Raw genomic sequence first — 115,343 nt, forward strand, 5'->3', positions numbered from 1 at the left:
GAATAGCGTATGAAACTGCATGACGAATGCGAAATACAGCACCAAAAGTTGCAGTTCTGAAACGCAAATGTGCATTCTCTCGTAAAAATTCTAAAGAGTGTTTTTTTGGTTGTATCGGATACTCATCAGGATCACAAGTTCCTAATACTGTTATTTTGTCGGCTTGTAATTCTATATTTTGAGTTCCAGAGGATGCAACAATCTTTCCCTCAACTTCCAGCGATGCTCCAGAGGTAATTTGTTTTAACAAATCCTCTTCAAATTTCGGATGATCTGCTACGACTTGCAAGTTTTGAAAAGTAGACCCGTCATTTAAAGCTATAAATGATAAATGTTTATTCCCACGGCGAGTGCGTACCCAGCCTCTAAGCGTGACTTCCTCATCTACTTTTGATTTGGCAAGAATCTCCTTAATCGTTATTCCTCTCATCGTTCTTTTTTCCTTGTTTGTAATTAACACACAAAAATAGCAAATAATAACATACAGTGGTACAATTATTGAGAAAGGATGTGGATTTTTTTAATAAAAAAAGACTGGCTAAATACCAGTCTTTAAATTAGTGTGGGCGAAGAGGGATTCGAACCCCCGACCCCCTGGGTGTAAACCAGGTGCTCTGAACCAACTGAGCTATTCGCCCCAATTGCGTGTGCAAATGTAGTATATTTTATTTATTCTACAAATCCATCTATTAAAAATTTTCATTTTTTGTAAAAACAACTGCAATATTACCTCAAAGAAAAGGAATGATGACCTCTCGGTTAAACTACTGCTAACTTACTGTTAACTCGTATTTTAGGAAGGATTTCTTGATTATTTTCGTAGCAGTAAAACAAAAAAGCCTTTGACAATGAGAAGCGCCTATATTTTACTCGTCCTTTTCAACTCTCTTCTCTTTGAGACTTGCTCCATCACACCCACAAATATAAATACAGATCATTCATTTTCTACAGAAGAAAACTTAGCATACGGTAAGGAGGATACACAGACCTTAGACCTTTATATTTCAGAAAATGTAATTGACAGCATACCGATGGTCATTTTAGTACATGGTGGAGCATGGTTTTTCGTAGAAAAAGAAACTTTGAATCCTGTTCAAGAATTTCTTGCAAAAAACAATATCCCGAGTGCCAACATCAATTATCGTTTAAATAAAGGCAACATCACTTATAAAGAACAGTTAGAAGATATTGATTTAGCAGTAAATTACCTAAAAGAAAAAGCGGATAGTCTATCACTTCCATGTCGCTTCATCTTGTTTGGTGAAAGTGCAGGAGCTCACTTGTCGTTGCTTTATGGATATCAAAATCCTGAGTGCGTAGAGAAAATTATTTCATTAGCAGCTCCTACAGACTTTTTTTCAGAGACATATACGGGAAATAGGATTTATCATTGGTACACAAAATACTTTTTCGAACTGGCTACTAGAGGAAAATATTCTGATGATAAATCACTTAATATATTCAAAGAGGCAAGTCCAATTAGCAACGCCTCCAATGTCCCTACACTTATTCTTCAAGGAACAAGCGATAGGGTCGTTGATATGAGTCAAGCTTTATCTTTAGATTCTGTGCTTACCAAAAAAAATGTGCCTCACAAGTTAGTGCTTATGGAAGGTGGTATTCATGTCTCACCCCGTCTGTCTTGGTGGAGAGACAAAGTAATCTACCCTGAGATGCTTTCTTTTTTGAAAAATGACATAAAAAAGGTATCGAAACCAATAACTGCATCTATTTAATAAGCTATCCGAAAACTTCGTGGAGCACCTCCAAACTCTTAAACTTTCCTAAGTCCTGAAAGTGATAGGTATAATATTGGAGCACTTTCTCTAAAAAAGCGTTTCTTTTTTCCCGCGAGAGAGGGATTGCATCACAAGCTACCCACGTTTTATTTTGCAAGGTTTTCCATAATGTGGAATGCCCACTCGTAAGACTATCAATTTCTGAAAATGGGCTAAACTCTCCTTGTGAAATATTCAAATAGGAATGCTCCGCGTCATGTTCCTCTGGCTGAATACCTAAATAAGCTGTTAGTTTTACCAAAAAAGCTAAGTGAAAATTTGTTCCTTTGATGTTTTCATCATCTAGAAAGACAATGGCATCTTTCAAAAAAGAGAATAAGGACTCATCAGCTTCCTGCGCATATTGTAAAACTTTACTCAGTAGCTCCGCTATAAAAAATGCAATACTATTCTTAACTTGATTAAAAGGAATATCTTGGAATAATTTAGATGAAGTGGCACCATTGCCCATATACATTTCCTTTTGTGGTTTATAGTCAATTGGGATTTCGACTAGAGCCAAAGGTTGTAAAAAATGCAGTTTATTTTTGGACTTTCTTGATTTTGATGATTTAAAGATAAAAGACTGACGTCCGTAATCCCTCGTGTAGATGTGAGCAATCATTCCATTATCTCCGTATCGAAAATATCGTAAAACGATGCCTAGCGTCTGCTTCCTCATTCTATCTCTTTGCTTTTTTGCAAAGTTAGGGATTTTCATAGCCTAATTCCCATAGAATCACTATTTTTGCATTTTAAAAGTATCAAAAAAAGGTCTATTTTATGGAAATTCCTGCAAAATATCAACATACAAAAGCAGAAAACAAATGGTATAACTATTGGTTAGACAACCAATTTTTTCACTCTACTCCTGATGAGCGTGAGCCTTACACTATCGTGATACCTCCACCAAACGTAACTGGTGTATTACATATGGGACACATGCTAAATAATACCATACAAGACGTATTGGCAAGAAGAGCGAGAATGGAGGGAAAAAATGTATGTTGGGTTCCAGGGACTGACCATGCATCTATTGCAACAGAGGCTAAAGTTGTCAATAAATTAAGAGAAGAAGGCATTACGAAAGACCAGCTTACTCGCGAATCTTTCATGGAGCATGCATGGGAATGGAAGGAAAAGCATGGAGGCATCATTTTAGAACAATTGAAAAAATTGGGTGCTTCTTGTGATTGGGAGCGTACTCGATTTACAATGGATAAGGAATTGTATGATTCTGTCATAAAAGTATTTATCGATTTATATGAAAAAGGATTGATTTACCGAGGCGTTAGAATGGTAAATTGGGATCCTGTGGCAAAAACAGCTGTTTCTGATGAAGAGGTTATTCATAAGGAGGAACAGTCAAAACTGTATTATCTACGTTATCAAATAGAAGGGGAAGAGGATTATATCACTATTGCAACCACTCGTCCTGAAACTATTCTAGGAGATACGGCAGTCTGTGTAAATCCTAATGATGAGCGTTTTACGAAATATGCAGGAAAAAAATGCATCGTTCCTCTAGTAAATCGAGCAGTACCGATTATCCAAGACGAATATGTAGATATTGAGTTTGGGACCGGTGCTTTGAAGATAACTCCAGCCCATGATGAGAATGACTACGAAATAGGAATGCGTCACAAGTTAGAGACTATTGACATTTTTAATGATAATGGTACATTGAGCGAAGCCGCTGAACTATTTGTAGATAAAGATAGATTTGAAGTAAGAGATTTGATTATTCCTGAGCTTGAAAAAGCGGGTAACCTTGTAAAAATAGAAGACTATACGAATAAAGTAGGCTATTCGGAACGTACCGATGCCGTTATAGAACCGAAATTATCAGCACAATGGTTCCTAAAAATGTCAGAGCTAGCAAAACCTGCATTGGAGCACGTGATGAATGACGATATTAAATTCCATCCTGCAAAATTCAAAAATGTATATCGTCACTGGATGGAAAATATCCGTGACTGGTGCATTTCTCGTCAATTGTGGTGGGGACAGCGTATTCCTGTTTATTATTTCGACAATGGCGAATATGTGGTGGCTTCATCAATCGATGAAGCTCTTCGTAAAGCTGAAGAAAAAACAGGCAAAACCTACACTGAAGCTGACTTATGTCAAGATGAAGATGTTTTGGATACTTGGTTTTCTTCTTGGCTCTGGCCAATTTCTGTTTTCAATGGAATTAATAAACCTGACAATAAAGATATCAATTATTATTATCCTACAAATGATTTAATCACAGGTCCTGATATTATATTCTTTTGGGTGGCACGTATGATTATGGCAGGATTTGAATATCGTAAAGAAATCCCATTCAAAAATGTTTATTTCACAGGAATTGTTCGTGATAGTCAACGTCGTAAAATGTCTAAACAATTAGGAAACTCTCCTGACCCTCTAGATTTGATAAAGGAATATGGTGCAGATGGAGTACGTGTAGGGATATTGTTGAGTGCTCCTGCCGGTGGCGACTTATTATATGAAGACAGTCTTGTAGAGCAAGGAAGAAACTTTACGACAAAGATTTGGAATACATTCCGTTTGGTAAAAAGCTGGAATGCAGAGGATAAATCACAGCCAAAATACGCAGCAACAGCTGTGGCTTGGTTTGAACAAAAATTGGCACAAGAAGCCTCAAAACTAAATGAGCAATTAAAGTCATATCGAATCTCTGAAGCATTAATGACTGCATACACTTTGATACGTGATGATTTTTCATCTTGGTATTTAGAAGCTGTAAAACCACCTTTTGGTGAAGCAATGGATAGAACTACCTATGATGCCAGTGTGAATTTTTTAGAACAGTTAATGCAATTATTACATCCTTTTATGCCTTTCGTAACAGAAGAGGTTTGGCAATTATTACGCGAGCGAGAAGACGGAGAATCGCTAATGGTTACTACTCTACCAAATTATACAAATGAAGATGCATCACTTTTAGAAGATATTCAAGTAGCTCAAGAAGTAGTTACAGCAATTCGTACGATTCGAAAGGATAAAAACATTGGATTTAAGGAAGAGCTGACACTCACAGTTTCTCACGAAATACCTTGCACTGAAGTTATCGAAAAAATGGGGAATATCAGCGAAACTACAGTAACTGGTGAAAAACCTGAACAATCTATAGGGTTCACGGTAAATAACACTTCTTGCTACATTCCTATGACTGGAGCTATTGATATAGAGGCTGAACGTAAAAAGATTACCGAAGAACTGGATTATACCAAGGGGTTCTTGAACAGTGTAACTAAGAAATTGAGCAACGAGCGCTTTGTAAATAACGCACCAGAGAAGGTGGTGGCGATAGAACAGAAGAAAAAAGCTGATGCAGAGGCAAAAATTGCAGAGCTAGAAGCTCAGTTAAAAGCGTTGTAAGCATAATTGTCATTTTGAACATTGTGAAAAATCTCAAATTAGTTGACATGCCGTAAGATACTTCGCTATCTTTGAACATGACATTGTAAATACAAGGTATTAAAATAGAAAGTGGAACAATGAGTGAAATTGACAAAATACGTGTTGATAAGTGGTTGTGGGCTGTTCGTATCTTCAAAACTCGAAGTCAAGCAGCTGAAGCTTGCAAGAAACGCCATGTATTTATCAATGGAGAAATTGCGAAACCTTCAAGAGAAGTTCAAGAAGGAGACATCGTAGGTGTAAAACGTGCTCCTATTACCTATGAATACAAAGTATTAGCCATTAGTGGGAAACGTATGGGAGCTAAACTCACTCCTGATTTTGTAAAAGATGTAACACCACAAGAGCAATTGGATTTATTAGAAGCTACGAAAACAAGAGGTTTTGAATATCGTGACAGAGGTCTGGGGCGTCCTACAAAACAAGAAAGACGGATGATTGAAAAGTTAAAAGGTTTAAAATAATATCTCAAGAAAATGCTCATAGCACAAGAAAAAAAGAAAGAAAATTTAGCTGAATACATTTTGTATATGTGGCAAGTTGAGGATTTCATCCGAGCCTGTAAATTTGATATGAATTGTATCGAAAAGCAACGTGTAAATCCGTTTGACGTTTCAGGAGATCTTAAAAAACAAATTTACGATTGGTATGAGAATCTCCTAATAATGATGCAAAAGGAGAAAATTCAGAAAAAAGGACATTTACAGATTTTAAAGAACAATGTGGACGAACTCACTGAACTTCATTTTGCCCTATTGCACAAAAAACATGATCCACAATACCGACAACTCTTTACCTCGGCAGCACAGACACTTTTAGAGATGCGACAAAATAGCAAAGCAGATGATGAAACGAGCGATATCGAAATAGCTCTAACCACACTTTATGGAGTTTTGTTGCTACGTCTGTCAGGTAAAGGAGTCAGTAAAGAAACGATGCAAGGCATCCACCCCCTTAGTAGGTTACTAGCCTATTTATCTAAAGCTTACAAAGAAGTTGAAGAGGAATTATCAAAAAAATAACTGTTTATATGAAAAGATTCTTACCCATCATACTTTTACTAATAATTTCATTAGCCTGGGGAGCATCCTTCTCGGTAAGATTCGAGGCTCTAAAAGCTTATTCAGACACGCAAGTTGCACTTTTCCAAATCTTCGGAGCAGGAATCTTTTTCCTTCCATTAATGTGGAAAACTGCAAAAAAACTTAGCAGAGAGAATTTTCCCATCTTATTCCTATCTGGATTTTTAGGGAATGTACTCACTTCTGTATTTTATGCACTAGCACAGTCTCGCACAGATGTTTCCGTAACAAGCATTCTAAGTGCACTGGGACCCATCGTTGTTTTTATAGAGGGCATATTAATCTACAAACAACGGTTCTCGCTGAGTGCTTTACTCGCCTTGTTATTAGGGTTACTGGGAGTTTGCATATTAATATTTGGAGATTCCATAGCATTTAATATTGACCCTTTCTCATTAAGTTTCCAGGAGAGTTTATCCTTTCAAAACACTTCCTTGTTGGGAATATTTTATGTACTCATGGCGGTAATAGCAGGTTCAAGTAATATTGTTTTGATTGGATATGCCATGCCTAAACTATCAGGAACTGAAATTGCTACGATTACATTCATGATTTTTGGTCCCATAGCTTTTGTTTTTCTACTGGGAACAAACTTCAGCAGTGCATTAGAAAGCGAGGCGTTCGCACATAGTAGTTGGATGCTTGTCTTATTGGCATTTATTACATTTATAGGTACGGTTGGATTTAACGAACTCATTAAACGCTCATCTCCGCTACTAGCCTCATTATCAACGTATCTTATTTTATTTATTGGAGTTGCTATGGGTGTATTTCTGACAGGTAGCGAATTCGAATGGAAACACTTTTGGTCTATTATTTGTATCTTTATCGGAGTATATTGGATAAACAAACCACAAGTATCCAATTCATAAGCGGATTACATCATGAAAAAGCTCATCGGAATACTACTCGTACTTTGCAGTATCACAGTAACCAATGCAAAAGAAGAAACTATCACTAAAACTATTGATGCTACAGGAATAGAAATTCTAAAGATTGATAGCAAGTATGGTAAAATTATCATTGAAAATTGGGATAAGCAAGAAATTGCTATAGAAGCCATCATAAGTGCCCAGAGCAAGAAAGAAGAAACGATGGAGAAAATGCTGAGAAATGTCAGCGTAAAAATTAATGATAAAGGAAACTACTTAGATGTAAGTACTAATTTCGGCACTTTTTTTTCTTTTATTAAATTTTCAAACAAACTATTTAATAATGGTGATTTTTCTATCGATTATTATATCAAAATGCCTAATAATATTTCGTTAGATATTTCATTGCACAATGGAGATATTATTCTGTATGAAAGAGATGCTGATGTAAGACTAAATCATAGCTCTGGCTATATTTCCTCACAAACAATCCACGGAAAAAGCTCTTTTGAACTAAAAGACAGTCATCTGAAAATAAGCCAAGTAGGTGATTTATCTTTTAATACAAGAAACAGCAGTTTAATGATTGAAAAGGCAAACTTGCTAAAAGGGGAAAGTTATAATTCGAAATTAGAAATTGGCGAAGTTGGCACTTTTGATGCGAAATCGATGAGAGATGAATTTAATCTAAGACAGGCATCACAAATTATTGTAAACAGTACGCTCACAGACATTGTCGTTGATAGATTGGACATGTCAGGAATTTTAAATCCTGACTATGGTTCTGTGACGATAAAAGAAATAACTCCTAATTTTGACGAATTGAAGATGAATAGCAAGGGAGCTCAAGTCTCAGTGTTTTTAGGAGACACGCCAGCAAATATAGCGATTAGTCATCATTCTTCTACTAAGATGCTAATTCCTGAAAATCTTGGGATAAATATGAGGTTCGGGGAAACTCAAAAGGATTTTATTACTACTGGAACTATTGGCGACCCCACAGCCCCCAGCCAAATCCTTATTAATGCTAGAGGGGGCAGTCTTCAATTGCAATAAAAACTCTCTTATAGTGATATCATAAAAAAGTGGATAAGAATATTTCTTACCCACTTTTAAAATTGCCATATTTAGCAATTATTAGAACTATTCAGTAACTGCTACTTTTATTACAGTTTCATTCTCAATATTATCAGCTACAGGACAACGTTTCTCTGCTTCATGAATAAGTGCTTCTTTTTCATCTTTTGATAATGATGGAGCATCAAGCTTCACTGATAGACGTAGCTCGGTAAATCCAGCTCTACCCTCTTCGGTATTTCCCATTAAGAATGCTTTGTCAATATCACCTTCAAGATTAACCTCCATATTCTTAACTTCGAGTTTCCGCTGATTTGCAATAATACGAGTAATAGCACATAGACAGCCTGCTAAACCAGACAGATAATACTCTAAAGGATTAGCACCTAAATCTGAGCCCCCAGCAGCCTTTGGTTGATCTATCACCATATCATGAGAAGCCTTAATGTCTGTTTTGAAAGTGCTACCCATTGTAGCTGTTACTTTCATTGTTGAAGTTGCCATAATGTTTGTTTTTTAAGTTAAAAAAATACTTATCTTATTCTATTTAAGCTTAGGAAATCACACCTAATTCTTTACCAATTTTAAGAAATGCCTCAGCAGCCTTATCTAAATGCTCTTTCTCGTGTCCTGCAGAAAGCTGAATACGAATACGAGCTTGTCCTTTTGGTACTACAGGATAATAGAATCCAGTTACATAAATACCTTCGTCTAACAGCTTAGCAGCAAATTCTTGTGAAAGTGGTGCATCATATAGCATCAGTGCCAGAATTGCAGATTCTGTAGGTTTTATATCAAATCCTGCACTACTTAATTTATCTTTGAGATAAGATGCATTATCCATTAATTTATCACGCAAATCTGTAGATTCTTCCAACATATCAAACACTGCAATTGAAGCACCAACAATTATTGGAGTCAATGAGTTTGAAAACAAATAAGGACGAGAACGTTGACGCAACATATCGATAATCTCTTTCTTCCCTGTAGTGAAACCACCCATAGCACCACCTAAACCTTTACCTAGCGTACTGGTAATAATATCTACTCTATCCATACAGTTGTGATGCTCATGAGTACCACGTCCAGTTTTACCAATGAAACCAGAAGCGTGACTGTCATCTACCATTACCATAGCATCATACTTCTCTGCTAAATCACATATCTCATTTAGCTTAGCAATATCACCATCCATTGAAAATACACCATCAGTAACAATAATTCGGAATCTTTGTTCTTGTGAAGCTTTTAATTGCTCCTCTAAATCCTTCATGTCAGCATGTTTATAGCGGTATCTAGCTGCTTTACACAAGCGTACTCCATCAATAATAGAAGCATGGTTCAATTCATCAGATATAATCGCATCTTCTTTAGTTAATAATGGTTCAAAAACACCTCCATTAGCATCAAAACAGGCAGCATATAAGATGGTATCTTCCATTCCAAAAAACTTAGCAATCTTTTCCTCTAGTTCTTTGTGAATATCCTGTGTTCCGCAGATAAAACGAACAGAAGACATACCATATCCTCTTTCATCTAACACCTTGTGAGCTGCCTCTATCACTTTAGGATGAGAAGACAACCCCAAATAGTTGTTTGCACAAAAGTTTAAAACTTCCTCGCCGGTGCTTACTTTAATAGCCGCCGACTGAGGAGTAGTAATAATACGTTCTTTTTTATATAATCCCGCATCTTTAATCTCTTGTAATTCTTGTTGTAAATGATCTTTAAATTTACCGTACATAACCTATGCTTTATTTTATAATTTATGATATTTTTTTACATTATCTAATGCTTTATTGTAAGTAGAAATAATATCGTCCATTATTTCTTGTACCGTTTCTACTTTGTCAAGCTTGGAAGCAATTTGACCAATTTCTAATTCTCCCTCTTCCAAGTCTCCTTCAAAGATACCTTTTTTTGCTCTTCCTTTTCCTAAAAGTTCTTGCAATTCTTCTTTTACACCTCCTTTATTTTCCATCTCAAAAACCTTTTCAAAGAAGGCGTTCTTTATGAGTCTTGTAGGTGCTAATTTCTTTAGTACTAATAGGGTTTCTCCCTCATCGGTTTTTATCACTTCTTTCTTGAAAAGCTCATGAGAGGAGGATTCCGCACAAACTGCAAAACGACTTCCAATTTGCACACCATCAGCACCAAGTATTTGAGCTGCTAATAAACTCTCGCCTCCATACATTCCTCCGGCAGCTAATAATGGAGTGCTCACTTCTTTAGTGACTTTTTGCAACAAAGGAAAACTAGCAGTCTCTTCTCTACCGTTGTGTCCGCCGGCCTCAAAACCTTCTGCTACAATTGCATCTACTCCAGCATCTTCACATTTTTTTGCAAAGAAAGTGCTCGAAACTACATGAGCTACCTTAATTCCATGCTCTTGTAAAGTTGGTGTCCATTTTTTAGGACTTCCGGCAGAAGTAAAAACAATAGGCACCTTTTCTTCAATGATGATATCCATTATTTTTTCAATCTCCGGATACATTAAAGGAACATTTACACCATAGGGTTTTGAAGTTGCCTTCTTCATTTTTTGAATATGTTCTTGCAACACTTCAGGATGCATAGATCCAGCTCCTAATAGTCCTAAACCACCTGCTTCACTCACAGCACTTGCAAGCCTCCAGCCACTACACCACACCATTCCTGCTTGTATTACAGGATATTTAATTCCAAATAATTCACAAATTCTATTACTCATTTTTCTCTTTTTCTAATTCCTCTTGTAAAATTAATATAATCTTATAAAATAAGATAGTATTTGTTCTATAACAGACTTAAAACCTCACATTAACTTTAAACATATGAACACAAATAAATTAGATATTGTTGTATATTTGCATGCATAATCCAAAAAATTACACTATGATTAGCTTAGTTGTCGCCATTTTTATCATTGGTTATTTGTGTATCGCTTTTGAACATCCACTTCGTCTAGACAAGACCGCACCAGCCTTATTAATGGCTGCACTTTGTTGGGCGGTCTATGCCATAGGGTTTAGAAACTCTGGTATGCCTCTGCTCGACATGAATACACACCAAGAACTTTTTTATGACCCCTCAATAGGACATGAAAGTTTTGACTCTTTTCTACAGGTTCTTCTTCATCATTTAGGTAAAACTGCAGAAATTCTGATTTTCTTGATTGGTGCGATGACTATTGTTGAAATTATTGACTTACATAATGGATTTGCCATCATAAAACAGTGGGTAAAAACAAGAAATAAAAAGAAACTACTTTGGATTGTTGCTATTTTAGCATTTGTTCTATCTGCTATTATTGATAACCTTACAGCAACTATCGTATTGATTACGATATTACGAAAATTAATTCATGATAGACCTACACGTCTTTGGTATGCGGGATTAATTGTAATTGCGGCTAATGCCGGAGGTGCTTGGTCTCCAATTGGGGATGTAACTACTACAATGCTTTGGATAGCTAATAAAACTTCTGTCGCATTACTTATCGAACATTTACTATTGCCTTCAGCTATTTGTATGTTAGTCCCAGTAATTATAGCTTCTATGCTTCCTCCATTCAAAGGGGATATTCCTGAGGCTCCTGCTAATTCAGAAGAAGAGCTTTTATTGAGTAGTAAAACGATATTATTCCTTGGATTAGGTGGTATTTTATCTGTGCCTTTTTTCAAAACATTTACACATTTGCCACCATGGGTAGGAATGATATTAGCATTGAGTATTGTTTGGCTGGTCTCTGAATATGTTATTCCTGAAAGAGACTGGACACATGAAAAACGTCGAAAATATTCTGTCCATAAAGCTTTAGCGAAAATTGAGATGAATAGTATTTTGTTCTTCTTAGGAATCTTGATGGCGGTTGCCGCACTAGAAAGCATAGGTGTGTTATTCCATGCACAAGAATGGCTTACAGAAACAGTCCCAAATACCAATGTTGTCATATTATTGCTTGGAGTAGCCTCTGCTATTATCGACAATGTTCCATTGGTTGCTGCATCTATAGGAATGTATGGTTCTGCTTTTCCAATTGATCATTCTGCTTGGCACTTTATTGCCTATGCTGCAGGAACAGGAGGTAGTATGCTCATCATAGGTTCTGCTGCTGGTGTAGCAGCTATGGGAATGGAGCGAATTAATTTCATTTGGTATTTGAAAAAAATCACTTGGTTGGCTGTTTTAGGATATCTAGCTGGTGCTTTGGTATTCTATTTGATGTTTGGAGTACACGTAGCCGGATAGTAAATCTATTTTTATGAAACAAAGTTTTTTAGAATTTGTAACAGGTGGAAGCTGGTCAGGCAATTTATTAATGCTTGTACTTTTTGCACTCTCCATTGTTGCCGTCTATATATTTGCTGAACGAATTATTATTTTACAAAAAACGAAAAAAGAAATCCAATCTTTTGTAAAAAATATGCATGGATTGATTTCTAACAATAAACTTAATGAAAGCATGGATCTTGTACAAAATCATGATTCAATAGCTGCTATCGTTCTTAGAAAATCCTTACAAACCATCGGAAAAAGAGACATCGGAATTAACGAAGCGAATCTAGTCATAGATACTATTGGCAATAATGAGATTACGCAATTGGAAAAGGGCTTTTCCATGCTTGCCAGTATTGCAGGAGGTGCTCCAATGATTGGTTTTTTAGGTACTGTAATCGGTATGGTACAAGCTTTCTACGAAATGTCCGCACAAGAAGGGGGAAGCTTTGAAGTGGCTGCACTATCTCAAGGTATTTATACTGCTATGTTTACAACGGTAGGTGGTCTAGCCGTCGGTATTATCGCCTATTTTGCCTATAATTACTTAATTTCTCGATTGAAGAGAATAACTATCGCTTTGGAAGCTGTTAAGATTGACTATATTGAGCTTAGAAATCATCAATAATGGCTATTAGTCCCAGAAATAAAATTGACCCTAATTTCAGCGTATCATCAATGACTGATATCATTTTCCTGTTATTGATTTTTTTTATGGTAAGTTCTACCTTTATTCAAACTAAAGGCATAATGGTGGATAAGCCAGAGAGTAAAACGGCTACTTCCGAACCAGTTATTGTTATTATTTCTATTGATAAGGATGGAGAGTATTTTTACGAACAAGAACGAGCATCCTTGCAAGAGATAGAGAGTAAGTTAGCCTTAAAAAAACGTATTGATAAAGATGTTTCAATTTCAGTAAATGCTGAAAAAACAGTCCCTATTCAAAAATTGGTAAATCTTATGGATATTGCACGACGAAATGAATTGAAAATTGTATTGGCGACAAAATAAGTTATACTCCTTATTTTTTTCTAAGCCAATATTTGGGATTTTGTCTTGAGGTATTCTTCCATATCTGTAATTTCATTACAGTGGCTCCGTCGCTACCCGTTGCAATCTTACCCAAACTTTGTCCTGTTTGTATTTTATCACCCTTCTTTACATAAAGATTAATCAGATTTGCGTAAACACTTAGGTAAGAGCCATGTTTGATTATCACCGTACTATTCAGTCCTGGGATACTTAATACTTGCGACACCTCACCATTGAAAACCGCTTTACAAGTACTTCCTTTTTGTGCAGTAATGTCAATACCATCATTTCTTACTTTGACTGTTTTCAATATGGGATGAGCATGCTCACCAAATGCTGAAGAAATAAAACCATCCACAGGCCATGGGAGTTTTCCTTTATTCGCAATAAAGGATTTTCCTAACTGAATATCTGCTTTTGTAGGAGGCTTTTTTCTCTCTTTCTTCGCAGTTCGTGCAATAAGTTTTTCTATCTGCTTCTTTAAGTTTCGTTCCCGTTGCTGTTGTACTTTTAGGCGAGAAAGCAAGTCTTTTTCTTTTGCCTTTAATCGGTTTATTTCTTTCTGCTGTTCTTTCTTTTTAGCATCTAATGTTTGCTGAGCCTGTTGCTCCTTTTCAACTAAACTCTCTTTCTCTGTTTTCAGTGCTACAACCTTTTGAACATTCTCATTGACACTGTCTTTTAGGTTTTTAAGTACAGAAAGTTGATTGTAAGTATAGTCGTTAACCTGCTCAAAATATTTATATCTATTATAAGCCTGTGAAAAATCTTCTGATGCAAAAATATAAATCCATTTGTCGAGAGTTCCATTTTGATAATATGCACTCACAAGCAGTTCTCCATAAACTTTCTTCAGTTTCTCCTGTTTATCATTAAATACTTGTATTTGTTTGTTCGAATGATCAATAGCTTTTTGTAACTCTTCCACTTCATCACGATAGAGCTTTACAGAAGTCTCACGAGTCTTAATATCTTGTTGCAGTGCTTTTAATTTTGATAATGAACTGCTTTGCTTTGTTCTTACGCTTTTTAATATCTTGTTCGTATATTCTAATTCTTTTTTATTCTTCTCTTGCTTTTTCTTTAAGTCAGAAACATTCTGGGCATTGAGGTTTCCAATGCCCAAGCATAGTAGCATTATGAGGAAGAATTTATTCATGTATTTCTTCGTACTTTTTACTGATTTTAAAAGGAAAACTTAAATTTTCTTTATTCACCTCTAAATCATAGACTGTAATAGTCAGAACAATCTTCTCAAATTGTCTTTTATTATCCTTCAGTAACTCACGTTGAACTGTAGTCGTTATTTTCTGGGGAAATAAATCCTTTTCGTTATATTCTTTATAATCATTATACTTCAAATTCAGACTTACGGTCTGTTGCCCTTTGTTAGCACCAAAAAGCTGTGTATCATACACATCTACACTTTCCAGGCGCATTAGGTCTGGTGTTATTCGTAGAATTTGTAAAGTGCTTCCCTCCATTCCAGTAAGATCTTTATATTCTTTCCAGTATTGTTTGTTTTTCCATTTTTTGGAATAAAAAAGATAGTGCGTTTTTGTTTTTTTCCCTTTAAAATTACGATGAAATGGAATGTCTTTTTCTATTCTGTACTCAGGCAATCGATTTGTAAAGATACTCTGGACTAAATCAAAGTCTAATTCTAAATTAAAACGTTTATTCAGATACTCATAATTTGTAATCATATATTCCCGATGCAGTCTATCAATAAAAGCGACAGTGTCAGGAGTTAATTTTACTCGCATACCTTCCATACCCATTTTTGATATGGAGAGCCAGATAATACTATCTTTTAGGATTCTTACACTGCCTCTGAATTCTTGCTTTTTACCATCATGCTCATAGGAAATATTGATTTTTTTAATATTCAGTGTGTTAAAATCTAAATAATTCTCCACTGTTTCCCTGTAGAGTTTTGCATCACTCATTCCCCTAAGTCGCTTGGACTCTCGCTTAACATCCTTACCTTGGCGCACTGCACAGGAACTTATCAGTGCAACAAACAGAATCACTATAATTGTTTTTAACTTCATAGGATATTAGTCGTTATTCTTTATTTTTTCTTGCAAACGTTCCGTCTCTGGGTCAGGTAGACTTAAAGCCTTTCTCCACTCTTTCTTTGCTTGTTCAGATTTCCCTAATTTATACAATATATCTCCATAATGTTCCCACATCTCAGAAGAAGCTTCTTCATTCTCTAAATTTTTGATAGCTTTTTCCATATATTTCAAAGCTTCTCTATATCTTCCTTGTTGATGGAGTACCCATGCATAAGTATCTAAATATGTTGCATTATTCTCCTCTTGCTCTAATGTTTTTCGACTCATTGCTTCCGCCTTCTCCAAGTTTTCATTTTCTAAGGATAAGAAATAGGCATAATTATTTAATATCAAAACGTTATCGGGGTTGGCATTAAGCAGTTCTTCAAACAAATCAAAAGCTTTCTGCTTTTTACCGCTCTTATAATAAACATCAGCAAGTAACTCTCTAATATCTTCTTGGGTTTCTGAGTCTTTAGCATACAAGTATCCAGTGGTTAGCGATGCCTCTGCAACAGCATATTCTTTCTTTTGCGATGCGGCTAAACCTTTAAACAAATAAAACAGATGCTGTTGCGGATAATATTCAATTCCTTTCTTAGCTAATTCATACAATTCATCCCACTCTTGCTTGATATTGTGAATGATTGACATCTGCGCCAATCCATTATAGTTTGTAGGATCTATATCTAAAGCTTTTTCCAGCACCTTTTCACTTTTCTCATAGTCCTGTGCTTCACCATATTCTTGGGCTTTAAAAAGGTAGCCAATTGCATTTTCGGGATATTTATCAATGAGCAAACTCGACAAAGTATCTCTATAAACTTTTGATTGCTCTGTAGTATCAGCTTGTAACAGCCCTATCACTCCAGCAACATTAGCATTCTCATCAACTTCTCCACTCTTAATAGCTCCTTTCAAGGCTTTATAAGCATTTGGGTAGTCATTTACTCCCATGTAGTAACGTGCCAACATCATATTAGCCACCCCAGATATGGTATCCAATTTCGTAATTTTTTCAAACGTTTTAGCGACTTTCTTTTCATCTCCTTCCTCCTCATAGCGCATAGCTAAGAGACTATAATACTCTGAGTTCTTTGGCTCTTTTTTAATCAGTTTCTTTAATTCAGCCAATCCCTCCTCGGGTTTCCCGGCTTTGGAATACAATCCTTGTTTTCTTGCCATCATATTAAAGTCAGCACCGTACTGTTCTTCCCAAACATCATAAAGTTTTAAAGCTTCCTCCCATGATTCGGAACTTTCATATAGCATCATGCTTTTTTGCAGGTAAAAAGGATTTTGAGTTTCCATCTTAGCTAATTCAGCGTAAGCCTTAGCAGATTGCTTTAATAATCCTCTGCTTTCTAGAATCTCCGCTAATTGCAATTGGAACCAATTGTTCGAAGGAGCTATTGCTACAGCTTTACGACTATGTGTCAGCGCTACTTCCAAGTCATTGACTGCTATCGCAATATTTGCCAGTTCATAGTGTGCCGTAGCACATGTATTATCTACAGCAATGCATTGGTTGTATATACTGATTGCCTTTTGAACATTCCCATGTGCTAAAGCATCTTTTGCCTCGACGAGGTAGTAATTTACCTGTCTATCTTTGTCTACACCATCTTCTTTGACATCTTGAGCAAATACCCCGAAGGTGCTTGCTATCAAGATGATAAGACTGAGTATGTGTTTATATTTCATAAATATTTTACTTTTTACCTGTATGCCCAAATCCACCAGCTCCGCGTTCGGTATCGGAGAGTTCATCTACTTCCTCGATAGTCACTTGCTCATGCTTAGCTATTACCATTTGACAGATACGCTCTCCATGTTCGATAGTTACAGTTTCATTAGAAAGGTTTACAACAATTACACCAATCTCTCCACGATAATCTGCATCAATCGTGCCTGGCGAATTGAGTAATGTAATTCCTTGCTTCAAAGCTAATCCGCTACGGGGGCGCAATTGTGCTTCATATCCTTCGGGTAATTCTATACGCAATCCTGTGGGTATCAGTGTACGTTCTAGGGATTTTAGTGTTATTGGTTCCTCTAGGTTTGCTCTTAAATCCAAGCCTGCAGACAATGTAGTTGCATACGCGGGCATAGGATTTTTAGAAGTATTGATTATTTTTAATTTCATCTTTTCGTTTGTCGATTAAATATCTCCTTACAAAGATAACAATTTCAGTAGCTTAAGAATATAGAACAGTTGTTAAAAATGGTTAGACAAGCAAGTAATGCCAATTCCTTGTGCATGATTTTTAGTAACTTTGTGAAAACTTGAATTGAATATGGCATTATTTACCAAACAAAGGAAACCGAGAGGCTTAACACGAAAACCAATATATTGGGATCCTGAAAAAGAAGAACGTGAAGCTAGAGAACAACGGATAAAAGCAGAATTAGGAATTACATCTGATGATAAAAATTCTACAGGAATTTACCGCCCGGAAATTAAAGGAAAGTTTCGAAGCGCTCACCTTGGTAGCCGTGATGAAATAAAAGAAGTAAAAAGGAAAAGTATTCGTAGAACCATTATTTTTTTCTTCATTTTGATTGCATTACTGTATTTAATGATAGCAGCCTTGCCATTCTTAGAGCAATTCCTTGAAAAATTTGTTTAAAGATTTATGACAGATATTATTAGAGTCCTGCCAGATGCTATAGCCAATCAAATTGCAGCAGGAGAAGTCGTTCAACGACCTGCATCAGTAGTTAAGGAACTATTGGACAACGCACTGGATGCAGGAGCAACTCATATTGAAATTATATTAGAACAAGCAGGTAAAAACCTGATTAAAATTATTGATAATGGTAAAGGGATGTCTATGACAGATGCCCGTATGGCTTTTGAGCGACATGCAACTTCTAAAATTGAAAAAGCTGACGACCTTTTTGCCATTCGAACGATGGGCTTCCGTGGTGAAGCGCTTGCTTCTATTGCCGCAGTAGCACATGTTGAACTCAAAACCTGTACTGCGGAGCAAGAACTTGGAACCTATATTGCTGTAAATGGTTCAGAATTAATTACACAAGAGCCTGTCAACTGCCCTAAAGGGAGCCAGTTTACTATTAAGAATCTCTTCTTTAATATTCCTGCTCGCCGAAAGTTTTTAAAAACAAACGCCACCGAATTACGCCACATAATACAACAAGTACAGCGTATTGCATTAGCTTATCCTGAAGTAAGTTTTCATTTAGAACATGATGGAAATGAGATTTATCAACTCCCAAAAACAAAACTAAAGCAACGAATTGTTCATCTTTTCGGAAACACAATCCAAACAAATCTTATTGCGATACAAAGCGAAACTTCATATTCATCACTAGAAGGTTATATTGGGAAACCCGAGAAAGCAAAAAAGAACTTTGGGGAACAATTTTTCTTCGCCAACAATCGTTATATTCGTCATCCCTATTTGCATAAAGCAGTAATGGAAGCTTATGGTAATCTGCTACCTTCAGAATCTATTCCTGCTTATTTTATTTTTATAAATATTGACCCCAATCTTTTGGATGTAAACATACACCCAACAAAAACAGAAGTAAAGTTTGAAGATGAACGTACTCTTTTTCAGATAGTTCTTGCAACTGTAAAAGAAGCTCTGGGCAAACACAATATAACTCCGTCTATCGATTTTGAGATAGACAGAAGTTTTGAGATACCGACTGCAACCAACGCTAAAGATATAAAAGCCCCTGAAATTTCTGTGGATCCTAATTTCAACCCGTTTAAGCAAGAAAACAATGGAAGTAGCTTCTCAAAATTTAAGACAGAACGTGGAACCAAGGGCTGGGAAAGTTTTTATGATTTTGAAGATCTGCCTATGGAGGATACTTCTCAACAAATATCATTTGAAGAAAAGGAACAAGCCAATATAGGACTTTTTCAAGTAAAGGGTAAATATATCCTCTCACAAGTTAAGTCCGGGCTTATGATTATCAATCAAAAAAGGGCACACGAGCGAATTGTATTTGAACAACTATTTAAACTCTCTAAGGAGAAAAATATCACAACGCAACGTCTGCTTTTTCCACATATAATTTCACTCTCTGCAACGGAGATGACAACATTTAACGAAATAGCTGAGGAATTAAAAACTTTAGGATTTGATATTGACCTGTTTAGTAAAGACTCTATCGCTATCAATGGAATGCCCGGGGGCATCACCTTAGAAAATCCTGAGCAGTTTATTCAAGACATTCTAAATAATTATAACGGAAAAAAACTTCTGGATGAACAACTCCGAAAATCTATCATAGAAACTTTGGCAAAAATGTCAAGCTTACAAAAAGCTCAATCATTATCACCGGAGGAGAGGCAACAACTTATTGACGCATTATTTGCATGCAACACACCAAATCATACACCAAGTGGTAAGAAAATTGTTCACATTTTGCCACTAGAGGAAATAGACAAATACTTCAGTTAGCCGAAGAAAAATTGTAAATTTGCCACTGCTAAATTAAAACAGAATACAAAGGATATGAATAATTACCGTCCCATGCAAGGCATACCACCAGTAGTAAAAAATCTATTGATTATCAATACATTATTACTCTTTGGAATGTTTGCCTTAGAGAGAATGAATATTGATTTAACAAATTACTTAGGCCTATTTTTCCCGGGTTCTAAATGGTTTTTACCACACCAATTTGTGACTTCCATGTTTATGCACGCAAACTTTTCACATCTGTTTTTCAATATGTTTGCGTTGTTTATGTTCGGAAGAATTTTAGAAACCGTATGGGGTGGCAAGCGTTTCCTTATCTATTATATGGTCACTGGTGTCGGTGCCGTTTTGTTACATTCGTTAGTGAATTATATTCAAGCCTATCCTATCTTACAGAATATTTCAGAACAAGAACTAAACCTTGTAATTGATCAAGGAAAAGAGGCCTTGATGATAGGAAAGAATTTCGTAGATCCAGATTTAAGTAAATTAAACCTGATTTATAATGTCCCTGTAGTAGGTGCTTCGGGAGCTGTTTTCGGTATTCTACTGGCTTTTGGTATGTTATTTCCCAATACAGAGCTTATGCTTTTATTTCCTCCCATACCAATAAAAGCGAAGTATTTTGTCATTGGATACGGTGTACTTGAGCTTTATTTTGGTGTTGCCAATTTTCAGGGAGACAATGTGGCACATTTTGCACACTTAGGCGGGATGCTCTTTGGCTTTATTTTATTAAAATATTGGAAGGCCGATCGAAATAAATTTTATTAATGATGATGTTTCAAAACTACAGACGATATACGAATCCTTTTACCCAACAATTTCAACAAGAAGTTCATCGTAAAGATTTGTTGAGTCAAATTATAGGTATTAATGTTTTTGTTTTTTTACTTATTACGATTTCAGGTATTTTTTTCTTTTTAGCTGGCATAAAGGAAAATCCGATAGTTCGTTTACTCTCTGTACCTTCCAGCTTTGATGTTTTTCTTCGACGTCCGTGGGGAATTATAACCTATATGTTTACACATAAGGGCTTATTTCATCTATTATTTAATATGCTTTTATTATTTTGGATGGGAAAACTATTTGTAAAATATTTTGATACAAAAAAGTTGCTTTGGATATACATAGGGGGTGGTATCGGAGGGGCTCTTTTGTATATGCTCGCCTATAATTACTTGCCAGTTTTTGCTACTGCTAATCCATATAGCTTTGCTATTGGTGCCTCTGCCTCAGTAATGGCAATTTTTTTTGCCGTAGCATTATACAATCCCTCGTATTCGATTTATCTTCTTTTTATAGGTCGCATTAAAATGTTGCATTTAGCAATCGCTTTTATCGCATTGGATTTATTAATGTTGCCCGGGAGTAATCCTGGCGGACATATTTCACATCTCGGAGGTGCACTTGTCGGAGTTTTATTTGCGCTGTGGATGAAACAACAACCACAAAAATTCTCCCAAAGAAAAGCACAGACGAGAACAACCTATAAGCATGCAAAAGATTTTCAATATAATGCTGCAAAGAAACAAGAAGAAGAGTATATCAATGAGATTCTCGATAAAATATCTAAATCCGGATATGAAAGCTTGACAGCTAAGGAACGTAAAGCCCTGTTCAAATCAAGCTATAAGAAATGATCAATGATTAAGCGTCTTGTATTACTTCTGAATATCGTATGTGTCTTAGGTTTATTAATGGCATATCTTTCTCCATATATTCCACCAACTGTTTGGTATATTCCACAACTTTTTGGTCTCTTTTATCCTTATTTTCTCTTTTTTAATGTTTGCTTCTTAACTTTCTGGCTAGTATTCAAAAGAACTTATGCAATTTATTCTTTCATTACTATTCTTATGGGTTTTGGATTTATCTCAAGAGTCTATAAATGGAACGATATACCAGTTCCCGAGAGTAATGAAGTAATTAAACTTCTGTCTTACAATGTCAAAAAGTTTGGCACTTCATCTGAGGGCAAGACAGTAAACCCCAAGCCTCTTTTTGAATTTGTAAGTCAACAAAACGCTGATATTTCCTGTTTTCAAGAATACAGTAACTCTCGATACGTAAAATATGGGAAGTCTGTATTGGAAGATCTTTATACTTATGCTCATTTCAATGGAGAATTAGCTACATTCAGTAAGTTTCCCATACTCAAAAAACAAAATATTTCATTTTGTAAAAACCATTATGCAAAGGGAATAATTACAGATATACTCATCGAAAAGGACACCTTGCGGATAATTAATGTACACTTAGAGTCCAATCAACTTTCCTCTAAGAATAAGAAAGATTTGGAAGAAGTTGTGAATAAAAAGCAAGGTTTTGAAAAGCTAAGATCAATCGCAGGTAAACTAAAGCGGGCATCTTTTCATAGGGTCATTCAGGTAGAGAAAATAGTGGATATTGTTGAAGAATCACCCTATAAAATAATTGTCTGTGGCGATTTTAATGACATCCCTCTTTCTTATTCATATGGAAGAATTAACAAACTGCTAGATGATAGTTTCGTAGAAGCCGGAGAAAATTTTGGACTTACATTTTCAGAAGGGAATATAAATGTTAGGATTGATTATATCTTTTCCAAAACTCCTTTCTATAAGCACGAAGCCCACTCAATAAAACACTCTGACCACAAACCAATTACGGCATTTACTAAAATAAATTTAGAATGATTCTTTATTAAACTTTAATGTTCTAAAACATTGAAAGCCTATCGAAATCGATTTCGAAAGTATTTATTTTTGTAACACGATTAAAAATAACCAAAAAGAAATATTATGGCTAAAGTAAAAGGAGCTGTGGTAGTTGACATAGAGAAATGTAAAGGCTGTGGCATTTGCATTGATGACTGCCCAACAGATACACTCGCATTTGAAAGAGCTGTTAATGGTAAAGGATATCATTATGCTTACATGAAGGCACCTGAACTTTGCATCGGTTGTTCAAACTGTGCAATCTCTTGTCCAGATACCGTGATAACAGTGTATAGAGTAAAACCAGAAAGAAAGAAAACATCTTAATTATGTCAGACGTAAAACTACTCAAAGGTAACGAAGTTATTGCTGAAGCAGCAATTCGTTGCGGTTGTGATGGATATTTTGGGTACCCAATTACCCCTCAATCAGAAGTAATGGAAACCCTCATGGAAAGAGCTCCATGGAATACTACAGGAATGGTTGTACTTCAAGCAGAAAGTGAAGTTGCAGCAATAAATATGGTCTATGGCGGAGCATGTTGTGGCAAAAAAGTAATGACCTCTTCTTCAAGCCCAGGTGTGAGTTTAAAACAAGAAGGAATCAGCTACTTATGCGGTGCAGAATTACCTTGTCTTATTGTAAATGTGCAAAGAGGAGGTCCTGGATTAGGAACCATACAACCTTCACAAGCTGATTATTTCCAAACAGTAAAAGGTGGTGGTCATGGTGACTACAAGCTCATTGTATTAGCACCAAACTCAGTTCAGGAAATGAATGACTTTGTTGATTTAGGATTTGAACTTTCTTTCAAGTACAGAGTTCCTGCAATGATTTTGAGCGATGGTATGATAGGACAAATGATGGAGAAAGTAACCTTAAGTCCTAAAAAACCACGCCGAACAGAGGAAGAAATTATTAAAGAAGATGGTGACTGGGCTACTACAGGAAAAACTGCTGATAGAGAGCAAAATGTAATTACTTCATTAGCTCTAAAAGCTGAAGAACAAGAAGCTACTAACCTCAGACTTCAAGCTAAATATAAAGAGATACAAGAAAATGAGGTAAGATATGAAACCTATAAAGCAGATGATGCTGAATATCTTTTAGTTGCATTTGGGTCTTGTTCAAGAATTTGTTCTAAAACAGTAGATACAGCCAGAGAAGATGGTATCAAATTAGGTATGATACGTCCAATCACGTTATTCCCATTCCCTACAAAACAAATTAAAGAATTTGCTAAGCAAGTCAAAGGATTTATGACGGTAGAGATGAATGCCGGACAAATGGTTGAAGATGTGAGATTAGCAGTGAATGGTGAAAAACCTGTAGAATTCTACGGACGTTTCGGTGGAATTATTCCGAGTCCTGAAGAAATTAGAGTTGCTTTAGAAAAACAACTATTTAATAAGTAAAAGGAAAAAACAATGGATGTTAAAGAAATAATTGCAAAAGGAGATCTTGTTTACGAGAAAACAAAGGTCCTCACAGATAAAGAAATGCACTACTGCCCTGGATGTACGCATGGAACAGTGCATAAAGCCATTGCTGAAGTTATTGAAGAAATGGGAATCCAAGAAAAAACGATTGGAATATCTCCTGTAGGTTGTTCTGTATTTGCTTACGAATATTTACATATCGATTGGCAACAAGCTGCCCATGGACGTGCTCCCGCTTTAGCTACAGCAACAAAACGATTGATGCCAGAAAAGTATGTATTTACATACCAAGGTGATGGAGATATCGCATCTATCGGATGTGCTGAAGCAATACACGCTTGTAACCGTGGAGAAAATATCTTAATGATTTTTATCAATAATGGTATTTATGGGATGACAGGCGGTCAAATGGCTCCAACAACACTTGACGGAATGAAAACAGCAACTTCTCCTACAGGAAGAACTGTTGAACAGAATGGATATACTCTTGACCTTACTAAAATGATAGCTCCCCTACCTGGAGTATGCTACGTAGCACGTCACTCTGCAGACACAGCAGCGGCAACACGTAAACTAAAAAGAGCACTGAAAAAAGGTTTTGAAAACTCAATGAAGAATAAAGGAACTTCCTTTGTAGAAGTAATTTCTACTTGTAATTCTGGATGGAAAATGTCTCCCGTAGCTGCTAACGAGTGGATGAGAGAGAATATGTTTCCAGTATTCCCATTAGGAACTATTAAAGACGAATAAGACATGAATGAAGAAATTATTATAGCAGGTTTTGGAGGACAAGGTGTCCTTTCTCTCGGAAAAATTATTGCCTATTCAGGGATTATGGAAGGTAAAGAGGTATCTTGGATGCCTTCTTACGGACCGGAAATGCGTGGTGGAACGTGCAACGTTACGGTAATTATCAGTGATAATAAAATCAGTTCTCCTGTAGTACAACGTGTTGATACAGCTGTAGTACTTAATCAGCAAGCTTTAGATAAGTTTGAAGAGGAAGTAAAAGAAGGAGGGACTCTAATATATGACCCTAATGGTATCACAAGACATCCTGAACGTAAGGATATCAATATCTACAAAGTAGATGCAGCTCGTTTAGCCGTAGAATTAGGAAACCCCAAAATCTATAATATGATTATTATGGGAGCTATTCTAAAAGCAAGACCCATCCTAAATGATGAGAATGTAGAACTTGGACTGAAAAAATCATTACCAGAACGCCACCACAAATTAATTCCATTGAATATGGAAGCAGTGAAGAGTGGCTCCAAGGGTGTGGAACAAGTCCATAGCATTTAATAAAAGAAAATAACCTAAATTTTATAAAGAGCTTAGTACACGACCTATTTTCATAAACTCACATTTCCTTTTACAGCTAAAATAATCGTGTATTAGCTCTTTGCCTTAATAGGCTTATGCAATAATCTATTTGTATAAGCCTATTTTTATGGACTCCAAAATTGTTTATAAGTAAATTTTAATGAGCATTTTATCCTAACTCAAAAAATGTTACTTTTATCCGTAACAAATAAAAAAAACGATTAGTGCATGAGATTAGAATATGAATTAAAATTGGGGTTCAAAGATGTAATGTTCAGACCAAAAAGGTCTACATTGAATTCAAGGTCTCAAGTAGATCTAGAAAGAGAATTTATTTTTAAACACACTTTAAAAAAATGGAAAGGTGTACCTATCATTGCAGCCAATATGGATACAGTAGGTACATTTAAGATGGCTGAAAGTCTTGCTAGGGATAAAATAATGACTGCTATTCATAAACATTACACCACTAATGAATGGGAAGAATTTTTAGCCGATAAACCAACTGAATTTTATCAATATATTACTCTAAGCACAGGTACAGGAGAAAAAGATGAAGAAAAATTGTCTAAGTTGCTTTCTCAGCACCCAAAGCTTGAATTTATTTGCATCGATGTAGCCAATGGCTATTCTCAGCATTTCGTCGATTTTGTGAGAAAAATAAGAGCTCAATATCCTGACAAAATTATTATTGCGGGAAATGTAGTTACTGGAGAAATGGTTGAAGAACTTCTTTTGTCTGGTGCAGATATTATAAAAGTAGGCATAGGTCCAGGTTCTGTTTGTACAACTAGAGTAAAAACGGGCGTGGGATATCCACAACTTTCTGCAATTATCGAATGTGCGGATGCGGCTCATGGATTAGGTGGTCATATTATCAGTGATGGCGGTTGTAAAATTCCTGGTGATGTTGCTAAAGCTTTTGGAGGCGGTGCAGACTTTGTAATGCTGGGCGGTATGCTTGCAGGACATGACGAAAGTGGCGGAGATGTGGTTGAAGAAAATGGAAAGAAATTTCGCTTATTCTATGGAATGAGTTCACAGACAGCAATGAAGAAACATGCTGGAGGAGTCGCAGACTATCGGGCTTCGGAAGGAAAAACCGTTAAAGTACCTTATAGAGGCAGTGTACAAGAAACAGTTAAGGATATATTAGGAGGAATACGATCAACTTGTACGTATGTTGGTGCTTCCAGACTGAAAGAACTTTCAAAACGAACCACTTTTATCCGAGTACAAGAACAACATAATCAAGTATTTGGCGATTAATATTTATCCTTAATTCATCAAAATTGCAAGATATTTGTAGCTAGATAAATTTTATAACTTTAAATAGCCTAAACATATTATGAGTACAAAAAATTTATACAATAAAGAAGCTATCGACAAATTAAAGGAACTTGTGGAAGATGCTCGATTCTGTATGATGTCAACTATTTTAAGTGGACAAACGCCACTTCTTGCCCGCCCTATGACGGTACAGGAAGTCGATGATGAAGGAACACTTTGGTTTTTCAGCAGTAAAGACGGGGATCAAGAGTATAAGGTTAATACAAACTCTGACATGCAATTATTCTTTTCTAATACAGACAAACAAGAATATCTTTCTATTTACGGAAAGGCAACGATTCACACCGATAAGGAGACTATTGAAAAACACTGGTCTAAGATGGCTGATGGGTGGTTTGATGGAAAGAATGACCCAAACATCACCGTAATTGCCATACACCCTGAAGATATCAAATATTGGGAAACAAAACATGGAAAATGGATGAGTAGTGCCTTGTTATTGTATTCAGCACTTACTGGGGACGATGAAGTCAATCCTGGAATATCTGGAAAATTAAAAATCTAATAATTAATCTTATGAAAAAAGCAAACATTAAATTACTTGTACTAAGTGTACTACTTATGCCACTTTTGACTTCTTGTGAGTTATTTGAAGGCGTTTTTAAAGCAGGAATGTGGTCAGGAATCCTTATTGTGGTAGCTATAATTGTTTTGATTATATGGTTGCTATCAAAATTATTCTCAGGAAGAAAGAAGTAAGCAATTTCTATTTTCTTAGTAATACACAAAGGAAGAATACTTAAAAGGTTTCTTCCTTTTTTTGTACTAATTAATTCGTTGCTAAACTCTATTTAATGAAAGAATAAATACCCTATAATGATAGCAGCGATAATGCCTACAAAGTCAGCAAACAAACCGCAAGTAACAGCATAGCGGGTATTCTTAATTCCTACGGAGCCGAAATAAACCGCTATAACATAAAAGGTAGTATCCGTTGCTCCTTGCAGTGTTGATGCCAAACGCCCTACAAATGAATCAGCTCCGTGGGTTGCCATAGCATCTACCATCATGCCGCGCGCTCCACTGCCACTTAATGGTTTCATGAGTGCTGTAGGCAGTGCCTCTACAAAGTCAGTATTTACACCTAATGCCGTAAACAGGTACCGAAAGCCATCCATTAGTATTTCCATACCTCCTGAAGCTCTGAACACACCGATAGCTACTAATATAGCAATAAGGTAAGGAATAATTTTTACGGCAATTCCGAAACCGTCTTTCGCACCATCAATAAATGCATCGTAAACATTCACTTTACGCCATGCTGCGAGTCCTACAAAAGCAATGATAATTCCAAAAAGAATGATACTGCTTGCTTGCCTAGAAACTTCTGCAATAGCATCTTGACTCATTTGAGAAAAAAGATAGATCAATCCGACGATAAATAATGTCATTCCACCGAGATATGCCATCACAACCTTATCCCAAATTTTCAATTTCTGATAAAAAGCCACAATTAACAGACCTGCAATTGTAGAAAAAAAAGTAGCCAACAAGATGGGAATAAATATATCTGCTGGGGAAACAGCTCCAGCTTGTGCTCTATAAACCATAATGGAAACAGGAATCAGTGTTAATCCTGAGGTGTTGAGTACCAAAAACATAATTTGTGGATTAGAGGCTTGGTCTTTCTTTGGATTTACCTCCTGCATTTGCTCCATAGCTTTTAATCCCATGGGTGTAGCCGCATTATCTAGTCCTAGCATATTTGCCGCTAAATTCATGATGATAGAACCATGTGCGGGATGTTCTTTTGGAAGCTCAGGCATCAGTCTGGTAAACAACGGAGAAATAAGACGTCCCAGAATTTTAATAACTCCACCACGTTCCCCTATTTTCATAATGCCCAACCATAAAGATAAAACGCCAGTAAGGTATAATGATATTTCAAAACCTGTCTTTGCCGTTTCAAAGGTAGAATCCATTATTGCCGGGAAAACAGCTAAATCTCCCATAAAAACAAGCTTAACTAATGCTATTACAAAGGCAATAACGAAAAATCCTATCCAAATATAATTGAGAACCATATATTTATATTTATTCTTCTATTTCAATCAAATTCCCTGAAGTAATAATATCCAATTCTTTCAGCTTCGTAAATAATTCTAGTGAAGGTTTCACTATATATGCCTGTCTATAATAAGCTTTTGCAAAAGGAATGTTACCAGCTGATTCTTCTTTTTGAGCTTTCAGCATCAACTTATCGTATTTAATTTCATCGGGCTTAGTCGCATCAATGTTTTTCACATATCGCTGTTCTTTCTCATATTTTGGCTCTATTCTTTTGTAATATTTTACCTCTTGTAATTTATTCACTTCTAGTACTTTATAGAATTGCTTTTCTACAGTGTCTGTAACCACTGCTTTTTTATAGTATTGATTATTCTCCTCTTGTTTTTGTTTTACAAGCTCATCAATTTTGTCTAATTTATCTTTAGGGTATTGTTCTCTAGGCAGTATCGTGAGTGCTTTACGGTAGTGAACTTTTGCAAAAGAATAACGTTCTCCCCCGAACTCTTTATCTCCTTGAGCAATTGCTTCATCATAAACTTTTCGTTTTAGTGCTTGCTCTTTTGCTTTTCGAGCTTCCTCTCTGGCTAATTCCTCCGCAGAAATCTTTCCCCTTATAAGTTCAATCTGAGTTTTCGGATAGGATTCATTAGGTTTAATGTCCAGAGCTTTATCGTACATAGCAATAGCAGGTAACCATTCTGAACGCCCATAAAGATTATCAGCTTCAGCTAGAGCAACATCGTAAGCTTTTTGCTTTTCTTGCTCTTTCTCAATTTCTTTTATTCTATCATTGATTTTTCGAATCTGACTCTTAGGATAAGTTCCTTCAGGCTTTATTTGTAATGCCCCTTCATAATTTGCTAAAGCGTTATCCCAACTTTCTGACTTAAAAGCAACATCCCCATCAGCAATGAGACCATTGTATTTATCTTCCTTTTCTTGAGCCGTTTGTCGCTCCAATTTTTCTTTCAAGAAGTGTTCTATCTTTTTTATTTGTGCTTTAGGATAATTCTCAGAGGGTCTCATCTCAGAGGCAACTCTATAATTAGCTATCGCTTCATTCCACTGTTTTTGGTCATAATGCAGGTCAGCTTGTTTTAGTTTCTCATTATATCGATTTTCCTCTTCCTGCTTTTCTCGCAATGCAGCCAATCTTTCTTCAACAATTTCAAGTCTATCTTTAGGATAAATCTCCTCAGGTTTTACTTTCAATGCATCAAAATAGGCTTCTTTAGCCTTTTCCCAATCTTCGGTTCTGTAGGCTCTATCACCTTTAGCAAGTGCATTTGTATAAGCGGTATCTTTGGCTTTTTGCTCGGCAAGTAAAGCTAATTTATCTTCTATTTTCTTGATTTGTTCTTTCGGATAAGTTTCCAAAGGTTTTATACTCAAAGCATCTTCATAGAACTCTTGAGCCTTATCCCAATTTTCTCTCTCAAACTGTGTATCAGCTTTTGTGATTGCCTCATTATATTGACTTAATTCTTTCTCTTGCGACTTTAATAATTTATCAATCGCTTTTATTTTTTCTTTTGGATAACGTTTGTCAGGAAATATATCAGAAGCTTTCTCATAAGTCATTCGAGCATCTGTCCAATTCTTCTTATGAAAAAGGTTATCTGCTGCTTCTATGAAATTATTGTAATTATCATTCTTTTCCTTCTCGCTTTCCAAATCCGAAAGTAAGCGCTCTATACGTTTTATTTGTTCCTTTGGATAAGGTTCATCTTCTCGCATAGCAATAGCTTCTTCATAGGAATTTCTTGCAGGCTTGTATTTTTTCTCTTGAAAATATTTATCTCCTAAGTCAACTGCATTATCATACTTTCTTTGTTCAGCATCTCTATCAGCAATTATTTGGTCTATCAGTTTTATCCTATCTTTCGGATGTTGCTGATCAGGCTTTATTTCTGTCGCTTCTACGTAGTATGAACGTGCTTGGGAATATTTTTTCTCATCAAACAATACATCTGCCTTATCAATAAGTGCATAATAAGCAACATTTTGTTCTTTTTGTTTCTCCCGCTTGGCAAGATCTGCCAATATTTTATCAATCAATTCTATCCTGATTTTGGGATATTCTTCTGCGGGCTTTATGTAAAGTGCTTGGTCGTAAGTCTTCCGTGCAGCATTGTAACTTTTTACATCAAACTCTTTATCTGCTTTTTTTATTAGAGCTTCATATTGCAACGAGCTTTTGTCAACTTTTGGTTTTACAGGAGCTCTAACGATGTCAGCTTCTACAGCTTTTATTTCCTCTTCGATTTCTGCGTTATAAGCTCTATCAAAATCAAAGTCATCCAACTCTTTATCATAAATAACCATCGCTACGGGCTCGTCAAAAATAGAATAATCACCACCCTCTACACGGCGAAAGAGCTCTACTTCTATTTTGAAAGGAGGAAAATCGCTATTACTTTCTAACACACGCTCAGGAACATCTGTAGAAATTACGACCTTTTTGGTAATGTATCCTGATTTTGAGAAAGAAAGTTCATACTGATTATTGAACTTTAGATCATACTGAAATTTGCCATTTCCTGTTACATTGCTACTTTCTTTAATGCCATTGCGTAGCAACCGAATTTGTACGCCATTCGTTTCGCCACCATTTACCTTATAAGTCCCATAAATTTGAATGCCATCTTTAGCATACAAGGTAACACTCACTAGACAAAACAGTAAGGATAGACCAAAATGCAGCGTTTTAGAAGTCCATTTCATAAGAAACAAAGGTACAATAATTTTAAGAATGAGTACATCAAACTTTATTCCATAAAAAAGGTCACCATTGGGCAACCTTTTATCGTTTGACTATATATAACGACTTATACAACCAATGAGTTTCATTAAAAACAAGATGCTTTTGAAACTACTATTTTCTCTTTTTTGTTAAAAAACCTATAACATTCAGGATAAAACCTACTGGAATTAGCATCCCTGAAATTAATTGTAGTCTTCCAGAATCTGGATATTCTATACTTAATGCTATTGCTCCGATTAGAATAATTAAACTCACAATGTAAATAATAGTGCTTGTTTTCATTTTCTTATAGTTAAAAGGTTGGTAATATTTTTATACTCTGTGAGGATTATTTCCCATCATCATTAAAACCTCTTGAATTTTTTGTCTGTTGTAATTTAGTGTAATTGATTTGTAATTCACTAAATCTACAATAGTTCCAATCCAACATAGACCTGCAGTAAGCAGATAAACGATACCTAAACCAATATCACCTATTACAAAACGATGGATTCCTGCGATACCAACAAATCCGAGTAATGTAAATATAAGGATGTTCATAGAATCCTGACGACGACCTTGGTAAATCATCAAAAACTTCTGTTTTTGTTCATCAGTTAAACCCTGAATCGCGTTTTCAATCATAACACGCTCTTCATAATCGATACCTGGAAGCATATTAAATAAGTTATTGTCCATAATTTTCTGTATTTTTTAATTCTGTTATTAAGTTTCTAAATAATTTCAAAATGTGAAAAAGCAAAATGCCCAGTGCAACTATTCCAAGATAGTGATAGCTCCAAGAGAGCTCAAAATCTCCATGCATAGCTGCCGTAATTGAGTGCCCCAACCCACAGCCTGGGCAGTTCTCAAATCCGAGATGACTTGGAATACATAACGTAAAGTCCGTATGCAAATCAGCTCTATAAAGCATTACTAAAGCCAGTATCCAGAAAAACAATTCCCTATGTCGCCATAATCGTTTTAAAGTTAATCTTTTCTTTATATTTATTGCACTTGTTAGCATCGCTTTTATTGCTTTTTCTACTTTTAAGACGCTGTTTATTCCAAAAAGGTTACAATCAGTTATGATGTTTATTCTGTCAATTCCCGAATTTCTTTAGCAAACTCTTTCAGTGAAATACCGTCGAAATTACCGGAACTCATCAATAATAACACTTTATTATCCCATGACATCCCTTTGAGTAAACTTTGTAATTCTTGAGAATCATTATAAACCAACAAATCTTCTCTTCCGAAAGATTCTTTCACTTGCTCAATAGAAATTGGCTCAAGCCGTTTATGCTCAATTGTATGAGGATTGAAATAGACAATAGCTGTATCAGCTTTCTCCATAGTATCTTTGTAATGCGAGAGAAACTTTGCACTCAAACTGCTGAACGTATGCAACTCCATACATGCAACGAGGTGCTTATCATTATACTGTTCTTTTACTGCTGATGTAGTCGCCTTTAGCTTGGACGGAGAGTGGGCAAAATCCTGAAAAACGGTTACCTTATTATTTTTCTCTAAAAGCTGTAAACGTTTAGAGGCTCCGCCAAAAGATTCCATTGATTTGTAAAAATCATTATCCGAGATGCCTAACTCTTTACAAACGTAATATGCTACTTGGATATTTTGCATATTGTGTGTTCCAAACACTTTAAGGGGTGTTTCTTTATCATCATGTAACAAGCGAGTATCTTCAGGAGTCACCTTATTAGGATGGGCTTCATAAGCTTTTACATCAATATGCGTTGCTTTCTCTGCCATTTCTTTTAAGACGGAATCTTCACTACAATAGAAGAGTTTTCCTCCAGGCTTAATCATTTTTATAAAATCAGCAAACAACTCCTCATACATATCCAAAGTAGGGAATACATTAATGTGATCCCATGCAATCCCTGTAATAATAGCTATGTCAGGATGGTACCAATGAAATTTCGGACGACGATCAAGGGGCGACGAAGGATACTCATCACCTTCTATAACGATGATTTCAGCAGCATCAGAAAGCCTAACCATTAAGTCAAAACCTTCCAGCTGTGCCCCTACCAAATAGTCAAAGTTTACACCTTGTTCTTTGAGCACATGCATTATCATAGACGTCGTTGTGGTTTTCCCGTGACTTCCGCCAACTACTACACGCTTTTTATCTTTAGACTGTTCGTAAACATACTCCGGGAAAGAATAAATCGGAATATTCAATTCTTTAGCCTTAGCAATTTCAGGATTATCAATTCGTGCATGCATACCGACAATAACCGCATCAAGGTCAGCCGTAATTTTCTCGGGAAACCAACCCCACGATTCAGGAAGTAAGCCTTTTGCCTCCAATCGTGATTTAGAGGGGTCATAGATTTCGTCATCAGAACCTGTAACTTGATACCCTTTATTTGACAAGGCGATTGCTAAGTTGTGCATTACTGCACCGCCGATAGAAATGAAATGTACTCGCATTTTTGTATTTTTGTGAAATTAATGGCTAAGATACGAAAAATGGAAATACATCTTCTCGAAAATAAGACATTCAAAGCAGACGGCGGTGCACTTTTTAGTGTTGTCCCTAAATTCATGTGGGAGCGGAAATATCCCACCATAACTGATAACCTTTGTCCCGTTGCCAACCGCAGTTTATTGATAAAAACTGACGAACGCATCTATCTTTTTGATTGCGGGATTGGTTCAAAATTGGATGAAAAAGCAGGGAAATTTCATGGAATTTCTGGTGAAAACACTTTAGAAAGCAGTTTAGCACAACATAACTTGGCACCAGAAGACGTTACCGATGTTATCTTAACACATTTGCACTTTGACCACTGCGGAGGCGTTACGAAATTTAACGACCAAAAAGAACCTATTCCTACCTACCCGAATGCCCGCTATTGGGTATCTCCTGAGCAGTGGGCTAATTACTTGAATCCGAATGTTCGTGAGGCTGATTCATATTTCCCTGAAAATATGATGCCTATCTATGAAAGAGGAATGTTGCATTTTGTGACTCCAGAAACCTCATTTTTCCCAGAATTGTCATTTTTTGTTGCCAATGGTCACACTACAGGCTTGCTTATTCCGATTGTGAAATACCAAGGTAAAGCGATTGCATTTACAGGCGACCTGATTCCCAATACCGGGAATATTCCATTAAAATGGCTGGCAAGTTATGATATTGAGCCTTTGAAGAGCTTGGAAGAAAAAGCTCGGTTTTTAGAAAAAGCCGTTGAAGAAAATTATGTTCTCACTTTCCAACACGATTATTATACCGAATGTGCAACCCTTCAAAATGTTGATGGACGCATTAAGCTAAATAAGAAGTTAAAATTTAGAGAGTTATTTGAATAATGAACTTTCTTCTTTTTGTAGCAGAATACGTTAGATGACACAGTAAAACGTTCCGCTACCAAATTAAAAATACACGTAATTCTGCATTATTTCGTCTTTATTTCTATCGTTTTTGCATAAGTTAATGCATCTTCGAACGAATTAAATATATCCTTCTCGTTTATAAGCTTGAGAATATTATGCTTTTTGAATTCTTCTAAAACATTGGGTTGTACACCTGATAGGATGATACGCGTATTTTCATCACGAAGACTTTCAATGGTGTCTTTAAAGTTTTTAATACCTGTAAGATCTACAAAAGGCACATGCCTCATCCGTATTATGAGTATTTTGCTTTTCATGCCCAAGTCCTCAATAATCTCCGCATAGCGACGTGCTGAAGCAAAAAACAGAGGTCCGCTAATTTCATAGATATTAATATACTTAGGAACCAGTGAGTAGTCTTCTAAAACATCACGATCTACCGGATTATCAATATTTTTATCTGACATATCTGCCATTCTTTTCATAAACAACAACGCCGAAAGTACTACACCAACTTGTATTGCTACAGTTAAATCAACCCAAACCGTTAATACAAAAGTGGTCAGTAAAATAATGCTATCAAAGAACGAATTTTTTAATATCGCTTTGAATGAACGCCATTCGCTCATATTGTAAGACACCACAATCAAAACACCTGCGAGAGCAGACATGGGTATCAATTTTGCCCATTTGCCGAGGAAAAGCATGATTAGCAGAAGCGTAACGGCATGTACAATGCCTGCTATCGGTGTACGCCCTCCGTTTTTTACATTGGTAGCGGTTCGCGCGATGGCTCCAGTAGCGGGTATTCCTCCGAAGAAAGGAGTTACGATATTTGCAACTCCTTGTGCAATAAGCTCTGTATTAGAACGATGTTTCCCACCAATCATCCCATCAGCAACTACGGCAGAAAGCAAGGATTCAATACCTCCTAATAACGCAATAGTCATAGCCGGAACTACATAATTTCCCAAATCAGCCCATTCAACATGAGGAATACTGAAATTAAAGCTATTGGGAATCTCACCAAAAAATGAAGCAATATTCGTAACCGGCAATTGGAAAAGTTGTACTGCTAAAGTACATAATAATATTGCTAAGAATGCTCCTGGAATTTTCTTAAATATTTTTTGAGAATAAATGGTAATTATTATCGTAGCTAAGGTCACTGCAATGGCATACCAATTAACAGTATGAATTTGCTCAAAATAGGTAAGCAATTTTTGCCCAAAGGCAGAAGGAACTTTTTCAATATCTAGACCAAGTGCATCTTTTACTTGCGTAGAGAATATAACCAATGCGATACCACTCGTGAACCCAACAATCAATGGATGCGGAAAATATTTAAGTAAAGAACCCAATTTCAGTAAGCCAAAACCGACTAACATAAAACCTGCCATAACGGTTGAAATAATCAATCCATCGATGCCATAGTTCTCTACAATCCCATAAACAATAACAATAAAAGCACCTGTAGGACCACCAATCTGCACCCGACTTCCTCCTAAAAAGGAAATCAAGAATCCTGCAACTATCGCAGTAATTAGTCCACGTTCTGGCGAGACTCCTGAGGCTACAGCAAATGCAATCGCCAAGGGTAAAGCCAAAACACCAACCACAACTCCAGCTAAACTATCAGCAATAATTTGCTTGCGAGTAAATCCCCTTTTGAATAAAGTGAAAAATTTCGGTTTAAATAGTCTTTGCATCATTTTTAAACATTACTACAAAATGAACTGCAAATGTAGTATAAACTCCCTAAATGTAAACAAAAAATAGGTTACCTATAGAGCAACCTATTTTATCATTATCAACTAAAATTTTTATTGATCTTTAGTCTCTTGTTACTAAATATTTTTCAGCATCTAAGGCCGCTTTACACCCTGAGCCAGCAGCTGTAATGGCTTGACGATATCGACTGTCATGAACATCGCCGGCAGCAAAGACTCCAGGGATATTTGTCTGGCTGGTATTTCCTTTGGTTACGATATAACCATTTTCATCCAAATCAATATAGTCTTTGAAAATATCCGTATTTGGTTTGTGTCCTATCGCAATAAAAACTCCATCTACTTTTAAATCTACGATTTCCTCATCTGGTTGCCCTTTACGTTTGTATAGCTTCATTCCTTCTACAACGCCATCACCATAAATCTCTTTAGTAGAATGCTCAAACAAAACCTCTAAGTTATCTGTTTGCATGACGCGTGCTTGCATCACTTTAGATGCTCGCATATAATCTTTTCTTATAATCAAATACACTTTTTTACAGAGCCCGGCTAGGTAGGTTGCTTCCTCAGCAGCCGTGTCGCCTCCACCCACTACGGCAACTTCTTTTTCTTTATAGAAAAATCCGTCACAAGTGGCGCAAGCAGAAACTCCAGATCCCTTATATTTTTCTTCTGATGGTAAACCAAGGTATTTTGCTGTAGCTCCCGTCGCAATAATTACTGTATCGGCATGAATTTCTTTTTCATCATCAATAATTACTTTCTTCGGACAAGCTTCAAAATCGACAGAGGTAGCCATCCCCCAACGGCAATCAGCACCAAAACGCTCTGCTTGTTGCTTGAACTCTTGCATCATTTCAGGACCTGTAATGCCTTCGGGGTAGCCAGGGAAGTTTTCAACGTCGTTCGTTGTAGTTAATTGTCCGCCTGGCTCCAAGCCTTCGTAAAGCACTGGTTTTAAATTAGCACGTGAAGCATAAATTGCAGCGGTATATCCTGCTGGTCCTGAACCTATAATTAGGCATTTTACTTGTTCAATCTTCTCTTCAGTCATCTTCTTTTCATTTTAGTTTAGATGCAAAAATACAATTTGTTAATCTATATTTCCCTTCATTCTCATAGATTTTAACTATTTGAATATTATGGATATATAAAAAATAAAGCCTCGCTATAGAGTCTTAGATCCTCTTATTTTATTCTCCTCATCTACGAAAATAACTTTGGGCTCTATTTCTTTTGCTTCTTCAGGGGTCGCATAAGCGTAAGAAATAATGATAACGACATCTCCTTTTTGTACGCGACGTGCTGCAGCTCCATTCAGACAAACCGCACCAGAACCTCTCTCGCCGGGAATAATATAGGTCTCAAAACGCTCGCCATTGTTGTTATTCACAATTTGTACTCGCTGTCCCTCAACCATGCCGGCAGCATCTACCAAATCCATATCAATGGTAATACTGCCTATATAATTTAAGTCAGCGCCCGTGACCACTGCTCGATGAATTTTTCCTTGTAAAACTTGTATAAACATAAGTATTGTTATTCTATTAAAATATTGTCTATCAATCTTGCTTTCGAGAATTTTACCGCCATAGCAATCAAAGTTTTGCCTTCGATTCTTTCAATGGGCTCTAAGGTTTCTTTATTCAAGATTTCTACATAATCGACCTCTCCTGAGGTGTTGTTATTTATTCTATCAATAATATTTCTTTTTATAAGTAATGCATCACGTTCTCCACCATCAATCTGCTCTTTGGCTTCTAATAAAGATTTACGAAGCATCGTAGCTTCTTTTCTTTCCTGCTCACTAAGATAAACATTTCGGGAACTCATCGCCAGACCGTCTTCTTCTCTTACGATAGGACAAACATTAATCGTTACATCCATATCTAAATCTTTGACCATCTTTTCAATTACGATAGCTTGTTGTGCATCTTTTTCCCCGAAATAAGCTTGGTCGGGATGTACGATGTTGAACAACTTCGTTACTACAGTCGTCACTCCATCAAAATGCGTCGGTCTAGACAATCCGCAAAGCTGTTGAGTTAAGTGCTCGACCTTTACAGTAGTCAGTGCATTATCATACATTTCCTCTGGTGTAGGAATAAATGCAACTTTTGCACCTACTTCTTCAGCCAACTCAATATCGCGTTTCTCATCACGAGGATACGAAGCTAAATCTTCATTAGGTCCAAATTGGGTAGGGTTTACAAAAATAGAAATCACTGTAATATCGTTTTCTTTTACAGAGGCTTCTATCAGAGATAAATGCCCTCTATGCAAATAGCCCATCGTTGGAACAAAACCTATTTGCTTACCAGAGTATTGCAGTGGACGCAGATGAGTTTTTAGTTCTTTTATTTTTCTAAATATTTTCATTTCTTTTGATAAAAACTATGTTCTTTATCCGGAAAAATTCCAGACTTCACATCGGAAACGTAATTTTCTATTGCTTTTGTGGTTATATCTTTTAACTGAGCATATTGTTTTACAAATTGAGGAATATAGCCATGAAAAAGTCCTACAACATCATGGAAAACCAAGACTTGTCCATCTGTATCTTTGCCTGCGCCAATTCCAATAACAGGAATTTCTAAAGCTTCTGTAATTTCTTTCGCAACATCAGCAATTACAGACTCTAAAGTCAAAGCAACGACACCCATCTCTTGCAATTTAAGTGCATCATTCTTCAATTTCTCAATCTCTTTTTCTTCCTTACCTTTAATAAAATAACCGCCTTCTCTTAATACTGATTGAGGCAATAAACCTAAATGCCCAACCACAGGAATATTAGCATCAATTACGTGCTGAATAGTTTCAAACATGACGCTACCGCCTTCCATCTTTACAGCATCTGCTAATCCTTCTTGGATAAGAATACCTGCATTTCGAACAGCTTCTTCTTTACTAATATGATAAGATAAATACGGCATATCTGCGACTACAAATGCACGCTCTACGCCACGTGTTACTGCTTTAGTATGATGTAATATATCAGCAGTGGTTACTCTTGTTGTATTTTCATAACCCAAGACAACCATTCCCAGTGAATCACCTACCAATATGCAATCGACTCCAGCTTCGTCTAATAACTTAGCTGTCGGGTAATCATAAGCTGTTAACATAGTGATTTTCTCACCCTGTTGCTTCATTTTACGAAGGCTATGTACTGTTACTTTCTTCTTCATTCTTTCTTTCTATTCGAATATACTTTCCAATATTCGAAAAGCCAATGTTGGTTTTGGTCCATCGTACTCCCAAGACGTTCCTGACTTGGATAATAAGATGACGCTATTTGTTTCGGAGGCAAAGTTACTAATATCATTGATTACGATATAATCTAAGTTCTTTTTCTTCAATTTTTCTTTGCCATATTGTACTAAATTATCGCTCTCAGCAGCAAAGCCTATCAACATCTGGTGCTTCTTCTTCTCCCCTAAAAGCTTTAAAATATCTGTAGTACGCTCCAATTCTAAAGATAGATTTCCATCTTGTTTTTTCATCTTCCCTTGATGTTTTACTTTTGGACGATAATCGCCAACAGCTGCAGACATAATGACAACATCCGTATCATCATAATAATCCAAAACAGCATTTTTCATATCCTCTGAAGTATGGCTTGTAATCATTTTAACACCTTCAATTGGAGGTAATGGCGTAGCTCCTGTAATTAATGTAACCTCAGCACCTAATTGTTGAGCTGCACTCGCTAACGAGCTTCCCATTTTACCGCTTGATGTGTTGGTAATGAAACGTATTGGATCAATATATTCACGAGTAGCACCAGCAGTTACTAGTACTTTTTTTCCATTCAGCAACTTAGGAATATTTAGTGAATTATCAATAGTTGCCAGTATCAAATTCTCATCTTGCAACTTCCCGTTACCTACATCACCACAGGCAAGAAGTCCCTCAGCAGGAGTAATAAATTGGTAGCCAAACTTTTCTAAGGTTTTTTTATTTTTCTCAAATATAGGATTCTCATACATATTCGTATTCATCGCAGGTGCAAAAAAGACTTTCCCGGGATAAGCGCTTACCATCGTCGTTAACATATCATCGGCGATACCATTGGCCACTTTCCCAATAACGTTGAAACTTGCTGGTGCAATGAGCATTGCTGAGGCTCCTTTTGTCAAATTAATATGCTCGACTTTCGTATGATCATCATCTTTAAACATATCTACAAAGACTTTATTTTGAGATAACACTTCAAAAGTTATCGGGTTGATGAATTTTGTTGCTGACTTAGTCATTACAACGTGTACATCATAATCTTTCTTTTTAAATAATGATACGAGATTTGCTGCTTTGTAAGCTGCTATTGAACCTGTGACACCTATTATTATTTTCATTTTTTCGCTTGTGAATATTTTAATAATAATCAAAGATACATATTTCAAAAATGATGCCTCAGTTTTATTGTATTTGTTAAAAAACATTTACAACTCAGAATTGCTGGAAATTCCTTACTTTTGAAGTTAAAAATAAAAAATAAAGCTATGAAATTTCGACTTTTATTATTACCCATTCTTTTTATTTTAAGTTTCCAAGGAATTGCACAAAAGAAACAATTAACTTTAGAAGATGCCATTATCAATCGTTATGGAGATTTGGCTCCAGATAGACTTGAACAACTTCAATGGTTAGCTAATGACCACGTTTGCTCTTATGTGAAAGATAATCAGCTTTACAAGAATTATACTTATGGTTTAGAAAAAAAGCTTTTCAAGTTAGATGATTTGAATAAACTATTAGGAGATTCTTTGAAAAGTTTTCCCTATATGACTTGGGTTAAAAATAATGCATTGTCCTTCTATTATAAAGGTGATAATATTACAATCAATGATAAAGCACGAAAAATACTTGCCCGAGTTCCTGTGCCGAAAAAAGGTAGTAATTTTGATTATTGTAAGGAAAATGGCACTTATGCCTTTACAAAGGAAAATAATCTATGGCTTTCAAAAGGGAAAGACGAAATAGCTATAACTCAAGATGAGGATAAAAACCACGTTTACGGACAATCTGTTTCCCGAAATGAGTTTGGAATATCAGGCGGAACATTTTGGTCTCCCAAAGGAAATTTCTTAGCCTTTTATAAAAAAGACGAATCAAAGGTATCTAACTATCCTCTAGTTGATTATATGGGAAGAGTTGCAGAACATACCCCTATAAAATACCCAATGGCTGGCATGCCAAGCGAGCATGTTGAAGTAGGTATCTACAGCATGATAACAGAGAAAACCATGTATCTTCAAAAACAAGGAGAGCCGGAGGATTATATGACAAATTTAACTTGGTCTTTGGATGAAAAGTACTTGTTTGTACAGGAGCTTAATAGGGCACAAAACCACATGAAACTCAATCAATATGATGCCATTACAGGAAGATTCATAAAAACGGTTTTGGAAGAGAAACATCCTACATATGTAGAGCCTCAACATCCTTTATTTTTCTTGCCTAATGAGCCGAATGAGTTTTTTATGTTTAGCAATTGGGATGGATATGCCCGCATTATGCACTACAATACTGATGGGAAATTTATTCGCCAATTGACTAAAGGAGATTGGGAAGTTACTCGATTTGTAGGCTATGATGCCGGAGAGGAACTCCTCTATGTGGAAGGAACAAAAGACAGTCCTCTCGAAAGACATCTGTACAAAATAAATGTTCGCAACGGTGACATCACAAAGATAACTCATGGTAGCGGTGTGCACTACACAACTATTAGTCCTGATAATAAATATTTTATAGATCATTATCAATCAACAGATATTCCAAATGTAACGACTGTTATTTCAAATGGTGGTAAAAAATTACGAACTTTGAATATTTCCAATGATAACGCAGCCGATTATCAATTTGGAGAGAATAAAATCATAGAACTTCCTTGTAAAGACGGTAAAAATACACTCTATGCTCGCATTATTCTGCCTCCAAACTTTGATGCTACTAAAAAGTATCCTGTCATTTTATATGTTTACGGAGGTCCTCACTCACAATTAATTACAAGAAGTTGGAAAAACAGTGCAAGGTGGTGGCAATATTATATGGCACAAAAAGGTTATATTGCTTTTACATTAGACAATAGAGGTACACCCAACAGAGGGCGGGATTTTGAAACGGTTATTCATCGTCAACTTGGTGTACATGAAATGGAAGACCAAATGACGGGAATTGAATACCTGAAATCTCTACCATACGTAGATGCTGAAAGAATTGGGGTTCATGGCTGGAGCTTTGGCGGTTTTATGACAACGAATCTAATACTCACCCATCCGGATACCTTCAAAGTTGGTGTCGCCGGCGGTCCCGTAATTGACTGGAGTATGTATGAGGTCATGTACGGTGAACGTTATATGGATACTCCACAAGAAAATCCAGAAGGCTATGAAAACAGTAATTTGCTAAATAAAGTGCAAAATCTTGAAGGTCGTTTACTCATTATCCATGGTGTGCAAGACCCAACTGTAGTAATGCAACATTCTATGAAATTTCTTAGAAAATGTGTAAAAGAGGGCAAACAAGTTGATTTCTTTGCTTATCCAACGCATCCTCATAACGTAAGAGGTAAAGACCGAGTACACTTAATGGAAAAAGTAAGTCGATATTTCGAAGATAATTTATAACGATTATACTATGAAAAAGTCTATTATTGTATTACTCACCCTAATAATAAGTTGTGCTACTGTCGCACAAACAAAGAAATTGTTGACAGATTCCATGGCTTTGGAATTGTCAAAAATGCCATTGCTTTGCATAGATCAGGAATATCCTAATAAGCCGGGGCATACCTATAGTTCAGCTGATGAAGTTAATCTATCACCCAAAGATCTACATCCTTCATTTTTCGGGTGCTTCGACTGGCACAGCAGTGTTCATGGACATTGGATGCTTTTACGAGTATTTAGGCATTCTTCCAATTTAAAGAATAAAGAAGAAATACTTCATACATTAGCTGATTCTTTTCGAAAAGAAAAACTCCTTGTTGAGGCTGATTATTTCTCAAAATATGAACATGCTAATATTTTCGAACGAACTTACGGCTGGGCGTGGGTGCTTAAATTAGATGAAGAGTTGCAACGTAGCACTTTATCAGAAGCAGAACAATGGCACAAAAATATGAAACCCCTCACTGACACTATCGTAAAACTATGGAAGGCATATTTACCAAAACAAACCTATCCTAATCGCACGGGAGTACATCCTAATTCTGCTTTTGCATTGGGATTTGCTATCGATTGGGCAAGACAAGTAGGCGATACTGCATTTGAAAAAGCATTGGTGGCTAAAGCGATTGATTTTTATGAAAACGAAAAAGACACTCCGGCGTATTTGGAGCCTAACGGTTCGGACTTTTTCTCTCCGTCGTTAGAAATTGCCGAACTGATGAGTCGTATTTATGAACCTGAGCAATTTCAGGTGTGGTTTCAAGATTTTCTAAATGATAAAGGCTTACAAAACGTAAGTGAAATTCCTATTGTAAGCGATTTGTCCGATTATCAAACTGTACATTTGGTGGGTCTTTCATTTTCGAGAGCTTGGTGTATGCAAAATATTGCTAAAAAACTACCTGAGGGAAATCCTCGAAAAAATTACCTAAAACAAACAGCACAAAAGCTTATTGAAAACGGGCTACCACAACTTTTTCAAGGAAACTACGGTGGCGGTCACTGGTTAGCGTCTTTTGCAATGCTTTCTTTGGTGGATGAGTAATAACCTATTTCACCAAAGTATATTTCAAATAATATTTGTATTTGCATACTATTTTTATGCAAACCTTAGCGTTCTTCAAATAGGATTTTAGGAGAATAAACTGTTATTTTGCAGTATATTTATTTATAAATTTGACAGAAGATATGGATACAGTAGTTAGTGGCATACGTTCCACAGGAAATTTACATTTAGGAAATTATTACGGAGCTATCAAGAACTTTTTGCGAATGCAAGAAGAAAACAATTGTTACTTTTTCGTAGCAGATTGGCATTCCTTAACTACACATCCTACACCAGAGCAACTTTACGTAAATTCAAGAACTATTTTGGCAGAATATTTAGCTTGTGGATTAGACCCTGAGAAATCTGTGATATATACTCAAAGCGATGTTCCTGAGATTGCAGAGTTGTATTTGTTGATGAATATGAACGCTTACATCGGCGAACTGGAGCGCACCACATCATTTAAAGATAAAGTTCGTAAAAATCCTGAAAACGTAAACGCTGGTTTACTGACCTACCCCGTACTGATGGCAGTAGATATCATTATTCACAAAGCAAAATATGTACCTGTAGGTAAAGACCAAGAACAAAATTTGGAAATGGCACGCAAGTTTGCCAAACGCTTCAATACTTTATACAAAGAAGACCTTTTCCCTATTCCACAGCCCTACAGCTTTAGCGGTGAGATGATAAAAGTTCCAGGATTAGACGGTTCAGGCAAAATGGGAAAATCGGAAGGAAATTGTATTTATCTAATTGATGACCCTAAAGTGATTCGGAAAAAAGTCATGAAAGCTGTATCTGATAGTGGTCCAACTGAGCCAAATCAACCAATGGCAGAACCTATTCAGAATCTTTTTACATTGATGAGCATTGTTTCCGAAAAAGACACTTTAGATTTTTTCACTGAAAAATATAACAATTGCGAAATTCGCTACGGTGATATGAAAAAGCAATTAGCTGAGGACATTATTGAAGCAACAGCTCCAATGAGAGAACGTATAGAAGCTATCACTGCAGATGAGGAATATCTAGTAAAAGTCATGAAACAGGGTGCCGAGAAAGCACGGGAAAGTGCCCATAAAACCCTCCAAGAAGCCCGTCGATTGATTGGCTTTAAAACGCATTAGTAATTAAACTATAAATTATGAGAGTAACCTTCAATATCGATTTTCATACCCGAATGGGGCAGCAAGTCTTTATAATAGGTTCCGTTCCTGAACTGGGAAACTGGGATGAAAGTAAAGCTTTAGGATTAGAATTCAATAACGGACGTTGCGAGCAAACCATAAAATTACGTAGATACAAATTAATTAGCTACCGTTATTTCGTTAAAGATTTTCATTCTGGAGAATTGGTCTATGAGAAAGGGAATATTAGAGAGTTAGCTTTACCACGCAAAACAGATAGCCTCTTTGTCAAGGATTACTGGAAACAGTTTGATGGAAACAAGGCGGTTTACAATTCTTCATTATTTACCAAAGTATTGCATGAGCGTAAAAATCCTCATCTTTCAACAAAGAAAGGAGATTTTAAACTTCAAATCTATGCACCACAAGTAAAAACGAACGAAAAATTATACGTTACGGGTAATCACCCACAATTGCACAATTGGTCTGAGGAACGAGCATTGGAACTTTCAGACAATAACTTTCCTATCTGGTCAATCAAATTGCCAAGCAATATTTTAGATACTCCTTTAGAATATAAATATCTTATAAAAACTGATGATGGGAAGATTATTTGGGAAGAAGGAGACAATCGTACAATTCTTCAAAAGCCAAACACAGAAGGGTGCATTTTTACAGATGAAAATCTAAGAACTCCCAACAAGCTTTGGCGAGGAGCTGGTGTAAGCATTCCTGTATTTTCCCTTCGCACAGAAAAGAGCTACGGAGTAGGCGAATTTTCAGACCTTAAAGAAATGGTGGATTGGGCAAGTCGTGTTGGGCTGAACATGATTCAAGTATTACCGATAAATGATACAACTATCACGCATACCTGGTTAGACTCCTATCCATATAAGCCAATTTCAGTATTTGCCTTGCATCCTATGTATCTCAATATTGAGAAGTTAAAGCGGATGACGGGTATTGAAAAACAACAATACCAAAAAGAAAAAGTAGAGCTAAATTCATTAGAAGAAATTGATTATGAACTGGTTAATCAACGTAAATTAACGTATGCTCATAGCTTTTTCAGCAAACAGAAAAAACGATTTTTAGCCAGTTTAGAATTTCAAGAATTTTTTACGAAGAATAGAGAATGGCTACAACCCTATGCTGCATTCTGTTATTTGCGTGACGTGAACCAAACTGCTGATTTCACTAAATGGGGAGAATATGCTCAATTCAGCAAAAAGAAAATAGCAAAACTTACAGCTGATGATAGCAAAGAATATCATAAGGTCTCATTTTATTATTACCTGCAATTCCATTTAGACAAACAACTAAAAGAGGCAGTAAGCTATGCAAATAGCAAAAACGTTGCTCTGAAAGGTGATATACCAATAGGAATAGGTGGGGAGAGTGTTGATGCATGGCAACAGCCACAATTATTTAATTTAGGCACGAGTGCAGGTGCTCCTCCTGATGCTTTTGCTGTCAAGGGTCAAAATTGGGGATTTCCAACCTACAATTGGGAAGAGATGGAGAAAGATAATTTTGACTGGTGGAAACGACGGTTTCAAAAGATGTCTGACTATTTTAATGCTTACCGTATCGACCATATTTTAGGATTTTTCCGTATCTGGGAGATTCCCGAAGATGCTAGTTGGGGACTTCTAGGACATTTTAATAAAGCCTTGCCCTATAGTAGGGAAGAGTTAGCAAGCAATGGATTCTTGCTGGATTATGACAGACATTGCAAACCGTATATCCGAGAACATCTGCTGTATGAGATTTTTCAAGAATATACTGAATCCGTAAAAGAAAAATTCTTGAATGTGTCGGGATTTGAGCAATTCGAATTAAAATCTGAATTCAATACGCAAAAAAAGATTGAAGCTCATTTTGGGAATGAAGAATTATCACTTGATGAAAAGATGATAAAAGACGGTTTGATGAGTTTGCTCGCAGAGGTCTTGTTCTTACCTGACCCTGTAAATCCTGCGATGTTTCATCCGCGAATTTCTTTACATCATAGTTTCTCATATCGTGATTTAGATACAGGAACAAAGGAAGTATTGAATAAAATATATGTTGACTTTTTCTACCATCGCCATAATGACTTTTGGTGGCACCAAGCTATGGCAAAACTGCCAACAATAGTTGCGGCAACCAATATGTTGGTTTGCGGTGAAGACCTTGGTATGGTTCCTGATTGTGTACCAGATGTTATGTGGCAGTTAAAGATCCTAAGTCTTGAGATTCAGCGTATGCCTAAGAAATCAGAAATCACTTTCGGGAATCCAATGTCTGCACCTTATCTTTCAGTTTGCACGACCTCTACGCATGATATGTCTACTATACGTGCTTGGTGGGAAGAGGATAGGACAGCCTCTCAAGAGTTTTATAATTCCATATTGCAACAAGAGGGAGACGCTCCTTATTATGCAGAACCTTGGCTTTGCGAAATGATTTTGAACCAACATCTTCATTCTCCAGCCATGTTGACTATCTTCCCATTACAAGATTTATTAGCTATTGATGAAAATCTGCGAGTAGAAAATCCAGAGAGTGAAAGAATCAACGTTCCCAGTAATTCAAAACATTACTGGAGATATCGTATGCATTTAACATTGAAGGAATTGAGTAAATCAACAGACTTTAATGCACATTTAAAAAATCTTATCGAGAAAGCGAACAGATAGCTTACTAAGAATTCAATATTTTGAGATTTTTGTATATTTTGCATAAAATATAAAATATATTTAAATGCTATGGAATTAATCACTTTAGAAACTGTCTATACCAACGAAGTTGATGCTAGTCTAATAAAACACAAGTTAGAAAATAACGATATTCCCTGTGTTCTTATAGACACTAATATGGTAGGGCTATACTCTATTTACAATCCTGCAATTGGTGGCATTAAGATAAAAGTACGTAAAGAAGATTATGAGAAAGCCTTAAAGATTATTGAAGAAGTAAGTGAGTAGTCTTTTCATTAAATTTCTTAGTCTTCCTTAAAAATTGCAATTCCTCTTTCTCCATTAGAGGTAGAAAATGCTCTAAACATTCCTGAAGAATTAAATGAAAGGTGGACATTTCCCTTTTTATCAACCGAGATGATTCCACCTTCACCATTTACTTCTACTAATTTCTTTTGAACTACTTCATCCGCAGCCTCTTCTAAGGATAATCCTTTATATCCCATTAAAGCTGAAATATCATGGGCAACGGTATAACGAATGAAGTATTCACCGTGACCTGTTGCTGATACTGCACATGTTTTATTATTTGCATAAGTTCCAGCACCAATAATAGGAACATCACCTACTCTACCATATCTTTTATTTGTCATTCCACCAGTAGAGGTTGCTGCAGCTAGATTCCCTTTTTTATCTTTAGCTACGCAACCGACAGTTCCCATCTTTTTATCACGTTCAAGAGCTTTCTGTAGCGATTGAAAGCGTTTTTCTGTATAGAAGTATGAACTATCTACTATTGCTATACCATTTTTTTCAGCAAATAGTGAAGCACCTTTTCCTATCATCATTACGTGCGGTGAAGCTTCCATTACTTTTCTAGCTGCGGAAATAGGATTTTTGATATCTCCTACACCTGCAACGGCGCCTGCTTGTAAATCTATACCAGACATTATAGCTGCATCCAATTCGTTCTTCCCGTCATTAGTAAATACAGCTCCTTTCCCTGCGTTAAAAAGCGGACAATCCTCCAAATGATTTACGACTTTCTCCACAGCATCTAATGAACTGCCTCCATTTTTTAAAATATTCTCTCCTATAGCTAATGCTTTCCCCAATTCAGTTTTAAATTCTTGTATTTGCTCTTCGGTATAATTCTCCGGTTGCATAGCTCCTGCACCTCCATGAAGTGCGATTGCCCAATCATTTACCTTTTCTACAGGTGGTTTATTTTTATCCTTTTGACAGGAAGAAAATAATAGTGCACTGAATAGAATAAAAAGTTGTAGAATATTTTTCATATGTTGAAGTATCTTTTGTTATTTAATATTTATACCCGGCTTTGTGCAATTCCTTCAGTGATTTTATAGGTTTCTCCGGACGGAGGTATTTAGTAAGAAATTTGTACATTTTTAAGCGAATTTCCTTTGCTTTTTTGGTATCCATACGGTCAAAGGAATGGCCACCTGGAACAGCTTCATAGACTTTATAATCAAACTTTTTGTTGTCTGCTTTCAATGATTTTATTAAATGTTCAACTTCCAAAACATTCACATCATCATCTATAGTATTGGTGGTAATCATGAGTGGTGTATTTCCCATCTTATGAGTATTCCAAGCTGGCGAGCGTCTGCGGTACTCTTGCAGATTATCCTGTGCCGATGCTCCAATATGGTGGTCTGCTTCGTACAAATCTCTGTAATCTTGGTCCATATATCCCATACGTGAAACAAGGTCCGATACAGGGACTCCAGCATAGGCAACTTTATAATCATCAGGATGATTAAAAATATTCATTAGTGTAAGAAGTCCACCATGGCTCCAACCGATAATTCCCACTCTATTAGTATCCAAAAAGTCATAATTTTCTAGCATATATTCTTTAGAGGCAAAAACATCTTCTATTTCTAAGCCACCATAGTCTATTTTTTTATAATGACCTTCTCCATAGCCTGTACTTCCTCTGTATTCTGCAGCTACGACAACATAATTTTGACTCACTAATTCTCTAATTATATGAGTATAATAAGTCGTAAAATCACCATGAACGCCCCCGTGAGGAAACACAATAAGCGGATATTTCTTCGAGGTATCTAAATCTTTCGGAATAAATATGTAAGACCAAAATTTTACAGGATTTCCAGCGCCTAAGGCATTTGGATTTTCCTCTTTCCATTTAGGCGGACCGTACATATAGACTTTATCAACGTATGCAATATCTCCTACACGCTCAAACCAAGTGATATCGTCTATCTTCTTAAAAAGTTTGTCTAACTGATGATTTAGGCTCTCATTGTAGGCTCTTAGGGCTGCAATTTCTGCTTTTAAGTCTTTGTCCTGAGCCTTAGAGCTGGTTGTAAAACTCACACAACAGAGTATTGTGAATAAAATAATTTTAGAATAGGTTTTCATAGTTTTAAAGGTAATAATAAAAGTACTGTTGCTAAAAGTACAAAAGTTTAAGCGAAAAAGAAAAGCTTATGAATAAGACTTAAAGTTAATTGACAGTTTACTATTAAAAATAGAGCTATTTTTTCTGCCAATCATCTTTTAAAATGCTATAATATATAGTATCTCGTCTTCGGTTGTTAGTCATTAAAGTATGACTTCTCAATACCCCTTCTTCAACGAGTCCAACCCTTTCCATTGCTTTTCTCGCAGGAATATTTAGAACATCGGTTTTAAATTCAATTCTCAAGGTATTTGTTCCCGTAAACAGATAATCAAACAGCAATCTTTTCACATGTCCATTAATACCTGTTCCTTGATATGGTTTTGATATCCAAGTCCAGCCAATCTCCACTCTGCTATTTTTTTCTGAAATGTTTCCAATTCTTGTAGTTCCAATAATTTCTCCATTCCTAATATCAACAATAGTGAAAGGCAAAGCGGTACGATTTTCAAGTTCAGTAATGGCAGTTTGAATCCATTGTTTTAGAATAGTTTTGTCTGAAAGATCATCAGTGAAATAATACCACATTTCTGAATCAGCAGTCAAACTTTTCATTTTTCCGAAGTCGTCAATTTTCATGGGTCTGAGGATAACCTTGTCGGATTGTATTATTTTTTGAAAATCCAGCATTCTTTCAATTTTCGTTTCAGCTTAAAAAATTTCTATCATTAAAATAAATGGCAAGAAAAAGCTCATCTAGTTTTTGATTTTCAATATTCGAAGATATCTTCATTTTGTAATTATTCCTTTAGACTATCCTGCAACTTCTTTGAGCATTTCGTAAATAGTTGCGGTGGGTAAACCCACTATGTTGGAGTAGGAACCGTCTATACGTTCTATGGCTACATAGCCTATCCATTCTTGTACGCCATAGGCGCCTGCTTTATCAAGCGGTTCAAACTTTTCTATGTAGTAGTCAATTTCCTCGTCGCTCAATGGTTTGAAACTTACTTTTGAACTTACAGACTTTGAAACCTGCCCATGCTTGGTCGTAATGCAAACACCACTAATCACTTCGTGTGTTTGTCCTGAAAGTTTGTGAAGGAGCTTTTTAGCCTCTTTCTTATTCTTCGGTTTGCCAAGCAGTTCGTTGTAGAGAATCACTACCGTATCGGATGTTACTACGATTTGCTTGTCTTGAATGTTTTTTACAAAAGGTTCTGCCTTTTTCTTTGCTAAATATTCAGGCACTTGCTCCAACAATAATTCTTTAGGGTAGGATTCGTCAATAGATAAAGGAATGATATCAAATTGTAAGCCGAGTTGCTTCATAAGCATCTCTCTACGTGGAGACTGGGAAGCCAAGATCAATTGATAGCCTTTTAGTTTTTCGTGTAATAACATGAGTTCTAATTTTTAGCTGTTAGCAAGATTTTTCATGTCTTGAAATTTCCACTTTTTTTGTGCGCGCAAGGTTTGCTCTATCACATCGCGTACGCAACCTTGTCCTCCTTTTAGGTCTGAAATGTATGAGGCTACAGCCTTTATTTGGTGTACGGCATCTTTAGGACAAGTAGGCATGCCTACAGCTTGCATCACTTCATAGTCTGGCAAATCATCACCCATATAGAGAATTTCATCACGTGAAACTCCAGTTTTTTCTATAAAGTCTGCCAAGTCTGCTTTTTTATCCTTGGAGCGTAAATAGATATGCTCAACTCCTAAATTGCGATAGCGTGTTGCTACACCTTCGGAATTGCCTCCTGTAATAATCCCCACCGGAAATCCTTGTCTTATGGCAAATTGCAACGCAAAACCATCTTTAGTATTCGTAGTTCGTAATAATTCTCCTTGCTCGTTCAGTAGTATTTCGCCTGCTGAAAGCACTCCATCAACATCAAATACAAACGCTTTTATTTTAGCAATATCTTCTTTAAAAAATCCCATATTTTATGTTCTTTATCTTCTTTTACAAATGTATAGAAATTTATAGAATAGCGTTATATAAGAATTGGAATGCGAGTCACTTTTTTGAGTGATAATAGTAACGTGAAATGCTTCCCGGAGTTTATCCTGAGCAAAGCCGAAGGGTTCAACATGACAAAAAACGGCTGTCTTTCTGATTGCAATGAAGAAACCCACGCTAAGAAATTTTTCTTTATTATTCATTTTAGCTTGACCCAAAACGAATCAAAAACTCAAAACCCTGAGACTCTTCGCTCTGCTCAAAGAAACTATTGCAAAATAAATACGGACAAAGCCTGAACATTAGTCCCGATTGCAGTGGTTATCCTTTTTTGCGAAAGGAATTCGTGTGAAAGCAAAAAAGATTAAAATGAAAAGCGGGACTTCCCTCGCAAACACTGAAAACATAGCGCTCTATATAAAAAAACACCTCAAAAAAAGACTCCCCTAATGAAAAGAGAAGTCTTTCTGGTTTTAAATAACCACTAACCTAACTTATGAAATAAATACGAAGGGGAAAGATACAACCCTTATTCGTACAGTGCGAAAATAGTGACTATTATTCAAACTAAAAAGATGTTATTAAACAACCTTGTTCAGACAATAATTCTATTACCAATGATTTCCAGAACTTGTTTTTTGATAATATCAAGGTTTTTTTTCTCTTGAAGTAGCGAAAATAACTCTTGGTCGTCAGTGCATTGCGAGATTCTATCCATGATTTCTTTTTGTAATTCCTTGATTAATTTGAATTTGTACTGATAGACCACTTTAGGAACGATAGTAGCGAGACAATGTTCCTCCAATTCTATTTTATTTTTATTTTTAGTCCAAATTTGACTCAATTTATAAGGTTCGCTGAGTAAATCAAGGGCGAGCTTGGCAATTTCTTCATCAGGATGATCGCGGAAATACGTCTTAGGATGAAAATCATCATTATCCAGTCCTTTTTTAAAATCTTCCACAATTTGCTGATAAATAGGATTTGGGAAAACGATTTCGTCATTTTCCAACTCTTCCAAAATATAAGTTCCTGTAAGCAGTTGCTCATCAGAATTCTCAATCATATATTCTGTGCCGTAGTTCAGCAAGAGTCTCAACAAAGCTCTCTCTTCATAATCTTTATCACTTACCTCCTTAGGCTTTGCAATTTCTGGTTTCTGATAGGAAGTTTGTCCGCGTTTTTGAGCTATAAGTTTGCTTACTTGGTTGTATAAGACAGATTCTTGAATATCCAAGATGTTACTGCAACTTTTAATGTAAACAGAACGATTGATGCTATCGGGGATTACCGAAATGCTTCGTACAATTTCCCTAATGAGATTCGCTTTTTCAACGGGGTCATTTTTAGCATCTTTCAGAAGAAGTTTCGTTTTGAAATGAATAAAATCTTCTTCATTTTCTTTGATATATTCTTGAAGTTCTGTGGCGCTGTGTGACTTGGCAAATGAATCAGGATCTTCACCATCAGCAAGGAGCAAAACTTTGATATTCATTCCCTGCTCCAAAAGCATATCGATACTACGAAGCGATGCTTTGATACCTGCCGCATCACCATCGAAAAGTACGGTAACATTCGGCGTAAAGCGTTTGATTAAAAGTATCTGCCCAATGGTAAGTGCTGTTCCTGATGAAGCTACCACATTTTCAATACCGGCTTGGTGCATCGAAATCACATCTGTATAGCCTTCAACAAGAAAGCATTTATCCTGTTTTACGATACTCTTTTTGGCAAAATACAATCCATACAGCACTTTACTCTTATGGTAAATTGTGGATTCTGGAGAGTTCAAGTATTTAGCTGCTTTAGCATCATTTCTCAATATTCTACCTCCAAAACCTACTGTACGTCCTGAAACGCTATGGATTGGAAAAATAACTCTTCCTCTGTATTTGTCAATGAGTCCTTTCTTCCCCTCGATACTTAGTCCTGTATCTACCAAATATTTTTTTTCATAACCATCTCTCAGAGCTTGTTCAGAAAAAGAAGCCCAATCGTCTTTACAATAACCTAAATGAAATTTTTTGATAACCTCAGGTCTGAATCCTCGTTGTTTTAAGTAAGTCAAGCCCACACTCATTCCCTCAGTATCTTGATGTAAGGTTTCTTCGAAATACTTCTCCGCATAGGAAGTAACAATCATCATACTCTCCCGCTCATTTTTGGCAATACGTTCTTCCTCAGACTCCTCTCGTTCTACGATTTCAATGTGGTATTTTCTTGCCAAGAATTTCAGAGCTTCCACATAGGTCATTTGCTCATGCTCCATAATAAAATTGACAGCATTACCACCTTGTCCGCAACCGAAGCATTTACAAATCCCTTTAGATGGGGAAACGGTAAATGAAGGAGTTTTCTCATTATGAAAAGGACACAGACCGATGTAGTTCACGCCTCTTTTCTTGAGGGTAACAAAGTCAGAAACCACTTCTACAATGTCAGCAGTATCTAAAATTCGTTGTACGGTCTCTTGGGGTATCATTCTACAAAAGTAGCGAAACAAAACAAATTTTTATATAGATAATCTTTTGTATCTTTGAGTAAGAAATATATTAAATGGAGCTGTGAATTGTCTGATTTTGATTGTACGAATTGCTCCTTTTATAATCCACAACAAAAGAAATAAATGAAAAAAATCATCATTATATTATCTGTTGCATTTACGTTACTAAGTTGTGCGCCAAATATTTATCAAGTTTATGACAAGTATGACGAAGATCCAAGTTTACAACATACTAAAATAGACGGCAAACTGATGCAACTCACCAGTTTTATGATTCCGAAAGATCAAAAAGCAACTCGGTCACTAATAAAATCCATAAGCTCTGTAGATATTGTAAGCTATTCAGGAGAAAACAATATGAATTTTCAAAAAGATATCTTGAAGAGTCTTAAAAGAAATGGATATAGAGAAGTGATGAAAAATAGTAATCCTGAACAAGGCACTACTTTTTTTGTGAAAAAAGGACTAACTAGAGTGCGAGAATTTCACGTACTTAATTACGAGGATGGTGATGTCTCTGTTTTTTCAGTCAATGGGAAGTTCGCTATAGGAGATTTAGAAAAAGCATACCGATTGATAAAAAAACAAGAGGGAGTGAAAGATTTCATGGATAGTTTTGAATTGAAAGATAGGTATATTAAAGAAGATAACTAATGACATTACAACAATTACGATACATAGTAGCACTGGATAATTATAGGCATTTTGCTACAGCTGCTGAGAAGTGCTACGTGGCGCAACCAACGCTTACATTGCAAGTAAAAAAGTTAGAAGAAGAGCTGGGAACTATTATTTTTGATAGAAAAAAACATCCGCTTACTCCAACAGATTTAGGTGAGAAAATCTTACTAAAAGCTCGACAGATATTACGTGAGGCTGAAGGCTTGGAGTCCTTGGTCTCTTCGGATAAATTGCAAATGGAAGGACATTTTAATGTTGGCGTTATCCCAACAGTTGCTCCCTACCTAATGCCTTATTTCTTAAAAGAATTTTCTGAAAAGCACCCCAATACACATTTAGTCATCCACGAAATGCAGACCAAATCAATTATCGATGGACTAAATAGAAATACTCTTGATGTTGGTATTCTAGCAACACCATTGAAGGAGAAAAATATCAGAGAAATTCCTCTTTATCAAGAAGCCTTTTTGGTCTATAGTGACACAAATGATCCTTTGCACAGAAAAAAAGCTATTAAATACACGGATATTCAGTCTAATTGCTTGTTGGTACTTACTGAAGGGCACTGTTTCCGTTCGCAAGTACTGCAAATTTGTGGAGAAGAGCTGGGGGAGCATAAAGGGTTTACCTATCAAGTGGGAAGTATTGAGACTTTAAAGAGACTGGTTAAAGCTGGATTAGGATTTACTTTAGTCCCTGAGCTCTCTACTTTACATATCAAAGAAGATCAACCCTATTTGATTCGTTTTGAAGAACCACAGCCAACACGGGAAGTGAGTCTTGTTGTGCATCATAGTTTTTCAAAAGAGGCACTTTTAGATGCTCTTCGTGATTGTATTCAAGAGAATCTTCCTAATGTGGTAAAAAAGAAAAAGCATTTTGTAAGAGTGAAATGGCGCTAGGAAGCTACTACTTATTGCATTAAGAAATATGCAGTTATCATGAGTAGAATTGCTAGAAACACAGCAGCTATAACTTTCCATTTCGAATAGGGACGTTCTCCTGCAATAGCTCCTGTTTGTCCATTTACATAAAAGTGATATACTTTGCCTTTATATTTATAGGAACTGATGTAAACAGGCAACAGAATATGTTTGAACGTCTGCTCTGTAAGGTTTACCTTAATATCGCTAATTTGTTGTCTATCACCACCGATATCACGTTTTGCCCAAACACTAGCAATCCGTTTCGCTTCATGGACAGAGCTAAGGTGTGCATCTTTTAGAGGTATCGTATATTTTTGAGTTACAAATCCTGCCAAATATTCATTTCGGAAAGTCACTAAAGCATCTAAATTCCAATGACTGATGGATGGAGGTATGGTATTCTCCGGTTGCGAAGACGCTTTTATTAAGGTATCATCAATAAAGCCTTTGATATTTCCAGTGACATACTGCCAACGGATACGTCTTTCTCTTCGTTGCTCTGTCACCGTTTTTCCATCTCTCGTATATGTATAGGGAACAGTTACGTAATAATAGTCACCACGATGTCCTTCATAGTCAGCATATAGCCGGGCATCAAATGTCCAATAGGGAAGATACAATCCTTTAGTATATTGAATGTCTAAGCTTGCCTTTTTCAATTTATTTGGAGCAAGCCAAAGACCTTTTACCCACTTACTAAAAATTTGATGTGTTTTTTTGTTGTCTAATTGAAAAGGTAAAATAGCTCCCGGTAAAATCCATTGTTCTGTTTTAGCATCATCGATGATTAAAGGAGCTGCACAATAGACGCATTTCAGAGACTTGTAGCGTTCCTCAATATGCTGATTAGCGCCACAATTCCTGCATTCAATCATTGCAATTTCTTGAGAATGAGACTGTGACCCCATCTTTTCCAAATAGGGTTTTAGTTCCAATTCTAAGAACTTTACATTTTCATTATTCTTTAGGATTTTTTGCGTATATCCACAATATTCACACGAAATAGAAGGACTTCCAGGCAAGTATTTAAGTTCAGCACCACAGTTTTCACATGCCATTTTCTCATTCAACGGCACATTCCTGGGTTGCTTTTGATTCATTGTCAACGATATTTATATGAAAAACTTATTTTTTTGGTAGAGGTGGTGGTGTATTTCCCCCAAGAAATGATTTAAGCTCTTCTACATTCTTCAAAGGTTGCCAATCAGCCATTCCTTGCTTCCAAACCAAAGTCTCTTTATTCACGGTTCTATTCGCAAATAGCTTCTGCAATTGCTCAATTGTTACAGGTCCCTTTTGCTGGTTCTCACTGGCATAAAAATAAGAGGATTGCGAAAGAATCGGCGGAGGCGATACTTGAGTGCCAGTAGCTTGTGAAGCTGTAGCTACAGTAGGATTAGTCATAGAACCCGCCATCTGTTGTGCCAATACAAAACCCATACCCATACCCATACCCGCACCTGCAGTTCCTCCTTGATTCTGTGCAGCATCTTCAATAGCTTGTGCTGTTTTAAATTGGGTTAATTTATTCAAGTCTAATTTATCAATTCGAGTATATTCAAAGATTTCTTTTTTCAAATCCTCAGGCATCGACACATTTTCAATGAAGAATTTTTCTAAAGAAATACCCACAAAATCAAACTCTGGTTGCATTACTTCTAAACAGGTTTCGGATAATTCTGACACATTGGCAGCATAAAGCTCTATCGGAATATTTGCATTACCTACAGTATTCGTAAACTTTGTAGAAATGAGGCTCCTAAGATGTTCATTTATCTCAAAATTGGTGAAGTTGGGGTCTGTACCCACAATCTTAGTAATAAATTTGCCTGCGTCTTTTATTTTAAACGCATAAGTACCAAATGCCCGTATTTCTACTAATCCAAAACGTTCATCATTTAAGATAATAGGACTTTTAGTTCCCCATTTTTCGTTGGTAAATAGATGGGTGTTGACAAAATATACCTCTGCTTTAAAAGGACTATTAAAACCGTACTTCCATCCTTTAAGTGTGGTTAATATCGGTAGATTTTGCGTATCCAGTGTATAAGTTCCTGGCTGAAATACATCTGCTAACTTTCCTTCGTTAAGGAAAACCGCCATTTGTCCTTCTCTAACTATGAGTTTTGCTCCGTTTTTTATTTCATTTTGGTAGCGCTCAAAGCGATGCACCAAGGTATCATCACTATAATCAAGCCACTCAATAATGTCTATAAATTCGTGCTTCAGCTTCGTTTTAATTGAGTCAAAAAATCCCATCTTCTCTGTATAAATTGTTTATTGTAGGATAAAGTTAATAATTTACAGCTGTAAGTACATTGTAAAACAATAATTTTCCTTTTTTATTATAAACTTCTGTTCGGATAGGCAGGCTACCATCGTAATACCAATCTATAACTTTAGATTTAAATGTTAAAAAGGAAGTTTTCATAATTACATCACAACTAATCTTATGGCATTTATATGTTCCTGCTGGAGTCTCAACCTCTTCAATAGCAAGTACTTTTCTATTTGTTAAAGTACATTTCGTTTCCATTGGAGGTAGTAAACTATTGTCATGGGTTGTCGTAAATTTTATAAAAGCATCCTCCAAAGAGGCTCCTGCAGGAGTGTCGTTAATTGGAAGTTCCGCAGGATATTGTTCAATATCTATGGAAACATCTTTAGTTTCTTTATTCTTATCAAATGCTGCATTTATTTCTCCAGCTAAAGCATTAACATCCATATAGAATTTTCCATCTTGGCAAACGAATTTGAATTCCAAAGGATCACCTTTCTCTAGCTTATCCTTTTTATCATACGCTAAAGTCTCAGTTATATATATTTTCTTACCATCTTCTTGTTTGATTTCCTTAACTGTAGCGATTGATTTACCTGTTTTTTTACCTTTTTTGTTATAGCTGGTCACTTCCCAAGATGACCCAACTTTTAGTTTATCAGGACAAGTCTGGGAATAGGAGACAGTGCTGAATACTATTAGAGAGATAATTGCTAAAATAATTTTTTTCATGATATTTAAAGTTTTTGGAGTTAAATATTTAGAGTTTAGTGAATTCTACGCGTCGGTTTTGGGCTTTGCCTTCTGCCGTTTCATTAGTAGCTATGGGGTCGCTCTCTCCTTTACCAACGCACATTAGGTTGTTTGCATCAATTCCGAATTTCTCAACAAGATAATTTTTAACAGCAGTAGCTCGATCTTGTGACAATTTTTGGTTTGCACTATCGGAACCATCACTATCAGTATGTCCAATGATTAAGAACCGAGCATCAGGTGCTGACTTCATTGCTACGCCAATTTCATTTAAAATAGATGCTGAAGATGGTTCAATTTTATCAGAACCACTGCTAAATAAAATGTCATTTGTTGTAAACGCTCCTTTTTCTAATAACTCCTTCTCCACTAAACTTCGCTTGTCAATGCCAGACTCAGCGACAATAAAATTAGAAACATAAAAGGTATTCATCTTACTTTCCTCAGCACCACTTGTTGTTGCATTAAAGAAGAATGATTTTGCCATATAAGGTTTGAAACCACGTGGAGCGTCAACTATTTTAACGCCATCTAAATATAAACGGATTCGTTGATGATTGTTCACTGCAATCCCGACGTGTATGGGCTTGTCTAATGGACTAGTATAAGTCTTTCCAAATCGTCTATAATTATTTTCTCCCCTCATCCCAAACTCCAAAGAACTCTCATGCTTTTTACTACGGCTTCGTGAATTTATCATAAAGGCATAAGCACTCTTATCTGCAAGTACATAATCAAGTCGCTTAGGTTTTTCGTTGAAGGCAAAGGTCGCCATCCGGTAAGATATTGATGACGGAATAATCAAGTCAAACTCAATGGTAAAATTAGGTGGTAATGGTTTCGATAAATCTAAACTTACTACCGAGTTGGCAGGGATTTTCAACCACTTTTCATCATAACCTTTGAGTTTCTTTAATACACCACCTTGCTGCGAATTCCACTTTGCTGGAAAATCGCCTACGGCATCTTTACTGAAATCATCCTTATAAAGAATGATGTTTCCACGCTTAAAGTCAGTATCTGTGTCTTCCTCTTCTAAAGATGTTGTAGCCGTTTCTTCTAATCCTTGAGGAGGTATGTTTTCAGGTGGAATAGAATCAGGATAAACAGGATCGGGAAGGTTTTGAGGATTAGATCCGTCTGGATTTAATACAGTATCAAGTACATTAGCAGTCGTTTTGGAAGATTTTTTATAAACCTTATCTTCCGCAGTTCTAGAAACTCCTTCCTCTATGCCTTTTTTTACAGATTTCTTTATTTTTTTTAATAAGTGAGCTTCTGCATTTCCAGCAATAGAAATGGATAATAGAATAAGGATTATGAGTCTAATTGCTTTCATATCTGGGGTATTTATTAAATTATTAACGAAGGAATGATGATAATAAAACAATAATAACAACCAAGCCTAAAGATATGATTATCAAAATAGTAACAATTAGATAACATTAAAATACCCTAATCATAAAGATGCTTTAAATTAAACTATTCTCAAGTGCAAGCTATAACTTCAAATTAATAATGAGTGTCATAGTTTTTCTGCAACTATGGATATTGCCTGCATATGTTTTTCATTTTTCACAAAAGAAGCTCTCACTTCTTTGATACGTTTCCTAGCTTTTGCGTGAGTCAGCGTATTGAACCCAATCTTTAATGCTCTAAATAGTCCCTCATCGTTAATAATACGTCCAGGCTCTAATAAATGCATTGGATTGTAGGCAACTTTAACCAGCTTAAATCCTGCTTTTTCGAATAATTCAGTCCATTCTTTTGTAGTCAGTGGTCTTGCATTTACTTTAATTCCATGCGCCAAATCTTTCTGTATACCAAGTTTGATTTCCGGTGATATTTTGTCAGATTTCAAGGAAATCTCATGAACACCATAGCGTCCACCTTTCTTTAAGATCCGATAGGCTTCATTAATTATTTGCATTTTCTGCTTATCATTTTGCATTGTCAGCATCGCTTCTCCATATACTTTATCAGCACTGGCATCAGGAAGTTTGGTATCCATAGCATTTCCGATAATAATCTTCTGATTTTCTTTATCAAAGATATTTTTCAACCGATTGGCTGCTTCATCATTCAGCTCAACGGCAGTATATGTTTTAGGATTTTTCTTATTAACGATCTCAGCAGTAAAGCCCATTCCTGGTGCAAACTCAACGACCTCATCATCTTTGGTTATGTTGAGATTGTCAATCATTTTCTTAGTAAGTTCTTTACCTCCTGGTCTCAACACACGCTTTCCCATTCGTGCCAAAACCCAATGCCCGGGTGCTATTGTTATATCTGTTTTTGTATCCACATCTAAATTACTGTTTTGCAACTTTTATAACTCTATTTACTTGGTCTGATTTTGATAATGAAAGTCTAACAATACTATCTTTTAAGGCTTTTAAATTGTGAGGAACTCCACCTTCCAATGAAAGAATATCTCCTCGGTTAATTATATATTGTTCACCATTGACTCCAAAATCAATTTCACCTTCAAAAATTTCTACGGTTATAGGATAGGAGGTTTTATGTTCTTTCATTTCTTGACCTTCTCTCATAAGAATACGAACCTCTTTCGTGTTTTCAGTTTCGAACAACACAGAAATAGCAGGCTTATCGCCATAAGTCAAATTTTCTATTATTTTAGCTGTTTTCATTTTGGTATATTTTGAGTTAAACTTTTCAATTGGAACAAATATAAAAATAATAAAAGAATTTTTAGTCTTTTATTGTTAAATATACCTAGATGTAGGTATGTCTTAAATTACAGCATCATGACAAAATTTACACTGACATAATGACATTTTATAAGAAAGTTTTATAAGAAATTGTCAGAAAAAAACACTTGGCACAGATTGTGAAATAGGACAAAGCGTATCATAATTAGATACAAGAACAAGAAGATTATAATAATAATTAAAATAGTAGCAAAATGAAACTAAAAACCGTTCTTAACAAGATTATTGTTGAGCCTGTGGAGGCAGAAGCCAAAACAGCAAGTGGCATTATCATTCCTGATTCTGCACAAGAAAAACCACAAAAAGGTAAAGTAGTCGCTGTAGGTGCAGGAAAATCTGACGAGCCTATGGAAGTGAAAGAAGGTGATACTATTCTTTATGGAAAGTATGCGGGAACAGAGGTAGAGGTAGATGATAGAACCTATATGGTAATGTCTCAATCAGATGTTTTAATTATACTATAAAACAATCTTAAAAAATATAGACGAAATGGCAAAAGAAATAAAATTTAATATCGAAGCAAGAGATTTACTTAAAGATGGAGTAAATGCTTTAGCTGATGCAGTGAAAGTAACTTTAGGTCCTAAAGGACGAAACGTAGTTATAGAAAAGAAATTTGGTGCACCACATATTACAAAAGATGGTGTTACAGTAGCTAAAGAAATTGAACTTTCTGATGCTTATGAAAATATTGGTGCTCAAATGGTAAAAGAAGTAGCTTCTAAAACTGGTGATGATGCTGGTGATGGTACTACAACTGCCACTATTTTAGCACAATCAATCGTAAATGTAGGATTGAAAAACGTAACTGCAGGTGCGAATCCTATGGAACTTAAGCGAGGTATTGACAAAGCAGTAAAAGAAGTCGTTGATTACATCAAAAACAGTTCCGAAGAAGTTGGTGATAATTTCGATAAAATCAAACAAGTCGCTAAAATTTCTGCAAATAACGACGAAACTATCGGTTCTTTAATTGCTGAAGCAATGGAGAAAGTGAAGAAAGAAGGCGTAATCACTGTTGAGGAAGCAAAAGGTACTGACACTGAAGTGAAAGTGGTAGAAGGTATGCAATTTGACAGAGGTTATATCTCTCCATACTTCATTACTGAAGGAGAAAAGATGATTGCAGAGATGGAAAATCCATACATCTTGCTTTACGACAAGAAAATCTCTACCATGAAAGATTTGATGCCAGTATTGGAACCAGCTGCACAATCAGGTCGTCCACTGGTAATCATCGCAGAAGATGTAGATGGCGAGGCTTTAGCAACATTGGTTGTAAACCGTCTTCGTGGTTCATTAAAGATTGCTGCAGTAAAAGCTCCTGGTTTTGGAGACCGCAGAAAAGAAATGTTAGAAGATTTAGCAGTATTGACTGGTGGTGTTGTAATTTCTGAAGAAAAAGGAATGAAATTAGAAGGTGCAACACTTGACATGCTAGGTGAAGCTGAAAAAGTAACTATCGATAAAGAAAATACAACTGTAGTAAACGGTGGTGGCGATAAAGAAGCTATCGATTCTCGTGTTTCTCAAATCCGCACATTGATTCAAAACAGTACTTCTGATTATGATAAAGAAAAACTACAAGAGCGTTTGGCTAAGTTAGCTGGCGGTGTTGCTGTTCTTTATGTCGGTGCTGCTTCTGAAGTGGAGATGAAAGAAAAGAAAGACCGTGTAGATGACGCGTTAAGTGCAACACGTGCTGCTGTTGAAGAAGGTATCGTTCCTGGTGGTGGTGTTACTTACATCAGAGCTTTAGAGGCTATCAAAGACCTTAAGGGAGATACCGATGACGAAACTACCGGAATCGAAATCATTAAGCGTGCTATTGAAGAGCCATTACGCATTATTGCAAACAATGCCGGACAAGAAGGTTCTGTAATTGTAAATGCAGTGAGAAATGGAAATGATGATTATGGATACAATGCTCGTACTGGTGAGTATGTAAACTTAATGAGTGCAGGTATTATTGACCCAGCTAAAGTAACACGTATTGCTTTGGAAAATGCAGCTTCTATCGCAGGAATGTTATTGACAACAGAATGTGTTTTAGTTGATGAGAAGGAAGAAAATCCTGCTCCTGCTATGCCACCTATGGGTGGAGGCGGTATGCCAGGAATGATGTAAAATAATACATCCCATTATAAAAACGGAAAAGGAACGGCAATTTGTCGTTCCTTTTTTAGTACAAGTTATTTTTACAATTTATTTTTTCTCTTCGTTCTTTTTCAGAAGATTATTAAAAATATCTTTTACTCCTTCTTTAATAACGTCTTCTTTCTTAGGCTTCTTTTCCTCTGTAGCTGTATTAGATTTAGTACTATCAATACTATCAACTATAGTTGTCGCGGTTGTTGTCGTAGCGGAAACATTTTCTTTACTAGACTCTCCTCCTAATAGTTTATCAAAAACTTTATCTATAGCTTTTTCTTTCTGATTATTAATCAACTTAGAAGCTACATTCTTTACTGCTGATTCTAAATCTGTAGTAACTTGTGGATTTGAGAAACTACCACCTATGATTGCAGTGACCGGTACCGTCATATTCTGAGTCTCTGTCTTATTTCCCAACAATTTAGTAACCTCAGAACCAAGATATTTAGCGGGTACATTGAATACCATATTGTAATTCATCTCATTTTCAAAGCTATGTGTTCCACCTAATGATATATCAATATCACGGTATTTAAAATTAAATGGCTTTACATTTACTTTTCCATTTTCAAAAGTCAAGTTGGTCTTTAAATTATCTAAATTCAGTTTATTAAAATCAATAAAATTCAATTTATTATCAAGCAGTTGCATCGCTTTTGATTCATCAGGATTTAAACTTTTAGTTACAACTTGTGCAAAAGCTTCCCCAGCTATTGTAGAGAGTTTTGGCGATAACTGATTGTCTAAATAACCATTTAAATTGATTTCAGTATTTAATTTTCCATCAAAAATAGTAGCTATAGGAGCTAACTTATTGAGCATTTCTATACTATTTACTGAAGATTTAATATCAAAATCTTTAATGCCTAATTTCATATCAAAAGATGACTCTTTAGCTTTCGTATCGATACCTCCATTCAATGATAGAGTCCCGCCAAACATATTTGCATTTACATTGCGGAGTACAGCTTGTTGATCTTTTAATATCATCACTCCCGCTACATTAGCCAATTCAAGGTTATCATAAATAACCTTTTTAGCACTCACATTTGCTGTAATATCAAGGAATGAAGGAACTTTCAACTCACCTTCTGAAGCAGTGGATTCTTGGTCCTTATCTTTTGATGAAGTCTCAGTCTCTTGCACAAAATCACCTACTACAAATTTATTGGAATTTAGATTAAAGTTTCCTCTTAAGTTTTGATTATCCACAAGTAAAAATGCCAAAATATTATGAAGTGTTCCTGAAGCGTGCAAGTCTGTAGAGCCGGTTTTAGCATCAAAATTTTTTAATTGAACATGAGTAGGTTCCATTACTAATTCTGCGGTACTGATATGTAAAGGATTCATCATTTCTTTTGAATCAAACTCAAAATTATTGACTGTAAAAAAACCGCTTGTTTTGATTCGGCTAACTATATTCTTTTCAATCGCCTCCATATCGAACTGTGCTTCCAAATCAGCATTAACAAGACCACTAAGCTTATTTTTCATATCCAAAGGATATACCTTATCTATATGTGCTAAGTCAAGCTTTCCTTTTGCTTTACCATGAACTACAGGATTATTAGTCAAGTTGGTAATTCTTGCGGTTGCATCAACAGCATTTTCATCGATTTTAAATGCTAATCTTTTGATATCTACTAAGGTATTTTCAGTAATTCCTGTAGTATTTAATATTCGAGAATCAATATAAATATTTCTAATGCTTTTAGGTAATTCCGGGAATTTAAACGAAGCATTATTCGATTTTATACTGATATTCATTTTAGGAATATGTTTATCATCAACAATTCCGGCAATTTTACCATCTACCACGAAATCACCAGTAGTTTTTACATCTTCGATATTTTTCGCATAACTTTCTGGAACTAAAGCCAAGAAATTCTTAAAATCCGATGATGGTGTTTTAAAGCTGATATATACTTCTTGGTTACTTTCATTTACTTTTACGAAACCATCAAAAGTAAGTGGTAGCTGGTTCAGTTTCGCTTCATTTTCCAAAAAGGAAAACTTCATATTTTCTAAATCTAAGTCGAGCAAAGCATCAAGCTCGATAGAAACACTATCTAGATAGGATTGCTTATCCATAATAAAAGAAACAAAACTTTTAGTTTCGGTATCCAGTTTGGTAATTTTAGCAGATAAATCTCCTGAACCGGAATGATTAAAATCATTAAATAGTAATGTTATTCCATTTTCATCGATGTACGATATTTTAGAGTCATTAATCTCGTAACTTTTTATATTTACTGAAGCATTGCTATTTTCATCCTCCTTAACTGATTCTTCTTCATTATTTTTATCAATCGCAATATCATAGTTGGTTACTCCATTTTTATTAATGAATATATTCACCAATCCATGATCTACCGTAAAAGAATTTATACTTAATTTTTCGCCTTTAATAATGTCCATCAGAGGAACGTCAATAGCTACGCTCTCGCCATAGAATAAAGTATCTCCTTTAAATGGTTCATAATTTATAACAGCTAAATCACTTAACTCTACAGAGCCATTAGGAAAACTTCTGAAAAAGCTAAAATCTGCATCACTAAAGGTAACTTCTGCATTTACATTCTTATTGATTTCTTTTTTGACTATATCAATGATTTTACCTTCGAAAAGTATTGGAATTAAGAATAATCCTAATACAATGATAATAAGTAAAATACCGATAATTTTCAATGATTTTTTCATGACGATTTTTTGAATTTTAATTGAAGACTACTTAAGATTTTACTATCACTGCCAAATTTATGCCACGATAGTTTAATAGTACTAAAAAAGAGGTTATTACACAAAAATTTGTAAAACCTCTTTTAAAAAATCTGAACTATATTATGAACAAGCTATTTTATTAACTCTTCGTTCATGGCGTCCGCCTTCAAAATCTGTAGTAAAAAATACTTCTGTGATTTCTTCCGCTAATTCATAAGCAATAAATCGAGCAGGGAGTCCAAGCACGTTTGCATTATTATGCTGACGGGCTAATTCTGCCAACTGTTTACTCCAACACAATGCAGCCCTCACATTTTGATGCTTGTTAACAGTCATCGTAATACCATTCCCACTACCACAAATGACCACTCCTTTATCACAAACACCATCATCTATAGCTTTCCCCAACTGATGTGCAAAGTCTGGATAATCTACAGAATCAGTACCATTTGTACCAAAATCCGTCACATCAAATCCTTTATTTTCAAGGTATTTCTTTATTTTATCCTTATAACCTACTCCTGCATGATCAGCAGCTATTCCTATTTTCATAATTTTATTTTTTTGTTAATGAATTCCTTTTTAATGTTACCAAATTGTTAACGGATTGTGCATAAATAATCATAAGATTTGAAAAATATACTTGCTAAATTCAAATAAAAGTATAATCTAAATTTACTTTCATTCTATGCTGTTCAAAAACTACATTTTTACACAAAGTTCTTCCCGCTCTTATCCACAATAAAAAGACAAAATATAATCAAATTTTATACACAGTGTTAAGATATCAACATTGTTTATAACTTTTCTATTTATCTATATAGTAAGGATTTAATTTTATAATAAAGTGTAAATATACTCCATAATTCATTTCATATCAATATTTCAAAAAATATTCTGTAAAAGTTATTATTGTAATTCACAGCCTATATACATCATCATTTTTTCTTTTTAAATTTAAAAAAATAAATACATATAATAGTATAATGTGTATTGATAACTTCTTTGAAGGATTTACTCTTTTCTCTAAACGAATCTCTAACTTTGTAGTAACAAATTAAAACTAAAATTATGACTTCTTCCTACACTCCTAATTCTGTATTTTATAAGACTACTGAAATTGATTCTAAAAATATAAGTTTTATTCTATATGATCACAAAAGATTGATAATCAGAAACTTCAAGTTTGATATGTCTGCCAAAGAAAAGAGGGTAATTTTCTGAAATATGGCCTGCAGGAAAATCAAAAATTACTGGAAAGTCGTAGGAAGAAATGCAATCGTAAATGATTTGATGAATAGACTTTCCAAACTCCGGTTCGTAGTCAATATCTGTAAAACTACCAACTATCAATCCTTTTAAGCAGGATAAGCTCCCGGATAGTTTTAAAGAAGTCATCATCTGGTCAATTTTATGTATAGGTTCACCAACATCTTCAATAAACAATATTTTATTTTTCATCTCATAGCTAAAATCTGTACTCAAAATATTAAAAAATGTTGCTAGATTTCCTCCAATCAATTCTCCTTCGGTCTTGCCTAACTTAGTGAGTTTGTTTGACGTTATTTTATACTCTAACGATTCTCCAAATAGTGCTTTACGGAAATATTCTAGGGTTTGTTGAGATGTATCTTCTTTTGATAAGTTCACCGGCATAGGAGCATGTAGCGTTTGACATTTTAAAACGCGATTAAAATAGCTGTGAAAAACGCTAATGTCGCTAAAACCAATGAGCCATTTCGGATATTTTTTGAATTGTTCAAAACTCAATTTGTTGATAAGATGAATACAACCATAACCTCCGCGATTACACAAAATAGCTTTGGCTTCAGTATCATCCAGTGCCATTTGCATATCACTTAAGCGTTCTTCAATGGTACCAGAAAAACGGTAATATTCATCAAAACAATTAGGTGTAATTTTCACTTTCAGTCCCCAACTTTCTAGGATTGATACTGTTGGAATAACTTGCTCTTTAGAAATTTTTCCTGCTGGTGATACCAATATTATTGTATCTCCTTTTTGTAAATGATTCGGTTTTATCATAAAACATAAAAATATAAAAATTTTATAGAAAGTAGAGAAATTCTCTTATTTAATAAGGTTTAACACCTTTTTTAATAACTTAAGAAGTTTCTGCAATATATTTGTATCATAAAATAAAAAAATAAGTTTTTTCATAGTTTAGTAATTTAGTTTTAAGGTTTAGAACCCTATTCAGGACACTGAGTAGGGTTCTTTAGTTACTATAGATTATAAAGCAGTATCTTTGCATTAAATATCTAATGTGTAAAACAATGAAAAGTTTAGACGTATTATACGAAGACAACCATATCATAGCTGTTAATAAACCGGCGGGTGTACTTGTACAAGGTGATAAGACAGGTGATGAGCCGTTGTCAGAAAAAGTTAAGGCATATATCAAGAAAAAATATAAGAAACCCGGTGATGTTTATTTAGGAATACCTCATCGTATAGATCGTCCTGTGAGTGGAGTTGTTGTTTTTGCACGTACCAGTAAGGCTTTAACACGGTTGAATAAAATGTTTCAAGCCAAGGATAAAGAGATTCAAAAGATATATTGGGCTATTGTAGAAAACACCCCACGTGAAGATGAAGAAGTACTACAAAATTATCTTCGTAAAAATCCGAATCAAAATAAGTCATACGTTTGTGCAACGGCTAAAGATGGTGCTAAATTGAGTACTTTGGAATATAGGTTATTAGCACACTCACAAAAATATTTTTTATTGGAGGTAAAATTACATACAGGTCGTCATCATCAGATAAGATGTCAATTGGCAGCTATTGGAAACCCCATACGCGGTGACTTAAAGTATGGTGCTAAACGTTCTATTGAAGGAGGAGGTATCGGATTACATGCACGTGTGCTTAGATTTATACATCCTGTTAAAAAAGAGCCTATAGAAATTGTTGCTCCAGTCCCTAAAGAGAATATTTGGCAAGATTTACAACAAATCGTCGGTTAATCCATCGCAGACTTATCAAAGAAGAAAGGAAGTAAGAATTTCACATTAGGTATTACGATAATCTTTTTAGATCCGTATAAAATAACTGTGATGGGTTTATTGTATCTGTCTTCTGTTTCTAAAAGCACTTGCCGACAGGCACCGCATGGTGCTGCTGGATAAGGTAAAAATCCGTTAGTACTTTTGGCGACTATAGCAATGGCTTCTACACTGTTTTCCGGATAATTGGCATTGGCATAAAACATTGCTACACGTTCTGCACATAGACCAGAAGGAAAGGCTGCATTTTCTTGATTATTTCCAGTTATTACTTTATCATTATCTAAAAGAACAGCAGCTCCTACTTTAAAATTGGAATAATCAGCATAAGCATTTTCTGTAGCTTTTTTAGATGCTAAAACAAGCTTTTTATACGTTTCAGAAAGTTCGTTTTCTGAAGAATATTCTTGATAATCTAATTGAATTTTCTTTTCCATAATTCATTTGTACTTATTCAAATATAAGTGTTTCTTTTGGAAATCAATAAATTCGACCTACTTTTGCTATCAACAATAGAAAACAAAATCATGGAATCAAAACAAAAAGATGATTATATCTACGGTATTAGGTCCGTATTGGAAGCGATAGAAGCTGAGCAGGAAATTAATACCATTTTTGTAAAAGAAGGATTGAATGGAGAGTTAGCTAGTAAACTGATGGGTACTATTAAAAATTTAGAATTGAAGTACCAATATGTGCCAGTCCAAAAATTGGTTTCCTTAGGTGCTAAAAACCACCAAGGCGTTGTTGCGTCTATAGCACCGGTTAGATACCATGATTTAAAGGAATTGTTACCCCAATTATTAGAAGAAAAAGCGAATCCTTTAATTCTATTGTTAGATAGAATTACCGATGTTCGAAATTTTGGCGCAATTGCACGTAGTGCAGAATGTGCAGGTGCAGATGCTATTATTATTCCAATCCGAAATGCAGCAAAGGTTTCCGCTGATGCTATTAAAACTTCTGCTGGTGCACTATATACACTGCCTGTTTGCAGAGAGCTGAATATGAAGAAGACCGTAAAAAATCTTTTAAAGTCAGGTTTTAAAGTCGTGGCAGCAACTGAAAAAGCAGAACAATTATATACAGAGGTAGATTATAACTTTCCAACTGTTATAGTAATGGGTTCTGAGGATACTGGTATTGATGAAGAAATACTACGATTTGCAACAGAAGAAGTAGCCATTCCATTAAAAGGTAAAATTAGTTCCCTAAATGTAGCAGCTGCAGCTACTGTATTGCTCTATGAAGTCGTGAGACAAAGAGGATAATTGTTCACTTTGCAATAGTATTGCATAGAGTATTACTTAATTTTGCACTTAGTAACATAAAATATAGCTACTTATGTGTAATAAAAGTGAACATAATCATATACACAATCATCCTCAATTTAATATTTTTGGAAAGAATACAGAATTGTATTTTGCGATTCTATCAGGTATTTTTTTAATTCTGGGATATGCTTTATCATTTACATCGAAGATAGACGATTATCTCGTTATTATCTATCTCATTTCATTTTTCTTTGGAAGCTTTTTTGCTATCCAAGAAGCTTTCTTAAAACTATTAAAAGCTAGGTTCGAGATTGATTTGTTAATGGTTGTAGCCGCATTTGGGGCTGCATATTTAGATAAATGGGCTGAAGGTGCATTACTTCTCTTTTTATTTAGCTTAGGACATGCGTTAGAACATTATGCTTTAGGTAAAGCGGAAAAAGCGATTAGTGAGTTAGGAAAATTAATGCCAGATGTGGCACTAGTAAGAAAAGGTAATGAATTTGTTGAAGTACCTACTTCTGAACTTGTTGTAGGTGATACTGTGCTAGTAAAAGCACACGAGCAAATTGCCGCTGATGGTGTAGTGATAGCTGGAGAGAGTAGTGTGAATCAAGCATCGATTACCGGCGAGAGTATGCCCGTTGATAAATCTGAAATGAAAGGAGAAAGTAAAATTTCATTTAATGATATTCCCGCCGAACATAGGGTTTTCGCAGGAACTATTAATGGTGAGAGTCCTTTGGAAATTAAAGTTATGCGTTTAGCTTCACAATCTACTGTTTCCAGAATGATTGAAATGGTGAGTGAGGCAAAAGCTAAACAATCTCCCACTCAGCATTTAACTAAGAAAATAGAAAAATATTATGTTCCTGCTGTACTTCTGCTGGTTATAATTCTTGGTTTCGTTTTCCTCACTGGAATTGAGACACTTGAAGATAGTTTGTATAGAGCTCTCACAGTATTGGTAGCTTCTAGTCCATGTGCTTTGGCCATATCGACACCAGGTACTATATTGAGCGGTATTGCAAGAGGTGCTAAAAAGGGAGTGGTTTTCAAAGGTGGCGCTGCACTCGAGGATTTAGGAAGCGTAAAAGCCATAGCTTTTGATAAAACGGGAACACTTACTGAAGGGAAACCTCAAGTTGTAGATTTTGTTTTAAATACTATCACAAAAGAAGATTTCTTTGCTCTGGCTATGAGTATAGAATCTTTTTCAAGCCATCCCTTAGCACAATCCATCATTAGTTATTCGGAACAATTTACCGGACCTATTGAAATTGACAAAAATGATGTTGAAGTAGTTAATGGTAGTGGCATAGAAGCTATTGTAAATGATAAGAGAATACAAATAGGTAGAATTTCTTATTTAATTGCGAAAGTGCCGTTGGAGATACAAAAAAAGATAAATGTATTTGAAGAGAAAGGTTATACTTTGGTAGGTATGGGAAGTGATTCACAGTTTTTAGGTGTGATTGCTTTGCAAGATAAACCCAAACATACGGCTAAGAAAATGATTAAACGACTAAGAAAACTTGGTATCAAAAAGATAGTTATGCTTACCGGAGACCAACAAGCAGTAGCTAATACTGTTGGTAAAGAATTAAATATCTCAGAAGTTTTTGGAGGGTTATATCCCGAAGACAAAGTAAAAGCGATAGAAGATTTGAACAAAAGATATGGAAAATCCGCTATGATAGGTGATGGCGTAAATGATGCACCCGCTATGGCAACAAGTACAGTTTCTGTGGCTATGGGAGCAGCCGGATCTGATGTAGCCTTAGAAACTGCTGATATAGCTCTGTTATCTGATAAAATAAGCAAAATACCTTTTGCTGTAGGATTAAGCAGAAGTGCAGAAAAAATTATAAAACAAAATCTTTACATTAGTTTAGGAAGTATAGCCGTGCTTATTCCTATGGCTTTGTTTGATATAACTGGTATCGGAGCGACTATCGTTTTACATGAAGGTACTACTGTATTTGTGATATTAAATGCACTAAGACTTTTGTCATATAATCTAAAGGAAGAATAAATTTTCAGCATTAGGATTTTCATTTCTAATTTTCAGTACAATTTTTGTATATTGTTTGCACGTCTTTAAAAAGCTTTTACTGTGCAATTATTAGATAACTTGGATAATGTCATTTCGTTATTAAAAGAAAGCTTAGCGACACCTTTGCCTGGACCAAAAGCGCAAGAGTTGATGGCACCCTCTTTTCGTAATGAATATAAATCTGATAAAAATCTGTTAACTCAAAGTGGTGTGTTGCTATTGCTCTATAATAAGAATGAGATTCCTCATTTTGTTTTGATGAAGCGAAGCAGTAAACTACGAACTCACAGTGGACAAATTGGGCTTCCAGGAGGAAAAACAGAACAATCGGATACTTCCTATTATCACACAGCTATTCGAGAAACTTATGAAGAGTTAGGCATTTCTCATAACTTCATTACTTTATTAGGCAAGTTAACACCACTTTATATTCCTATAAGTAATTTTATGGTACATCCGTTTATTGCTTATGCAACAGAAACCCTGCATTTTGTTGCGAATGATGATGAAGTGGATGAGATTTTGGAAATACCTTTAAGACACTTATTGAGTGAAAAAAGTGTGACTGAAGATATTTGGGAGAAAAGTGGTAAAGAGTACAGGCGTCCATTTTTTGCTGTAGGAGAACATAAAGTATGGGGAGCAACAGCAATGATTCTAAGTGAATTTCGGGAATTACTCTTTAGGAAATAGATTTTTATAATCTTGATAGATGCTTATTACTCTGTTTACGTGGTTTATAGTTTCTTTGCCTCTAAAGTATCCGTGTTTTACAACTTTATCATTATAATATTTAGGTTTGTTTAATAACGTAACATAAGGTGCGACCTCACTCCAAGAGTCTTTGTCTTTACCTTCTTTTTTGGCCAATTCTCTGGCATCTAAAATATGTCCTGAGCCAGAATTGTACGAAGCCAGTACAAAAAGTTTTAAGTCTTTTCTCTCTATCATATCTTGTGCAAATTTTTCTTCCAGATATTGGAGATATTTCCTTCCTGCAGTTAATTGTTCTTGAGGAGAGGAATGTCTTGATGCACCGAAATTTTTAGCAGTTATCGGCATCATTTGCATCAGTCCAAAAGCACCTGCCCAAGAAACTTGTGAATGATCAAAACGTGATTCTGTATAGATAAGAGCTGCTAATAGTCTCCAATCCCAATTTAAAATTTTTGCTTCTTTTTTGATGTATTTATCATAGCGAGACAGCGCTTTAGTTGAAGCTAATTTTCCTTCTTTATTTCGAACGATGCTTTTCTTATTTCTAAAATATTTGGTGTATAATGTTCTGTATTTCTTGGATTTTCTGAAGACATTGATCCAGTCATTGATATTACGTTGTAGTTCGACACCATTTTTATTAATAGCCCACGCCATATTGTGAGGCAAGCCGGCATTGATACTGATATCCAATTGAGGATAATATGTTTTTGCCACCTTAGCAACCAATTTGTCTGCTAATGTAGATGCTATACTATCCTCAGCCACCATATCAATCAGTTGCTCTTGATCCACATTGGCATAAAATTCGGTGTTTATACACAAACCAAGATTTTCTTCAATATTCTGTATGATTCTTTCACTGGCAGACTCTTTAGGAATTGTAATTTTTATTGTGTCCGTGTCTAACCAATCTTCAATATACTGTTTATTACTTTCCTTATTTTGTACTAATACAGGATTAGAGCGCATAAAAGGCTCAGAAAATAACATTCTCTTTTTCCGCGAGCCGGTAATGTTAACATTTGAAGCTAACATGTGTCCTTCCCCACTTTCTAAGAGCTCTAAAGCATTTTCATAATCAGGAGCAACAATTAACGTTAAGCTGACACCAAAATCCTTTGTATACTCTTTTATTAATTCATAATGAAAGCCCATCGGAGTACCTTTGTAGGTAAAATAATCTACGGAGTTGTTAATGATAATAACCTTAAGCTCATTATTTTTGATAATATTTTGAAAAATATCAACCTGCTCTTGCTGTGCGTTTTGTTTTGTTTCTTGCTTACATCCTAATAAATTGATAATTAGAAATATAAGAAAGATGTGTAGGAATGTATTTTTAGTCATAGAAGTACCATCTGACTCCATATTTTAGGATATGAGGAGTAATTGGATAATGTAGAGCTGAGAAATATTCATTATCAGAAATTAAATTGTTGATATGTTCATATTTCATAAAAAATGTTGCTCGTTTAAATTGGGCAACGAAATAGGCATCGAGTTTAGGATATCCTCCTAACTCTTTTTCTTTTTGTAGAAAAAACTGTCCAGTAGCCGGCATATAATCAGGCGCATACCACTTGGTATAGAATCTAGCATCAATTCCTACGCGCAATCGAATAGCTTTCTGGAATAAATCACTTTCAAAGTATGTATTGGCATAGGCAGAAATCATAGGCAATGGCAGTAGATCTTCATTGCTGGATTGTTGCCAATATACGGTGGGTTCAAAATGCATTTTCCACCAATGAAAGTTTTTTTTAGCATAGGCAGTAAAAACGACAATTTCATCTGAGCTTTGTTGCGGTAAGGCATTTTCCCCAAAAAAAGTATAGTTTTTCAACGCTTGCCAATATCCCCCAGCCTCAAGCTTCCACGCTTTGTTGTGATAATAGCCTCCCAATTTTATTTGAGTTTCCTTATTTAAATCTTTCTTCCAGTAAATATGATTTGAAAAATACTGATTCCACAACAATGAAGGCGTTTGGTTCGTCATTTTAAAATCCACTTGCAACTTATGATTTCTAAGGGAATCATTACCAAGATAATGAGTATAATGTGCTTTTGCTTCAGTGTCGCCACTTCTGTAACCTGAAAAATAAGTTCGCCAATGAGCTGCCCAGTTTGTTTTCTCTGTGGAGCTATAAAATGCTCCAACTTCTAAGGAAAGATTATCTTGTTTTATTTCTTTCATTCCTAGATCCCAGTTATTTGGGAATACAGGTTTCAATGCTGGCAACTCATATTTAATTTTTTCATAAGAAACCTCAGCTCGCAACCCATATTTGAACCAGTTAAAATAGCCTTCATTAAGTACAACTTGGGCACTATTCTTTAAGTTTTGGAAGGTCGTTTTTTCTTCTATAGGCGTATTAAAAGCATAGATAAAATTTTGATAGTAGTCATCTGTGTTTTCTTGATCGTAGTATTTCCTAGAGCTTTTATCAAGGTGGAGCGTATGAACAATTTTTATTGGATACACTTGTGTAGTATCTCCAAACAGTACTCTCTCCCTCATTTCGCCAATGTTATATTGATGACTTAGAAAATAATTAAAATTATGTATAGATGCGCCGGTATCAAAAAGTCGAACTTCCATGTTGGGCGCTTCTATGGTTGTATCAGCTTTTAAAACATTATCATCTGCTATACCCCCATTTTCTTGTAATTTGATACGGTTATGGTTGAGATATCCATACAGTTTATAGTGTCCTTTTTCATAGCTTGAAAAAACTGTAAAATCATAAACCTTATGCTTTTGATTTTGATATTGACCGTCGCTTGAAATTAGGTTGTATTCTAATCCTACATTCCAATCTTTATTGATATTTTGTGTAACGAGTACATTTAAAATATTCTCTTCACGATTGTTATTTCCGCCAGTAGAATAATTTAATTCTGAATAGGGCGTGCGTGTATCAATAAACTTATGTGTTTCAGGTCTGCTGATATATACTTCATAGGGTTGAAGAAAAAGAAACTCCTGAACAGGTTCTCTGTGTATGAAAAGTGCACTTTGATTGGCAGCCCCAGCATTTCCTGTAAATGTATTAGCAATACTTTTCTTAAAATTAGGATAAAGTATTTGCCGGTCCATATCAGTGGTATCTCTATAATGTCGAACTTTATAAGCTCCATCGGCTTCGAGTTGCCATAATTTTACAAGTGGCTCTATTTTGTTTGCTTTAAGACTATCTTGCAGTTTTCGATATTCCTCACGACTTATATGTCCTCCTGAAGTTCCACCATCACCTTCTCGCGATTGCCCCCATGTGAAGGAACCAGTAAGAAGAAAAATTCCTATAAGAATAAATTTGGTATGATGAGTACTAAGTAATTTAGTCATTGAAGTAATATTCATTGTTTTTGCAAAAGTATAGGAATTATCTATTCTTCAAACTTATATCCGACTCCTTTAACAGTTTTTATGTAGTCTTCTCCTATTTTTTCTCGCAATTTTCTGATATGCACATCAATCGTTCGGTCTCCTACTACAATATTGTTGTCCCACACATTTTTAAATATATCTGAACGACTAAAGACCTGCTGAGGAGTTGAGGCTAGCAAACTAAGAATTTCAAATTCTTTTCGGGGAAGAATGATTGTTTGCCCATCCTTTTTGACATGATACTTTTCTCTATCAATTATCATGTCCTTCGTGGTAATTACCTCAGAATCTTTACCCAAATCGATGCGACGCATAAAAGCATTTATTCGACTAATAAAACTTTTGGGTTTTATGGGTTTGGTAATGTAATCATCAGCTCCGGATTCAAAGCCCTCAATTTCGGAATATTCCTCTGATTTTGCTGTTAAAAAGATGATGATACTTTCTTTCAATTCTACATATTGGCGTAGTTGTCTGCATGTTTCGTAGCCATCCATTATCGGCATCATCACATCTAATACTATGATATGCGGTTTGAATTTCCTTGCTTCTTTGATTGCCTTTACGCCATTTTGTGCAGTTACCACCTTGTAGCCTTCTTTCTTTAGATTGTAGCTGAGAAATTCAAGAATATCCTTTTCATCATCAACTATTAAAATACGTTTTTCCATAATTATTTAAGTGCTTTTTCTAAGGAAAACTGAAAACTAGTTCCTTCTCCAAAGGTACTTTTTACTGATATTGTTTCATTATGTGCCTCTAAGATATGCTTCACTATGGCTAATCCGAGTCCAGAGCCACCTTCGTTGCGAGATCTGCTTTTATCTACTCTATAAAATCTTTCAAAAATTCGTGGCATATCCTCTTTTTTTATGCCGATACCGTTATCCTCCACCTTAATCCAATATTTGTTAGATGCCTTTTTGTGTTTGATTGAAATTTCTGTTTTACCCCCTTTTTTTCCATACTTTAAAGAATTGGAAATAAGATTAATAAGCACTCTCAAAATATGATTTTTTTCAGCTATTACCCAAATATCTTCCTTTGGCTTCTGGTAGCGTATTTTTATATCTTTTTCTAAGGCTCTCATTTCAACCTCGTCAATAGCTTCTTCGATTACCAGCGATAAAAGAAAGCGCTTCTTTGTCAAAACAAGTGTGCCTGATTCAATTTTGGTAATCAAATCCAAATCTTGCACCATATGAATCATACGGTTGATATTTTTTTGAGCTTTGCGAAGGTATTTCTTATTGATAGTTTCATCGTACAATCCCCCATCGATTAAAGTAAATATATAGCCTTGAATATTAAAAATAGGAGTTTTCAGTTCATGAGCTACATCACCAATAAATTCTCGACGAAATTTTTCTTGAGCCTTAAGTTGTCTTATAATGGGTTCTTTCTCTTGACTCCATTTTATCACTTCTTTTTCTACTCTGCCGATATTCACATTCTTATCAGATAGCTTTTTATCTCCTGAGGCATACATCAGTTTGTACAAAGTATCTAAACGACTGTAAATATTTCTATTCAAAAGATAAACAATGACACCAAAAGTGAGAGCAAATAATACAACTAAAGATAAATAGAGATTGATATTATTCGTAAAATGCATCCAATGAAAGAGCAGTGCAAATACTACTGCAATAATAGCTGCAAATAATGCTACAATAACAACCGCTTTATGCTTGAACATAGTTCTTTATGTTTATGAAATATTTATTCCTGTGTGCTAAATTACAAAAAACTTAGCAATAAGATAATCAGAACGTAAGAACCTCTCTGGTTTTAATAATAGTGTAGTGTTTTTGAGCACGAAATCTTCCTTGTTTTCTTTTAGCACTTTCTTTACATTTTCAAGATAAAAATTTCCGAAAGTTTTTTGTACATACTCTAAATCAATTCCCCATTTTGTGCGCAACCGAACCATTATATAATCATTGAATTTATCCTTAACAGATAATTCTTCAGATTCAGCAGGAAGATCCTCTTTTTCAATACCAGTGATGTATTTTTTTAAATTAGAGATATTCCATTGGCGCATTTCTTTATTATATGAATGTGCAGAAGGACCTATTCCCAGATAGGGTTTTTGCATCCAGTAATTGGTGTTGTGCTGTGATATTTTCCCGCTTTTACAAAAGTTTGATATTTCATATTGTTCGTAACATTGTTTTTGTAAATATTCAACCAAAAATAAATACTGTTTTTCACTGTTTTCATCAGCTATTTCGTGTAGTTTTCCTTTCTTCTTTAGATGCCCAAACGGTGTCCCTTGCTCTATAGTTAAATGATAAGCAGATATGTGCGTGGGTTGTAATTCACATAGTTGCCTTAAATTTTCTTTTAAATACTCAACATCACTATTTGGAATACCGTATATAATGTCTAGAGAAAGATTATCGAAGCCAGCTTGCTTAGCATTTTTCACGCAACGTATAGCTTCCTCCGCTGTGTGTCTTCGATTCATAAATTCCAGAACTTTATCATCAAAAGATTGGATGCCGATACTTAGCCGGTTTACTCCTATGTTTTTTAATCCTTGCAGATATTCCTTCGATAAATCATCAGGGTTGGCTTCGAAAGTAAGCTCAATGTTTTTTGAAATTTCAAAATTATCATAAATAGTTTGTAATAGATTTTCTACCTCTGCAATTTTTAAAATACTAGGTGTACCTCCTCCAAAATAAATGGTTTCAATAGGTTCGTTAAGATAATTCTTCCGTAGAAAAATCTCTTTTTTCATTGCTTTCAAAAGTGGTTCTTTGTGTTTTAAGGAAGCATTTTTGAAAAAATCACAATAACCGCAGACTTTCCTGCAAAAAGGAATATGAAGATAGATACCAGCCATAAGAATTAAATATCCAAAGCGTTAAAAGCATTTTCAATATGCTCAATTTCGATAGTTGATGGAGACTTTGTGAGTGCTAACAGATCAAAGCGAACTTCTTCCGGTCTGTTAAACATCGTAACATAAGCATCGGCAGCTTCAATAAGAAAACGCATCTTGCTTTTAGTGATACATTCACGAGCATTTTGCATACCTCCGAAAGAGCGAGTCTTTACCTCTACAAACACAAGGATATCATTTTTTAGTGCAACTAAATCTATTTCTTTGTGTTTGTATCTCCAGTTGGTATGAAAAATAATGTAGCCCTTTGACTCCAAATATTCTTTTGCTTTTATTTCCCCAACTTTTCCTAAAGTATTATGCTCTGCCATCTTGCAAAGATAATTGATTCAAAGAAAAAGGTCACTCTCACACAGAGAATGACCTAGTCTCTTTTAATACTTCTATCGTATATTATTTTTTGTCTTTATCGTCAGTAGAGCGAGAAATAGAATCGCGCATCTTGGTGTCGGCATCTACATTTTTCATTTTATAATAATCCATAATGCCTAAATTTCCAGTTCGGAATGCCTCTGCCATAGCCTGTGGCACCTCAGCCTCAGCTTCTATCAGTTTTGCTTTCATATCTTGAGTCTTAGCACGCATCTCTTGTTCGTGAGCTACAGCAAACGCTCGTCTTTCTTCAGCTTTTGCTTGTGCAACTTTCAAGTCAGCTTCAGCTTGGTCAGTTTGCAATTCAGCACCTATATTTTTACCTATATCAATATCGGCAATATCAATAGAAAGAATTTCAAAAGCGGTACCTTGGTCAAGCCCTTTGGTTAAAACAGTTCTAGATATATTATCAGGATTCTCTAGCACTTCTTTGTGTGAATTTGCAGAACCTATAGAAGATACAATTCCTTCACCAACACGCGCAAGAACGGTATCCTCACCCGCTCCTCCGACCAATCTTTCAATATTGGCACGAACGGTAACACGAGCTTTAGCAATTAACTGAATACCATCTTTAGCTACTGCAGTTACTGGTGGTGTGTCAATCACTTTAGGATTTACACTCATTTGCACCGCCTCGAATACGTCACGTCCAGCTAAGTCTATAGCTGTAGCCATTTGAAAGGGTAAATCAATATTTGCTTTGGATGCAGAAACTAAGGCATGCGTTACGCTAGAGACATGACCGCCAGCAAGATAATGTGCTTCCAGGGCATCACGGTCTAGGTCTATTCCCGCCTTTTTAGCTTCTATCATTGCTGTAACAATAGTGCGTGGAGGCACTTTACGAATACGCATAAAAAATAGTTGCAAGAGATTAATTCGCACTCCTGTAACCATTGCTTGAAACCATAACCCAATGGGGAAATATCGTAGGATAATGAGCAGTACAAGTATTGCCAAACCTACCATTATCAAAGTCATTACTTCCATAGTAGAAAAAAGATTTTTAGTGAAAAATTACCTTACAAATATAAACTAAACTTTCTGATAATTCCCTAATTCCAATCAAATTATGTAATTTTGTCAGTATATACTGACAGGAAATATTTATGAAACACAACATACAAAGTATAAAACAGCGATTTGGTATTATTGGCAATTCAGAAAGTCTAGAAAGAGCTATAAATATTGCAGTGCAGGTAGCTCCTACTGACTTGTCTGTATTGGTTACTGGCGAAAGTGGTGTGGGTAAAGAGTTTTTCCCTCAAATAGTGCATCAATACAGTAGCAGAAAGCATAACCCGTATATAGCTGTAAATTGCGGTGCGATTCCTGAAGGAACAATAGATTCCGAACTGTTTGGACACATCAAGGGCTCGTTTACAGGAGCATTATCAGATCGTAAAGGCTATTTTCAGCATGCTGATAAAGGAACTATCTTTTTAGATGAAATAGCAGAGCTTCCATTAGCCACTCAAGCCCGACTTTTAAGAGTATTAGAATCAGGAGAATATATAAAGGTGGGTAGCTCACAGGTAGAAAAGACTGATGTTCGTATTGTGGCAGCCACCAATGTGCAACTTGAGGATGCCGTGAAGCATGGAAAGTTTCGTGAAGACCTCTATTATCGTTTAAATACCGTACCTATTGAGGTGCCTGCACTTAGAGATAGACCTGAAGATATTCCTATTCTTTTTAGAAGATTTGCTGTAGATTTTGCCGATAAATATCAGATGCCACCTATTCGTCTCACAGAGGATGCTATTCTTTTGTTAAAGAAATACCGTTGGCAAGGCAATGTGAGACAACTCAAAAATATCACGGAACAAATTTCTATTATAGAAAAAGACAGAAGTGTGAATGCCTTGACTCTTACGAGATATCTGCCCGAAAACACTACCCTTTTACCTGCATTAGCTCAGCAAAAAACAGACAGTAGTACAGCTGACTTTTCTAATGAAAGGGAAATTCTCTACAAGGTGCTTTTCGATATGAGAAAAGATATGAATGATTTAAAAAAATTAGTTTATGATTTAATGGAAAATAATACCGATATTAATGCTAAAGAGTTTGATAATTCGGTATTGACACGCCCAACTGATGATCGTGCCTATCCCATAACTTCCTATGCTGATGATTTTGATGACATAGAGGAAACCACTGAAATCATAGAAGAATCTCTATCTTTGCAAGAACGTGAGAAAGAAATCATAATCAAAGCATTAGATAAACACAATGGGAAACGAAAGAAAGCAGCCGAAGAATTAGGAATTTCAGAGAGAACATTGTACAGAAAGATTAAAGAATATGAAATTAATTAAGGCAATAATCATTGTTGCTAGTCTATTGGCATTTAGCTCATGCGGGCTTAGTACGATAAAATATAGTAGTAACGGTGCATCAATACCTGTTGAGGCTAAAACGTTTTCCGTCGATTATATTGAGAATAGAGCAGCTTATGTAGATCCCATTTTGAGTAATGAATTGACAGAAGAGCTCAAAGATAAGTTCCGAAGCGAAACAAATCTATCAGAAGTTTTAGATGGAGATGGGGATTTACATTTTGAAGGTGAAATCGTGAAAGACTTTCTACGCCCTGTTAATATTACAAGAGACGAATATGCTGCTGCAACACGGCTGACTATTGTCGTGAAAGTAAAATACGTAAATCGTCTTGATGATAAATTTGATTATGATACGCAATTTTCTGCCTATCGAGACATGGCTGAAACACAAGATCGTACAACGGTTGGAGAATCTTTAGTAAAGGAGATTATTGAACAAATTGTTGAGGATATATATAATAAAGCTGTAGTGAATTGGTAAAATATGAATAAGGATTCTTTTTATAATATTTTATCTCATCCATACTCTATCACATCAGAGGATAAAGAGTTTTTGGATGAAATACTTGAAGAATATCCTTTTTTTCAAGCGGGACAAACTTTGCGTCTGCAAAATGCTTATGGAACTGATAAGTATGAACGTCTTTTGCAACAAAATGGCATTCATATTCCTGATCCTAAATATTACTATCGCAAATTGATGCTGAATAAAATGTATGTCCAGACAGAGGTGTTGGATGAAGAAATATTGCCGACTGAAAAGGATGTTGTTGATGAGGGACGAAAAGATACTAAAGGACGTTTTACAGAGGCAGAAAACAAAGAAAAAGATAAAAAAGAGCGTGAAACCTTACAATATGCACCTTCTTTTTATAAAATTGAGGAATCTAAAAATCCATCACCTGATCTTCAAAAGGAATCTCATAACTTTACCGATTGGTTAAATGTTCTTGATCAAAGTGCCCAAAAAGAATCAGCTATTGAAAATCCTAAGGCCAAGAAAACGGCAGCTACTATTTCACAGTTTATTGATAAAGATAAAAAGCCAATAAAAAAGCCAAAGGCTACAGTAACCAAAGAGAAAGAAAAAGACTATTCTCCAGAACAACTTATGAGTCAAACATTGGCGGAAATCTACGTAAAACAAAAGCTATATGATAAGGCAATTGCTATTTATGAAAAATTAGATTTGAAGAGTTCAGAAAAAAATGCTACTTTTGCCCGTCGAATTGACGAAATTAACGAATTAAAGAATAATTAAGATATGTTTACTTTTTTAGCTGTGTGCATAATTATAGTGTGTATTCTCCTTGTGATAATTGTTTTGGTACAAAACTCTAAAGGTGGAGGATTGGCTTCTACTTTTGCCGGGTCAAATCAAATAATGGGAGTGAAAAAGACAGGAGATTTCTTAGAGCGAACTACTTGGGGCCTTGCAATTATCCTGTTTGCACTTTGTTTAGCTTCAACAGCATTTATGCCTACTAGAGGTGGAGAACAAGAAATAGAGAATATTGGTGATAAAATGCAAGAAAAAGTTGAAACACCTGTGATTCCTGCAACTCCTATTAACGAAGGAACTGCAACAAATACAGCTCAGTAAGCATTCTAAAGAGAAAATGAACGATAACACCTTTTCCTTAATCTGGGAGAGGTGTTTTTTTGTATAGAAATAAAAGAGGTTCAAATTTGAACCTCTTTTGAGTTTTTCATAGTTTTGTATAAGATAAGGAATTAAATCTTCATAATATCTTTTTCTTTTTGATCTAACAGCTCATCAATCTTTTTATTGAAATCGTCAGTTAGTTTTTGAACATCATCTTCAGCATCATGACGTAAATCTTCTGATAATCCATCTTTCTCCATCTTTTTTAATTCCTCATTTGCGTCTCTGCGTGAGTTACGAATACTGATACGAGTATTTTCTCCTTCATTTTTAGCTTGTTTTACCAACTCTTTACGACGCTCTTCAGTCAATGGAGGAACATTTACTCTTACAACTTCCCCATTATTATCAGGATTGAAGCCTAAGTTTGCATTGAGTATGGCCTTTTCAATCAAAGGAATGGTGCTTTTATCCCATGGTTGAATAGCAATGGTATGTGCGTCAGAAGCAATTATATTAGCCACTTGATTCAGTGGAGTTAAATTTCCATAATAATCTACTTTTACACCTTTCAGCATAGAAGGATCAGCTTTGCCAGCACGTATTTTTACTAATTCGTTCTTCAGATGCTCTACAGCCTCAGACATAGCATTTTTTACTTCTTCTAAATGACGTTTGGTATCTTGCCTATCCATAATCTTGATTTTTAATGTTTGTTATTCAAAAATAATAAATAATTGTGAGAATGAGTACAAATTCTTTAAGAAACCACTGTGCCAATGGCTTCTCCAGCTACAACTTTTCCAAGATTCCCTTCAGTATCCATATCGAAAACGGCAATTTTTACATCATTCTCTTTACACATTGTAGTAGCAGTCATATCCATTACTTTAAGTCCTCTTTTATAGATTTCATCATAGCTTATATTTTCAAACTTTTTAGCATCAGGATTTTTTTCTGGATCACTGTCATAGATGCCATCTACGCGCGTTCCTTTCAGCATTACATCTACTTGTAACTCACAAGCACGAAGTGCTGAGGCAGTGTCAGTGGTGAAAAATGGATTCCCAGTACCGCCGGCAATTATTACAACCTTTCCCTTGCTCATAAACTTTTTGGCCTTTTTAGCTCTATAAAGTTCTCCGATAGGTGCCATTTTAGTTGCGGTGAGCAGTTTCGAGCTACAGCCTTCTTCCTCTAGACGGGCACATAAAGCAATACTGTTAATTACAGTAGCAAGCATTCCCATACTGTCACCGGAAACTCTATCAAATCCAGCTGCACTTGCTTTCAATCCTCTAAATATATTTCCACCTCCAATTACAATGGCTATTTCAACACCTTTTTCACTAATTTTCTTGATTTGTTTTGCGTAAGATGCTAATTGTTCAGGATCAATACCTGCTTTATTTGCTCCAGCTAAGGACTCTCCACTTAGTTTTAGTAGTATACTTTTATATTTCATAATATTTGCACATTTTACGGACTTAAAGATACAAAAAAAAGAGCTCTTCAAAATATGAAGAACTCCTTTTCTTTATAGTTGCTGTATTGATCTTAGTTATTCAATGAAAAACGTTTCATTACAGTTACTGTTAAGTCTTTATCAGCAGTTTCTAAGTACTGTTTGATGTTGATTTTTGAATCTTTCACAAAAGCTTGATTCAATAAAGTATTTTCTTTGTAGAATTTATTCAAGTTACCTTGTGCAATTTTATCTAACATATTTTCAGGCTTACCTTCCAATCTGTATTTTTCTTTTGCAATTTCTAACTCTTTATTCACAACTTCTTCAGGTACATCATCTTTATCAATTCCAGCAGGTGACATTGCAGCTACTTGCATAGCTACATCTTTAGCCATTTGTTGATCAATATTTTCTTTATTGAAACCTACTAATGTTGCCAATTTGTTTCCTGCATGGATATATGAAATACAGTATGGAGCTTCGATTTTATCGTAAAAACCTAATTCGAGCTTTTCTCCAATAATACCTGTTTGCTCACTTACATGAGTTTCAACCGTACGTCCACCCTCTAATTCTAGGCCTTTTAGCTCTTCTAAGTCTGCAGGTTGCTGTTCTAGTGCTACATTTAATATTTTAGTAGCAAACTCAACAAATCCTTCATTCTTTGCTACGAAATCTGTTTCGCAGTTTAGTGAAATGATAGCACCTTTTTTGTTGTCATCACTTACTTTTGAAAGCACCACACCCTCAGATGCTTCTCTGTCTGCACGCTTATTAGCGATAGCCATACCTTTTTTACGGATGATTTCGATTGCTTTTTCTAAATCACCATCAGCTTCTTGAAGTGCCTTTTTACAATCCATCATACCTGCTCCGGTTGCGGTACGTAATTTTTTTACATCGGCTGCTGTTATTGCCATAATTTTCTTTTTTTCTGGAGTTATGTTAAAAAATATATACTATTTCTTTCGGTTTAATATTTCTCCTACTACTCTTCCTTACTTTCTTTGTTTTCTTTAGTATCTTTTGCTTCTTTCTCACGGCTTGCTTTGCGCTCAGTCAATCCTTCTTTTACAGCATCAGTTACTTTTCCAACAATAAAATCAATTGATGTACTTGCATCATCATTTGCAGGAATTACAAAATCAATATCTTGAGGATTTGAGTTTGTATCTACAATACCAAATACTGGTATACCTAAACGATTTGCTTCACGTACTGCGATGTATTCTTTCATCACATCTACAATGAAAAGTGCTGCAGGCAATCGTGTCATGTCTGCAATACTTCCTAATGTTTTTTCAAGTTTTGCACGCTGACGACCTATTTGTAATTTTTCTCTCTTAGAAAGGTGATCAAAAGTTCCATCGCTTGACATTTTATCAATTGATGTCATTTTCTTTACAGCCTTTCTTATTGTAGGAAAGTTAGTAAGCATACCTCCTGGCCAACGTTCCACGACATATGGCATATTCGTTGGACCCACTTTAGTTTCAATAATATCTTTAGCTTGTTTCTTTGTTGCCACAAAAAGGATTTTACGACCAGACTTTGCAATTTGCTTCATTGCAGCCGCAGCTTCATCAAGTTTCACCGCTGTTTTGTGTAGGTCTATGATGTGGATACCGTTTTTCTCCATAAATACATAAGGAGCCATTTTAGGATTCCACTTTCTTTTCATGTGTCCGAAGTGACAACCTGCTTCTAATAAATCTTCGAATTTTGTTTGTTCCATAATTTTTTTTAATTGTTTACGTTCTTTTTACCTTTTGTCATTTTCTAGCAAAATGACTTTTTTCAAAATTTTTCGGCAATCACTAAGTAGTTCCTTCGTAGGAAGTCTTAATGATTTAGATGCTAAACTTGCCAAAAATATTAACGCTTGCTGAATTGGAAACGCTTACGAGCCTTAGGCTGTCCTGGTTTCTTACGTTCAACAGCACGAGGGTCACGAGTCATAAATCCTTCAGCTTTCAACTGAGGTTTTACTTCTGCGTCTAATTCTACCAAAGCACGAGCAATACCTAAACGAACTGCCTCTGCCTGTCCTTTAGTACCTCCTCCGTTAATATTTACTTTGATATCGTATTTATCTGCAACACCCAATGTATGTAATGGCTGTGTAACCACATAGCGATGGATAGGTACAGAAAAGTACTCATTCACGTCTCTTTTGTTGATGGTAATATTTCCTTTGCCCGGCTTCAAGTAAACACGAGCTACAGCTGACTTTCTACGTCCTAATGTGTTTATCACTTCCATCTGTTATAATTTGATATTGTTTAAATCGATTTTTTCAGGTTTTTGAGCTACTTCTTTGTAGTCTTCACCCACATATACTCTCAAGTTTGTCAACAATTGTTTTCCTAGTCTATTTTTAGGTAACATACCTTTTACGGCATTCATTACCATTCTGTCTGGGAATTTTGTCATCATTTCAGTAGCAGTACGTACACGTTGTCCACCAGGATATCCTGTATGGCGAATGTAGGTTTTGTCTGCCCACTTATTACCTGAAAGGTTTATTTTCTCTGCATTGATGATAATAACATTATCACCACAATCTACATGAGGTGTAAAACATGGTTTGTTTTTTCCTCTGAGTATTTTGGCTGTGTTAGAAGCTAAGCGCCCCAATACAGCATCTTTGGCATCGATAAGTACCCATTTTTTATCAACGCTTTCTTTGTTTGCGGATACAGTTTTATAACTTTGATCACTCACTGTGTTTCGTTTTTATACGTTTATACTCTATTTTTCTATTGAATTATTTACCCTCACCTAAAGCATATAAGAAGCAAACCTGCAAAAACTTTTCTTGTCGGGCAAACCATCAAAGCTTTTGGTAATCAGTTGCTAACATCCTTCTAAGGGGATGTCTTTTTCATATACACTTTTGATAAATCTTCAAATAGTGGGTGCAAAGGTAAAAATAATTTTGTTAGTAACACAATAATATTTTATCTAAAACAACTAATTTTCAACGAGAAAGGATAGGAAATGATTGTTGATAACTTTAAAAATAACTATAAAAGTTGATGGATTCGCTTAAATTGATGATTGCAATATTAAGATAATATTAATAAATAACACTTTAGCTTGGTAATATTTCAGTTGAGAGTGAATGTTCAGTATCTTCGTAGCGTCTAACTAAATATTTAAATATGAAAGCAAATTTTAAATTTTTAATGAGCTTTGCACTTATGGTTTTAGTAACCACTACACTATGGGCACAAAGCACATTCACAGGAAAAGTAGTAGATGCTGAGACAGGTGAAACAATACCTGGAGCTAGCGTTTTACAACAAGGTACAACCAACGGTACATCAACTGATATTGATGGTAACTTTTCTTTACAACTTTCAGGAAAAGGGCGATTGGTAATCACATTCGTAGGTTATGCAGATAAGGTTATAACATTTGATGCAGCTAGATCAACAAGTCTAGGAACTATCGTACTTTCACAAGATGCACTTGGCCTAGATGAGGTTGTTGTTATAGGTGTGGCTGATATTGCTAAAGATAGAGAAACTCCAGTAGCTGTTTCTACGATCAAGGCAGAGGAAATTATGGAGAAATTGGGAACTAAAGAATTCCCTGAAATTTTAAAAACTACACCTTCTGTTTATGCAACAAAGCAAGGTGGTGGTTTTGGTGATTCTCGTGTAAATATTCGCGGATTTGACCAACGTAATACGGCTGTTATGGTTAATGGTATGCCTGTAAACGACATGGAGAATGGCTGGGTATATTGGAGTAACTGGGCAGGTCTTTCTGACGTTACCTCTGCAATGCAAGTACAAAGGGGATTAGGTTCTTCTAAATTAGCAATTTCTTCAGTTGGTGGTACCATTAACGTACTCACCAGAGCAGCACAAAAAAACAAAGGTGGCTCTATTTCTGTTAGAGCTGGTAATGATAATTATTTGAAAACATTAGGTTCTTACAATTCAGGAATGATGGATAATGGCTTTTCTGTTTCTGCCCTTATCGGAAGAACTTCAGGTGACGGTTTTGTTGATGGAACAAAATTCGAAGGATATAATTATTTCTTAGCTTTAGGTTTTAAGCCTAATGAAAATCATGACTTGCAATTTACAGTAACTGGAGCACCTCAGTGGCACCACCAAAGAAGTTATGCACCTAGTTTGGGTGACTATCTTGAATATGGTGAGGATGGTGATCCTAACATAAAGTACAATAGTGATTGGGGTTATTTGAATGGAGAAGAATATTCATTTAGAAGAAACTTTTATCACAAGCCAATCGCTTCTTTAAACTGGGATTGGAATCTTTCTGAAAAAAGTAAAATAGCGACAGTTCTATACGCTTCAGTTGGTAGAGGTGGAGGAACCGGAGAAATCGGTCATTTGAATGGTACAAGACAGTATGCTTTACCAAAAACCAGTCGTGGTTTAGTGCCTGTTGATGTAATTCAGCAGTGGAATATGGGGCAACAAGTGCCTTCAGCTTTCGCTAATCCTAAATATAATCAGCCAAGAGTTCGTTCATTATATGATGGAGGACGCTACAATACAGGAAACAATGGACATCCAAATGGCGGTGGAAAATATGGAAGTGATAACGGTATTTCAAGAAGAGCATCTATGAACTCTCACAACTGGTATGGTGTTATTTCTAATTTTAATACAGAATTGAGTGAAACACTTACTTTAGATTTTGGTATCGATTTAAGATCTTATAAAGGAATACATTATAGAAGAGTTGAAGATCTTTTAGGCGCTGATGCTTATATTGATTATGATAATGTAAATTATCCTAACGGAAGAAAAATCACTGAAACTTATCCTGCGGATTTCTCATCTATGATGAATGTATTTGAGAGCGTTGATGATGAGCAAAAAATTGACTACCACAATGACGGTAAAGTTCGTTGGTATGGTGGATTCGGACAATTAGAATATAAAAAAGATGCAATTTCAATGTTCATTCAAGGTGCCGTGTCTAGCCAAGGATATAAGCGAATTGATTATTTCAATTATTTAGATAGTGACCCTGAGCAAGAGTCTGACTGGGAGTCATTAGTTGGAGGTAATGTTAAAGGAGGTATGAACTGGAACATTAATGATAATCACAATTTGTTCTTTAACGCAGGTTTCTATTCTAGACAACCTAACTTTGATGCTGTATTCCCTAATTATAATGATAACTATATCAATGATGACTTGATTAACGAAAAAGTAATTGGTCTTGAATTGGGGTACGGTTTCCGTAGCGAAAATGCTAGATTTAATGTAAACCTTTATAGAACATCTTGGGCAGACCGTTATACTAGATTTTCTAGTACTTTCGATGTAAATAATACTCCTGATAATAATAGAGATGATGTTAGAGGTATTGCAAACCTAGAAGGTGTAGAACAAATACATATGGGTGTTGAGTTTGATGGTAATGTTAGATTATCTGATAACTTTAGTCTTAATGCGATGGTTTCTTATGGTAACTGGGAATATGGTTCTGATGTTACCGCGGCTTACTATGATGAGGCTAACAATCCTATTCAAGTTAATGGACAAAATCAAGAAGAAACACTTTACTTAGATGGAGTTAAAGTTGGTGATGCTGCACAGTTTACAGCACGCTTAGGATTTGACTTAAAATTACCAAAAGGATTCAAATTGGATATGAATTATCTATATGCAGATAAGTTGTATGCAGATATTGATCATGAGTCATTTAATTATAAAGGTCATAAAGGTTCTTTAGAGTTGCCAAGCTATGGACTTTTAGAAGGAGGAATCTCTTTCAAAGAGGAATTTGGAAACAATAATTCAATTACTATCCGTTTTAATATGGATAACATTTTAGATGAAACTTACATCTCTGAGTCAGAAACAAATATTTTCCCTGAAGCAGGAGACCGCACTTGGGATGGTATCAGTACAAAGAACAGAGTGTTTTTTGGATGGGGACGTACTTGGAACGTAAGTGCAACTTATAGATTCTAATAACAACCCTATTTTCTAATAATTACAAGAAAGCCTCTTTCCTTTGCTGGGAAAGAGGCTTTTTTCGTTAGTTAAATGCTATTTATAATTATTATTCTGCGTTGGCAGCAGCTTCTTTTTTCAATTCTTCACTTGCAATAATTGCTAGCTCAACGCGACGGTTTTTAGCCATACCTTCCTTAGTATTGTTATCATATTTCGGTTGTGTTTCTCCATACCATTTTGTACTAATTCTAGAAGAAGAAATTCCTTTACTCATTAAAAATGAACTAACTGATTTAGCTCTCTTCTCAGATAAGTTGTAGTTGTAGCTTGCAGGACCTGAACTATCAGTATGTCCTTCTACTAAGATTTCCGTTTTTGGATAATCGTTTAGAATATTTGCCAATTTATTTAAAGTAGCTGCTGATGAAGCATTGATATCGTGTTTTTCTAGCTCAAAATAAACACCGCTTGTTTCATCAAAAGTTACATTAATACCTTCCCCTACACGCGTTACTTCAGCCCCAGGTACCTCCTGTTCTATTTCCTCAGCTTGTCTATCCATGCGGTCTCCAATGTAAGCTCCTGTAGCTCCGCCTACTACTGCACCAATAATAGCACCCAGTGCTGTATTTCCATCTCCCACTTGGCTTCCAATGGCAGCACCTGCAGCTGCACCACCAGCAGTTCCTATTACAGTGCCACGTTGTTTTTTATTAGATTGCTGAATGGTATCACACCCAACTATAAAAAAGATAGTGGTAATCACACTTAATAAAATAATTGAAATTTTTTTCATGATTTTTTGAATTTTAAAATATAATTATTGATTTATCTTCTGAAATTTATAAATAACATTTACTGGTTCTCCATCTACACTTACACTAGAGCGTAGCGTCATTGAGGTATCATCTAAATAATCAATCGTTAAGCGGAAACCATACCCAGTTATATCTTTTTTCTTTTCGTCAATAAATTTGAATTGCAATTGCTGAATACCATTTTGGTCAAGAATTGACCATCTAATGTCTCGTTGTCCACCCACACAATCTAATCCTTGGGGAATGTCGTAATATCCTGTGCTGTTGATGTGATTGAAATACCATGTACTTCCTCCGAAACATTTTGCATCAGCATCTTTAAATAGTACAGAACTAAATTGACCTTGTGCACCCGTATAGTCTACATTGGTAAGTTGCCATGTGCCGTCAACAGTTGTACGATATAGTTTATCTTCCTTACTAAGCGAGCACGAAATGCCTAGGAATGCTACGATTACAGATAACATAATTATTCTTTTCATTTGCATAATATTTTTTAAGGTTAAAGTGATTTATTATTTAATACTCCAATATGTATGCCAAATATTATCTAACAAGATAGAAACTTGTGAAACCTACTTTTGTGGATAAAGTTTTATTATTCAGTAAAAACTCGTTATTTTGTAAAAGATTCTAAGTTAAGGATATTATGAAAATAGTAATCGCCGGTGCAGGTGAGGTTGGAGTGTATTTGGCTCGCATGCTAAGCCATGAGAAACATGACATTACACTTATGGACATCAAGGAAGAAAACCTTGCCTATGCAAATGCACATTATGAAATATTGACTCAAGTTGGGTCTTCGTCTTCTATTGCAGATTTGCGTGCGGCTGGGGTAAGCAAAGCTAGACTTTTCATAGCTGTTACTGAATCAGAAGAGATCAACATTACCTCATGCGTTCTTGCAAAAAAGTTGGGAGCTAAGCGTGTTGTTGCCCGTGTCGATAATAAAGAATACATACAAAAATCAAATCAGGATATTTTACAAAGTATGAGTATCGATGAGTTTGTATATCCTGAAGCTTTGGCCGCTGAGGAAATCGTAGCATCTCTAAAGATGACAGGCGCACATTTAATTCACGAATTTATCGATACCGGCATGGTCTTTTTCAGCGTAGATCTAAAAGGGAAATCTCCATTAATAGACAATACCCTTGGCGATGTACGTAAATTGTATCCTAGTCGTTCCTATAAAGCTGTTGCAATAAAGAGAGAAGGGAAAACAATTATTTTGAAAGAACATAATCGTTTTAGAAAAGGAGATTTAATCTTTATAATCAGTAAAAAAGATGCTATCGACGAAGCACTCAAGATTTGCGGTACTGAGGAATTTGCATTAAAAAATATAATGATATTAGGAGGTAGCCGTATTGGTCAGCGCACTGCTTCCCTACTTCAACATAAATACAATGTTAAGCTTTTAGAAATAGATAAAGAAAAAAGTTTTGAAATTGCAGACTCTATTTCTGATACCCTTGTGGTTTGTGGCGATGGTCGTAATGTTGACTTACTAAGAGAAGAGGGCGTTGGATCAATGGATGTTTTTATTGCAGTTACAGGGAATTCTGAAACAAATATCTTTTCTTGTCTTTTGGCTAAAAAATTAGGCGTAAAAGCGACGATTGCTGAGGTTGAACATACAGATTTTATAGATTTAGCAGAGACAGTAGGGGTAGGTACTATGATTAACAAGAAGCTCATTGCAGCAGGGACGATATACAAACATACTACAGATACAGAGATTACACATTTTAAACAAATAACCGATGCTGAGGCTGATATATTAGAGTTGGTGGCAAAAAAGAATTCACGAATTACAAAAGAACCTTTGGCTGATATCCTTTTCCTTGAAGAGGCTACAATTGGTGCTATTATTAGAGATGGTGTGAATATTATTGCTTACGGAGATGTACAGATACAAGAAGGGGATAGAGCAGTTGTTTTTTCTATGCCACATCTGATAAAGAAAGTAGAAAAGTACTTTAATTAATGGTATTATGGTAATAAATTGGAAGCTTATCATCAATACTATTGGTCGATTTTTGCTTTTCGAGACAATATTTCTTCTAATATCCTTGGTTGTAGCTATAGGTTATGGAGAGCATGATGTTTATGCATTTTTATGGACGGCGATAATTACGCTGGTATTAGGTCTCATTTCATATTATTCTACGAAAAATTCGAATATAAATTTAGGCAAAAGAGAAGGTTATGTTGTGGTAAGCATAGCATGGGTTATATTTTCTTTCTTTGGTTGCTTACCTTATCTTTTTAGTGGGGCTATTCCCTCTTTTACAGATGCCTTTTTTGAAACGATGAGTGGTTTTACAACCACCGGTTCTTCTATACTTAACAATATTGAAGAATTGCCACACGGCATTTTATTTTGGCGTTCGTTGACACAATGGCTCGGTGGTATGGGTATCATTGTTTTATTTTTAGCTGTTTTACCAAGGTTGGGCGTTGGAGGTAGAGAACTTTTTATTGCTGAGGTGCCAGGACCCTCACCCGATAAGTTAAAACCAAGCATAAAAGCAACAGCAAGACGCCTTTGGGGGCTTTATCTTGGATTTACAGTGGCTGAGGCTACCTTGTTAACAATAGGAGGCATGGAGATATTTGATGCAGTAAATCATTCTCTTACGACACTTGCTACAGGGGGATACTCAACAAAACAGGCGAGTATCGGAGCTTATCCATCGCCCTTTATTCAATATGTCATTACTTTATTCATGTTCATCGCTGGAGTTAATTTTACCCTATCCTATGCTACTGTAACAGGGAAAGTAAAAAAGTTATGGAAAGATGAAGAGTTTAGATGGTACTTAGGTATTACGGTGCTTTTTACTATGCTGGTTGCTTTTGGTTTAACTTTTACAATTGGTGTTAATGGCTTTGAGCAAAATTTTAGGGATTCTTTATTTACTGTTGTATCAATTCTTACGACTACCGGATATGCAACTGCAGATTATATCCTTTGGGCTCCACACATTGCATTGCTTGTTTTTGTACTTATGTTTTTTGGTGGCTCCGGAGGCTCAACCAGTGGAGGAGTTAAAATTGTAAGAGTAGTACTTCTGATTAAGAATAGCTACTACGAAATTGTGCGTTTATTGCATCCAAATGCTGTGATTCCTGTGAGATTTAATAAGCAGAGTGTGAAAAATTCTACGATTGACAATATAATGGCATTTGTCATTCTTTACGCAATTGTTTTTGTTGTCTCTATAGTTATTTTGTCCTTTTGGATGAGTGGTTTAGACTCTACCTTGAGTGCAGTCGCAACTAGTTTGGGCAATATCGGTCCTGGTTTTGGTCATATCGGTCCAACTGAAAACTTTAGTAATCTAGCTGATGGTGCTAAGTGGTTCTTGTCATTCCTCATGCTTTTAGGACGCCTAGAATTATTTACTGTTTTAGTCCTATTCACCCCTGCATTTTGGAAACGTTAGTATGAAATATAGGTTGGTTTGGAATATTGGGCTAATCTGTTGGGCAATTCTTATTTTTGTACTCTGTACAATGCCCGCACCTAAAGTTGATGAGAAAGTATTGATTCCTCATTTAGATAAGATTGCACACTTCGGATTATTTTTTGTTTTTAGTATCCTTTTCTTAAGATTCCTAGAAATATCTAGAGGAGTTTCCAGAACTCTTTATACTGGCATCGTTTTAATCATTGTAGCGATTTATGGAGGTATTATAGAGTGGTTACAAGAGAGCTATTTTCACCGCTCTGCTGATATTTTTGACTGGGGAGCCGATATGATAGGAGCCATAGCTGGCATTGTATTTTACTTTCTGATGTATAAATACTTAGTGAAAAGCTGATGAATTCTCTTCATCTAGAATGCTGTTTAGGCTTTCATTATTTTCTTCGTTATTTAAAAAGTCTGCAACCGTTCTTGTTCTGAGTGATTCTAAAAGTTTTTCTCTTGCGGGTGCAATCTCTTCATGAATCCGGCAGTGTTCCCCATGCTCCTCAATGTGGTCTTTACAATTGCATGAGTATAATAGACATTCTTTGAAAACATTTTCTCCTTCAAAAATCTGAATGATATTAAGCAAAGGAAGTTCATTGGGTTCCGAAGCCAGAACAAAACCTCCATGTGGTCCTTTCGTAGATTTTACAATACCACTATGTGCTAATGGTTGTAAAACTTTTCCTACAAAAGGTGCAGAGAGTTGTAAATCTTCTGCAATTTTTTTCCCTCCTATCTTTCCGCTCTTCTTATTTTTGGCAAGATAAATAACAATTTTCAAAGCATATTTTGAAGCACTTGCTAACATTGTATTATAGTTCTTTTCTGAATTTTACAAAGTTAGGAAAATGTTTTCAAAAAAAAAGAAGTTGGAGTCTTTTATTGAACCAACTTCTAATTTATGTAGTCTCTAAATAATTATTAACTATAAACTTTGGTTTCTACTTCATTTTTTAAGGCTGCCAGACCATTAAGCGCTAAAGCTGACATTTCATCTTCTCCTGGTTCCACATGCACTTTTGATATATGCGATACATGCTCTTCTATAAATTTAGTAAGGTGCTTACTATATGCTAAACCACCGGTTATAATGATAGCATCAACATCCCCTTTTAGCACTGCACTCATTGCACCTATTTCTTTGGCTGTTTGATATCCCATTGCTTCAAAGATAAGCATGGCTTCGCTATCACCATCTAATGCGCGGTTTTCCACTTCAAGTCCGCTGTTAGTCCCTAGATAAGAAACAAAACCACCTTCACCGACCAATTGTTTTTGCATTTGCTCAATAGTCAGTTCACCACTATAGCAAAGTTGAACTAAAGAACCAGTGGGTAACCCCCCGGAACGTTCAGGAGAGAAAGGACCATCTCCGTCCAATCCGTTGTTTACATCTATCACTCTGCCTCTTTTGTGAGCACCTACTGTGACACCACCGCCCATATGTGCAATTATAAGATTTAAATCCTCGTACTTTTTATTTATCTTTTTTGCATAGGCACGACCTACTGCCTTATGATTTAGCGCATGAAAAATAGATATTCTTTCAAAATAAACATGTCCCGAGATGCGTGCAATTTCTTGAAGTTCATCTACTACCACAGGATCTGCGATATAGGCTTTAGCATTATCTATGTTATTAGCAATATCCATAGCAATAAGGGCACCTAGATTACTTGCATGCTCTTTGACGCCAACTCGGGTTAGATCTTTTACCATAGCATCATTTACCTCATAGACACCAGAGCTTATTGGCTTTATCAAACCTCCGCGACCTACAATAGCTTTAAAACTTTTAACATCTACACCAGCATGTGCTAATTCTTTTAAGATAATCTCTTTACGAAAGCTGAACTGGTTGCTTATTCTCTTGAACTTAGCAAGTTCTTCATTAGAATGATGTATGTTTTTTACAAACTGCTCTTTATCATCATGATATATCGCTATCTTGGTAGATGTAGAGCCTGGATTAATTGCTAATATTTTATACATAATTGTTTATATATTGTATGAGAATTTAATTAATATGCAAAAGTAACGAATGCAAGCTATCGTTCAAACTAAAATGCTTAATCTTTTATTACCTTTGCAACATATTTTATGATTGGTAAATTTTTTTCATACATAGTTGTAGGCTTCCTAGTTTTAGTAAGCTATCTTCCTTTATCTTTGCTGTATATTATTTCAGATATTTTTTACCTCATTCTTTATTATGTAATTGGTTATCGGAAGAATATTGTAAGAGAAAATCTAAACAATTCATTTCCTGATAAAAGTAAAGAGGAATTATTAAGAATAGAAAAGGAATATTATAAGCATTTGGCTGATATCTTTGTTGAGGTCATAAAATATCGCACTATTAGTAAGAGAGAACTGAATAAACGCTGTAAGGTTATCAATCATGAGCTAATTACTCAAGGTAGTATTGCTTATAGAAGTTTTATATGTGTTCAGGCACATTATGCTAACTGGGAATGGGTTACACACATTGATGATTTGTGGAAACAAAAAGTACTTTCTGTTTATAAACCATTGCACAATAAAGCAGAAGATAAGTTTATGTTGAAAATAAGAGAGCGATTTGGAGCTATTGGAGTTCCCAAAAATCATATCATTAGAGTGTTGGCTAGAAGAAAAAAAGCTGGCGAACTTTCTGCTGTAGGATTGTTGAGTGACCAGATGCCACACATAAACAAAGCGACACATTGGATGACATTTTTGAACCAAAATACTCCCGTATTTCTCGGAGCAGAAAAGATGGCAAAGATGTTTGATATACCTGTAGTCTATGCTTATAACAGGAAAATAAAACGGGGATATTATGAAATAGAGTTTAGGCTTATAACAGATAACCCCAAAGATACTGCTCCGCATGAAATTACAGAAAAGCACATGAGGCTTACAGAGCAGATGATTAAAGAAAAGCCACAATACTGGATGTGGTCTCATAGAAGGTGGAAGATAAAACGTAGTGATGTCTAAGGTTGTAATTGCTATACTTAACTGGAATGGGGAAAAGTTTTTAGAGCGATTTTTACCTTCTGTAGTAAGATTTGCTTCTGATGCTGAAATTGTTGTTATAGATAATGCATCCACTGATCGTTCTATTAAGTTTTTAAAAAAGAATTTTCCTGAAATCCGAATCGTTTCTTTAGATAAAAATTACGGTTTTGCAGAAGGATATAATAGAGGTTTGAAATGTATTGATTCCACGTACTATATTTTGTTGAATTCGGATGTAGAGGTAACAAAAAACTGGTGGCAGCCTTTAATAAATTTATTAGAAGCAGATTCAAATATTGGTGCAGTGCAGCCCAAAATAGTTTCCTATAATGCAAAGAATAAGTTTGAGTATGCGGGTGCTAGTGGTGGCTTTTTAGATAAATATGGCTATCCTTTTTGCCGAGGACGTATTCTAGACACTATTGAGGAAGACTCAGGACAATATGATCGTTTAATACAAGTTTTTTGGGCATCAGGTGCTGCGATGGCAATAAAGGCTGAGGTATTTCATAAGCTGAATGGCTTTGATGGAGAATTTTTTGCTCATATGGAAGAAATAGACCTGTGTTGGCGTATGCAACATGCTGGTTACTCGATTTATTGTGAGCCTAAAAGTGTTGTTTATCATGTTGGTGGTGGTACATTGCCCAATGAAAGCCCATTTAAGTTGTACCTCAACTTTCGTAACAACCTATTTATGCTTTACAAAAACCTCCCTTCGAATGAATTTATCCCCATTTTATTCATAAGGATATGTTTGGATGGGGTTGCTGCTTTGCAGTATCTCATCAAAAACAATCTTAATGCAGTAAAAAGCGTTTGGAAAGCACATATGCAATTTTATAAAAATTTACCAAGGTTGAATAAACAACGAAAAGTATTGCAAAAAGCAAAGCAATTTACTGCAAAGCGCTATACTAAGAGTATACTTTGGGAATATTTTATGAGAGGAAATAGAACGTTTTCGCAGTTAAATAGAGATTAAAGTCATTAAAAAGTTTAATGAAATCGCTTGTAATATCAAATAGTATAATTATATTTGCACCGCATTATTGGAGAGGTGGGTGAGTGGCTGAAACCACCGGTTTGCTAAACCGGCATACGAGTAACATTGTATCGGGGGTTCGAATCCCCCTCTCTCCGCTAAAACCTCATAGAGTTGACAACTGTATGAGGTTTTTAGTTTCGGAAGAGAAAATTTATTTGGTGGAGAATATAAAAATACATACTTTTGTCTCCGCAAAGAACAAAGAGGTTTTTTCAATCAAGAAAAAATCGGGGTGTAGCGTAGCCCGGTCATCGCGCCTGCTTTGGGAGCAGGAGGTCGCAGGTTCGAATCCTGCCACCCCGACTACAACAAATAATGACCAATATAAAACCAATGACTAATTCTAGTTGTTGGTTTTTGTTTTAAATCATCTGCCTGTAATTCAATGCATCAATACTTCTTTTTCTTATTTAGAATCTATTTATACTAGATAAGATTAAGGAAAGTTTTATGTTTGTATTCGAATATGAAGTTTCTTTATTGCATATTATTTGTTTACATTTTAGCCCTAGGTTTATCGCCATGTGGAGATTACCTATAGCATCAAGATAAAGATAATCTTGAAATACCTGCTCACTCTCATGATGAGGGTCGCATCGATTTATGTTCACCTTTTTGTACTTGCCAATGTTGTCATGTAGGAGCTACAAATTTTAAGTTTAATAAATTTAAAGTAGTGGCACCTTTAATAAATTCTATTTTAATAGCTAATTTCTTCTATTTGGTTGGGAGTGGTATTGATTGCTACAATAAAATATTGCAACCCCCTAGAGCCTAGTTTGGTTAACCATAGGATAATTCTATCCTTTCACTGAGATGTCATAATCTTTCTTTCTTAGAATTGATTCTGATTTATACACATATAACTAAACTAATAGCATTTCAAATGATTAATAAAATAATTGATTTTTCAATCAATAATAAATTTATGGTAGGCTTGTTTACGCTATCCATAATTATAGCAGGAATATGGTGCATGCTCAGAGTTCCCATAGATGCCGTTCCTGATATAACGAACAATCAGGTTCAGGTCATTACTCAAGCACCTAATTTAGGCACTGAAGATATCGAGCAATTTGTTACCTACCCTGTAGAAGTTGCTATGAGCAACTTGCCGGAGGTTGAAGAGATTCGGTCCATTTCACGCTTTGGGTTGTCAGTAGTAACCATAGTTTTCAATGACAAAATGGGAACCTATCTGCCTCGTCAATTAGTTTCTGAGAAACTGGATGAAGTACGTGAGGAAATACCAAGTGGTTTTGGTAAACCAGCGATGGGACCAATTTCTTCAGGTCTTGGTGAGATCTATCAATATACTTTAAAGGTAGAACCAGATTTTAAAGATAAATACTCCATAGCTGATTTACGTACTATGCAAGATTGGATTATTGAACGGCAAATGGCTATGGTAGAAGGAATCGTGGAGGTGAATGCTGTCGGAGGTAAAATAAAACAATATGAAGTTGCTGTTGACCCTAATGAATTAAAAGCAATCGGTCTTACTATTACCGATGTTTTTGAGGCATTGGAAGCCAATAATCAAAACACTGGTGGAGCCTATATTGAAAAAAATCATCAAGCGAACTTTATTCGAGGAGAAGGATTAGTGAGAACTTTAGAGGATTTGAAAAAAATCGTAGTAACTAACAAAAATAATATCCCTGTAACCATAGGGGATATAGCGCAGGTGCAGTACGGCTCTGCAATTCGGTATGGTGCATTAACACAAGATGGAGAGGGAGAAGTGGTTGGTGGTTTAGTAATGATGCTTAAAGGTGAAAATTCGAACAACGTTATCCAAACGGTAAAAGAAAGAATGGCACAAATTGAGAAATCATTACCTGCAGGAGTTAGTATAGAACCATTGCTAGATAGAAGCAAACTGATTGCTAACACCACTTCCACAGTGGCAACAAATTTAATAGAAGGAGCACTGATAGTTATTTTTGTTTTAATATTTTTACTTGGTAATTGGCGAGGCGGTCTTATTGTAGCTTCCACTATACCTCTGTCTTTACTTTTTGCCTTTATCCTAATGTACGTATTTGATGTTTGGGCAAATTTGATGAGTCTTGGTGCTATTGATTTTGGAATTATAGTGGATGGAGCAGTTATAATTGTGGAAAGCACAGTTTTTATGATTGTTTCTAAGACTAAAAAAGATAAACCTTTGACGACTAAAGATCGAGATAGAATTACGGCTAATTCTTCTAAGAAAATGATGAACGCTGCATTTTTCGGACAGTTAATCATACTTATTGTTTTTCTGCCAATATTAGCTTTAGAAGGTGTTGAAGGGAAAATGTTTATTCCTATGGCATTGACATTTATCTTTGCAATGATAGGTGCTATGGTTCTTTGTCTTACTTATGTACCCATGATGTCTGCACTTATTCTTAAAGCCCCTAAATCAATCAAAGTATCCTATGGTGATAAGTTTGTGCATTGGGTAGAGCATAGGTACCAATTTTTATTATCAAAAGCCTTAGGAAAGGGGAAATTCATTGTAGGAATTGCAGTAGTTTTATTTGCCGTATCAACATTTTTATTTTCTAGAATGGGGGGAGAATTTATTCCTCAATTAGACGAAGGTAATATAGCATTCCATGCTATTCTAAAACCTGGAAGCTCCCTTACAGAAGCTGTTGAAACCACAACAAAAATAGAGCAGATCGTAAAATCACAATTTCCTGAGGTGCAAAAAATAGTAAGTAGAATTGGCGTAGCTGAGATTCCGACTGATCCTATGCCGATGGATATTGCAGATGTTTTCGTAATTCTTAAACCAAAAAGTGAATGGACAACAGTAACAACGAAAGATGAACTCATTGAAAAGATGAAAAAAGCAGTTCAAATCATTCCAGGTGTTAATTATGAATTTACTCAACCTATTGAGATGCGATTCAATGAACTTCTTGAGGGTATTCGTGAGGATATCGCGATCAAAATCTATGGAGAAGACATACAAGTGCTCTCGAAAAAAGCTGAGGAAATTTCAAAAATTATTGCTGGTACTGAGGGTATCGGAGATATGACCGTTGAAGCGACTACCGGGCTACCACAAATGACGATTACCTATAAGCGAGATAAATTAGCTCAATATGGCTTGAAAATAGATGATTTGAATAAGATAGTACAAACAGCCTTTGCAGGAGGACAAGCTGGGACTATATTCGAAGGAGAAAAAAGGTTTGATTTAGTCGTTCGTTTAAAATCTCAGTATCGGAAAGATATTTCTGACATTCAGAACCTGTTTGTCAATTTACCATCGGGAAGCCAAATACCGCTACAGGAAGTTGCTGCTATCAGCTATAAGTCAGGCCCTATGCAGATAGGTCGAGATAATACCAATCGGAGGACATATGTGGGAATTAATGTGCGCGGTAGAGATGTAAAATCATTAGTGGATGATATTAAAGAACAGCTAGATGCCAACTTTGACTTACCACCAGGATATTTCATACGATATGGCGGTGCATTTGAGAATTTAGAAAGAGCAAGCAACAGGTTAAAAACATTGGTACCACTAGCGTTGTTGCTTATCTTCGTGCTCATATACTTTGCGCTAAAATCCTTGCCACAAACATTGATGATTTACATTGCGATACCAATGGCAACTATTGGCGGAGTGGTGGCTTTATGGTTACGAGACATGCCTTTTAGTATATCTGCAGGTATTGGATTTATCGTCTTATTTGGTGTTGCTGTACTCAATGGTCTTGTAATGATCAGCGGACTTAACGAGTTAAAGGCTGAACGGGTTACCAATTTAAAAGACAGGCTCATAGCAGGAACAAAACGTAGAATAAGACCCATTATGCTTACTGCTTTTACTGATATTCTAGGATTTCTGCCAATGGCTATTTCTTCCTCTGCTGGTGCTGAAGTACAACGTCCTCTTGCAACAGTAGTGATAGGAGGTTTGTTTACTTCAACACTCCTCACATTATTTGTGTTGCCTATTTTGTATCAATGGGTTGAGAATAATTCATTCAGAATAAAAAGAAGACAACAACCCATTGTTGGGCTGAGTGTGGTTGCTCTATTTTGTTTATCACCTTTTATGAGCTATGGGCAACAAGTAGCTGAGAAGCTACCCGTACTATCTTTAGATGAGGCTGTGGAGATGTCAAAAGATAATTTTCCGTTATTAAGACAGCAAAAATTAAACATTGAGAAACAACAAAGACTGAAAGGAGCTGCCTACGCCTTAGGGACTACAGAAATCTTTACTGGAGGAGAGGAAGTTAAGAATGGTTCTGGCACTTATACTATGTTGGGTCTTAGTCAATCAGAAATTGATATTTTCGGACTTGCCTCAAAGAAAAGATTACAAGAACAACGAATAGCACTTGCCGAAGTTGCCTACGAACTAACCGAACTAGACTTAGAATTGAAAGTGAAGAAAGCTTGGCTCACTGCTTTTCAAACTCAACAAAAATACTGTTTATATAAGCAACTAGATTCTATTTATTTAAAATTGAAAGAGTCGGTAACATTAAATTATGAAGTTGAAAATATTTCGAAACTAGAATATTCAGCTACGCTAAATCAAGTTTTCCAAATTCGAAATCAGAAGGACAAGGCTCAGAGTGAATATTTTATGGCCCTAAATGCATTAAATTTTTGGCTGGTATCGGATGAACTCTACTCTGTTCCCATGGAATATGAGAACCTCGAAATTAAAGAATATGAAAGTCATTCTGTGGAAGCACATCCATTGTTTCATCAGTCTGAAATTAAGCTGAGTGAGGCAGAAGCTCAATATAAGGCTATGAGGAATGATAATCTTCCTAAGCTAAGTTTGGAAGGTGGTATGCAAAGAGCTGATGGAGAATCAGGTTATTATTCTTTCCAAGTGGGAATATCCATTCCTTTTTTATCTGGTGCTACGAACTCCCAACTTAAAGCCGCAAAGATTGATAAACTTATTAGCCAATCAATCTATGAACAGGAAAAGGGCGAAATTAAATTACAATATGCTCAAGCTCTAGAAACTTATAGACAGAGGAAGAGTACCTGGGGATTTTATAAAGATGAGTTGATTCCATTAATCAAAGAACAAAAAACAGGAGCTCTTTTTGCTTATCAAGAAGGAGAAATTGATTATACAACATTTACACAGCTAATGAAGGAAGCTGTCCAATCAGAAATAGAGGCGCAAGATGCTTATGTAAGCTATATGGAAAGCATTTTCGAATTACAATACTTTAAAAACTAACTATAATGAGAAATAAAATATACATCACATTTACAATACTTGCATTGTCATTACAATTGACTTCATGTAGTACAAAAGATAGCAAAGCTACTAATAATGGAGCTATTCATAAGGGCGAAGACCAAAATCAAACTCCTGAAATGAACAATCTTGAAGAACATGTTCATGAAGAAGTGCATCTATCACAACAACAATTTGTAGCTTTAAAAATGAAGATAGATACGCTTAAAATGCGTAATATGGGTGGTTATGTGAAGGCAAATGGGATGCTCTCTGTGCCTCCTCAAAGTAAAGCCACTGTAACATCACTAGTGGAGGCGAATGTGGTACACATACAGGTAACTGAAGGTGATGAAGTGCGTAAAGGTCAGGTTCTTGCTTATTTGTCACATCCAAATATTGTCAAAACACAAACTGATTATTTAAATGCATATACGAATAATGTCTTTTTGGAGAAGAACTATCAACGACAAAAGCGACTGTATGATGCTGGAGTTGGCTCAGGTGCTAATTTTCAAAAAGCAGAATCAGAATATGAAACTTCAAAAGCTGCTTTAAGTGGCTTAGAGGCTCAGCTCAAGCTACTAAATGTAGACATTAATGCTACAAAAAAAGGTAATATAGTGCAAAAGATAGCACTAAGAGCTCCAATAAATGGATTCGTTCAAAAGGTTGATGTGAATATTGGGCAGTACGTAAGCGCTCAAACTGAAATGTTTCAAATAGTGAATACTAAACATATTCATGCCGACTTAATGGTATTTGAAAAAGATGCGTTTAAGATAAAACGTGGTCAAAAGGTGAGCTTTGAAGATGTTGCAATAGACGGTGAAGAATTGGTTGGGGAAATTCATTCTGTAGGAAAATCGTTTGAAACCAATCCCAAGGCTATAAGGGTACATGTAGATGTTGAGAATAAGAAAAACAATCTTATTCCCGGAGTCTATGTAAAAGGAAAGATTAGGGTTGAAAATGATCTTTTATTGGCAATTCCACAAAGTGCAGTAATCAAAGAAGATGACAAATTTTATATTTTTTCTGTAGAAAAAGAAGAGGAAGAGTGGGCATTTAAACCTGTAGAAATAGTTGTAGGAGCTAACGATGGCGAATGGGTGGAAATTGAATTGTTAGATGATGAACATGCAAATGATATGTTTGCATTCAATAATGCATACTACCTCATTGCAGAGATGAAAAAAAGCGAGGCAGGTCATTCACATTAATTTTCTAGATATTTTACATACAGAAACCTTGCCTTTACTAAAGGATGTGAGGTTTCCTAGAGTAAAACCTTACCTAGGATTGATATAAATATATGAGTTCAGCACAGTTAATTTCTGCTAGGATTCATTTATTTTAAAAAAGGCATAGATTTTGTTCAATACCTTGATAGTTGCTATCTTAGCCTCGTAAAACTCAGTTTTAATAATTTAACTATAACTAATACGATATGAGTAAAAAATTTATAGTCAGTTTTTTGTTAGGTTTATCATTATTTTCTTTACTTCTTATTGCATGTAATGATGATGACAAATCTGACGATATTCAAGAACCTAACGTATATGAGATCGTTAAACTTTCTCCTAGCCTCAGTTCATTTTATGAAGCACTACGTTTAGCCAACCTAGATGGAACATTAGCTAATAATAATTCATTGACGGTTCTCGCACCTACCAATGATGCATTTAAAAAATTGTTTACAGCGTTAGATGTAGATTCTTTGAATGATATAGAGTCTGATTTGCTAAAGACAACTTTGTTAAATCACATGTTGAACACAACTATGACATCAGCAGACTTTACGAATGCTTACGAAAATACATCAGCTTTGGGACCTGATGATTTGCCTCTATCCTTACAAGTTGAGGTTGCAGATGAAATTATTTTTAATAAAGTAGCTAAAGTAACTAAAGCTGATGTGATAGGCACCAATGGCGTGGTTCATGTAATTGATAATGTATTATTGCCTAATAATTTAGATTCATTAATAGCTAATAATGAGGATTTTTCTATTTTAAATGAAGCTTTGCGAGATAGTCGTCATTCTTTTGACTTTACTTCTGTTTTGTCAGGTAGCGGACCTTTTACATTCTTTGCTCCAACGAATGAGGCTTTCGACGCTTTATTTGAGGCAAATGCTGATTGGAATTCAATAGGTGATATTCCTATAGATGTTTTAGAATCATTTTTGATTTACCATATTGTTCAAGGTGATAATATTCAAGAAGGTGAATTTCAAAATGGTCGTGAGTTAATAACATTAAACGGTGGAACTATAATCGTAAGTTTGACTGAGGGAGCACAACTAAAAACGACAACTAATCAAACTGTCAATATTACTTATACAGATATTCAAGGAATTAATGGTGTTGTTCATGCTATTGGTTCAGTTCTTGTTCCTTAAGACCAACAAATTCCCTAAGAATTATAAAGCTGTGATGAAAATCATGGCTTTTTTTAGCTTCGTTCATCGATTGAATTTCGACTTTCGTCTATAAGTTTAATTTATAAGTCGATTGTATTTTAATTATTCTCATCAATAATATAGCTTTGTTACTGAAAATCAAAATATTAATTATTAAAAAGAGAATAAAATGAAAAAGGTAAAATTATTTTTAATAGCATTAGGACTAGGAGCTATGACAATCTCTGTAGCTCAACAACCAACTAAAAACCTAAAAGAGCAACAGCTGGATTTATTCCACCAATTAGATGAGAATAAAGATGATAAATTAAGTCTGGGTGAGTTTAAAAATATGAGCGAGGTGACAAAGCTTCATCGAGAGGAACTGCGAAAAAGTAACTTTGAGCTACTGGATGCCAATGGGGATGGTAAAGTAACTTTAGAGGAGTTTCAAGCAATAAAACATGAGCCCAAACATAAGCGCAGAAGAGCTACTAAGGACAAAAAAGAAATTTTTGAAATGAAGGATACAAATAAGGATGGTGCAATTACACTTGAGGAGTTCCAAAAAACACCGAGAACGAGAATGGGTGACTCTGAACGCAGAATGTCTAATCCGGAGCGGAAATTTGAACGCTTAGATACTGACAATGATGGATTCTTAACAATAAAAGAATTTACTGACAGAAAGATGCAACCTAAAAGAGAACACCGAAACTTTAAAAAAGGAAAACGAAGAATGCGCAACTAATTTATTCCTTAGCTTTGTCTGTATGAAAGAGGCTAAGACCATGTGTCTTAGACTTTCTTTTTTTAATTTGTAAACAATGAATAAAAATTTGCAGCATAAAATACTAACTCATATCATCGTATGGCTGTGTTTTCTTAGCTTTATTGTGTTAATCTTTTTCATTCAACATGGCAGAGTTCACTTGTCATTGTTTGAGCGCTTAGTATGGGGAGTTGTGTTGTTTTATATAAACTACCTTATTTTAATTCCTAAGCTACTCTTCAAGGAAAAGAGGTTTTTATACATTCTAATATCCATCGTAGTTATATTTTTGTTAGTAGCCTTTCCTTCTATAATAAAGCTCCTAGATGATAAGAAAATTACCCTACATAGGCTTTTTAGACTGCGTTTCTTCTTTTTCCTTTTTATGCAACTTTTCTTTTTCGTTGCAGCCATCGCAATACGATTTTATGAAAAATGGTATGAGAATGAAAAACGAACTCAAAAAATGAGAACAGAGCAGGTTGCTAGCGAATTGTATTATTTAAAAAATCAAATCAATCCCCATTTTTTATTTAATTCACTGAACAGCATCTATGCACTTACCGTAAAAAAATCTGATCAAGCACCTGAGGCAGTTATCACACTTTCAGAATTGATGCGATATATGCTGTATGAGACTGACCATCACTTTGTACCTGTTGAAAAGGAGTTGCAATATATTGAAAACTACATAAAGTTGCAGCGTTTGAGAATGGCTGACAGCAGTAATGTTACCCTAAAAGTGAAAGGAGATATTACGAATAAGAAAATAAGCCCGCTAATCCTAATCTCCTTTATTGAAAATGCCTTTAAGTACGGAGTCAACAGCTCCGGGAAAACAAAAATAAATATTGTATTAACGCTATCAAATGATCAAATTTCTTTTCATTGTGACAACGCAATCAGCAATACTCAAAAGGATAAAAACACACCAGAAGGTATTGGGTTGAAAAATACGAAAGAGCGCTTAGACCTTTTGTACTCTAATAAATACTCATTGGAAATCGTACATACAGAAGATAACTATTCTGTTGACTTAAAACTAGATATATGAAATGTGTAATAGTAGATGATGAGCCTTTGGCACTAGAAATTATAGAGTCATATTTGGATAAGGTAGATGCATTAGAATTAGTTGCTAAGTTCTATAACCCAGTTGAAGCTATAGAATTTTTAAGTACCAATGAGGTCGATTTGGTCTTTTTAGACATTCAGATGCCTAATCTTACAGGTATTGAGCTGATAAAAACGATAGCTGTAAAACCCAAATTCATCTTTACAACGGCTTATCCTCAATATGCACTGGAGGGATTTGATTTAGATGCAGTAGATTATTTAGTAAAACCCATTCCTTTTTCTCGTTTTCTGAAAGCTGTTCAAAAGGCTCGGAAGCTTTATGACTTAGAACGAAATGGTAGTTTAGAAGAAGAAGCCTTTGTTTTTGTACGATCAGATTATGAAGATATAAAAATTACAGTCAAAGATATCCTCTATATCGAAGGTCTGAAAGATTATTTGAAAATATACATGAAAGATATCAAAACCCCAATACTAACCTTGATGAGTTTTTCTCAAATGATGACTAAGCTTGACAATCCCAATTTTTTGAGAGTCCATCGTTCATTTATGGTGAATAAACAACATATTGAAGGGGTAAAGAGAAACAAATTAGTAATTGCCGATAGATATATTCCTGTTGGTAATACTTATAAAGCGGAAGTGCTCGATGAATTAGGACTAAAATAATTCGTTTGTCGAGAAAAATCCCCTGTTCATATATTCCAATCAAGTTTACACAACTAAAATGATATATTTGCACCAAGAAAAAAATAAAAAATGATGAAGAATAGAGTATTTGTTTTATTAATGTTTTTAATCAGCAGTGTTTCGCTGTTAATTGCTAACCCTACTGCTAAAAGGGATATCACTATTTCAGGACAAGTTTTGCATAAAAGTACGGGATTGCCCTTAGAATATGCAACCGTAGCTTTCTTGTATAAAGATGGTCAAGTAGCAGGTGGAGGTATTACCAATGAAAAAGGGCGATTTTCTATAGATATTCCCAAAGGAACATATGACGTTTCTGTCGAGTTTATAGGTTTTAAACCACAATTGGTAGAAGATCAGAGGTTGAATAACTCAGTTGACTTGGGCGTGATGCGACTTGCAGAAGATGCAACAATGCTTGACGAAGTTGAGGTTATAGCTGAAAAAACTACAGTGGAGTTGAAGTTAGATAAAAAGATTTATAACGTAGGTAAAGACCTTACGGTAAGCGGGGGAAGCGTTAGCGATGTTTTAGATAACGTGCCATCAGTATCTGTTGATGTGGAAGGGAATGTAGCCCTGCGTGGTAACGATAATGTACGTATCCTCATTAATGGTAAACCTTCGGGCTTGGTTGGTTTAAATTCTACAGAAGCGTTGCGTCAGTTACCTGCAGAAGCTATCGAAAAGGTGGAGGTCATCACTTCACCATCAGCTCGTTATGATGCTGAGGGAACAGCAGGAATCCTAAATATCATCTTAAGAAGGAGTAAAATGCAAGGTTTTAATGGTGCTATTACAACAAGTATAGGCTATCCATTAAGCGGAGGAATATCAGCTAATCTTAACTACAGAGTTGGAGACTTTAACTTTTTTACGACTTCTGGATATCGATACAGAGAAAATGAGGGTTACTCAGACTCAAAATCTCAATACTATAATATAAAAGAGGATCCAATTACAGGAGAAACTGTTGATTTGCCTGATACTTACATGAATGAGCATAGCGATAATGAAAGAGAAAGAAGAAGCTACAATACCAATTTGGGTGTAGAATGGTATTTAAATAAATCTACTTCATTGACGGTGTCTGCATTATTAAGAGACTCAGACGGAGACAGTAAGAGAGAGAATCATATACAGCAGTTTGACACATCCAAGAATTTGATTGCTGAAAGTTTTCGTGTAGAGGATGAGGAAAGAGACGATAAAGTAGTAGAATATGCTTTGAATTTTACGAAGAATTTTAATGATGATGGTCATAAACTGACTATAGATGCTAGTTATGAAGATGATAAGGAGCTAGAAGATGGGGTTATAGTAATGGATGGTTTTAATGATGAAACCGTATTGACTGATGAAACTCAAGAACGCTTTTTAGTACAAGCCGATTATATATATCCATTTAGTGATACAGGAAATTTTGAGTTTGGTTATAGAGGAAACTTTAATGATCGAAATACTGATTATCAGGTTGCGCTTTGGGACGCTTCAGTAAACGATTTTGTATTAGATCAAAATGTTTCAAATATTTTAGGATACAAAGAGCAGGTAAATGCACTATATACTCAATATGGAAATATGATTGGAGAGAAGTTCTCGTATCTATTAGGTTTGCGTTTTGAGCATACCTCTGTGGATATTGAGCAAAAAACGAGTGCAGATTTTAGAGAGAAAGATTATAATGACCTCTTCCCTACTATGAATCTTAGCTACAAAATGTCAGATAAGCAGAGCGTTACATTAGGCTATGCTCGCAGAATTAGAAGACCACGCTCAAGAATGATTAATCCTTTCCCTTCACGAGCAAGTTTGACCAGTATATTCCAAGGAAATCCCGATATTGACCCTAGTTATTCTAATACGTTTGATGTGGGCTACCTAAATAGATTCGGAAAGTTGAATTTAAGCTCATCTTTATACTACACACATGCCACGGATGTTTTCAATATGGTAAGTTTTGATACCGGTAATACAGTTGTTGTAAATGGGAAAGAGGTTCCTGTAGTTCGCCGTAGCCCTATTAATTTAGCAACTCAAGACCGTCTAGGGTTTGAAGCAACATTGAGTTATAACCCTTCTAGAAAATGGAGGATGAATGGTAATATTAACCTTTTTCATTCTAAAATAGAAGGTAGTTATAATGGTACTTCCTATGATGCCGACAACTTCAGCTGGTTTGCCCGAATATCGAATAAGCTTACGCTCCCAGGGAAAATTGATTGGCAAACTCGTCTTACCTACATCGGTCCTAGAGAGAATTCACAGAACAAGTATGATGGTATGTTGTTTACAAATATGGCACTTAGCAAAGATTTCTTTGATGACAAAGCTTCTGTAACATTTAATGTAAGTGATATTTTTGGGACACACAACCACACTATGGAAACTACAACTCCTACCTATTTTAACGAGTCAGAATTTCAATGGAGAGGACGTACTTTTAATCTGTCTTTCACCTATAGATTTAATCAATCTAAGAGGCAGAGCATGAAAAATAGAAGAATGATGAATGATGAAGATGGTGGAGAAGAACAAGGATTTTTTTAGGTCGTGAATTCTTGATTAATTAGTGTGAGGCTGGCAAGTTTTTGTCAGCCTCTTTTATCTTAATCAAACACCAGCTTTGCTAGTTGTTGAATTTTCCCTACACCAATTATCTCTATTTTTGTAGAGGTTTTTATGTTTTTCTTGTTTCCTTGTGGTATAAAAATCTTTGTAAAGCCCAATTTCTCAGCTTCCTTTATCCGTTGTTCTATTTTACTAACCGGGCGTATTTCACCTGAAAGTCCCACCTCACCACAAAAACAATAGGATTTGGAGACCGGTATATCTACACTTGACGATAAGATAGAAATGATTACAGATAGGTCAATAGCTGGGTCATATACTTTAAGACCACCAGCAATATTTATAAATACATCCTTTGTAAGCGTTTTGAATTGCATGCGTTTTTCTAAAACAGCTAAGAGCATATTTAACCGGCGAGTGTCAAAGCCTGTAGAAGTACGTTGAGGCGTACCATAAGCGGCACTGCTTACCAAAGCTTGTATCTCAACTAAAAGAGCTCTGTCCCCTTCCATAGATGCTGTTACGCTACTGCCACTTAGTTCTTCTTGTGACTGTGAAAGCAGAATTTCTGAGGGATTGAGGATTTCTCGTAAGCCTTCTTGCCTCATTTCATAGATTCCCAATTCTGATGTAGAACCAAACCGGTTTTTTGTGGCACGAAGTATTCTAAACTCATTATGTCTGTCTCCTTCAAATTGCAGAACCGTATCTACCATATGTTCTAAGGTTTTTGGTCCAGCGATATAGCCATCTTTCGTAACATGACCAATAATTAAAATGGGAATATTTTTAGCTTTAGCCAATTGCATTAGCATAGAAGCACAGGTTCGTACCTGTGTTACACTTCCCTGTACCGCATCTATGGTCTCACTAAAGAGCGTTTGTATAGAGTCTATTACGACTAGTTCTGCATTGGTGTCAGAGACTTGGGGTATAATGTTTTCAATGCAAGTTTCAGCTAGAACCAAGCAATTATCATTTTTATGTTTCAGACGATTAGCTCTTAATGCTAATTGCTGTAAACTTTCCTCACCTGATACATATAAGATTTTTAACTCCTCCAACTGCAATGCTACTTGCAAGGCTAAAGTTGATTTTCCAATACCCGGCTCTCCTCCCAGTAAAACTAAGGAACCAATGACCAGTCCACCACCAAGGACTCTGTTGAGTTCTTGTGACTTCATGTCAATCCGTTCGGTGGTTTCACTTGGGGTTTGTGAAAGCGGTACGGCTTTATTTTGTATTTGGTTATTCTCTATTCTGCCTTTTGTTTTTGTAGGAGCTACTGTGTGTTCTTTGAAGCTGTTCCATTCGCCACAGGCAGGACATCTTCCCTCCCACTTTGGTGATTCGTTGCCACAATTCGTACAGAAAAATACGGTTTTCTTTTTAGCCATCTTTTAGAGCGTTTTACGAATTTTCTCAATAATATTTGTGGTTGAAAATCCTTCTTCTAATGCTATTGTTTCAACACTGCCCCCGTTCTCCATCACAATATCATACCCGACAATATTCTTCGGATTATAATCAGCACCTTTGGTTAAAATGTTTGGCTTTAATTCTTTTATTAGTTCATAGGGTGTATCATCTTCAAAAAATACGACTAAATCCACAAAACCGAGAGCTGCTAAGATAATAGCTCGTTCCCTTTCCCCGTTTAGAGGTCTATTCTCTCCTTTTAGTCGCTTCACAGAGGCATCGGTATTGAGGCCTACGATTAGTTTATCGCCTAGACTGGCGGCTTTTGCAAGATATACAACATGCCCTTGATGCAAGATATCA

At 35.6% G+C, this 115,343-nt stretch carries 109 protein-coding genes and 3 tRNA genes (2 of these 112 cut by a window edge); 55 read left to right on the forward strand and 57 right to left on the reverse strand.

The features are described from left to right. Together asnS and C7377_RS01330 are read right to left on the reverse strand one after the other, a co-directional pair. Positions 1–430 carry the beginning of an asparagine--tRNA ligase gene (asnS, locus tag C7377_RS01325; RefSeq protein ID WP_116495542.1) on the reverse strand. Its footprint begins 1,007 nt before the window's first position, so the window shows 430 of its 1,437 coding nt (coding positions 1–430); its start codon is at positions 428–430; its stop codon lies beyond the left edge, outside the window. A gap of 133 nt (positions 431–563) precedes the next feature. Next, positions 564–638 (reverse strand) — tRNA-Val (locus C7377_RS01330). Between the two features lie 210 nt (positions 639–848). Between C7377_RS01330 and C7377_RS01335 the strand changes: the two genes are divergently transcribed. Next, positions 849–1,736 (forward strand): alpha/beta hydrolase, encoded by an 888-nt coding sequence (locus C7377_RS01335; RefSeq protein ID WP_116495543.1) that lies wholly within the window; start codon positions 849–851, stop codon positions 1,734–1,736. Between the two features lie 4 nt (positions 1,737–1,740). On the opposite strand, the gene recO is transcribed toward C7377_RS01335, so the two are convergent. Further along, positions 1,741–2,499, reverse strand: coding sequence for a DNA repair protein RecO (gene recO / locus C7377_RS01340; protein WP_116495544.1), 759 nt, complete (start codon positions 2,497–2,499; stop codon positions 1,741–1,743). Positions 2,500–2,561: 62 nt separating this feature from the next. Here recO and C7377_RS01345 point away from each other — a divergent pair, with 62 nt between their 5' ends. The 5 genes from C7377_RS01345 (at position 2,562) to C7377_RS01365 (ending at position 8,217) form a co-directional block, all read left to right on the forward strand. Then, positions 2,562–5,165 carry a valine--tRNA ligase gene (locus C7377_RS01345; protein WP_116495545.1) on the forward strand — a complete coding sequence of 868 codons (2,604 nt, stop codon included), beginning with the start codon at positions 2,562–2,564 and terminating at the stop codon, positions 5,163–5,165. Between the two features lie 119 nt (positions 5,166–5,284). Beyond that, entirely contained in the window at positions 5,285–5,671 is a 387-nt protein-coding gene (locus C7377_RS01350) for an RNA-binding S4 domain-containing protein (RefSeq protein ID WP_116495546.1), read from the forward strand. Positions 5,672–5,683: 12 nt separating this feature from the next. Continuing rightward, positions 5,684–6,229 (forward strand): DUF4924 family protein, encoded by a 546-nt coding sequence (locus C7377_RS01355; RefSeq protein WP_116495547.1) that lies wholly within the window; start codon positions 5,684–5,686, stop codon positions 6,227–6,229. An 8-nt stretch (positions 6,230–6,237) separates the two neighbouring features. After that, entirely contained in the window at positions 6,238–7,161 is a 924-nt protein-coding gene (locus C7377_RS01360; RefSeq protein ID WP_116495548.1) for a DMT family transporter, read from the forward strand. A 12-nt stretch (positions 7,162–7,173) separates the two neighbouring features. Then, positions 7,174–8,217: a hypothetical protein gene (locus C7377_RS01365; RefSeq protein WP_116495549.1), complete on the forward strand. Its 1,044-nt coding sequence runs from the start codon at positions 7,174–7,176 to the stop codon at positions 8,215–8,217. 87 nt (positions 8,218–8,304) lie between these two features. Here the strand turns inward: C7377_RS01365 and C7377_RS01370 are convergent, their stop codons facing one another. The 3 genes from C7377_RS01370 to C7377_RS01380 are packed head-to-tail and all read right to left on the reverse strand — an operon-like array spanning position 8,305 to position 10,948. Beyond that, a complete protein-coding gene (locus C7377_RS01370; protein ID WP_116495550.1) occupies positions 8,305–8,742 on the reverse strand; it encodes an OsmC family protein in 438 nt (145 codons plus the stop codon). 49 nt (positions 8,743–8,791) lie between these two features. Continuing rightward, the gene (kbl, locus tag C7377_RS01375; RefSeq protein WP_116495551.1) at positions 8,792–9,982 is read right to left on the reverse strand and encodes a glycine C-acetyltransferase; all 1,191 of its coding nucleotides are present in this window, start codon (positions 9,980–9,982) and stop codon (positions 8,792–8,794) included. A 15-nt stretch (positions 9,983–9,997) separates the two neighbouring features. Continuing rightward, positions 9,998–10,948 carry an NAD(P)H-dependent flavin oxidoreductase gene (locus tag C7377_RS01380; protein ID WP_116495552.1) on the reverse strand — a complete coding sequence of 317 codons (951 nt, stop codon included), beginning with the start codon at positions 10,946–10,948 and terminating at the stop codon, positions 9,998–10,000. Between the two features lie 164 nt (positions 10,949–11,112). Between C7377_RS01380 and nhaD the strand changes: the two genes are divergently transcribed. The 3 genes from nhaD to C7377_RS01395 are packed head-to-tail and all read left to right on the forward strand — an operon-like array spanning position 11,113 to position 13,509. Further along, positions 11,113–12,468 (forward strand): sodium:proton antiporter NhaD, encoded by a 1,356-nt coding sequence (gene nhaD / locus C7377_RS01385; protein ID WP_116495553.1) that lies wholly within the window; start codon positions 11,113–11,115, stop codon positions 12,466–12,468. A 13-nt stretch (positions 12,469–12,481) separates the two neighbouring features. Beyond that, positions 12,482–13,123, forward strand: a complete 642-nt coding sequence (locus C7377_RS01390; RefSeq protein WP_116495554.1) for a MotA/TolQ/ExbB proton channel family protein — start codon at positions 12,482–12,484, stop codon at positions 13,121–13,123. Beyond that, a complete protein-coding gene (locus C7377_RS01395) occupies positions 13,123–13,509 on the forward strand; it encodes an ExbD/TolR family protein (protein ID WP_116495555.1) in 387 nt (128 codons plus the stop codon). The genes C7377_RS01390 and C7377_RS01395 overlap by 1 nt, the downstream gene beginning before the upstream one ends. A gap of 10 nt (positions 13,510–13,519) precedes the next feature. On the opposite strand, the gene C7377_RS01400 is transcribed toward C7377_RS01395, so the two are convergent. From C7377_RS01400 to dut, 4 genes are read right to left on the reverse strand one after another with little or no spacing between them, the layout of a single operon-like run. Continuing rightward, on the reverse strand, positions 13,520–14,689 hold the full coding sequence (locus tag C7377_RS01400; protein ID WP_116495556.1) for a murein hydrolase activator EnvC family protein: 1,170 nt from the start codon (positions 14,687–14,689) through the stop codon (positions 13,520–13,522). After that, a complete protein-coding gene (locus C7377_RS01405) occupies positions 14,682–15,584 on the reverse strand; it encodes a DUF4292 domain-containing protein (protein ID WP_116495557.1) in 903 nt (300 codons plus the stop codon). Before C7377_RS01405 ends, C7377_RS01400 begins: the two co-directional genes overlap by 8 nt. Before the next feature lie 6 nt (positions 15,585–15,590). After that, positions 15,591–17,294 carry a tetratricopeptide repeat protein gene (locus tag C7377_RS01410; RefSeq protein WP_165806824.1) on the reverse strand — a complete coding sequence of 568 codons (1,704 nt, stop codon included), beginning with the start codon at positions 17,292–17,294 and terminating at the stop codon, positions 15,591–15,593. A gap of 7 nt (positions 17,295–17,301) precedes the next feature. Next, positions 17,302–17,736 carry a dUTP diphosphatase gene (gene dut, locus C7377_RS01415; RefSeq protein ID WP_116495559.1) on the reverse strand — a complete coding sequence of 145 codons (435 nt, stop codon included), beginning with the start codon at positions 17,734–17,736 and terminating at the stop codon, positions 17,302–17,304. Positions 17,737–17,887: 151 nt separating this feature from the next. On the opposite strand from dut, the gene C7377_RS01420 reads away from it, so the two are divergent. The 12 genes from C7377_RS01420 to C7377_RS01475 all read left to right on the forward strand — a co-directional run bounded on the left by C7377_RS01420 (position 17,888) and on the right by C7377_RS01475 (position 27,563). After that, positions 17,888–18,220, forward strand: coding sequence for a hypothetical protein (locus C7377_RS01420; protein ID WP_116495560.1), 333 nt, complete (start codon positions 17,888–17,890; stop codon positions 18,218–18,220). 6 nt (positions 18,221–18,226) lie between these two features. Continuing rightward, positions 18,227–20,029, forward strand: coding sequence for a DNA mismatch repair endonuclease MutL (gene mutL / locus C7377_RS01425; protein WP_116495561.1), 1,803 nt, complete (start codon positions 18,227–18,229; stop codon positions 20,027–20,029). 54 nt (positions 20,030–20,083) lie between these two features. Next, positions 20,084–20,824, forward strand: a complete 741-nt coding sequence (locus C7377_RS01430; RefSeq protein WP_243408283.1) for a rhomboid family intramembrane serine protease — start codon at positions 20,084–20,086, stop codon at positions 20,822–20,824. Continuing rightward, complete coding sequence (locus tag C7377_RS01435; protein WP_116495562.1) at positions 20,824–21,693, forward strand: rhomboid family intramembrane serine protease; 870 nt, start codon at positions 20,824–20,826, stop codon at positions 21,691–21,693. The genes C7377_RS01430 and C7377_RS01435 overlap by 1 nt, the downstream gene beginning before the upstream one ends. Before the next feature lie 3 nt (positions 21,694–21,696). Beyond that, positions 21,697–22,728, forward strand: coding sequence for an endonuclease/exonuclease/phosphatase family protein (locus C7377_RS01440; protein ID WP_116495563.1), 1,032 nt, complete (start codon positions 21,697–21,699; stop codon positions 22,726–22,728). A 105-nt stretch (positions 22,729–22,833) separates the two neighbouring features. Continuing rightward, a complete protein-coding gene (locus tag C7377_RS01445; RefSeq protein ID WP_116495564.1) occupies positions 22,834–23,076 on the forward strand; it encodes a 4Fe-4S dicluster domain-containing protein in 243 nt (80 codons plus the stop codon). Between the two features lie 2 nt (positions 23,077–23,078). Continuing rightward, positions 23,079–24,164, forward strand: a complete 1,086-nt coding sequence (locus tag C7377_RS01450) for a 3-methyl-2-oxobutanoate dehydrogenase subunit VorB (RefSeq protein WP_116495565.1) — start codon at positions 23,079–23,081, stop codon at positions 24,162–24,164. Between the two features lie 12 nt (positions 24,165–24,176). Beyond that, positions 24,177–24,938 carry a thiamine pyrophosphate-dependent enzyme gene (locus tag C7377_RS01455; protein WP_116495566.1) on the forward strand — a complete coding sequence of 254 codons (762 nt, stop codon included), beginning with the start codon at positions 24,177–24,179 and terminating at the stop codon, positions 24,936–24,938. A gap of 3 nt (positions 24,939–24,941) precedes the next feature. Next, complete coding sequence (locus C7377_RS01460; protein WP_116495567.1) at positions 24,942–25,493, forward strand: 2-oxoacid:acceptor oxidoreductase family protein; 552 nt, start codon at positions 24,942–24,944, stop codon at positions 25,491–25,493. Between the two features lie 249 nt (positions 25,494–25,742). Beyond that, entirely contained in the window at positions 25,743–26,783 is a 1,041-nt protein-coding gene (locus tag C7377_RS01465; protein ID WP_116495568.1) for a GMP reductase, read from the forward strand. Between the two features lie 79 nt (positions 26,784–26,862). Further along, a complete protein-coding gene (locus C7377_RS01470) occupies positions 26,863–27,369 on the forward strand; it encodes a pyridoxamine 5'-phosphate oxidase family protein (RefSeq protein ID WP_116495569.1) in 507 nt (168 codons plus the stop codon). Between the two features lie 11 nt (positions 27,370–27,380). After that, entirely contained in the window at positions 27,381–27,563 is a 183-nt protein-coding gene (locus C7377_RS01475) for a hypothetical protein (RefSeq protein WP_116495570.1), read from the forward strand. Between the two features lie 92 nt (positions 27,564–27,655). Here C7377_RS01475 and C7377_RS01480 read toward each other — a convergent pair whose 3' ends face one another. The 6 genes from C7377_RS01480 to C7377_RS01500 form a co-directional block, all read right to left on the reverse strand. Further along, a complete protein-coding gene (locus C7377_RS01480; RefSeq protein WP_116495571.1) occupies positions 27,656–28,888 on the reverse strand; it encodes a nucleoside recognition domain-containing protein in 1,233 nt (410 codons plus the stop codon). A gap of 10 nt (positions 28,889–28,898) precedes the next feature. Continuing rightward, positions 28,899–31,598: a hypothetical protein gene (locus C7377_RS01485; protein WP_116495572.1), complete on the reverse strand. Its 2,700-nt coding sequence runs from the start codon at positions 31,596–31,598 to the stop codon at positions 28,899–28,901. 151 nt (positions 31,599–31,749) lie between these two features. Continuing rightward, entirely contained in the window at positions 31,750–31,920 is a 171-nt protein-coding gene (locus C7377_RS09345; protein WP_165806825.1) for a hypothetical protein, read from the reverse strand. Between the two features lie 30 nt (positions 31,921–31,950). Then, positions 31,951–32,316 carry a TM2 domain-containing protein gene (locus tag C7377_RS01490; RefSeq protein WP_207778380.1) on the reverse strand — a complete coding sequence of 122 codons (366 nt, stop codon included), beginning with the start codon at positions 32,314–32,316 and terminating at the stop codon, positions 31,951–31,953. After that, positions 32,306–32,644 carry a DUF2752 domain-containing protein gene (locus tag C7377_RS01495; protein ID WP_116495573.1) on the reverse strand — a complete coding sequence of 113 codons (339 nt, stop codon included), beginning with the start codon at positions 32,642–32,644 and terminating at the stop codon, positions 32,306–32,308. The genes C7377_RS01490 and C7377_RS01495 overlap by 11 nt, the downstream gene beginning before the upstream one ends. A gap of 68 nt (positions 32,645–32,712) precedes the next feature. Next, complete coding sequence (locus C7377_RS01500) at positions 32,713–34,077, reverse strand: UDP-N-acetylmuramate--L-alanine ligase (RefSeq protein WP_116495574.1); 1,365 nt, start codon at positions 34,075–34,077, stop codon at positions 32,713–32,715. Between the two features lie 21 nt (positions 34,078–34,098). Here C7377_RS01500 and C7377_RS01505 point away from each other — a divergent pair, with 21 nt between their 5' ends. Next, the gene (locus tag C7377_RS01505; RefSeq protein WP_165806826.1) at positions 34,099–34,959 is read left to right on the forward strand and encodes an MBL fold metallo-hydrolase; all 861 of its coding nucleotides are present in this window, start codon (positions 34,099–34,101) and stop codon (positions 34,957–34,959) included. A gap of 86 nt (positions 34,960–35,045) precedes the next feature. Here C7377_RS01505 and C7377_RS01510 read toward each other — a convergent pair whose 3' ends face one another. The 6 genes from C7377_RS01510 to coaBC all read right to left on the reverse strand — a co-directional run bounded on the left by C7377_RS01510 (position 35,046) and on the right by coaBC (position 41,068). Then, the gene (locus tag C7377_RS01510; RefSeq protein WP_317045650.1) at positions 35,046–36,695 is read right to left on the reverse strand and encodes a SulP family inorganic anion transporter; all 1,650 of its coding nucleotides are present in this window, start codon (positions 36,693–36,695) and stop codon (positions 35,046–35,048) included. Positions 36,696–36,816: 121 nt separating this feature from the next. Continuing rightward, positions 36,817–37,767: a thioredoxin-disulfide reductase gene (gene trxB / locus C7377_RS01515; RefSeq protein WP_116495576.1), complete on the reverse strand. Its 951-nt coding sequence runs from the start codon at positions 37,765–37,767 to the stop codon at positions 36,817–36,819. 114 nt (positions 37,768–37,881) lie between these two features. Continuing rightward, positions 37,882–38,244, reverse strand: a complete 363-nt coding sequence (gene panD, locus C7377_RS01520) for an aspartate 1-decarboxylase (protein ID WP_116495577.1) — start codon at positions 38,242–38,244, stop codon at positions 37,882–37,884. An 8-nt stretch (positions 38,245–38,252) separates the two neighbouring features. Beyond that, positions 38,253–39,092, reverse strand: a complete 840-nt coding sequence (gene panC, locus C7377_RS01525) for a pantoate--beta-alanine ligase (RefSeq protein ID WP_116495578.1) — start codon at positions 39,090–39,092, stop codon at positions 38,253–38,255. Next, a complete protein-coding gene (gene panB, locus C7377_RS01530) occupies positions 39,089–39,901 on the reverse strand; it encodes a 3-methyl-2-oxobutanoate hydroxymethyltransferase (protein WP_116495579.1) in 813 nt (270 codons plus the stop codon). Before panB ends, panC begins: the two co-directional genes overlap by 4 nt. 9 nt (positions 39,902–39,910) lie before the next feature. Beyond that, the gene (coaBC, locus tag C7377_RS01535; RefSeq protein WP_116495580.1) at positions 39,911–41,068 is read right to left on the reverse strand and encodes a bifunctional phosphopantothenoylcysteine decarboxylase/phosphopantothenate--cysteine ligase CoaBC; all 1,158 of its coding nucleotides are present in this window, start codon (positions 41,066–41,068) and stop codon (positions 39,911–39,913) included. 147 nt (positions 41,069–41,215) lie between these two features. Here coaBC and C7377_RS01540 point away from each other — a divergent pair, with 147 nt between their 5' ends. From C7377_RS01540 to C7377_RS01560, 5 genes are all read left to right on the forward strand, one after another. Beyond that, on the forward strand, positions 41,216–43,342 hold the full coding sequence (locus tag C7377_RS01540) for a S9 family peptidase (protein ID WP_133241446.1): 2,127 nt from the start codon (positions 41,216–41,218) through the stop codon (positions 43,340–43,342). 10 nt (positions 43,343–43,352) lie between these two features. After that, a complete protein-coding gene (locus C7377_RS01545; protein WP_116495582.1) occupies positions 43,353–44,429 on the forward strand; it encodes a DUF2891 domain-containing protein in 1,077 nt (358 codons plus the stop codon). Positions 44,430–44,572: 143 nt separating this feature from the next. Next, positions 44,573–45,562 carry a tryptophan--tRNA ligase gene (gene trpS, locus C7377_RS01550; protein WP_116495583.1) on the forward strand — a complete coding sequence of 330 codons (990 nt, stop codon included), beginning with the start codon at positions 44,573–44,575 and terminating at the stop codon, positions 45,560–45,562. 17 nt (positions 45,563–45,579) lie between these two features. Then, the gene (locus C7377_RS01555; RefSeq protein WP_116495584.1) at positions 45,580–48,243 is read left to right on the forward strand and encodes a 4-alpha-glucanotransferase; all 2,664 of its coding nucleotides are present in this window, start codon (positions 45,580–45,582) and stop codon (positions 48,241–48,243) included. 69 nt (positions 48,244–48,312) lie between these two features. Beyond that, positions 48,313–48,531, forward strand: coding sequence for a putative signal transducing protein (locus C7377_RS01560; protein WP_116495585.1), 219 nt, complete (start codon positions 48,313–48,315; stop codon positions 48,529–48,531). Positions 48,532–48,548: 17 nt separating this feature from the next. Here C7377_RS01560 and C7377_RS01565 read toward each other — a convergent pair whose 3' ends face one another. The 6 genes from C7377_RS01565 to dnaG form a co-directional block, all read right to left on the reverse strand. Then, the gene (locus C7377_RS01565; RefSeq protein WP_116495586.1) at positions 48,549–49,541 is read right to left on the reverse strand and encodes an isoaspartyl peptidase/L-asparaginase family protein; all 993 of its coding nucleotides are present in this window, start codon (positions 49,539–49,541) and stop codon (positions 48,549–48,551) included. Between the two features lie 22 nt (positions 49,542–49,563). Beyond that, entirely contained in the window at positions 49,564–50,652 is a 1,089-nt protein-coding gene (locus tag C7377_RS01570; RefSeq protein ID WP_116495587.1) for an alpha/beta hydrolase family protein, read from the reverse strand. 115 nt (positions 50,653–50,767) lie between these two features. Beyond that, the gene (locus tag C7377_RS01575) at positions 50,768–51,322 is read right to left on the reverse strand and encodes a GNAT family N-acetyltransferase (protein ID WP_116495588.1); all 555 of its coding nucleotides are present in this window, start codon (positions 51,320–51,322) and stop codon (positions 50,768–50,770) included. Between the two features lie 123 nt (positions 51,323–51,445). Beyond that, entirely contained in the window at positions 51,446–52,036 is a 591-nt protein-coding gene (locus C7377_RS01580) for a Maf family nucleotide pyrophosphatase (RefSeq protein WP_116495589.1), read from the reverse strand. Positions 52,037–52,048: 12 nt separating this feature from the next. Then, positions 52,049–52,579 carry a KdsC family phosphatase gene (locus tag C7377_RS01585; RefSeq protein ID WP_116495590.1) on the reverse strand — a complete coding sequence of 177 codons (531 nt, stop codon included), beginning with the start codon at positions 52,577–52,579 and terminating at the stop codon, positions 52,049–52,051. Between the two features lie 614 nt (positions 52,580–53,193). Next, a complete protein-coding gene (gene dnaG, locus C7377_RS01595) occupies positions 53,194–55,080 on the reverse strand; it encodes a DNA primase (RefSeq protein WP_116495592.1) in 1,887 nt (628 codons plus the stop codon). Positions 55,081–55,224: 144 nt separating this feature from the next. Between dnaG and C7377_RS01600 the strand changes: the two genes are divergently transcribed. Further along, a complete protein-coding gene (locus C7377_RS01600) occupies positions 55,225–55,755 on the forward strand; it encodes a DUF4252 domain-containing protein (RefSeq protein ID WP_116495593.1) in 531 nt (176 codons plus the stop codon). Continuing rightward, entirely contained in the window at positions 55,755–56,684 is a 930-nt protein-coding gene (locus C7377_RS01605; protein ID WP_116495594.1) for a hydrogen peroxide-inducible genes activator, read from the forward strand. Before C7377_RS01600 ends, C7377_RS01605 begins: the two co-directional genes overlap by 1 nt. An 11-nt stretch (positions 56,685–56,695) precedes the next feature. On the opposite strand, the gene C7377_RS01610 is transcribed toward C7377_RS01605, so the two are convergent. The 6 genes from C7377_RS01610 to C7377_RS01635 all read right to left on the reverse strand — a co-directional run bounded on the left by C7377_RS01610 (position 56,696) and on the right by C7377_RS01635 (position 62,390). Next, positions 56,696–57,808 carry a DNA helicase PriA gene (locus C7377_RS01610; protein WP_116495595.1) on the reverse strand — a complete coding sequence of 371 codons (1,113 nt, stop codon included), beginning with the start codon at positions 57,806–57,808 and terminating at the stop codon, positions 56,696–56,698. Between the two features lie 25 nt (positions 57,809–57,833). Continuing rightward, the gene (locus C7377_RS01615; RefSeq protein WP_116495596.1) at positions 57,834–58,967 is read right to left on the reverse strand and encodes an SPFH domain-containing protein; all 1,134 of its coding nucleotides are present in this window, start codon (positions 58,965–58,967) and stop codon (positions 57,834–57,836) included. Between the two features lie 34 nt (positions 58,968–59,001). Beyond that, on the reverse strand, positions 59,002–59,718 hold the full coding sequence (locus C7377_RS01620) for a TapB family protein (RefSeq protein WP_116495597.1): 717 nt from the start codon (positions 59,716–59,718) through the stop codon (positions 59,002–59,004). A gap of 28 nt (positions 59,719–59,746) precedes the next feature. Beyond that, positions 59,747–61,078, reverse strand: a complete 1,332-nt coding sequence (locus tag C7377_RS01625) for an OmpA family protein (RefSeq protein ID WP_116495598.1) — start codon at positions 61,076–61,078, stop codon at positions 59,747–59,749. 186 nt (positions 61,079–61,264) lie between these two features. Continuing rightward, positions 61,265–62,044, reverse strand: coding sequence for a class I SAM-dependent methyltransferase (locus C7377_RS01630; protein WP_243408284.1), 780 nt, complete (start codon positions 62,042–62,044; stop codon positions 61,265–61,267). Between the two features lie 7 nt (positions 62,045–62,051). Next, positions 62,052–62,390, reverse strand: coding sequence for a cupin domain-containing protein (locus C7377_RS01635; RefSeq protein WP_116495599.1), 339 nt, complete (start codon positions 62,388–62,390; stop codon positions 62,052–62,054). 275 nt (positions 62,391–62,665) lie between these two features. Here C7377_RS01635 and C7377_RS01640 point away from each other — a divergent pair, with 275 nt between their 5' ends. Continuing rightward, positions 62,666–62,935 (forward strand): co-chaperone GroES, encoded by a 270-nt coding sequence (locus tag C7377_RS01640; RefSeq protein ID WP_116495600.1) that lies wholly within the window; start codon positions 62,666–62,668, stop codon positions 62,933–62,935. A gap of 25 nt (positions 62,936–62,960) precedes the next feature. Next, a complete protein-coding gene (gene groL, locus C7377_RS01645; RefSeq protein ID WP_116495601.1) occupies positions 62,961–64,598 on the forward strand; it encodes a chaperonin GroEL in 1,638 nt (545 codons plus the stop codon). Positions 64,599–64,676: 78 nt separating this feature from the next. Here groL and C7377_RS01650 read toward each other — a convergent pair whose 3' ends face one another. From C7377_RS01650 to C7377_RS01660, 3 genes are all read right to left on the reverse strand, one after another. Then, positions 64,677–67,325, reverse strand: coding sequence for an AsmA-like C-terminal region-containing protein (locus tag C7377_RS01650; RefSeq protein ID WP_116495602.1), 2,649 nt, complete (start codon positions 67,323–67,325; stop codon positions 64,677–64,679). Between the two features lie 141 nt (positions 67,326–67,466). After that, complete coding sequence (gene rpiB / locus C7377_RS01655) at positions 67,467–67,898, reverse strand: ribose 5-phosphate isomerase B (RefSeq protein ID WP_116495603.1); 432 nt, start codon at positions 67,896–67,898, stop codon at positions 67,467–67,469. 594 nt (positions 67,899–68,492) lie between these two features. Beyond that, a complete protein-coding gene (locus C7377_RS01660) occupies positions 68,493–69,392 on the reverse strand; it encodes a S66 peptidase family protein (RefSeq protein ID WP_116495604.1) in 900 nt (299 codons plus the stop codon). Between the two features lie 251 nt (positions 69,393–69,643). On the opposite strand from C7377_RS01660, the gene C7377_RS01665 reads away from it, so the two are divergent. After that, a complete protein-coding gene (locus tag C7377_RS01665; RefSeq protein ID WP_116495605.1) occupies positions 69,644–70,336 on the forward strand; it encodes an RluA family pseudouridine synthase in 693 nt (230 codons plus the stop codon). Here the strand turns inward: C7377_RS01665 and C7377_RS01670 are convergent. Further along, positions 70,333–70,812 carry a cytidine deaminase gene (locus C7377_RS01670; RefSeq protein WP_116495606.1) on the reverse strand — a complete coding sequence of 160 codons (480 nt, stop codon included), beginning with the start codon at positions 70,810–70,812 and terminating at the stop codon, positions 70,333–70,335. The genes C7377_RS01665 and C7377_RS01670 overlap by 4 nt on opposite strands. A gap of 90 nt (positions 70,813–70,902) precedes the next feature. Here C7377_RS01670 and rlmB point away from each other — a divergent pair, with 90 nt between their 5' ends. From rlmB to C7377_RS01685, 3 genes are all read left to right on the forward strand, one after another. After that, positions 70,903–71,646: a 23S rRNA (guanosine(2251)-2'-O)-methyltransferase RlmB gene (gene rlmB, locus C7377_RS01675; protein WP_116495607.1), complete on the forward strand. Its 744-nt coding sequence runs from the start codon at positions 70,903–70,905 to the stop codon at positions 71,644–71,646. A gap of 73 nt (positions 71,647–71,719) precedes the next feature. After that, the gene (locus C7377_RS01680) at positions 71,720–73,684 is read left to right on the forward strand and encodes a heavy metal translocating P-type ATPase (RefSeq protein ID WP_116495608.1); all 1,965 of its coding nucleotides are present in this window, start codon (positions 71,720–71,722) and stop codon (positions 73,682–73,684) included. 81 nt (positions 73,685–73,765) lie between these two features. Continuing rightward, positions 73,766–74,398, forward strand: coding sequence for an NUDIX hydrolase (locus tag C7377_RS01685; protein ID WP_116495609.1), 633 nt, complete (start codon positions 73,766–73,768; stop codon positions 74,396–74,398). Here C7377_RS01685 and C7377_RS01690 read toward each other — a convergent pair. The 7 genes from C7377_RS01690 to floA form a co-directional block, all read right to left on the reverse strand. After that, complete coding sequence (locus C7377_RS01690; RefSeq protein ID WP_116495610.1) at positions 74,381–75,793, reverse strand: MltF family protein; 1,413 nt, start codon at positions 75,791–75,793, stop codon at positions 74,381–74,383. The two genes, C7377_RS01685 and C7377_RS01690, sit on opposite strands and share 18 nt — an antisense overlap. Continuing rightward, complete coding sequence (locus C7377_RS01695; RefSeq protein WP_116495611.1) at positions 75,765–77,786, reverse strand: putative porin; 2,022 nt, start codon at positions 77,784–77,786, stop codon at positions 75,765–75,767. Before C7377_RS01695 ends, C7377_RS01690 begins: the two co-directional genes overlap by 29 nt. A 26-nt stretch (positions 77,787–77,812) precedes the next feature. Continuing rightward, positions 77,813–78,484, reverse strand: coding sequence for a response regulator transcription factor (locus C7377_RS01700; protein ID WP_116495612.1), 672 nt, complete (start codon positions 78,482–78,484; stop codon positions 77,813–77,815). 2 nt (positions 78,485–78,486) lie between these two features. Continuing rightward, positions 78,487–79,509, reverse strand: a complete 1,023-nt coding sequence (locus tag C7377_RS01705) for a sensor histidine kinase (RefSeq protein ID WP_116495613.1) — start codon at positions 79,507–79,509, stop codon at positions 78,487–78,489. A 36-nt stretch (positions 79,510–79,545) separates the two neighbouring features. Continuing rightward, positions 79,546–80,664 carry a radical SAM family heme chaperone HemW gene (hemW, locus tag C7377_RS01710; protein ID WP_116495614.1) on the reverse strand — a complete coding sequence of 373 codons (1,119 nt, stop codon included), beginning with the start codon at positions 80,662–80,664 and terminating at the stop codon, positions 79,546–79,548. A 5-nt stretch (positions 80,665–80,669) separates the two neighbouring features. Beyond that, positions 80,670–81,035 carry a YraN family protein gene (locus C7377_RS01715; RefSeq protein WP_116495615.1) on the reverse strand — a complete coding sequence of 122 codons (366 nt, stop codon included), beginning with the start codon at positions 81,033–81,035 and terminating at the stop codon, positions 80,670–80,672. An 82-nt stretch (positions 81,036–81,117) separates the two neighbouring features. Further along, positions 81,118–82,083 (reverse strand): flotillin-like protein FloA, encoded by a 966-nt coding sequence (gene floA / locus C7377_RS01720; RefSeq protein WP_394336358.1) that lies wholly within the window; start codon positions 82,081–82,083, stop codon positions 81,118–81,120. A gap of 128 nt (positions 82,084–82,211) precedes the next feature. On the opposite strand from floA, the gene C7377_RS01725 reads away from it, so the two are divergent. The 4 genes from C7377_RS01725 to secG are packed head-to-tail and all read left to right on the forward strand — an operon-like array spanning position 82,212 to position 85,050. After that, on the forward strand, positions 82,212–83,423 hold the full coding sequence (locus tag C7377_RS01725; RefSeq protein ID WP_116495617.1) for a sigma-54 interaction domain-containing protein: 1,212 nt from the start codon (positions 82,212–82,214) through the stop codon (positions 83,421–83,423). Continuing rightward, entirely contained in the window at positions 83,410–83,928 is a 519-nt protein-coding gene (locus C7377_RS01730) for an LptE family protein (protein ID WP_116495618.1), read from the forward strand. Before C7377_RS01725 ends, C7377_RS01730 begins: the two co-directional genes overlap by 14 nt. A gap of 3 nt (positions 83,929–83,931) precedes the next feature. Next, positions 83,932–84,708: a hypothetical protein gene (locus tag C7377_RS01735; RefSeq protein ID WP_116495619.1), complete on the forward strand. Its 777-nt coding sequence runs from the start codon at positions 83,932–83,934 to the stop codon at positions 84,706–84,708. Positions 84,709–84,729: 21 nt separating this feature from the next. After that, a complete protein-coding gene (secG, locus tag C7377_RS01740) occupies positions 84,730–85,050 on the forward strand; it encodes a preprotein translocase subunit SecG (RefSeq protein ID WP_243408285.1) in 321 nt (106 codons plus the stop codon). 131 nt (positions 85,051–85,181) lie between these two features. Here the strand turns inward: secG and frr are convergent, their stop codons facing one another. The 6 genes from frr to rplM all read right to left on the reverse strand — a co-directional run bounded on the left by frr (position 85,182) and on the right by rplM (position 89,245). Beyond that, on the reverse strand, positions 85,182–85,748 hold the full coding sequence (frr, locus tag C7377_RS01745; RefSeq protein WP_116495621.1) for a ribosome recycling factor: 567 nt from the start codon (positions 85,746–85,748) through the stop codon (positions 85,182–85,184). Between the two features lie 65 nt (positions 85,749–85,813). Continuing rightward, on the reverse strand, positions 85,814–86,521 hold the full coding sequence (gene pyrH, locus C7377_RS01750; RefSeq protein ID WP_116496196.1) for a UMP kinase: 708 nt from the start codon (positions 86,519–86,521) through the stop codon (positions 85,814–85,816). Positions 86,522–86,610: 89 nt separating this feature from the next. Beyond that, positions 86,611–87,441 (reverse strand): translation elongation factor Ts, encoded by an 831-nt coding sequence (tsf, locus tag C7377_RS01755; protein WP_116495622.1) that lies wholly within the window; start codon positions 87,439–87,441, stop codon positions 86,611–86,613. Positions 87,442–87,509: 68 nt separating this feature from the next. Further along, on the reverse strand, positions 87,510–88,256 hold the full coding sequence (rpsB, locus tag C7377_RS01760) for a 30S ribosomal protein S2 (protein ID WP_116495623.1): 747 nt from the start codon (positions 88,254–88,256) through the stop codon (positions 87,510–87,512). A gap of 140 nt (positions 88,257–88,396) precedes the next feature. Further along, positions 88,397–88,783: a 30S ribosomal protein S9 gene (gene rpsI / locus C7377_RS01765; protein WP_116495624.1), complete on the reverse strand. Its 387-nt coding sequence runs from the start codon at positions 88,781–88,783 to the stop codon at positions 88,397–88,399. A gap of 3 nt (positions 88,784–88,786) precedes the next feature. Next, entirely contained in the window at positions 88,787–89,245 is a 459-nt protein-coding gene (rplM, locus tag C7377_RS01770; protein ID WP_116495625.1) for a 50S ribosomal protein L13, read from the reverse strand. 440 nt (positions 89,246–89,685) lie between these two features. Here rplM and C7377_RS01775 point away from each other — a divergent pair, with 440 nt between their 5' ends. Further along, positions 89,686–92,490, forward strand: coding sequence for a TonB-dependent receptor (locus C7377_RS01775; protein ID WP_116495626.1), 2,805 nt, complete (start codon positions 89,686–89,688; stop codon positions 92,488–92,490). A 91-nt stretch (positions 92,491–92,581) separates the two neighbouring features. Here the strand turns inward: C7377_RS01775 and C7377_RS01780 are convergent, their stop codons facing one another. Continuing rightward, positions 92,582–93,271, reverse strand: coding sequence for an OmpA family protein (locus C7377_RS01780; RefSeq protein ID WP_116495627.1), 690 nt, complete (start codon positions 93,269–93,271; stop codon positions 92,582–92,584). A gap of 24 nt (positions 93,272–93,295) precedes the next feature. After that, on the reverse strand, positions 93,296–93,775 hold the full coding sequence (locus tag C7377_RS01785) for a lipocalin family protein (RefSeq protein ID WP_207778382.1): 480 nt from the start codon (positions 93,773–93,775) through the stop codon (positions 93,296–93,298). Positions 93,776–93,942: 167 nt separating this feature from the next. On the opposite strand from C7377_RS01785, the gene trkA reads away from it, so the two are divergent. Genes trkA through C7377_RS01800 form a run of 3 tightly spaced genes read left to right on the forward strand, consistent with a single transcriptional unit; the run spans position 93,943 to position 97,124 of the window. Beyond that, a complete protein-coding gene (gene trkA, locus C7377_RS01790; RefSeq protein WP_116495629.1) occupies positions 93,943–95,283 on the forward strand; it encodes a Trk system potassium transporter TrkA in 1,341 nt (446 codons plus the stop codon). 7 nt (positions 95,284–95,290) lie between these two features. Next, positions 95,291–96,745: a TrkH family potassium uptake protein gene (locus C7377_RS01795; protein WP_116495630.1), complete on the forward strand. Its 1,455-nt coding sequence runs from the start codon at positions 95,291–95,293 to the stop codon at positions 96,743–96,745. 1 nt (position 96,746) lies between these two features. Continuing rightward, entirely contained in the window at positions 96,747–97,124 is a 378-nt protein-coding gene (locus C7377_RS01800; RefSeq protein WP_116495631.1) for a VanZ family protein, read from the forward strand. Here C7377_RS01800 and C7377_RS01805 read toward each other — a convergent pair. Both C7377_RS01805 and buk read right to left on the reverse strand, forming a co-directional pair. After that, on the reverse strand, positions 97,110–97,583 hold the full coding sequence (locus C7377_RS01805; protein ID WP_116495632.1) for an RrF2 family transcriptional regulator: 474 nt from the start codon (positions 97,581–97,583) through the stop codon (positions 97,110–97,112). The two genes, C7377_RS01800 and C7377_RS01805, sit on opposite strands and share 15 nt — an antisense overlap. 113 nt (positions 97,584–97,696) lie before the next feature. Next, complete coding sequence (buk, locus tag C7377_RS01810; protein WP_165806827.1) at positions 97,697–98,767, reverse strand: butyrate kinase; 1,071 nt, start codon at positions 98,765–98,767, stop codon at positions 97,697–97,699. A gap of 108 nt (positions 98,768–98,875) precedes the next feature. Here buk and C7377_RS01815 point away from each other — a divergent pair, with 108 nt between their 5' ends. The 12 genes from C7377_RS01815 (at position 98,876) to C7377_RS01865 (ending at position 113,540) form a co-directional block, all read left to right on the forward strand. Beyond that, positions 98,876–99,757: a lysophospholipid acyltransferase family protein gene (locus C7377_RS01815; protein ID WP_116495634.1), complete on the forward strand. Its 882-nt coding sequence runs from the start codon at positions 98,876–98,878 to the stop codon at positions 99,755–99,757. Further along, the gene (locus C7377_RS01820) at positions 99,750–100,763 is read left to right on the forward strand and encodes a glycosyltransferase family 2 protein (RefSeq protein ID WP_116495635.1); all 1,014 of its coding nucleotides are present in this window, start codon (positions 99,750–99,752) and stop codon (positions 100,761–100,763) included. The genes C7377_RS01815 and C7377_RS01820 overlap by 8 nt, the downstream gene beginning before the upstream one ends. Before the next feature lie 69 nt (positions 100,764–100,832). Then, positions 100,833–100,921, forward strand: a tRNA-Ser gene (locus C7377_RS01825). A 133-nt stretch (positions 100,922–101,054) separates the two neighbouring features. Continuing rightward, positions 101,055–101,129: transfer RNA gene (locus tag C7377_RS01830), tRNA-Pro, on the forward strand. A 262-nt stretch (positions 101,130–101,391) separates the two neighbouring features. Beyond that, complete coding sequence (locus C7377_RS09815; RefSeq protein WP_394336359.1) at positions 101,392–101,604, forward strand: DUF6660 family protein; 213 nt, start codon at positions 101,392–101,394, stop codon at positions 101,602–101,604. A 108-nt stretch (positions 101,605–101,712) separates the two neighbouring features. Further along, complete coding sequence (locus C7377_RS01835; protein WP_116495636.1) at positions 101,713–106,047, forward strand: CusA/CzcA family heavy metal efflux RND transporter; 4,335 nt, start codon at positions 101,713–101,715, stop codon at positions 106,045–106,047. Positions 106,048–106,052: 5 nt separating this feature from the next. Next, positions 106,053–107,270, forward strand: a complete 1,218-nt coding sequence (locus tag C7377_RS01840) for an efflux RND transporter periplasmic adaptor subunit (protein WP_116495637.1) — start codon at positions 106,053–106,055, stop codon at positions 107,268–107,270. A gap of 227 nt (positions 107,271–107,497) precedes the next feature. Beyond that, positions 107,498–108,451: a fasciclin domain-containing protein gene (locus tag C7377_RS01845; RefSeq protein WP_116495638.1), complete on the forward strand. Its 954-nt coding sequence runs from the start codon at positions 107,498–107,500 to the stop codon at positions 108,449–108,451. 190 nt (positions 108,452–108,641) lie between these two features. Further along, positions 108,642–109,202 carry an EF-hand domain-containing protein gene (locus C7377_RS01850; protein ID WP_116495639.1) on the forward strand — a complete coding sequence of 187 codons (561 nt, stop codon included), beginning with the start codon at positions 108,642–108,644 and terminating at the stop codon, positions 109,200–109,202. A 487-nt stretch (positions 109,203–109,689) separates the two neighbouring features. Continuing rightward, positions 109,690–110,277 (forward strand): sensor histidine kinase, encoded by a 588-nt coding sequence (locus tag C7377_RS09350; protein ID WP_165806828.1) that lies wholly within the window; start codon positions 109,690–109,692, stop codon positions 110,275–110,277. Then, positions 110,274–110,969, forward strand: a complete 696-nt coding sequence (locus C7377_RS01860; RefSeq protein WP_116495641.1) for a LytR/AlgR family response regulator transcription factor — start codon at positions 110,274–110,276, stop codon at positions 110,967–110,969. Before C7377_RS09350 ends, C7377_RS01860 begins: the two co-directional genes overlap by 4 nt. Before the next feature lie 90 nt (positions 110,970–111,059). Next, positions 111,060–113,540 carry an outer membrane beta-barrel family protein gene (locus tag C7377_RS01865; protein ID WP_116495642.1) on the forward strand — a complete coding sequence of 827 codons (2,481 nt, stop codon included), beginning with the start codon at positions 111,060–111,062 and terminating at the stop codon, positions 113,538–113,540. 59 nt (positions 113,541–113,599) lie between these two features. Here C7377_RS01865 and radA read toward each other — a convergent pair whose 3' ends face one another. Beyond that, the gene (radA, locus tag C7377_RS01870; protein WP_116495643.1) at positions 113,600–114,958 is read right to left on the reverse strand and encodes a DNA repair protein RadA; all 1,359 of its coding nucleotides are present in this window, start codon (positions 114,956–114,958) and stop codon (positions 113,600–113,602) included. Positions 114,959–114,961: 3 nt separating this feature from the next. Then, positions 114,962–115,343: the 3' portion of a D-glycero-beta-D-manno-heptose 1-phosphate adenylyltransferase gene (rfaE2, locus tag C7377_RS01875; protein WP_116495644.1), read on the reverse strand. Its footprint extends 119 nt past the window's final position; the window shows 382 of its 501 coding nt (coding positions 120–501); its start codon lies beyond the right edge, outside the window — the gene reads right to left on this strand; its stop codon occupies positions 114,962–114,964.

Source organism: Balneicella halophila, assembly GCF_003096835.1.
Taxonomy (GTDB): domain Bacteria; phylum Bacteroidota; class Bacteroidia; order Bacteroidales; family Balneicellaceae; genus Balneicella; species Balneicella halophila.

Coding starts and splice junctions, on each gene's coding strand:
- C7377_RS01335 (WP_116495543.1), top strand. CDS start 849: ATGAGAAGCGCCTATATTTTACTCGTCCTTTTCAACTCTCTTCTCTTT.
- recO (WP_116495544.1), bottom strand. CDS start 2,499: ATGAAAATCCCTAACTTTGCAAAAAAGCAAAGAGATAGAATGAGGAAG.
- C7377_RS01345 (WP_116495545.1), top strand. CDS start 2,562: ATGGAAATTCCTGCAAAATATCAACATACAAAAGCAGAAAACAAATGG.
- C7377_RS01350 (WP_116495546.1), top strand. CDS start 5,285: ATGAGTGAAATTGACAAAATACGTGTTGATAAGTGGTTGTGGGCTGTT.
- C7377_RS01355 (WP_116495547.1), top strand. CDS start 5,684: ATGCTCATAGCACAAGAAAAAAAGAAAGAAAATTTAGCTGAATACATT.
- C7377_RS01360 (WP_116495548.1), top strand. CDS start 6,238: ATGAAAAGATTCTTACCCATCATACTTTTACTAATAATTTCATTAGCC.
- C7377_RS01365 (WP_116495549.1), top strand. CDS start 7,174: ATGAAAAAGCTCATCGGAATACTACTCGTACTTTGCAGTATCACAGTA.
- C7377_RS01370 (WP_116495550.1), bottom strand. CDS start 8,742: ATGGCAACTTCAACAATGAAAGTAACAGCTACAATGGGTAGCACTTTC.
- kbl (WP_116495551.1), bottom strand. CDS start 9,982: ATGTACGGTAAATTTAAAGATCATTTACAACAAGAATTACAAGAGATT.
- C7377_RS01380 (WP_116495552.1), bottom strand. CDS start 10,948: ATGAGTAATAGAATTTGTGAATTATTTGGAATTAAATATCCTGTAATA.
- nhaD (WP_116495553.1), top strand. CDS start 11,113: ATGATTAGCTTAGTTGTCGCCATTTTTATCATTGGTTATTTGTGTATC.
- C7377_RS01390 (WP_116495554.1), top strand. CDS start 12,482: ATGAAACAAAGTTTTTTAGAATTTGTAACAGGTGGAAGCTGGTCAGGC.
- C7377_RS01395 (WP_116495555.1), top strand. CDS start 13,123: ATGGCTATTAGTCCCAGAAATAAAATTGACCCTAATTTCAGCGTATCA.
- C7377_RS01400 (WP_116495556.1), bottom strand. CDS start 14,689: ATGAATAAATTCTTCCTCATAATGCTACTATGCTTGGGCATTGGAAAC.
- C7377_RS01405 (WP_116495557.1), bottom strand. CDS start 15,584: ATGAAGTTAAAAACAATTATAGTGATTCTGTTTGTTGCACTGATAAGT.
- C7377_RS01410 (WP_165806824.1), bottom strand. CDS start 17,294: ATGAAATATAAACACATACTCAGTCTTATCATCTTGATAGCAAGCACC.
- dut (WP_116495559.1), bottom strand. CDS start 17,736: ATGAAATTAAAAATAATCAATACTTCTAAAAATCCTATGCCCGCGTAT.
- C7377_RS01420 (WP_116495560.1), top strand. CDS start 17,888: ATGGCATTATTTACCAAACAAAGGAAACCGAGAGGCTTAACACGAAAA.
- mutL (WP_116495561.1), top strand. CDS start 18,227: ATGACAGATATTATTAGAGTCCTGCCAGATGCTATAGCCAATCAAATT.
- C7377_RS01430 (WP_243408283.1), top strand. CDS start 20,084: ATGAATAATTACCGTCCCATGCAAGGCATACCACCAGTAGTAAAAAAT.
- C7377_RS01435 (WP_116495562.1), top strand. CDS start 20,824: ATGATGATGTTTCAAAACTACAGACGATATACGAATCCTTTTACCCAA.
- C7377_RS01440 (WP_116495563.1), top strand. CDS start 21,697: ATGATTAAGCGTCTTGTATTACTTCTGAATATCGTATGTGTCTTAGGT.
- C7377_RS01445 (WP_116495564.1), top strand. CDS start 22,834: ATGGCTAAAGTAAAAGGAGCTGTGGTAGTTGACATAGAGAAATGTAAA.
- C7377_RS01450 (WP_116495565.1), top strand. CDS start 23,079: ATGTCAGACGTAAAACTACTCAAAGGTAACGAAGTTATTGCTGAAGCA.
- C7377_RS01455 (WP_116495566.1), top strand. CDS start 24,177: ATGGATGTTAAAGAAATAATTGCAAAAGGAGATCTTGTTTACGAGAAA.
- C7377_RS01460 (WP_116495567.1), top strand. CDS start 24,942: ATGAATGAAGAAATTATTATAGCAGGTTTTGGAGGACAAGGTGTCCTT.
- C7377_RS01465 (WP_116495568.1), top strand. CDS start 25,743: ATGAGATTAGAATATGAATTAAAATTGGGGTTCAAAGATGTAATGTTC.
- C7377_RS01470 (WP_116495569.1), top strand. CDS start 26,863: ATGAGTACAAAAAATTTATACAATAAAGAAGCTATCGACAAATTAAAG.
- C7377_RS01475 (WP_116495570.1), top strand. CDS start 27,381: ATGAAAAAAGCAAACATTAAATTACTTGTACTAAGTGTACTACTTATG.
- C7377_RS01480 (WP_116495571.1), bottom strand. CDS start 28,888: ATGGTTCTCAATTATATTTGGATAGGATTTTTCGTTATTGCCTTTGTA.
- C7377_RS01485 (WP_116495572.1), bottom strand. CDS start 31,598: ATGAAATGGACTTCTAAAACGCTGCATTTTGGTCTATCCTTACTGTTT.
- C7377_RS09345 (WP_165806825.1), bottom strand. CDS start 31,920: ATGAAAACAAGCACTATTATTTACATTGTGAGTTTAATTATTCTAATC.
- C7377_RS01490 (WP_207778380.1), bottom strand. CDS start 32,316: ATGGACAATAACTTATTTAATATGCTTCCAGGTATCGATTATGAAGAG.
- C7377_RS01495 (WP_116495573.1), bottom strand. CDS start 32,644: ATGCTAACAAGTGCAATAAATATAAAGAAAAGATTAACTTTAAAACGA.
- C7377_RS01500 (WP_116495574.1), bottom strand. CDS start 34,077: ATGCGAGTACATTTCATTTCTATCGGCGGTGCAGTAATGCACAACTTA.
- C7377_RS01505 (WP_165806826.1), top strand. CDS start 34,099: ATGGCTAAGATACGAAAAATGGAAATACATCTTCTCGAAAATAAGACA.
- C7377_RS01510 (WP_317045650.1), bottom strand. CDS start 36,695: ATGATGCAAAGACTATTTAAACCGAAATTTTTCACTTTATTCAAAAGG.
- trxB (WP_116495576.1), bottom strand. CDS start 37,767: ATGACTGAAGAGAAGATTGAACAAGTAAAATGCCTAATTATAGGTTCA.
- panD (WP_116495577.1), bottom strand. CDS start 38,244: ATGTTTATACAAGTTTTACAAGGAAAAATTCATCGAGCAGTGGTCACG.
- panC (WP_116495578.1), bottom strand. CDS start 39,092: ATGAAAATATTTAGAAAAATAAAAGAACTAAAAACTCATCTGCGTCCA.
- panB (WP_116495579.1), bottom strand. CDS start 39,901: ATGAAGAAGAAAGTAACAGTACATAGCCTTCGTAAAATGAAGCAACAG.
- coaBC (WP_116495580.1), bottom strand. CDS start 41,068: ATGAAAATAATAATAGGTGTCACAGGTTCAATAGCAGCTTACAAAGCA.
- C7377_RS01540 (WP_133241446.1), top strand. CDS start 41,216: ATGAAATTTCGACTTTTATTATTACCCATTCTTTTTATTTTAAGTTTC.
- C7377_RS01545 (WP_116495582.1), top strand. CDS start 43,353: ATGAAAAAGTCTATTATTGTATTACTCACCCTAATAATAAGTTGTGCT.
- trpS (WP_116495583.1), top strand. CDS start 44,573: ATGGATACAGTAGTTAGTGGCATACGTTCCACAGGAAATTTACATTTA.
- C7377_RS01555 (WP_116495584.1), top strand. CDS start 45,580: ATGAGAGTAACCTTCAATATCGATTTTCATACCCGAATGGGGCAGCAA.
- C7377_RS01560 (WP_116495585.1), top strand. CDS start 48,313: ATGGAATTAATCACTTTAGAAACTGTCTATACCAACGAAGTTGATGCT.
- C7377_RS01565 (WP_116495586.1), bottom strand. CDS start 49,541: ATGAAAAATATTCTACAACTTTTTATTCTATTCAGTGCACTATTATTT.
- C7377_RS01570 (WP_116495587.1), bottom strand. CDS start 50,652: ATGAAAACCTATTCTAAAATTATTTTATTCACAATACTCTGTTGTGTG.
- C7377_RS01575 (WP_116495588.1), bottom strand. CDS start 51,322: ATGCTGGATTTTCAAAAAATAATACAATCCGACAAGGTTATCCTCAGA.
- C7377_RS01580 (WP_116495589.1), bottom strand. CDS start 52,036: ATGTTATTACACGAAAAACTAAAAGGCTATCAATTGATCTTGGCTTCC.
- C7377_RS01585 (WP_116495590.1), bottom strand. CDS start 52,579: ATGGGATTTTTTAAAGAAGATATTGCTAAAATAAAAGCGTTTGTATTT.
- dnaG (WP_116495592.1), bottom strand. CDS start 55,080: ATGATACCCCAAGAGACCGTACAACGAATTTTAGATACTGCTGACATT.
- C7377_RS01600 (WP_116495593.1), top strand. CDS start 55,225: ATGAAAAAAATCATCATTATATTATCTGTTGCATTTACGTTACTAAGT.
- C7377_RS01605 (WP_116495594.1), top strand. CDS start 55,755: ATGACATTACAACAATTACGATACATAGTAGCACTGGATAATTATAGG.
- C7377_RS01610 (WP_116495595.1), bottom strand. CDS start 57,808: ATGAATCAAAAGCAACCCAGGAATGTGCCGTTGAATGAGAAAATGGCA.
- C7377_RS01615 (WP_116495596.1), bottom strand. CDS start 58,967: ATGGGATTTTTTGACTCAATTAAAACGAAGCTGAAGCACGAATTTATA.
- C7377_RS01620 (WP_116495597.1), bottom strand. CDS start 59,718: ATGAAAAAAATTATTTTAGCAATTATCTCTCTAATAGTATTCAGCACT.
- C7377_RS01625 (WP_116495598.1), bottom strand. CDS start 61,078: ATGAAAGCAATTAGACTCATAATCCTTATTCTATTATCCATTTCTATT.
- C7377_RS01635 (WP_116495599.1), bottom strand. CDS start 62,390: ATGAAAACAGCTAAAATAATAGAAAATTTGACTTATGGCGATAAGCCT.
- C7377_RS01640 (WP_116495600.1), top strand. CDS start 62,666: ATGAAACTAAAAACCGTTCTTAACAAGATTATTGTTGAGCCTGTGGAG.
- groL (WP_116495601.1), top strand. CDS start 62,961: ATGGCAAAAGAAATAAAATTTAATATCGAAGCAAGAGATTTACTTAAA.
- C7377_RS01650 (WP_116495602.1), bottom strand. CDS start 67,325: ATGAAAAAATCATTGAAAATTATCGGTATTTTACTTATTATCATTGTA.
- rpiB (WP_116495603.1), bottom strand. CDS start 67,898: ATGAAAATAGGAATAGCTGCTGATCATGCAGGAGTAGGTTATAAGGAT.
- C7377_RS01660 (WP_116495604.1), bottom strand. CDS start 69,392: ATGATAAAACCGAATCATTTACAAAAAGGAGATACAATAATATTGGTA.
- C7377_RS01665 (WP_116495605.1), top strand. CDS start 69,644: ATGAAAAGTTTAGACGTATTATACGAAGACAACCATATCATAGCTGTT.
- C7377_RS01670 (WP_116495606.1), bottom strand. CDS start 70,812: ATGGAAAAGAAAATTCAATTAGATTATCAAGAATATTCTTCAGAAAAC.
- rlmB (WP_116495607.1), top strand. CDS start 70,903: ATGGAATCAAAACAAAAAGATGATTATATCTACGGTATTAGGTCCGTA.
- C7377_RS01680 (WP_116495608.1), top strand. CDS start 71,720: ATGTGTAATAAAAGTGAACATAATCATATACACAATCATCCTCAATTT.
- C7377_RS01690 (WP_116495610.1), bottom strand. CDS start 75,793: ATGGAGTCAGATGGTACTTCTATGACTAAAAATACATTCCTACACATC.
- C7377_RS01695 (WP_116495611.1), bottom strand. CDS start 77,786: ATGAATATTACTTCAATGACTAAATTACTTAGTACTCATCATACCAAA.
- C7377_RS01700 (WP_116495612.1), bottom strand. CDS start 78,484: ATGGAAAAACGTATTTTAATAGTTGATGATGAAAAGGATATTCTTGAA.
- C7377_RS01705 (WP_116495613.1), bottom strand. CDS start 79,509: ATGTTCAAGCATAAAGCGGTTGTTATTGTAGCATTATTTGCAGCTATT.
- hemW (WP_116495614.1), bottom strand. CDS start 80,664: ATGGCTGGTATCTATCTTCATATTCCTTTTTGCAGGAAAGTCTGCGGT.
- C7377_RS01715 (WP_116495615.1), bottom strand. CDS start 81,035: ATGGCAGAGCATAATACTTTAGGAAAAGTTGGGGAAATAAAAGCAAAA.
- floA (WP_394336358.1), bottom strand. CDS start 82,083: ATGACTTTGATAATGGTAGGTTTGGCAATACTTGTACTGCTCATTATC.
- C7377_RS01725 (WP_116495617.1), top strand. CDS start 82,212: ATGAAACACAACATACAAAGTATAAAACAGCGATTTGGTATTATTGGC.
- C7377_RS01730 (WP_116495618.1), top strand. CDS start 83,410: ATGAAATTAATTAAGGCAATAATCATTGTTGCTAGTCTATTGGCATTT.
- C7377_RS01735 (WP_116495619.1), top strand. CDS start 83,932: ATGAATAAGGATTCTTTTTATAATATTTTATCTCATCCATACTCTATC.
- frr (WP_116495621.1), bottom strand. CDS start 85,748: ATGGATAGGCAAGATACCAAACGTCATTTAGAAGAAGTAAAAAATGCT.
- tsf (WP_116495622.1), bottom strand. CDS start 87,441: ATGGCAATAACAGCAGCCGATGTAAAAAAATTACGTACCGCAACCGGA.
- rpsB (WP_116495623.1), bottom strand. CDS start 88,256: ATGGAACAAACAAAATTCGAAGATTTATTAGAAGCAGGTTGTCACTTC.
- rpsI (WP_116495624.1), bottom strand. CDS start 88,783: ATGGAAGTGATAAACACATTAGGACGTAGAAAGTCAGCTGTAGCTCGT.
- C7377_RS01775 (WP_116495626.1), top strand. CDS start 89,686: ATGAAAGCAAATTTTAAATTTTTAATGAGCTTTGCACTTATGGTTTTA.
- C7377_RS01780 (WP_116495627.1), bottom strand. CDS start 93,271: ATGAAAAAAATTTCAATTATTTTATTAAGTGTGATTACCACTATCTTT.
- C7377_RS01785 (WP_207778382.1), bottom strand. CDS start 93,775: ATGAAAAGAATAATTATGTTATCTGTAATCGTAGCATTCCTAGGCATT.
- trkA (WP_116495629.1), top strand. CDS start 93,943: ATGAAAATAGTAATCGCCGGTGCAGGTGAGGTTGGAGTGTATTTGGCT.
- C7377_RS01795 (WP_116495630.1), top strand. CDS start 95,291: ATGGTAATAAATTGGAAGCTTATCATCAATACTATTGGTCGATTTTTG.
- C7377_RS01800 (WP_116495631.1), top strand. CDS start 96,747: ATGAAATATAGGTTGGTTTGGAATATTGGGCTAATCTGTTGGGCAATT.
- C7377_RS01805 (WP_116495632.1), bottom strand. CDS start 97,583: ATGTTAGCAAGTGCTTCAAAATATGCTTTGAAAATTGTTATTTATCTT.
- buk (WP_165806827.1), bottom strand. CDS start 98,767: ATGTATAAAATATTAGCAATTAATCCAGGCTCTACATCTACCAAGATA.
- C7377_RS01815 (WP_116495634.1), top strand. CDS start 98,876: ATGATTGGTAAATTTTTTTCATACATAGTTGTAGGCTTCCTAGTTTTA.
- C7377_RS01820 (WP_116495635.1), top strand. CDS start 99,750: ATGTCTAAGGTTGTAATTGCTATACTTAACTGGAATGGGGAAAAGTTT.
- C7377_RS01835 (WP_116495636.1), top strand. CDS start 101,713: ATGATTAATAAAATAATTGATTTTTCAATCAATAATAAATTTATGGTA.
- C7377_RS01840 (WP_116495637.1), top strand. CDS start 106,053: ATGAGAAATAAAATATACATCACATTTACAATACTTGCATTGTCATTA.
- C7377_RS01845 (WP_116495638.1), top strand. CDS start 107,498: ATGAGTAAAAAATTTATAGTCAGTTTTTTGTTAGGTTTATCATTATTT.
- C7377_RS01850 (WP_116495639.1), top strand. CDS start 108,642: ATGAAAAAGGTAAAATTATTTTTAATAGCATTAGGACTAGGAGCTATG.
- C7377_RS09350 (WP_165806828.1), top strand. CDS start 109,690: ATGAGAACAGAGCAGGTTGCTAGCGAATTGTATTATTTAAAAAATCAA.
- C7377_RS01860 (WP_116495641.1), top strand. CDS start 110,274: ATGAAATGTGTAATAGTAGATGATGAGCCTTTGGCACTAGAAATTATA.
- C7377_RS01865 (WP_116495642.1), top strand. CDS start 111,060: ATGATGAAGAATAGAGTATTTGTTTTATTAATGTTTTTAATCAGCAGT.
- radA (WP_116495643.1), bottom strand. CDS start 114,958: ATGGCTAAAAAGAAAACCGTATTTTTCTGTACGAATTGTGGCAACGAA.